Below are 94,275 nucleotides of genomic sequence, written 5' to 3' on the forward strand. Positions count from 1 at the left end.
AGAGTGACTGAATGTCGCCCTCGCTCACCGCGGAGTGACTGAATGTCGCCTTCGCTCACTCAGAGTGACTGAATGTCGCCTTCGCTCACCGTGGAGTGAGTGAATGTCGCCTTCGCTCACCGCGGGGTGATCGAATGTCGCCTTCGCTCACTCAGAGTGACTGAATGTCGCCTTCGCTCACCGTGGAGTGACTGAATGTCGCCTTCGCTCACCGTGGAGTGACTGAATGTCGCCCTCGCTCACCCCGCGGGCCGTCGAAACGCGGACCGAAGGCGCCATTCGCTCATCCCGAGCCGGCACGCCGACGGTACGTTGACCCCATGGCCGAACCCTCCGTCAAGGATGTCAAACGCTGGCGACGTTATCTGGCCGACGAGCGAGCCGAGGCTGCGGTCTACCGCGACCTCGCTGGACGACGCACCGGTGAGGAACGCGAGATACTGCTGGCTCTCGCCGAGGCGGAGGGTCGCCACGAGCAACACTGGCGGACGGTGTTGGGTGATCGCGTCGGGATGCCGTTGCGGGGTTCGGCGCGTACTCGGCTGCTCGGACTGTTGGCGCGACGCTTCGGCTCGGTCTTCGTACTTGCGCTGGCGCAGCGGGCCGAGAGCAGGTCGCCGTACACGCCCGAGTCGGGTGCGACCGATGCGATGATCGCCGACGAGCAGATCCATGCCGAGGTTGTGCGTGGTCTCGCCGCCCGTGGCCGAAACAGACTGTCCGGCAACTTCAGAGCCGCGGTGTTCGGCGCGAACGACGGCCTGGTCAGCAACCTTGCGCTCGTGCTCGGCATCAGCGGCAGCGGCGTGTCCAACCACATCATCCTCGTCACCGGTCTCGCAGGACTACTTTCCGGAGCGCTGTCGATGGGTGCGGGCGAATACGTGTCGGTGCGCTCCCAGCGCGAGTTGCTCGAGGCGTCGTCGCCCGCCGGTTCCGCTCGCGAGGCAGTCCAGCACCTCGACGTCGACACCAACGAACTCGCGCTGGTCTATCGCGCCCGCGGGATGTCCGCCGAGGAGGCCGAGACCAAGGCCGCGGGGGTACTCGCGCACATGACGTCCGACGACGCGATGGGCTCGGAGGTGATAACCCACGAGTCCGTCGGAACAGGGATCGGTGCCGCGTCGGCCAGCTTCTGCTTCTTCGCCTCCGGCGCCGTGATTCCGGTGCTGCCGTATCTCGCGGGCTTGGAAGGTGTTGCGGCGCTGGTCGTTGCGGCCGTGTTGGTCGGTATTGCCCTGATCGGGACCGGCTTGGTGGTCGGGCTTCTCAGCGGCGGACCACCGGTCAAACGTGCACTGCGTCAACTCGCGATCGGATACGGGGCTGCAGCGGCGACCTACCTGCTGGGCTCACTGTTCGGCGGAGGCGCCTGAGAAACAATTCAGGCGCACTTTTCGCTCGGCTCACGTTAATGTGTCTGTCATGTCGATCATCTCTCGTCCGCTTGTCGCTGCCCTCTCGGTGGCCTCCCTCGTGCTGAGTGTCACCGTGCTCGGTGCTTCGGTTGCGTCCGCGGACGAGGTCGACACCACGCCGGGAACGGTGGTCGAGGTCGAGGAGTTGGCAGCCGACCTGTGGCTCCCCGGCACCGCGGAGGCCAAGCGGATCACGTACTGGACAGTCGGATCCGACGGCGCGCCCGCGCTGAGTACCGGCGCCTTCTTCGTTCCCGAAGGCACTGCACCCGAGGGCGGTTGGCCCGTCATCGGCTGGGCGCACGGCACCTCGGGCCTGGCGGACGACTGTGCGCCGTCCCTCGTCGGTCCCGCCGACGCGGATCGCGACCGACAGTATCTCGGGACCTGGCTGGGGCAGGGCTATGCCATCGCGGCGACGGACTACGTCGGTCTCGGTACTCCGGGGCTGATGCCGTACCTCGACGGCAAGGTGTCCGCTCACAGCGTCGTCGACTCGGTGAAGGCCTCGCGGCAGGTCGAGGATTCTCTGTCGAACAAGTGGGTTGTCGTCGGCCAATCTCAAGGCGGCGGAGCGGCGATCACCACGGGCAGATACGCGACGGAATACGGCGGGCCCGAGCTGGACTACCGAGGCGCGGTCGGAACCGGCGTGCCGGCGAACATCGAATTGGCTTTGCTGCCACTCGGACCCGGGATTCTGCCGGTCGCCGCCGGTAAAGGCCTGACGACCTATCTGCTCTACATCTTGGCCGGGCTGCGATATGCGCATCCGGAGATCGATCTGAACTCGTACCTCACCGAGCAGGGAAGACAACTCGTCGACCGCGCGGAAGGGGTCTGCGTGCTCGCGGCGGAGGACGAGTTCGAAGGAACGATCTCGGGTGATCTGTTCGCAAAACCGCTCAATCAGATCCCGAATTTCTACGGGCTGGTCAACGACTACATGGGCGTGCCCACCTCGGGCTACGACCGACCGGTGTTCATCGGCCAAGGGTTGACGGATGTCGATGTCCCTGCGCCCGCGGCGCTTTCGCTGGTTGCTCAGTTGAAAGCCAACGGCCAGGACGTGACTCTGCATACCTATCCGACCGATCACAGCGGCGCTCTACTTCAGTCACAAGCGGATTCGGTTCCGTTCGTGAAGCATTTGTTCGAATAGCGCCTCCTCGGCTGTACATCTCGATGCCGTAGGGGGCTGAAAGGAATCAATCATGCCCCCGAAGAAGGTGGGCTCGAAGCTGCTCAATTGGGCTTCTCATATCGAGGACAACACGTTGGCGCAGGCACGGGAGACCGCGTCGATGCCGTTCGTCCACCCGCACGTCGCCCTGATGCCCGACGCGCACAGCGGAATGGGTAGTGCTGTCGGCACCGTCATCCCGACGCTCGGCGCGGTGATCCCCGCTGCCGTGGGCGTGGATATCGGATGCGGAATGATCGGCGTCCGTACCGGTTTCACACTCGGTGACATCGACGGACGCAACCTCGTCGACCTGCGGATCGCGATCGAGGCGAGCATTCCGCTCTCGCCGGGAAACTACAACACCGGCGTCGACGCATGGGACTTCACGGCTGCCAAGCTGGCCGAGCTCGAAAGCCTTGCCGGGTCGAACGACGTCGACTTGACGCACTCGCCCAAGTGGCGGGAGCAGCTCGGGTCACTGGGCGGCGGCAATCATTTCATCGAGCTCTGTCTCGACGAGACCGATCATGTATGGCTGTTCCTGCACAGCGGGTCTCGTGGTGTCGGAAACAAGATTGCCAAGAAGCACATAGCCGTCGCACAGCGGTTGTGCGCGCAGTGGTGGATCGAGCTGCCGAACAAGGACCTGGCGTACCTGCCGGAGGGCACACCCGAATTCGGGCGGTACATCAAGGATTTGAGCTGGGCGCAGCGGTTCGCCTACCTCAACCGGGCCGAGATGATAGACCGGTTCGGTGCGGTATTCGCCCAGTGGATGGGCGTCTCGGATCACCGCGAGCTCGAAAGGGTGAACTGCCACCACAACTACACGGTCAAGGAGAAGCACGGCAAGAAGGACGTCTGGCTGACGCGTAAGGGCGCTGTCGATGCGCACGAGGGTGTCAAGGCGATGATTCCCGGGTCGATGGGGACGAGGTCTTACGTCGTCGTCGGGAAGGGGAGTGCCGCTGGATTGTGCTCGGCTCCGCACGGTGCGGGACGGAGGTTCTCCCGGACCGAGGCCAGGAGGCGGTACACCCTCGAAGATCTGCGGAACCGTATGGTGGGCATCGAGTTTCGTGACGGAGAAGAGTTCGTCGACGAGATTCCCGACGCATACAAGTCGATCGACACCGTGATGGCCGACGCTGTCGATCTCGTCGACATCGAGCACGAGTTGCGGCAGATCCTCAACGTCAAGGGAACATGAGCCGGTAGTGATGGGGGCGGATCCACTCCCCGGTTGTGCGCGCGTCAGGAGGCGACACGCGCAACCGGGGAGTGCATCGCCGCCTCGATCAGAGCCACTTCTGACGTTTGAACACGATGTACAGGATGCTGGAGCAGATGACCATCGCCACCAGCGCAAGGGGATAACCCAAGTGCCACTTGAGTTCTGGCATGTCGTCGAAATTCATTCCGTAGATCGCGGCGATGAGCGACGGCGCGAACAGGATGGCACCCCACGAGGAGATTCTCTTGACTTGTTCATTCTGATCGAGGCTGACCTGCGTCATCGCGCGCATCTCGTCGTTCTGCTGCTGGGCAACCAGAGTCGCGTTGACCTGAAGCGCGTTCTGCAGGTTCACCCGGAACGCCTCGACTCGCTCGACGATCCGCTCGCAGTGGTCGAGTACGTCGCGGAGATTGCGCTGAAGTTCGATGTCGACGTCGTATTTGTCCTCACCGTGCTTGAGCGATTCGATCATCGCGACCAGGGGCGCCGCGGCCCGCTGAAACTCGGTGACCTCACGGGAGAGCGTGTAGATCCGGCGCGAGACTGCGGGGTCGCGCGAGAAGAGCTGGTCTTCGATTTCGTCGATGTCGTTCTGAAGGCCTTCGACGACGGGTTGGTACTCGTCGACCACCTGGTCGAGGATCGCGTACAGCACAGCCTGAGTGCCCAGTTTCAGCAGCTCCGATGCGTCCTCGAGGCGCCTGCGCACAGTACCGAGCTCAGGCGACTCCGCATGCCGGATGGTGATGACGAAGTCGGGGCCGAGGAAGACGTGCAGTTCACCGAATTCCACTTTCTCCGTCTCGTCGATGTACCGGGCCGGGCGCAGCACGACGAAGAGTTGGTCGGCGTAGCGTTCGAGTTTGGGACGTTGGTGAGCGGCGATCGCATCTTCGACGGCGAGCCGGTGTAGACCGAATTCGGCAGCGACCGAATTGATTTCGTCGATCTCGGGCCGGTAGAGCCCGATCCAGGCCATACCGGCGCGCTCCCGCATGACCTCGTATGTGGTGTCGAGGGTCTCGGGATCAGCGGTACGTTTGCCGTCGACGTAGACAGCGTTGTCGACGATGGGCAACGATTCCAACCTGTTCTCTCGAAGTTCGTAGGCTTCAAGCCTGCCAGATCGGTTCGGAACACGTCAGAATGGGTCCATGGATCAGCGGATCAACTTTCTCACGCTCGCGACCCCGGATGTCGATGCTGCCCGTGCCTTCTACCGCGACGGCTTGGGCTGGACGGCTCTGCTGGACGTCCCGGGTGAGATCTTGTTCTTTCAGATCGGTCCCGGCCTGGTGCTGGGGCTGTTCGACGCCCAGAAGTTCACCGAAGACCTCGGACACGAAGGTGGGCCTGCGACAGTCAGTGGGTTGACGCTGTCGTACAACGTCGACGGGCCCGCCGAGGTCGATGCCGTGGTTCAAGCAGCCGTCGATGCAGGAGGGTCCGTGGTCAAGCCACCGCAGCGTGCGGCGTTCGGCGGCTATCACGGGCATTTCGCGGATCCCAACGGCGTCCTGTGGGAGGTCTGCCACAACCCCGGATTCAGCGTCGACGCCGACGGCACAGTGGTGCTGAAGGCCTTGTAGGTCGTCGTCGGGCAAGATTCGCGGAATGATCGTGGCGGTGGAGGGTCCCAGCGCTGCTGGGAAGACCACGTGGTGTCGCGGGAACGTTCCCGAGTTCGTGCCCGAGTATCAGCCCACTGGTTCGGAACCCGACGGTGCAGACGTCGATGCTCAGGCTGCGTACTGGGTTGCGGTGAACTCGGGCAGATGGGCTGAGACACAGCGGCTGGAGGCTCGGGCCGGTGTCGCGATCTGCGACAGTGATCCGCTGAAGCTGCACTACAGCTGGTGCCTGGCACGTATCGGGGCTACGCCGAGGGTGCGGTACGAACGCGAGCTGTCTGCTGTGTGCACGGCATTCGAGCGCGGCGTGCTTGGGTTCGCGGACGTGATCTTCGTATCGATTCCGACTCCCGAGGTGCTGAGAAGCCAGCGTGACAATGACCCTATGCGACGTCGGCGACATTTCGAGCTTCACGCTGCATTGTCGGGGCCGTTGACCGAGTGGTATTCGGCGGTCGACCGTGTCGATCCGGGACGGGTGAGGTGGGGGTTTCCGCCGGACTGTGGCTCGGGTTCATTCGGGCCGGCTCGAACGAACCGATGCGATGTGGACTTTCTCCGGACCGTCCACGAGGAGTTGCCGGCGTTGGAAGGGGCCTGAGTGGGGGCGTTCGCGAGTGTGGGCACTCGGCGCCCGGGTCGCGGATTTGACGACGGATCTAGCGCGGGGCGTTCGCCTGGGTGATGGCAGCAGCGTTGTCTTGGTCGACGGCGTCCGTTGTGGTGAAGAACTTCTGGAACACCGCCTGCATCTGCATGACGACGTCGATGTGACTCTGCAGCACGTCGACGAGGTTGTTGGCGCCACCGGCGGCCTTCTCGGAGAACACCTTTGCAAGGGCGATGCCGGTATCGAAGCTGCCTAGGCCCTTGACAACCGCGAGATCTTCTGCCGAGCGGTTATGCGCTGTCAATTTCACGATGTATTGTTTGCATGCCTCGTCGCATTGCCGTGCCACCGTCTCATCGAGGAAAAGATCTCCTCGATCGACAGCGTCGGATAACGCAGGCCAACTCCCTGACGGGGGTACAAGCTCCCGCGGTGCCATTTTGGACCCTCTCTATTTGGCTCGAGGTGGAATGTAGTCGCTCAAACTCGACGCATGACGGAGCAGGACCTGGCATGAATCAGATGTAGTGGATTTTCCTTCTTCCGAAATTGTCAGGATCACAACACCTGCCGACGTATCGAATGCTATTCCGCATCTCTTTGCTGGGGGGTACGCGCTGAAATGGAATTGTGTTGCTGCTCGCCCTGCGACATTCATTTCGCTGAAGTCGGCATACTGCGTATCGACTCGAATGTCGGAGACGGAATGAGCCTGCGACGCCAGTGCCCTCACCGAGTGCTGGGAATCCCGACCTTTCCACTCCCACACGCACCGCGTCCAATCCTCGACGACGATGCCTTCACCCCACCCTCCACCTTCGGGTGCCAGGTGTAGGCCCGTTGCCTCGACTGCCTGAGCCGGAATGCTGCAAGGGTCCCAGGGTTCGGCAGGTGCGCCGGCTAGTGGGGTTCCGTCGACTCCTCGCCCGCATCCGGTGATCAGCACGATCGCAGCAAGGATCGCCACTCCTCGGCCCTGCATCGGTCTCCCCTTCGTCGGTGCTCTCGAAGGGTTAGACGCAGCGGATGGGTTTGCGGTTCCCGCGGTGCGGAGGGTTCTGGTAGGCGACCTTGGCCAATGACTGCCAGTGGGTCACAGTGGGATTCGGAGTAGTCGTATTCTCAGGTCGTTGGCAATGGTATCTGGTCCAGAACATCATTCGCATGCTTGAGCAGTACCTGGCAAGGATCTGACTGAGCACTGGCAGAACCAATGACATCGAGCGATATTTTGGCCGTACCGTTGGCAGCGTCCACTGCAACATTGCAATCGAGAGGAGCACGAGTTCTCGTGCGGTAGCTCACCATCCCTCGGTCGGGCGCCGATATGTCGGCAAGGTCGAGATATGCCACGTCATTTTTCGCATCGTCGAGCGTGTAGTCGGTTGAGAAACGTACGCTGAAAAAATACCAGGGTGATGGCTGCGGACCTTGCCACGTGCACAGCCTCCAGTCGTCGACGTCCAATCCCTCGGGCCACCCATCCTTCTTGCTGGTGGGATCCAGGCCCGTCGTTTCGATAACTTGCGTCGGGATGCTGCAGGGGTCCCAGGGTTCGGCTGGTGCGCCGGCTACTGGGGTTCCCCCGACACCGTTGCCGCAGGCGCTGGCGAGTAGGACCGCAGCAAGGGTCGCCACTCCTCGGCGCTGCATGGGTCTCCCTTCGTCGGTGCTCTCGAAGGGTTAGACGCAGCGGATGGGGTTGTGGTTCCCGTCGTACGGAGGGATCGAATGGGTTCGAGTGTGCGGTGTGGCTGCAGCACTGCGTACGTCCCCAACGGGCTGATCGTGCCGCTCTCGCAGTGGTGCAGCCGATTGGTTTCGTGTGGGGGTTATTCGGTATCTGGGCCGCAGCTAGCGCGGCGGATTCTGCTGGGTGATGGCAGCGGCATTGTCTTGGTCGACGGTGTCGGTGGCGGAGAAGAATTTCTGGAAGACCGCCTGCATTTGCATGACGACGTCGATGTGACTCTGCAGGACGTCGACGAGGTTGTTGGCGCCACCGACCGCTTTCTCGGAGAAAGTCTTTGCGAGGGCGATGCCGGAATCGAAGCTGCCGAGGCCTTTGACGTCGGCCAAGTGGACAGCTACGTCCTTGTGTAGATTCAATTCACCGATAAATTCTTCACATACTTGGAAGCATTGGCGGGCTGTTTCCGGATCCAAGTATAGATTTCCTTGCTCTACTGCATCGGCTAGATAGGCCCAATGAGTGTTTGTCGACGACTTTGCAGGCGGCATGGGTCGACTCCTTGTCACAGAGGTGGTGGAAAGTGATCGATTAGATCCGCTACATGATCCTTCAGCACCGTGCAAGGTTCACCCATTGGGCCGGTGCTTCCGATTGCGTCGACAGTAAGCCAAGCGACTCCAAATTTTGTTTCGAACGCGGCGCTGCAATTTTCGTCCTTATCGAGAATGTTGGAGAAAAACAGAATTGCATCTCGGTCGGCAAGTCTCAAATCGGCGAGACCGGAGTTTCCTGGTCGGTCACGAACCTCGTCGAGAGTGTGGACCTGTGAAAACAATACGCCAAAGAAGTACCACGGCTTGAGTTGTGGACCTTTCCAAGTGCAACGAGCCCAGTCGGGGACTGAGATTCCGGCCCCCCATCCATGGTCGGCAACTTTCGGATCCAGCCCCGTTGCCTCGATGGCTTGTGCCGGGATGGTGCAGGGGTCCCATGGTTCGGCTGGTATGCCGGCTACCGGGGTTCCGTCGATTCCTCTGCCACATCCGGTGACCAGCACGATCGCAGCAAGGATCGCCACTCCTCGGCGCTGCATGGGTCTCCCTTCGTCGGTGCTCTCGAAGGGTTAGACGCAGCGGATGGGGGTGTGGTTCCCGTCGGGGGGCGGATGGACAGGGTCGAGTATGCGACCAGAACGCCTTTCGGTATTTCTTGGGCGGACGGGGTGGTGGTTGTTGTTCCTTCAGTAGTGCGGGACATTGGTTCAGGGTGAAGGTCCATTCCGTTGAGGGTCGGGAGCTAGCGCCGCGGATTCTGCGGGGCGATGGCGATGGTGCCTGCGTCTGACTTGTGGGCACGGAGTTTCGTCAGGTATTCGACGCAGACTCGGTCGCATTCTTGGGCCACTCCGGGAGCAAGATAGAGATTCCCGCGTTCGGCTGCCGAAGCCATGGCGTTCCAGAAATGCGACGTTTCGGGTTCCGGCACAGTAACTCCTTGTCATCTACGCTTGCGGCGGGAATTCTTCGATGAGTGTGTATGCATGGCGGTAGACGATGTCGCACGGAGTACCCAGCGGAGGTAGACCTCCAAGCACTTCCACCGCAACAGCGGCGACTCCTTCAATCGTCTGGAAAGCGACGTCGCATCTGCTATCAGCAGGTATTGCTTTGGATCGATACTGTAGCCAATTATGTTGGCCAACAGCGATTGTCGAAATATCTGTGTAGAGAGGGTTGAATCGGATGTCTTCAAGGTCCCGCTGGTTCGAAAAGAGAACTCTGAAAAAGTATGAAGAGTTGGGTGTATTGCCCTGCCATGTACACAGTGCCCATTCGTCAACCGCAATTCCCTCGGTCCACCCCTCCTTCTTGCTGATGGGATCAAGCCCCGTTGCCTCGATTGCTTGAGCCGGAATGCTGCAGGGATCCCAGGGCTCGGCGGGTGACCCAGCGAGAGGGGTTCCCTCGACGTGGTTGCCGCAGGCGCTGGCGAGCAAGACTGCAGCAAGGGTCGCCACTCCTCGGCGCTGCATGGGTCTCCCTTCGTCGGTGCTCTCGAAGGGTTAGACGCAGCGGATGGGGTTGTGGTTCCCGCTGCGCAGAGGGATCGAAGGGTTCGACTGTGCGGCGAGGGCGCAGCACCGCGTACGTCCTGAACGGGTTGACCCTGTTTCTCCTGCAGTTGTGCTGTCGATTGGTTTCGTGTGGGGGTTATTCGGTATCTGGGCCGCAGCTAGCGCGGCGGATTCTGCTGGGTGATGGCAGCGGCATTGTCTTGGTCGACGGTGTCGGTGGCGGAGAAGAATTTCTGGAAGACTGCCTGCATTTGCATGACGACGTCGATGTGACTCTGCAGGACGTCGACGAGGCTGTTGGTGCCTCCGGCGGCTTTTTCAGAGAACTTCTGCGCAAGCTCGATTCCGGACGGGAACGTACCCAATCCTTTCACTTCACGCAGCACTCCTGCGTTGAGTCTGTGTGCTTCGAGCTTCGCTATGAAGTTGGTGCACGCAGCGTCGCATTGTGCTGCTGCTTCGGGACTCAGACTTAGATTTCCTCGATCCACTTCGGTGGCCATGGCAGCCCAAAAGGATGTCGGTTTTGTGGACTCAGGTGTCATGCCTACTCCTGGTTCTAGGGTTGTGGAGGGAAATATTGAGCCAAATCGCCGGTATGGCGAACCACCAGATTGCAAGGGTCATCTATCGCCGTGTGGCTTCCTTTGACCTCCACTGCAGTGGTCACCACTCCACTTGTCGTTTCGAATGCGATATCACACCGTTCACTTGCGGGCAGTGCATTGGACCGGTACTTGAGCCAATTATGTTCGCCAACAACAATTTCGTCGAAGTCTTCATAGGCCGGATTTGTCCGGACGTCGTTCAAACTGTATTTCGTTGAAAAAAGTACTCGGAAGAAGTAGGAGGGATTGTTGGCTGGACCTTGCCACACACACAACAACCAGTCGTCGACTACGACTCCGTCGACCCAACCAGATTGAACTAGGTCGGAATCCAACCCAGTCGCCGCGATCGCCGGTGTGGGGATGCTGCAGGGGTCCCATGGTTCGGCTGGTAGGCCGGCTACTGGGGTTCCGACGATTCCTCTGCCGCATCCGGTGACCAGCACGATCGCAGCAAGGATCGCCACTCCTCGGCGCGGCATGGGTCTCCCTTCGTCGGTGCTCTCGAAGGGTTAGACGCAGGGGATGGGGTTGTGGTTCCCGTCGGGCGGCGGATGGACAGGGTCGAGTTTGCGACCAGAACGCCTTTCGGTATTTGTAGGGCCGGCGGGGGTAGTTGTTCCTGCAGTGGTGCGGGAAATTTAGTTCGGGGTGAAGGTCCGTTCGGTGAGGGTCGGGAGATAGCGCGGTGGATTCTGCGGGGCGATGGCGATGGCGGCTGCGTTGTCTTGGCCGACGGTGTCAGTCGCGGTTGCGGTGAAGAATTCCTGGAACACCGCTTGCATCTGCATGACGACGTCGATGTGACTTTGGAGTGCGTCGACGACGTTGTTGGCGCCACCGACCGCCTTTTCGGAGAAGGTCTTTGCGAGGGCGATGCCGAAATCGAAGCTGCCGAGGACTTCGACGTCGGTGAGGCTTAACGCGACCCCTTGGTGCGCGTAGAGCTTTTCGAGGTACTCAACGCACGCCTCGTCGCACGATCGCGCGGCGTCCACATCCAGATGGAGGTCGCCTGAATCGGCGGCTCGTGCCAGTGAGCCCCAATTCGGCACAGCTGAACTCGATTTTCGGGTGCCATCACACGGTCGTTTCTCTACGCGTTCGGAGGGAGGTAGTCAGCGAGAGCGGTGGCGTGTTCCAGGAGCCGCGAGCAGGAATCGTGGTTGTCGCGGCCAGCACGCTCCTCGTTCAGAGAAAAGCTGACCACACCAGCAGTGGTATCAATCGCCAATCCGCATCGTTCTTCGTCATCGAAACCCGTGTAGAAGTGGCGGTATCCAGTTCTGCTTCCGAAGTCCGCTGGAACGAAATCTCTGTAGTTCGGGTTCCCACGAAGATCGTCCAGTGTGGATGATGTAGATGCGAGCGCTATGACGGAATATCTCTCGTCGCTACTGACTCGTTCCCACACGCACCGCGTCCAGTCCCTGACGACGATGCCTTCACCCCACCCACCACCTTCGGGTGCCAGGTGTAGCCCCGTTGCCTCGATTGCTTGAGTCGGGATGCTGCAGGGATCCCAGGGCTCGGCGGGTGACCCGGCGAGAGGGGTTCCGTCGACTCCCTGGCCGCAGGCGCTGGCGAGCAAGACTGCAGCAAGGATCGCCACTCCTCGGCGCGGCATGGGTCTCCCTTCGTCGGTGCTCTCGAAGGGTTAGACGCAGGGGATGGGGTTGTGGTTCCCGTCGGGCGGCGGATGGACAGGGTCGAGTATGCGACCAGAACGCCTTTGGGTATTTGTAGGGTCGACGGTTTCGGTTGAGGTGAAGAACTTCTGGAAGACTGCCTGCATTTGCATGACGACATCGATGTGACTCTGCAGGACGTTGACGAGGTTGTTGGCGCCCGACCGCTTTCTCGGAGAAAGTCTTTGCGAGGCGATGCCGGAATCGAAGTTGCCGAGGGCTTGGACGTCTGAAAGTTTTGCTGCCTCGATTTTGTGGGCGCGTAGTTTCTCTAAACATGCGGTACATGCCTGGAAGCACGTCGAGGCGCTTTCGGGGTTCAGATACAAACGCTGGAATCTGCTGGCACGGTGAGCGCCTGCCAATACGCATTCACGGTAGTTGCAGGAGGTGCCGTTTGCGCCTCTCATCTCTTGGGTGCTGGGACTTGTTCTGCGAGAATGCTTGTGAGGTCGAGCAAGATGGAGCATGGGTCAGATTTCGCGGGTATTCCGCCCATCGCGTCGACGTCGATCTTGGCTATTCCCGACGCGGTTTCGAGGGCCAGATAGCATGATTGGGCAGGGGTGTCTGTCGAAGTCCTGTAAACGACTGCGCGCCGCTGCTGGACTGTTGTGTCAACCATTTCTCGATACGCGGGGTTCGCTCGTGCGTCGTCCAAGGTGTACTCGGTCGAGAATCGAATGCTGAGGAAGTACCAAGGATCGGCTTTGGGACCGCGCCACATACACATTGGCCAGGCTTCGACTACGACACCTTGGGACCAGCTTCTTTGGCTGGCCGAATCCAATCCGGCAGTTTCGATCGCCTGAGCCGGAATGCTGCAGGGATCCCAGGCCTTGGCGGGTGATCCGGCGACAGGGGTCCCCTCGACGCCGTTGCCGCAGGCGCTGGCGAGCAAGACTGCAGAAAGGATCGCCAACCCTCGGCGCTGCATGGGTCTCCCTTCATCGGTGCTCTCGAAGGGTTAGACGCTGGGGATGGGGTTGTGGTTCCCGTCGAGCATGAGGCAGTTCTGGACGGCGGCCGTCGTGGAATCGCCGTCCGATTGGTGCGCCGACCGGCTAGCGAGTAGGGGTGACCAGCAGAATTGTGGTGTCTTCGTCGACGAACGTTCCGGCATCGTAGTTCGTGCCCAGTACTTCGTCCGTCGGGTCGGGTGTGCTCGCGAAGACGTTGTCGAATCCGGCGTCATTGAGTGTTTCGGTGGCTTCGAGAACTGTCATCCCGGAAACGTCCGGTACCAGCAACGGCGCAGCGTGTGCTACCGCTGATCCTGCCAGCGAGATCGCACCCGCGGCGGCCACTGCAACACTGACTCTCTTCAGAGACTCGCGCATTTCGACTCCTTTCATGGTCGAGTGCGTACGACCCAATGGTTGTCGCGACCAGCTCGCCGAGGTCCCGAATCGGCTCGGAATCGAATACCAGGTCTGTATCAGGTGGGGCTTCTTGACTCATCCGACACCAGTATCAGCGCCATCGGTCACGAACTGGCTGCATTGCACCACGGGTAGTGGTCGGGGGATGGGGACACGGCCGTTGGAGTTTTGCGCGGCCGAATGGCGCACTCCGTCGAAAGTGGTTACGTGAGTGCGTCATCCGGCTGAATCCGAAGAGGAGTCATGGGCACGACCTGGGTCAGCGGCTCGGAACGATGATGAGGATCGCTGCGTTGTCGTTGGCTGTGGTGCCTGCTTGGAAGTTGGTTCCTATCACCCGGTCCGTCGAATCCGGGACATTGACGGTGATGTTGGTGAATCCGGCATCGGTGAACTCTTGAACTGCTTCGGGAACGGTCAATCCTGCAACGTCGGGGACCGTCTCCCGCTCGGTAGCGTTCGCTACCGCGGAACCACCAAGGGAGATTGCCCCCACGGCTGCCACAACCGCAACGGCTTTCTTGAATGACGTGCGCATTTCGTTTCCTTCCTCGGATTTTTTGGCTTACGAGACAATGGTGGTCCCGGTACCTTGGAAGAAGCCTGGAACTGGCTGGGAAGCTGGTACCAGCTGCGTATCGGCATATTTCGGCATCCGAACGGATTGACCGATTCGATACCGTCCTGCGGCTGATGGGTAACGGGCTGATCGCGGGAGGGCGGGGTGCGATCATTACCCCGTGCTCGTGGATGTGTTGGGTTATCTCGGTATCGCCGTGTTCGCGGCCTCGGGAGCGCTGATCGGTGTTCGGAAGCGCTTGGACTTGTTCGGTGTCTGCGTCGTCGGAATCACGACGGGCATCGGCGGCGGCATCATCAGGGACATCCTGTTGGGCATCCATCCGCCGACTTCGTTGGATCAGTGGCCGAATCTGGCGGTCGCCTTCGCGTCGTCGCTCCTGGTCTTCATTGCTCATCCGGTGATGAACCGGGTCTGGCGGGGAGTGCTGCTCTTCGACGCCTTCGGTATGGGCCTGTTCGCGTCGACCGGTGCGTCCATCGCGCTGGATCACGGTGGCAGCTCACTGTCGGCATGCCTGATCGGCGCGACGACTGCCGTGGCCGGCGGAGTCATCCGCGACATTCTGGTCAACGAGGTGCCGCTGTTGCTGCGTCGTGATCTCTACGCAGTTCCCGCGTTGCTGGGTTCGGCATCGGTTGCTGTGGTCGACGGACTCGGATGGTCGGCGAACTTCGGCCTGGTCATAGGGACCGTTGCGGCCACTGGTCTGCGCATTCTGGCGCTGTGGCGACGATGGAATCTGCCGATTGCCAGCCGGTTGCCGGCTGAGGACTAGGACACACCCAGGCCCCTCTCAGACATATCTCAGTCCGTCAGGCCAAACTGTAACGATGCGCATTTTGGTAGTCGACGACGATCGAGCGGTTCGCGACTCGCTTCGGAGATCGCTGACCTTCAATGGTTACCAGGTAGACATCGCCGTCGACGGCTTGGATGCGTTGGAGAAGGTGGCCGCGGCGCGACCGGATGCACTGGTTCTGGACGTCATGATGCCGCGTCTCGACGGCCTCGAAGTCTGCAGGCGACTGCGCAGCACCGGAGATGATCTTCCGATTCTGGTCCTCACCGCTCGTGACTCGGTGTCCGAGCGTGTGGCAGGTCTGGACGCAGGCGCCGACGACTATCTACCGAAGCCGTTCGCGCTCGAAGAGCTTCTCGCGAGATTGCGTGCTCTACTTCGCCGCACCGCCATGGAAGCAGGCGAAGAATCGGAAGCGATGGAATTCGCCGACCTCTCGCTCGACCCGGTGACCCGCGAAGTGACGCGCGGTGATCGGTCCATCAGCCTGACCCGTACCGAGTTCTCGCTGATGGAGATGCTCATGATGAACCCGCGCCGGGTGCTGACGCGGAGCCGCATCCTCGAAGAGGTCTGGGGGTACGACTTCCCGACGTCGGGTAATGCGCTCGAGGTCTATGTCGGCTATCTGCGACGCAAGACCGAAGCCGAAGGTGAGTCGAGACTGATACACACGGTCCGCGGTGTCGGCTACGTTCTGCGTGAAACGCCCCCGTGATGGTTGCTCCTCTCGGGCGTAGGCCCGCGGGCCCGCTCACCGCCGATCCGGCGGCGATGCGCCCACCCATGCCCTTGACCAGGTCGGTTTCGCTTCGCTGGCGGGTGACGTTGCTTGCTGCCTCGGTCGTGGCCATCGCTGTGGCGGTGATGGCGATCGCGGCGTACGCGGTGGTCTCGCGCGCGCTGTACGGCGACGTCGACAATCAGTTGCGTAGTCGTGCGGATGCATTGATCAACAGCAACGTCGTGACGTTCGATCCGCGCTACGTCGCAGGTGCCACGCTCTACAGCACCGACGTGTCGGTGGCGTTGATCTTTCCGGATCTGACGAAGTACGTCCCTCCCGGTTCGAAGGTGCCGATCGGGGACGAGGAGATGGCCGTCGCGCAGGGGACGACCGAGTCGTCTCTGCGTACTGTCGACGGACAACGGGTTCTGAGCCAGCGCACCATGGACGGCAGTGCCATCATCATCGCGCAAAGGCTTTCTCCGACAGGCGAAGTGCTCGATCGACTCGCCTGGGTGTTGCTCATCGTCGGTGGTTGCGGTGTCGTTTTGGCGGCAGGAGCCGGAATGGCGGTGGGCAGAACAGGTCTGCGCCCGATCGCGAGATTGACCGCGGCCGCCGAGCGGGTGGCGCGCACCGATGATCTGACGCCGATCCCTGTCACGGGCGACGACGAATTGGCCCGGCTGACCGAAAGTTTCAACACGATGCTCCGGGCGCTCGCGGAGTCGCGGGGCCGGCAGAGTCGCCTCGTCGCCGACGCCGGACACGAGCTTCGGACCCCGCTGACATCGTTGCGTACCAATATGGAGTTGCTGATCGCGTCGGGACGACCTGGGGCGCCGTCCATTCCGGACGAGGACATGGCCGAGCTGCGGAGCGATGTCGTCGCGCAGATTCAAGAACTGTCCACTCTCGTCGGCGATCTGGTGGATCTGGCGCGTGAGGACGCACCGGAGACGGTGTTCGAGCGTGTCGATCTGGGTGACGCGGTGGAACGCAGCCTCGAGCGTGCGCGCCGACGCCGCAACGAGATCGAGTTCAAAGCGACGCTCCAACCGTGGTTCGTGTACGGCGATCAAGCGGGCCTCTCGCGTGCGGTACTCAATGTTCTCGACAACGCGGCGAAGTGGTCTCCCACGGGCGGCGAAGTTCGAGTGGTCATGCGCAAGATCGGTGACGGGCTATTGGAACTCACCGTCGACGATGCAGGCCCTGGTATTCCGGAGGAAGACCGGCAGTTGGTGTTCGAACGCTTCTATCGGTCCACTGCTTCGCGTTCGATGCCAGGTTCGGGTCTCGGACTGGCGATCGTTCGGCAGGTGGTGGTCAAACACGGCGGCACCATCGGTGTCGAGGTCTCCGATCGGGGTGGAGCGCTGATTCGTATCGTGCTGCCGGGTGAGGCTGCGCCTGATCTGGATCCGACAGTCACGGCAAACTGATAGGCAGGTCTCAGCGCCCTCTCAGTCCGGCCCGGCAAAGTAGACGTCAACAAGGCGGGCGACCTCGTCCGAAATACGGGGTTTCTACTGAAAGAAGCGACAAGCAGATGACCGATGATCGTAAAGAACCAGAGCAGAACGACTCTGTACCCACGCAGCAGAGCCCGACCTCGCAGGATCCTGCTCGGAATCAGGCCGATCAGCACTCGACGCAGCAATTCCCGACGCAGCAGCATGCACCGCAGGGGCCGTACGGACAGCAGGGAAGCGGACAATACGGTCGTCCGGCATACGGGCAGAACCCTTATCAGCCGGGGTACGGCTACAACCAGCAGCATGCGGCCCCCCAACAGCACGCGGCTCCGCAGCATCACGAGCGCCCGCAGCAGGCGCCCGCAGCGCTGAAAAGTCGGCCCGGCCGAACGACTCTGGTAGCAGGGGCCATTGCCCTCGTACTGGTCGGCGGCGGAATCGGCGGTGCTGTCGGTGCATTGGCAACCAACAATGCCAACAACTCTGGGACAGCGACCAATTCGTTGAACTCGACGGTCACCGCGGCGCAGCCTGCCGCGAACATTCCGGACGGGTCCATCCAGGCGGTCGCCAACAAGGTGCTGCCCAGTGTCGTGCAGATTCAGGTGAAGGGAAGCCAGGCCGAAGGTGAAGGCTCGGGTGTCATCCTCTCCTCGGACGGTCTCATCCTCACCAACAATCACGTGGCAACCGGTGCGGGAGCGAACGGCAAACTCACCGTTGCGTTTTCGGACGGCTCGGTCGCCGACGCAACGCTCGTCGGTGCAGACGCAGTCTCCGACATGGCCGTCATCAAGGCCGAAGGAAAGACAGGCCTGACACCGATCGAGCTGGGGTCGTCGTCGAACCTGCAGGTCGGTCAGCAAGTGGTTGCCATCGGCTCGCCGTTGGGTCTCGCGGGCACGGTGACGACCGGAATCGTGTCCTCGCTCAACCGGCCTGTGTCGACGAGCGGAGAATCGGGCAACCAGAACTCGGTGATCGACGCCATCCAGACGGACGCAGCGATCAACCCCGGTAACTCCGGCGGTGCCCTCGTCAACACGGACGGACAGCTCATCGGCATCAATACGGCCATCGCAACGCTGGGTGGCAGCGAGTCATCGGGCACGCAGAGCGGATCCATCGGGCTCGGCTTCGCCATTCCCGTCGATCAGGCCCGTCGCATCGCCGACGAGTTGACCAAGACCGGTAAGGCGACGCAGGCCATGATCGGTGTGCAGGTGCCCTCACAGGACGATGCAAACGGTGCGACAGTCGTGGAAGTGACCGAGGGCGGACCGGCTGCTGCTGCAGGCATCCCCAAGGGTGCTGTCATCACCAAGGTCGACGACCGGGTCATCTCCACCGGCGATGCTCTGATCGCAGCAGTGCGCTCCCACGCACCGGGCGACTCGGTGACCATCACCTACACCGACGGCGGCAGCGAGAAGACGGCCGACGTCAAGCTCGGTACAGCCGAGCCGCAGACTGCTGCGGTGCAGGCGCCGACGGAGTCTCAGTCGCCGTTGCAGATCCCCGGCTTCCCCGGAGGGCGCTGATGTTGTCGGACACGGACCGCCTCGCGACCGTTGCAACGATTTACGCACAGCGTGAGTCCTCGAAGGGGCCTACTACTACGGTGAGCACTATGGAACTCGAGGCACCTCTGGCTGGCCGAGCGTTGGTCGTGATCGTGGACGACCGAACCGCGCACAGCACTGAACAGGATTCGACCGGCCCACTGGTGACGGAACTACTCACCGAAGCGGGTTTCTTGGTGGACGGAGTTGTCGCAGTCACCTCGGACGAAGTGGATGTCCGCAATGCGCTCAACACTGCTGTCATCGGCGGCGTCGACTTGGTGGTGTCGATCGGAGGCACCGGTGTATCCCCGCGTGATGTGACCCCGGATGTCACTGCCGAGGTTCTCGATCGTGAGATACCGGGCATCAGCGAAGCGCTGCGTTCGTCCGGACTCGCCGCGGGATCTCTCGACGCTGGTCTCTCGCGTGGTCTGGTCGGCGTATCGGGCAGCACCCTGGTGGTGAACCTCGCGTCCTCGCGTGCCGCTATTCGTGACGGTATGGCGACGCTGACACCGCTGGCCAGCCAGGTGATCTCCGACCTGTCGGGGCTCGATGCCTGAGCAGGGCGAATAGTGCCCGAGAACAACGAAGACGAAAAGAGCCGGGCCCGGATCGATCGGGCCCGGCTCGCTCGCATATTCGGAGACGTTCTGCCCGAGACCACAGGAGACGAGCGTCCGGGGGGACAAGAATCGGCTTCGGATGACTGGTTCCGTCGAGAGCGTCCACCCCATCACATTTGATGTGATCCACGACACATTTTGATACTCGAATCACAGTCGTGTTAGTCGATCGTTTACCTGGCGTTAGCGCCGCTGCGTGATTCGACCGTGTTGCCCGACTTCGGATCACGCTGATTAGAACAACGTTCAAACATACTGGCGTCTATCGATCCGGGGGTGTAGTTGAAACGTCTCCCCACTTCAGAGCTGTTATCTGCGGCGGTGAGGTTTGTAACAGAAAGGCAACGGCGGTTATAGATGTGATCCGGGTTACTAGTCGGTAGGCTGTTAAAGCCGTTCACATGCAAGTAACACATAACAATTCGATCATGTACGACGCTGAATCGTAGGGATTGTCACGATCCGGCAACTCCTCTAATGTTCCCCTCAGCTTCCGACAGCAAGGGCGTGGGAATACACGCTCCGACTCCTTCTGCCGGAACTACTACGAACGACGATCCCCAGGATCTAGTTCTGCTCGGGGAGCTCGGCAAAGCAGCCGGCGTGACCCGAGGGTGAAAGCCACAAGCTTCCCGTGCGAACGCGCTGGGACTGAACATGATGAGGAAGTAAATGACGGAGATCCAGAAGCCGCGGCGTAGCCGTGGACTGAAGTCCATGGGCGCTGCAGTTGTTGCCGGCGCTTCGGTTGTCGGCCTGGTGCTCGGTACGGGTACCGCGTCCGCAGCAGTCGACAGTTCCAACTCGGTTGTGGATGCCAACGGCAACCTCATCACCGTCACGCTGTCCGACACGTTCCTCAACAGCGTTCCGCCGCTCGACGGCAACCCGCTCACCCGTGAGTGGTTCGCCAACGGCGTTGCAGGCTGGGAAGTTACCGGACCTGACGCTGACGACTTCGAAGGCACCGTAGCCATCGGCTACCAGGTCGGCTACCCGGCTAGCCTCGGCGGCGCACTGACCATCGGATGGGGTACCCCGAGCATCACCGCCAGTGCCGGCGTCGGTGGAACCATCGATCCGTTCGCTGCTCCGACCACCGGACCGGCCAGCCTGCCGATCGATGTTGGCATCGGTGCGGAAGCTCAGCTGATCCCGACCGCTGATCTCTCTGTTGCGATTGCACCCGGCCCCGGCGTTGTGCAGTCCGAAGGCGCTTACGCAGTCATCAACGACTCGGCTGACATCACCTCTTCTTCGGGTGACGCAACCGGCCCGAGCGGAACCATCCAGGTCGCAAACCTGCACGGCACCGCAACCGGCATCCTCGGCAACGTCCGCGTTCGCCCGTACGTCTCGGTCACCAGCTCCACCGGCGACATTGCAGTCACCTACGGTGCACCGTGGACCTTCAACTGATCTCGATCGGTTGATCTGAGCTTCACCTCGGCGCCCAGGCGCTGACAAAACGATCGGGCCCGTCCGGAATTCTCCGGGCGGGCCCGATCTGTGTGTCCCTCGTTCCTTTAGGTTGCGCGAGCTCTCGTCGTGAGATGAATGAGTTCGCGAGAAATGGCTGATACTTGATGCGCTCGACATTGATCTCGGTTGTTGCACTGTCCGCGCTGGTTGCGCTGACCGGGTGCAGCAGTAGTGATTCCAGCAGCGACTCGGCCTCTGGTGCCAACGCGGAGGTCTGTGCGCAGTTTGCGACTGCCTACAACAACTTGGCCGATCTGACGAAGGCCGGGCCGGGAAGTGCCGAAGGAGTCGACAAGTGGGAGGCAGACAAGGATTCGGCGGTCGCTGAATTCTCTGCGTCCGTAGACGAGGCTTCCGATTCCGTGAAGGAAAGCCTCACGACGCTTGTTGCGGCTCTGCCTGCGGATTCGCTCGAACTGGCCGAGCCCGACAGCGAGTCGGGGCAAGCGCTCGTCGACAATGCAACCGCAGTGTCGAACTCGTGCGATGCCGATGGAAACCCTGTGGAACTATCGGAATTCCCACTGCAGAAATTCAACTGAATTACTTTTTGACAACGAAAAAGGCCCGCTTTCGCCGAATTGAATGGCAAAAGCGGGCCTTGTGCTGTGTTTCCGATCTACGGCTTTGCGTGCTGCCCGGGAGCGGTGTCGTCGGAATCTCCGATGGCTTCGCCGCTGCCGCCGGTGTCGTCGGAAGGAGTGGAGAGCTTGCGCCCGACGTCCGTGCCGCCGGCGAGGATGTCGCGGATCTGGACGAGCACGTCGACGTCGCTCAGCTCTTTCTCGGCTTTGCTGACGAAGCGCTTCTTGGCGGTGTTGACCGGAAGTATGAGCACGAAGTAGACCACCGCGGCGATGATGACGAAGTTGATGACTGCGGTGACGACTGCGCCGACATTGATGAAAGTCTCAGGGCTGGAGGTGATCTGGAATCCCCAGCCGTACTCGTTCGAACCGCCGATGGCGCTGACGAGTGGGTTGATGATGTTGGTGGTGAACGCTGTCACGATGGCGGTGAACGCGGCGCCGACGACCACCGCAACAGCGAGGTCGACGACGTTGCCGCGGAGTAGAAAATCTTTGAATCCTTTGAGCATGAAGCCTCCCTGCAGTCGTTCCAACGGGCCGGTGATTGCGTCGTCAACGAGGCTAGTCGAGATGAGTGCTCATGCGTTGGTATGCGCAGAGGTGATCGAAAATGTGTGTACGTGGCAGGTACGCACAACTTCGTCGCCAATTGTTAATGACGGCGGGTCGTTCGTCCCGTATCCTTCCCCGGAGAATAGGCCTCGGTGCCGGTCGAGGCGGATGGATTCATGTTGTATGAGGGGAACCATGAACGAGTCTCGTTTTTCCGCGCTTCGTAGGTTCGGCCGTATCGCTGCGCTCGGAGCAGTGGCGTCCGTGGCCGTCGGACTCATGTCCACGGGTGCAGCCAATGCGGAAGCCTTCGTCCCACTCGCCAACGGCGAGAAAATTGCGGGCCCGTACAAGATCGCCCACTTCGACGAATCTGCGAAGGTCGCGCCGCAGATTGCCTTCAACGGTCTCAACCGCAACGCCTGGGCGACGGGCACTGCACTGGCCGAGGTCCCCGAAGGTGCGACAGGCACGCTGAAGACGGGCTACCTCGTCGGGTGCCAGCTCGACATGGACGACTTGTCGCTCGGGGTCAATTTCGATGCAGGCATCGAGGGCGGCAACATCAACCTCATCGAGCTGTTCCCGGACCTGTTCCAGATCGGCGCCATCGGCGACACCACCAACAGCATCGGCGGCGGCCTCGAATTCAACATCCCACTCCAGGACCGCGAGGTCGCTCAGGTCGAGATCGAGGACAAGGACGTGGTCGGGCCGTTGACCGCGATCCAGTACCAGGACGTCGGGATCTCGGTGTCCAACTGCGGTGGCTACGCCCAGGCGCGCTCGTACACGACGCTGGAGCTGACCGGCAACTACCGCTTCAAGGGCACCCTGTACGGCCAGCCGTTCAGCCTCGGCTGACACGCGCTTCCACGATGACTTCGCCGGACCTCACGAGGGGATACAAGACGTTGAACAAGACGAAGACCGCGGCGGCACGCATGGCGGCACTGGGCGCAGCAGGGGCCGTCGCACTCGGGTTCTGGTCGGCGGGTCCGGCCAGTGCCGACGTGTTCGTTCCGCTTCCCGACAACCAGATCAGCAAGACTCTTATCGATGGAACGGTGGTGACGGTCAAGGGTTTCGGTCAGAGTGCCGTCGTCTCACCGTCATTGGGGGCGACGCCCACCCAGCGCAACGTGTGGGTCACGGGCAATTACACCGTCGAGACCAACAACGCCGACGGCGGCACCATCGAGCCGGGCTTCCTCGTCGGATGCCAGGTCGATTTCGCGGCGGGAATCGACGGAGGCGTCGGTGCGAGCTTCGGGCAGGGCAACCTCATCACTCTCGACACCGATGCGGATGAGCCGTTCCAGGTTCTCACGACCCAACCCAACGAATACGAAATCGGTGCGGGCCTCAACCTCCAGCTTGCACCGGGGCAGCTGAACGACGTCAAACTCGTCGGCGACGAGACCACCGCGACGATCGACGGCGTGGACATCGCCACCCAGGTCGACAACGACTTCGATTTCGTGGGTAACGGCGGGGGTTACACGTACGCGGACGAGACGTTGGGTGTGTCCGGCTGCGCCGGGTTCGCCGAAGCACGTTCCTACGTCAATGTCACGGTCGAGAACGACGCAGTCACATCGACGGTCACACTGTGGGGACAGCCCTTCAGTATCGGGTGACTCACCAGCCCGACAGTCAGTCAGTCAGATGTGACTGTCAGTGAAATGTGACGGTCAGAGCGCTGACCAACGATGCGGCGGCTACGGTCGTCGCGTCGTCGGGTGACATGGCCACCAACACCACACGGTCGCTGTCACGTTGACCTGTGCTCTTCGGGGACACCAGCACGACGACGGATTTCGACGCCAGCACCCGCGCAGCCGGTTCCTCGGATTCACCTACGGTCAGCACGTCGACGGTGTCTCCTTCACGCAGTAGGTCCGTCACGCCTGCGTCCGTGAGGCGCACCGGCACGATCCGGGCGTCGGGCGAGTCGATCGCGGCCTCGGCAAGGCGCGAGGTGAGCAGCCGGACGTCGGTGATGGGTTCCCCGGCGCGGATAGGGCCTGCCACGGTGTGCGCGGTCGCGTCGCCGATGTCGGTGAGAGTGCCCGACGGTACCGACGCGGGATCGAAATCCGCCAGCCGGACATCGGCGTCGGTCAGGGGAGTGCCAGGCGCCAGATCGCGCGCAGCGACGACCACCGACATGCGCTCCGTCGCAGCGGCGTCCTCGGCGAACAGAACGACGGCGATCGCGGCGAGCGCGCCCGCCGCGATGCGTCGTAACAGAATGGCGCGAGCCCGACCAGGTCGGAGCGTGAGACGGTCCAGCAGGGTGGCGTCGAGTCGAGGATGTCGCTGCGGCATGGCGTCACGCTAGCGTCAGGAAGGCTCGTCGTTGCACGCCACAGGCCCCGGCTGTGGATAACGCCGGGGCCTGTGGATGAAGCCGAAATCTAGGAGCTTGCAGCTGCCTTCGCGGTGGAGGGCGTCGACGACGTCGAGCTCGAGGAACTGCTGCTGGCGGCCGGTGTCGACGGGGTCGACTCGGTCTTCGCCGGAGCCTTGTCGCTCTTGGATTCGCCTGCGCTTTCGCTGGCGGTGCTCGATCCGCTGCGGCTGTCGGTTCGGTAGAATCCGCTGCCCTTGAAGACGATGCCGACGGAGTTGAACAACTTCCGTAGCTTGCCGGTGCACTGCGGGCACACCGTGAGCGAGTCCTCGCTGAACGACTGAACGATGTCGAACCGGTTGTCGCACTCGGTGCAGGCGTATGAATATGTGGGCATCGATGTTCCTCCGCGCTGGTCCACTGGTCACCAAGGAAGATGTCGCCACGGGCTCGGGTCCGACCATTGGTGTGCCGAAAAACTGCTGAAACTGTACTGACTAGAGAGAGCATTAGCACTCTACAGTCATGACTGCCAACGCGGCGATTCGGGCAACTATTCCCTGCGTAGAGTCACCAGCCCACGCGCTGGGGTCAGCGCATGGGAAGCGCGACGATCATGCGGTTCCTCGGGCAGTTCCTCGACCAATTCCTCGTCACGGACCACCGCAACCACGGAAGTACCGGGATCGACCAGATCGAGTGTTCTGTCGTAGAAACCGGCGCCCCGGCCCAGGCGAACTCCCCGTAAATCGACCGCGAGAGCGGGGATGAACACAAGATCGCACCCGCTCACCGTCGCCGGTTCCAGTATTTCTCCGGTGGGTTCCGACAATCCGTACGGAGCCGTCCGAAGGCTGTCTCGACCTGTGTACTCTGCCCAGTGCAACGGCCCTGGCGCACGAGCTATCGGGACGAGAACCACAGTCGACTCCCGGCGCAACGCGTCGAGCAGGTCGAGTGAACCGGGCTCGCTTCCGACCGGCACATATGCCGCCACGGCCGACGCTCCGCGCGCCGAATCGGCCGCGGCGTGACAGAGTTTCAGAGATTCTGCTGCGCGCTCGGCGACATCGACGGAGCGACGGGAAGCCACGATGCGGCGACGCCATTCCTGTTTCGACATCGGCGTCACCGGGTCACCGGCAGTCATGCATCCGAGTCCAGTGTCATGGATGCAAGCTTAGGCATTACAGGGGAACCGTCAGGACATGCGGAGCAGGTCCGCAGAGACCATGGATAGGGTGGGCAGTATGACAGAAGCCGCGACAGATTCAGCACGGCACTTTCGGACTGCGATCGTTCCCGCAGCAGGCATGGGAACACGCTTTTTGCCGGCAACGAAGACCGTTCCGAAAGAGCTGCTCCCGGTAGTGGACACGCCGGGAATCGAACTCGTCGCGGGAGAAGCCGCCGACTCCGGTGCGCAACGCCTTGTGATCGTCACCTCACCCGGCAAGGACGGCGTCGTCGCACACTTCGTCGAAGACCTGGTTCTCGAAACCAAGCTCGAGAAGAGCGGCAAGCTCAAGATGCTCGAGAAAGTACGCGTCGCGCCTGCATTGCTCGACGTCCAATCCGTGGTGCAGAACGAGCCGCTCGGGCTCGGTCACGCCGTCGCATGCGCCGAGGAAGTCCTCGACGACGACGAAGACGCAGTCGCGGTTCTTCTGCCCGACGACCTGGTGCTGCCGCGCGGTGTGCTCGACGTCATGGCGCGTGTCCGTGCCAAGCGCGGCGGAACAGTGCTGTGCGCGTTCGAGGTTCCCGAGGAGAACGTCTCGGCGTACGGCGTCTTCTCGGTGGAAACCGTGCCGGACGCAGTCAACCCCAACGTTCTCAAGGTCACCGGCATGGTCGAGAAGCCGAAGCGCGAGGACGCGCCGTCGCTGTTCGCTGCCGCAGGCCGCTATCTGCTCGACCGGGCCATCTTCGACGCATTGCGACGCATCGAGCCCGGCGCAGGCGGCGAACTTCAGCTCACCGACGCGATCGCTCTGCTCATCGCGGAGGGGCATCCGGTTCACGTCGTCGTGCATCGTGGATCCCGACACGACCTCGGAAATCCCGGGGGATACCTTCGTGCTGCGGTTGACTTTGCACTCGAACGTGACGATTACGGTCCGACGTTGCGTGAGTGGCTCACCGAGCGCCTGAGTGACGACTGGGCGCCGCAACTCACCAAGTACGAATAGGCCCGACGTGACCAGATAGAGGAAGGGCCAGATGCGCTCGGTTGAGGATCAGCAGACCCGAGTGACTGCTGCGGCGGTTGCTCCACGGCCTGTTCGGGTCGCGATCTCGGAAGCGCAGGGTCTGCTGTGTGCGGAAGAAGTCGTCACCGAGCGTCCACTGCCCGGTTTCGACCAGGCCGCCATCGACGGCTATGCGGTGCGTAGCGTCGACGTCTCGGCAGCGGGAACCGACCTGCGAAACGAGGACGACGAGCGGATCGATCTGACGCTGCCCGTCGTCGGCGAGGTCAGTGCCGGTTCGAGGCAGCCGATTCGGCTACAGCCACGCCAGGCGGTCCGCGTCGACACCGGTGCGCCGCTGCCGACGCTCGCGGACGCGGTGCTGCCGCTCGACCGGACCGACGGCGGCCGCGCCAGGGTCAAGGTGTTCCGGCCGGTGCGCTCGGGTGATTACGTGCGCAAGATCGGCGACGACGTCCAACCCGGCGACGTTGCGGTACGCGCAGGCACGATCATCGGCGCAGCGCAGGTGGGTCTGCTCGCTGCCGTGGGCCGCGACAAGGTGCTGGTGCATCCGCGACCTCGGCTCTCGGTCATCTCGGTCGGCGGCGAGCTCGTCGACACCGACCGCACTCCAGGCCCGGGCCAGGTGTACGACGTCAACTCCTACGCGCTCGCCGCAGCGGCGCGTGACGCAGGTGCGGACGTCAACCGCGTCGGCATCGTCAGCACCGACCCCAAGCGACTGCGCGAGGTCGTCGAAGGGCAGTTGATCAGGTCCGAGATCGTCGTCATCGCGGGAGCAGTCGGCGGAGGCGCATCCGATGGTGTCCGAGAAGCACTCTCGGATCTCGGGGACCTCGAGGTCGAACGCGTCGCGATGCATCCCGGATCGGTGCAGGGTTTCGGGCAGCTCGGACGCGACGAGGTACCCACCTTTCTGTTGCCCGCCAACCCGGTCAGCGCACTCGTCGTGTTCGAGGTGATGGTGCGGCCGCTCATCCGCATCGCGCTCGGGCGTCGACAGCCGATGCGCCGCACCGTCACCGCGCGAACCGTCGCCCCGATCACGTCGATCGAGGACCGCAAAGGGTATCTGCGTGGCCAACTCATGCGCGACGAAGGCACCGGCGAATACCTCGTCCAGGCGCTCGGAGGGGCTCCCGGTTCCTCCTCGCACCTTCTTGCCACGCTCGCCGAAGCCAACTGCCTCGTCGTCATCGACCCCGACGTGACCGAAATCAGAACCGGTGAGGAAGTGGACGTCTCGTTCCTCGCGCAGAGGGGATAGGACGCTTTTCGTCGAGCCGGGGTGCAGGCGCTAATGTCGACAGATGCCGCGCACGTGGTCGAGCCACCCTGGTTGGCCCGCGAAACTGGGACCGTTGACAGTTGCCGCGGGCAACGTCACGGTCCGCCCTGTCCGACTTCGCGACGCCGGGGCATGGAGTCGTCTGAGGTTGGGGGATCGTGCGCACCTCGAACCGTGGGAACCCACGGGCGACGGATCATGGGACGCGCGTCACCACGTCTCGTCGTGGCCCGCGTTGTGTTCCGGTCTGAAGTCCGAGGCGCGCAAGGGACACATGCTGCCGATGGCCATCGAGGTGGACGGCGAGTTCTGCGGACAGATCACCGTCGGCAACATCATTCGCGGTGCACTGCGGTCGGCCTGGATCGGCTACTGGGTCGCCAAGGACGTCAACGGACGTGGTGTTGCCACAGCGGCTTTGGCGCTCGGCCTCGATCACTGCTTCGGGCCGGTCGGCCTCCATCGTGTCGAGGCGACCGTCCGCCCGGAGAATCTGGCCAGCCAGGCGGTGTTGCGCAACGTCGGATTCCGTGAAGAGGGGTTGCTGCGCAATTACCTCGACGTCGACGGCCGGTGGCGCGATCATCTGCTGGTGGCGATGACGTCCAACGAGGTTCAGGGGACCGTCGCCGATCGTCTGGTGCGCACCGGCCGCGCCGCGTGGGCATAGCGCGCCACTTCTCACCGTCGACAGGCGCGATCCCGTCACCTTCCGCACAGAACTGGGCCGCGATGCGCACGTGCATGTCAGACTCGAGACTGATGTGACTAAAGTGACGTGTGTGTAATTCAGGTCGGCGCGTCTCCGCGGTTCCGCCGCGAAACCCGCATAGCCTGATCACGCCAGAAGATGTCGCAGTCGTCAGGTAGGAAGGAGCGCCGGAATGCCCAACTCGATCATATGGATCGGTCTGGTCGCCATCTGGCTGTTCGTCCTGCTCCCGATGATGATGAGCAAGCGCCCGCGCATCATGCAGACCTCCGATGCGGCACTCGCCACCCGAGTCCTGCACCGCGGCGGCAGCACGAAGCCCACACGGGGTCCGGCCGCAGGACATGCGAGCGACCCAGATTGGCGCCCCGAGTACGACGAGCGAGTATCGGCACCCGCCAGCGTCGTCTTCGGGCGCAATGCACCGAGTATCGACGCGGAGGACCCGATGGACACTCACGCAGAAGCCGAGGACACCGATCTGGACGAGGCGGAAGAACGCGCCTACGTTCCGAACCGACGAGGACGCGGTGGATTCGACCCCGAGGCCGACGCCCTTGCGCGCGCCGCACGGTATTCGTTCCGCCAACGTGCCGTCCTCGGACTGGTTTTCGCGATCATCACCACCGCGGCGCTGGCCGTCATCATCTCCGCGATGCTGTGGTGGCTCTGTGGGCTGTCCGTGGCCGCACTCGCCGGCTACATGTACTACCTGCGTCGCCAGGTGCAGATCGAGCAGGAGATCCGCCGTAGGCGCATGACCCGGATGGGTCGCTCGCGCCTCGGCGTCGAATCACGCAGCGACGACGAACTCAAACTCGTTCCCCAGCGTCTGCGCCGTCCGGGCGCCGTCGTATTGGAAATCGACGACGAGTCGCCCGAGTTCGACCATCTGGACCACTACGACGAGCCGTTCCAGCAGTCCGCTCCCGCCAACGAGGATGTACGACGGGCATCGGGGGCCTGACGTTCGGTGGATCGCGAACCCTTTGATAGGGTTTGCGCAGCGGTCGCAAGACCGTGAAAGAAGGGGCTGTGGCGCAGTTGGTAGCGCGTCTCGTTCGCATCGAGAAGGTCAGGGGTTCGATTCCCCTCAGCTCCACCACGAAGTGACAGGCCCGAGCAGCGGGCTACCGAATCTGCTCGGTGCCTGCAATCGCCGCGTTCGCCAGTCCTCGTCTCAGATCGATTGCGTCGCCGAGTCTCCGGGCCAACTGCGGGTGCGAACGAACCACCGCGTCCATTGCCTCACGTGGGATCGCGAGTAGAACGGTCTCGGTCAGCGCAACAGCACCGGAGATCACCTGCTGGCGGGTCAACGCCGTCAATCCGAAGTACTCCCCGGGTCCCAGTTCGCCGATGAGCGCCTGTGTTCCGCCTTCGGTCTCGACGACGAGCGAGACGTGGCCGCGTGCGATGAACAGAAGCGCATCGGGGGTATCACCTGCGCGTTGCACGATCTCACCGGCTGCGTACTCCACGAGTCGGGCATGGCTCTCGACGAGCGCGATGTCCTCACCGGGTACGTGAAGCGCGGTGGCCACGCGCGTCAGTTCGCGGTGAACGTCTGCGCGCTGACGATCGGTATCCGGTTGCGCATCGTCGAGATGCAGTCCGCTGCGCCGTGACGCGTACCAGAGGCGCTGCAGCAGAGTCGCTTTGGTACGCGACTCGTCGGCGGGCGAGAGCAACGGCACGGACACGCGATACTGGCCTTCACCCAGTGGCACGGCACTCGGTTCCAGATGTGGCACGCGGGTGGGTAGATCGCGTGCGGTGGCGACGAGCATCGCCACGACGCCGTCGGGTGAATCGGACGTCGAGAACGTCAACGTGAGCGCAGCGCTGTACGAGGCGCCCTGCACGCGCGTCAGGTTCTTGAACGAGCCCTGTGCGAGGAGCGCGTTGGGGACGATCTGCAATCCGTTGCCGGTGTCGATATGAACCGCGCGCCAGTTGACTTCGACGATGCGGCCCTTCGCCGACGCCGTATCGAGCCAATCGCCGAGCTGGAAGGGCTGCTCGAACAGCAGGAGCAGACCGGCGATGATCGAGCCGACCGCATTCTGCAGCGCCAGGCCGATGACGATGGAGGTGACACCCAACGCTGCGAACAGTCCTCCGACGTCGGCGCCCCAGACGACGGAGAACAGCACTCCGAGGCTGATGACGATGACGACGAGTCTGCCGAGGTCGACGAAGATCGAGGGCAGGCGGCTACGCCAGGTGTCGGTGCCCGCGTTGGAGAACAACACGGCGTTGGCGCCGGACAGCACGAAGAGAATAACGAGGAAGCCGAGGACCGTCGCGATGATCCGCGACCAACTCGCCTCGACGGACTCGCTCTCGACCTGGCTGATCAGAAGCAGCAGCGCAAGGGCGGGCAGCACGTAGTTGCGCAGCAACAGAACCGGTTTGACGAAGTTGCTTCCGCGTCGCTGCAGTGACGCGTGTATTTCGGTGAGGATCAGCAGCGCGACGGGCAGCGCCACCACGACCAGGACGGCCGGCCAGAACCACGGCTGCGAGACGAGATCAGACATCGATGACTCCTGTGGCCAGTGCCCAGACCTGCTCGGTTCCCGTGGCGGTCTCGACCGTGCCGACTGCTGTGAACGTGTACGTGTTCGCCAGGGTGTCGCGCACTCGTTGGCTCACGAAGACACCTGGAGTTCGATCGACCGCGTGCACACGATGGGCCAGATCGATCGCGTCTCCCCACAAGTCGTAGACCATCGATTTCTGGCCGACGAGTCCACTCGACAGTGGTCCACTGTCGACTCCGGCCCGCAGGGTGAGACGAGCGCCGTTCTGTGCGTTGAAACGACCGACGATCTCGCCCAGTTCGGTCGCGAACCTCACCACACGCTCGACATGGTCGACGCGGGGGACGACCAGTCCGCAGCTGGCGAGGAACCCGTTTCTCAGATTGCGCACGCGTTCGACACCGTGCCGCTCGGCGGCCTCTTCGAAACTGTGAATCAGCGCGTTGAATGCCGCGCTCGACTTCTCCGAGGAGATGCCGGCGGCATAGTCGCCGAAGCCCACCAACTCGGCGAAGATCACCGACACATCCTTGTGCTCGGCGCTGATGTTGGATTCGCCGTCGCGATACCGTTTCGCGACCGGCGCAGGCATCAGGTTGTGCAGAAGTTCCTCGTTCTCCTTCTGCTGTTCCTGCAGCAACTGCTGCTTCGTCGCCAAGCTGTGGCTCATGTCGTTGAATGCCCTTCCGAGCTCACCGAGTTCGTCGTCGGTGGTGACCGGAATGTCGACACCCAGATTTCCCGCGCTGATCTCGCGGACAGCACCGGCCAGCTGCTTGAGCGGCCGAGTGAACACCCGGGCCAGCAGCAACGACAGCAGCGATACGAGCAGCACGATCGCCGCGGTCGACAACGCGAGGTTGCGCGCGAACCGGTCCACCGGTGCCAACGCCTCGTCGGAGTCGATCTTCGCGACCAGCACCCAGTCGATTCCCGGAATGTCGAGAGGGGTGTACGCGACGAGTGTGTCCTCCCCGGTGTAATCGTCGGCGACCTCCACTCCGGTCTCACCGGCCAGTGCCGCGTTGACTGCAACGGTGTCGACCGGTTGAAGCAGAATGCTCCCACCGCGTGCCACTTCCAGCGCTGCCACCGAGGGTGATGTCCCGGAGCTCACGACGGTGTCGATGAAAGCATCGGGATCGGTGGTCAACATTCGCGACACCGAGCGCATCAGGCGATCGGGCCCGGCGAGATAGGTCTCACCGGTTTCACCCAGACCGTCCTCGACCCATCCGTTGTCGGCCGTCATCACCGAGTTGATCGCCTCGATGGGCAGCTGCAAGGCCAGTACGCCTGCAATGACGCCGTCGGTACCGATCGGTGTCATGACCCACGATGTCGGCTTGTCGTACGACGGCGCATAACGCTGAAAGTCGGTCACCAGAGTGTCGTCGATCGAGCTCGCCTGCATCGCCTGCTCGAATCCGCTGGCCAGATTGGACGCGCGGTAGGGCCCGGTACGCACGTTGGTGCCCAGGTCGGCGCCCTTGTAGGCGCTGTAGACGACGGTTCCCGCCGGGTCGAGGATGAGTGAATCCTCGAATCCGAACCTGGTGGTCAAGTCCTCGAAGAACGGCTGGAACTTCGCATTGACCGCGGACCACGCACTGCTGTCGCCTGCCGTATCGACGCTGATGGCCGCCTCGAAGTCGCCGTTCGCGGGCACCGTGTACATGCTCTGCAGGTACCGTTCGGCTGGTCCGCGAGGAACGAACAGCGAAGGATCGACAGGTTTTCCGGTGTTCTCCTCGAGTGCGGGAGCGAACACGTCGGCGTAATAGGCGTCGAGTCCGGCCGTCTGAGCCGGTGTCGAGGTCTGCTCTGCCAATTCCCCGAACGCGGCGCTGAATTGGTTCGTAGCATCGATGGTGGTGGCACTGTGTGTGATCACTGCCGCGGAATTGCTGATCGAATTGAATCGCGCGGTGATTTCGCGCGCTCTCGATTCTCGAAGTTCGGTCAAACGATCGAATGCCGCACTGCGCAGAGAACTGGTTCCCGCGACATATCCGACCGCTCCGACGACGATGACCGATACCACGCTCACGCTCAGCAGCATGACAAGAAGTTTGGACTGAATTCCGAAGGAGTAGAGGCGCTTCCGGGAGCCGAATAACCGCCTGGAAGCATGACTGTAATCGGGTGCAGCGGCCAACTCGGATCACCATTTCTCGGATTGGAGTCGCATGCCGCTACTCGAGTGAATCGGATATTAGCCGATCCGCAAGACATTCGGCGACCTAACGATCGAGAGATCCTCGGGGAAAAACAATCATGAAAATCGAAATATCGACCTAAATTGTTCTCTGGTATGTTTTCGATTCGATCGGGACTTCGGAGTGTGGACTTCGAGGTTGCCAGTAAGGAGTCCACCCATGCCTGCTCTCGAACTCCGACCCAACTGCGAACTGTGCGATATGGACCTACCGCCGTTCTCGGTGGATGCACGCATCTGTTCGTTCGAATGCACTTTCTGCGCCGGTTGCGTCGCTCGGCTGTCGAACGTGTGCCCCAATTGCGGGGGCGGGTTCGCACCTCGCCCGATTCGGCCGTCGACCGAGTGGAGGCCAGGGCTCTCGACGACGCATCGGCCTGCGTCGACCACGCGCGTGCACACGCCCTATTCCCAGGTCGAGCTCGACGACTTCGCCGATCGCGTCAAAGCCATCGCACCGCAGGACCGGTGATCGGTTCCCGCTCTCAGGCGTCCAGGCGCCCGGACAGTTTTGCCGGGCTGCCGACGTAGACGGAATCGGGCTCGCAGTCCTTGGTCACGAGAGAGTTGGCGCCGATCACGGTGCCTGCGCCGATGGTGACGCCGGGCAGAATCACCGACCCCGAACCGATCCAGCATCCGTCGCCGATGGAGACCGACTGCGCGGTGAGGGTGGACGCCCGTTGAGTCGCAGGTCCGGTCTGATGGCTCGAGGTCAGAATGCGCACGTGGTCGGCGATGAAAACACCGTCCCCGATCGAGATGTCGGCGACGGTGTCGAAGTAGCAACTGTGATTGATGAAGCACCGCGCCCCGACATGTAGGTAGCCCAGACCCTGGACGACGAAGTTCCCGCCGATGAGCAACGCGCCGCGGAACGTGACCCCGGCGAACTGCAGCACGGTCGCACGACGCACCCGCGGTACGAGGGACCAGTTCGCTACGCCGACGAGAAATGCCTGTCTTCCGTATGTATGACCCACCGGCGCATCCTATCCGGAGTGCGAACCGATCGAGCTGTCATCGCTGCTGTCGTGCCAACGCCGAGGGCCACCAGATCTTTCGTCCGATGTCGTAGGACAGGGCGGGAACCAGAATGCTGCGTACCACGATGGTGTCGAGCAGAACTCCGAACGCGACGGCGAATCCGATCTCCGCCAGGAACACGAGGGGGAGAACTCCGAGCACCGCGAAGGTTGCGGCGAGTACGACTCCCGCCGAGGTGATCACTCCACCGGTGACGGCGAGACCGCGCAGAATGCCACTGTGCGTTCCGTGTTGAAGCGTCTCCTCGCGCACACGCGTCATCAGGAAGATGTTGTAGTCGATCCCGAGCGCGACCAGGAAGACGAACGCGAAGAGCGGGAAGGACTGATCGGCACCGGCGAACCCGAACACGTGCGTGAACACCAGCCCGCTCACGCCGAGCGTCGCCGCGAAGGACAGCACGACGGTGGCGATAAGTATCAACGGAATGAGCAACGCGCGCAACAGGATCGACAGAACGAAGAAAATCACCACCAGCACGATCGGGATGATCAGGTTCCGGTCGTGTACCGACGCTGCCTGCACGTCCACCGTGGCAGCGGAGTTTCCACCGACGAGCGCATCGGCTCCGTCGATGGCGTGCACCGCATCACGCAGCCGCTCGATCGTGGCAAGAGCGGCAGGCGAATCGGGGGAATCGGCGAGTGTGGCGTTGATCAGAATTCGGCCATCGGCCGGCTGTACTTGCAACGACTGCGGCGCACACCCGGTCTGCGCGGCGATCGCCGCAGGCCCGACCGTCTTGATCAACTCCGCCACTTTCGCGAAATCGACCTGTATGCACACCGATCCGGGTGTCTGTGCGACGCCGTCGGTGGCCGCGGCCACACGGATGACCTCGTCCGCCGAATCCGCGGCCGCGATGATGACGGCGGGCGCGCCGGTACCGGGGTCGAACTTCGATGTGTAGAGCTCCTGCCCGACGACCGCCTCGGGACGGTTGGTGAATGCCTGTGTCGTCGTCAGCCCCGAGGTGTCGAGGGCTGCGATTCCGAGGACGCACAGCAGCAGCAGAACCGTCGCACCGATCCATGCAGGTCGGTGCCTCGATCCGATGGCGTCGGCGATCCGTCCCCAGATGCCATGGGTGGTGAGATCGGCGGCATGGTCGACCTCGGGTCGTTTCGGCCAGAACACCCACCGGCCGCACAGTGACAGTGCAACCGGAAGGAACGTCATCATCACCAGCACCGTGCACGCGATGCCGATTGCGGCAACCGGACCGAGGCTCTTGTTGGAGTTGAGTTCCGAGAACATCAGACACAGCAATCCGACGATCACCGTTCCCGCCGAAGCGCCGATGGCGGGCGCGGACTCCTTCCACGCCTTGATCATCGCGTCGAACCGATTCGGATGAGTGTGCAGTTCTTCCCGGTACCGCGATATCAGCAAGAGCGCGTAGTCGGTGCCCGCGCCGATGACGAGGACGAACAATATGCCCTGGCTCTGACCGGTCAATGTCAATATCTCGTGCTCGGCGAGGTAGTAGATGATCAGCGACGCCAGTCCGACGGCCAGGACCGCAGACAGAATCGGGAAGACCCACAGCACCGGTGATCTGTAGACGATCAACAGAATCAGGATCACCACCAGCAACGCCGCTCCGAGCAGAGCGCCGTCGAGACCGGCGAATGCGTCGATGAACGCCACGAGAAGCCCGCCTGGCCCCGCAGGCAGAACCTCGACGTCGTCGGCAACGGACTCGCTTGCGGTGTCGATGACGGTCTGCTCGGTCAATGCGAGAACTTCGCCGGTGACGTCGACACCGTCCGCTTTCGCGACGAGGGGTACGTACATCGAGGCCGTGCGGCCGTCCACCGAATACTGCGGCGGCCCCATGCCGTCGCCGTCCACTCCGTCGATCGCCGCGATCTTCTGCTCGGCCGACGAGATCGCGGACTTGTCCCCGTCCGTCAGGCCGGAATCCCGGTCGAACAGAACGAAACCTGGTATCGACTGGACGGTCAGGAACGACGCGGACTCGTTCGCGACGATCGTCGATTCGGCCGACCCAGGCAGGTACGACGCATTGTCGTTCTTCTGAACCTCGCCCAGCTTGGCCTGGTAACTGCCGCCGAACCCGCCGAGTAACAGCGTTGCAGCCGCAATGGCGACGATCGTGAAGATCGGCCACCGGAAGGGGGATCGGCGGATGGGCCCCATCTGGTTCTCCTCGAATGCTGTGCATGCGAAAAAAATCGGTGGTCCAGTACACCATGCACTCGGTCGTCGTGGTCGGCGAAGCGAGAAGAGCAGGTGGCACCGGGCAGGTGGGTGTGCACCGGTAGGATCGTGGAGAAATGTGTGTTCAGAGTCGATCGACGGCGCAGTGTGGGGACGCGCCGCCCCGGCTGTGGAGTGCTCGATCGCCGAGTACGCGAGCGCGTGTGGGACGCTCGAACGCAGCCCTGACCAGCTAAACGGAGTGTGAATGTCGTTCGAGATTGTCGACCTCGAGGAAACGTGGGTCGCCGGTCTTCCAGTTCGTAGCCCCAAGCGCGCGCTCGGAAGGTTGAATGACCCTGCCCTGGATCTCGCGTGGTCCTCGGTACTCAATCAGGATTTGGCCGGTCCGCTCGCCGCGATCTATACGGACTTCGCGCCCGGAATCGGTTCGTACAACACACAGATCGTCGGGTATCAGTGCTCCGCGTTGAGCAAAGTCACGCGAGGGCATCTCGTAGCAAGGGTTCCGCGTGCGAAATACGCGAAATTCTCTGCGGTCGGCTACTTTCCGGAAATCATGACGCGGCTGTGGAAGCAGATCGACCATGCCGAAGAGCAAGGCGAGATCACGCGATCGTTCACGGCGGACTACGAGTGTTACCCGCACGCGTACAAGATCGATCTGTACCTGTCCATCGAGCAGTCGGGGTCGAAAGCGTGACACATCGGGTAACTGCTCGGCCCGCAGAACTGTTCGGGGGACTTGTCGCACCTCGGGTCACTCCCGGCGCCGAAGCCAGCAACAGTGAGCTCTTCAGATTCCTGCGTGAGCGCATCCGCGAGCGGTATTCCGACGGGGTCGATGTGAGCACGGTCTTCGTGCCGGACGCACACGGTGTCGTCAACGCGGTGGTTGCGACTCGCTACCTCTCGCCCGCCGACGTTCCCATCGGCGACGTCTTCTTCGAAGTGCCCACCGGTGTGTACGCGGTGTTCGAACCCAGCGGCACACTGAAGGATCCGATCGACGACGTCTGGACACAGGCCGAGGATGCCACCGCGGCGGGGGCTATATTCCGTGCCTACAAAGAAGACATCGAAGTCGTTACAAATTCGGGTGGAGTGGAACTTTATATCTCGATTGTTATCTGAATCCGTGAACGTGTCACGCATTTGTCACTTGTAGATCACAATAGAAGCAGGCATACGGTTAGTATTATCCTGCGCAACGGGCCCATGACAGGTCCGACGAATTCGAGACAACGGGTTCAACCAAGCCATGTGGTGACAGCAAGGCAGCGTCGGTGTCGGTAGAGGCAACTGAGCAGGGGTGAAAAACATGGTTAGGCAATTGAGAGCAGAAGCAACACGTGCGGCAGCGCTTCGCGCCGCGGCGGATCTCTTTCTCGAGGTCGGACATGCTAATGCGACATTGAGTCAGGTGTCCGCGCAGTCCGGCGTCACCAAGGGCGCGTTGTATTTCCATTTCGCGTCGAAGGAAGAGCTTGCCCGCGCGATCGTCGACGAGGGACACGAGCGCGTGTCGACCGCATGTGCAGGACTGGTGGACAGCCGGTCACCCGCTCTCGAATCCGTCATCGGAATCTCGTACTCGGTACTCGAACTCGCCGCCTCCGATCCGCTCGTTCGCGTGATGTACCGACTGCAGATGGAGATCGACGGGTCCGAGACGGCACGAGGAAGTGTCTTCGGTACCTGGGGAACGATCTTCGAGCATCTCTTCGACCGCGCGATCGAGCACGGTGACGTCGCCGACCATCTCGACTCGGGTAATGCTGCGCTGCTGGTCTGCGAAATGCTTGCCGGAGTACTGATGGTGTCCGAGGCTCAGTCGACGTTGGAGACGGCGCCGTCGCGCATGGAGAAGGTCTGGCACACCGTGCTGCCCTCGCTCGTGCCGCCGAACAAGCTCGGATACTTCCGCGAGTTCGCCGCGCGAAGCCTGTCCAGTTTCGTTCCGTCCGACATGACGGTGACGTCGGTTCACGCCTAGATTCATCGCCCGTGGATCGATCCCCGCGGCCAGGACGGTTGCGGGGAGTCGGTGTCGAGCGGACACTGTGTGACATGGAGCACACAGTCACGACGCACAGAATGTCCGACGCCGAACTTCGCAAGGCAATCGGGACCCTTCAGAGCCGTGCCGACGACGCGCGCAAGAGGGGGGCCGATCAGGATGCCCAGCACATCGAACGGACCATCGCCGGGTACCGCGAGGAGATGAGCAAGCGTCTCTAGGCGCTCGATCCGGTAGGTCCGAATCGTTCGGTCTTGATTCGATGAGGTAGGTGCCCCATCGACACCAGGGCGTCGGCCACCGCCTCGACGAAGCCTGTCGGACCGCACACGAAACATCGTGGTGCGAAGTCCGCCGGCCACCCGTGCGCGGCGATGTCCGCGGCCGAGAGCCTTCCGGGGCGGGTAGACAGTCCTTCGGGATTTCGGCGCGTGTACCGGTAACTGACGTCGATCCCGCCCGGCAGCGCCCGCAGTTCCGACGCGAACATCGATTCCGCAGGTGAACGCACCGAATAGATCAACCTGAACGGTGTCTGCCGTTCCTCCGACACCCTGGCTCGAACCATCGCCATCAGCGGCACGACGCCGGATCCTCCGGCCACCAGCAGCACAGGCGCGGGATCCGCGCGATCCCACACGAACCATCCTCCGATCGGACCGCGGAGTTCGATCTGCTCGCCCACCTGCAGAGTGTCCGTCAGATACGGCGAGACCTCCCCGTCGTCGACTGTCTGGACCGTCAGCACGACGGTGGCGCCGTCACTGGGGTGAGCCATGGAGTAGCTGCGTTGGGCGCTGTATCCGTCCTCGGCCGTCAGGCGAACGTCCAGGTGCTGGCCGGGTAGGTGCCCTGGCCATCCGGGGACGTCGAAGACGAGCGTCGACGCGGTCGCAGTTTCTCGGTGCTTGTTCGTCAGAGTTGCGACGAGCCACTTCATCGACTCAGTCTCCCTGATACCTCTGTTCCTGCCAGGGATCGCCGTAGTCGTGGTATCCGTTGCGCTCCCAGAATCCAGGCTCGTCGCGCATCATCAACGTCAGCTTCTGCACCCATTTCGCCGACTTCCAGAAATACAGGTGAGGCACGAGAAGCCTTGCCGGGCCGCCATGTTCGGGGTGCAAAGGCTTTCCGTCGTATTCGAATGCCAACCAGGCCTTGCCGCCGCGCAATTCGTTCAACGGCAGGTTGGTGGTGTAGCCGTCGAAACCGTGTGCCATGACATGCGTCGCCGAGGTCTCGATGCCGCCGAGGAATGTATCGAGAGAGACTCCACGCCAGCGGGTATCGAGCTTGGACCACTTGGTGACGCAATGAATGTCCACCGTCGGTTTCTCGTCGGGGAGCGCGCGCATCTGCTGCCAGTTCCAGCGATGCTTCTCACCCATCTCGGTGGACACGGTGAACTCCCAACGATCGGTGTCGACTCTGGGAGTCGGACCCGCCGACAGCACGGGAAAGTCCGTCGCCAAATATTGGCCGGGTGGGGTTCGGCCGTCGTTCCCGCGGCGCTTGCCGTGGAAACCCTTCGAAACGATCGCCATGGATCCTCCTGTGCAACAGGACTCGAAGTCTCCTCCTGCCAGGCACATTCTTTCAACTCGGACCACGCGTATGGTGCAGGTGAGACTGGAGCATCGGCGACGAGAGATGGGGACGAGTCAGAAGATGGCCATCACGGACCTGCGCGGAAAGAAGACGTTCATCACCGGGGCTGGAAGCGGAATCGGGCGTGCGAGCGCCGTTGCCGCGGCGCGGGCGGGGGCCGAGCTCTATCTCACCGACATCGACGAAACGAGCCTGCAGGCAACCGTCGACGAGCTGGGCGCGAGTGTCGCGCAGTTCGCTGCGTTCGACGTCTCCGACTACGACGCCGTCACCGCGTTCGCGGGCACCGTGCACGACGCGGTCGGCAGCCTCGACATCGTGATGAACGTCGCCGGGATTGCCGCGTGGGGAACCGTCGAGAATCTCGAGCATCGGCACTGGAAGTCGATGATCGACGTCAACCTCATGGGCCCGATCCACGTCATGGAGAACTTCCTGCCGCCGATGGTGAAGGCGGGACGCGGTGGACATCTCGTCAACGTCTCCTCTGCGGCGGGGCTGATTCCTCTTCCATGGCACGCCGCGTACAGCGCAAGCAAGTACGGGCTGCGCGGTGCATCCGAGGTGCTTCGCTACGATCTCAAACGGCACGGAATCGGCGTCAGCCTCGTGGTGCCGGGTGGCGTCAAGACGGGGCTGGTCAACACCGTCGAAATCGCAGGCGTCGATCGCGAGGATCCGCGGGTGCAGAAGCTGCAGCATCGATTCGAGCAGCGCGCCGTCGAACCGGAGAAAGTCGCCGACGCCATCATCACGGGCATCGTGAAGAACCGGTATCTCGTCTACTCGTCCAACGACATTCGCTTCGGCTACTGGTGGGCGCGCAAGTTCGCGCCGCCCTACGAGTTCGTGCTCCAGAAGGCCAACGATCAGTTCGGCAAGCTGCTGCGCACGTAGTCACAGATCCACGTCGAGCCTGCGTGCACCGGGCCCGGACTTGGCCAACTCGTCGTTCGGGTTGGCCAGGGCGCAACTCGTCATCGACAGGCAACCGCAGCCGATGCATCCCGTCAGGTCGTCGCGCAGCCGGACCAGCTGGGCGATACGGTGATCCAGATCGGCGTGCCAGCGGGCGGACAACTTGGCCCAATCCCGTTTCGTCGGGGTGCGGCCCTCGGGTAGTTCGGCCAGTGCCTGCCGAATCTCGGCGAGCGGGATGCCGACCTTCTGCGAAATCCGGATGAACGCAACACGCCGCAGCGTCTCACGCGGGTAGCGGCGTTGATTGCCCGACGTTCGCCTGCTGACGATCAGCCCCTGCTTTTCGTAGAAATGCAGGGCCGACACGGCGACCCCACTGCGCTCCGACAGTTGACCTGGGGTGAGTTCGCGGACGTTCCAGTCGGGCATCGGCATGTGTGAAACGGTAGTGCGTGAGACTACAGCGCACACGGGAGTGCACTTGCGCATTACCGTTGAACGATGACTGCAGAACTCGGTGCCGACTCCGAAGTCGGAACGCTGCGCACGGTGATGCTGCACCGCCCCGGTGACGAACTTCGGCGGCTCACCCCGCGCAACAACGATCAACTGCTGTTCGACGGGGTTCCCTGGGTCGACCGCGCGCAGGAGGAGCACGACGCGTTCGCCGATCTCCTGCGCGGCCGCGGCGTCGAGGTTCTGCTGCTGGCGGATCTGCTCGCCGAGGCCATGACCGTCAGCGGAGCCGCCCGCATGCAGGGGATTTCCGCCGCGGTCAACGAACGCAGATTGGGCCGCGCGCTCGCCCGTGACCTCGCAGTGCACCTGCGTGGGATCGCGCCGTCCGAGCTTGCGCAGATTCTGATGGCAGGGATGACGTTCGACGAACTGCTCGCCGCCGAGTCCGGAGAACCCGAGCTCAACGGCGCGTCGCTGGTGAGGCGTATGCACCACGGCGGCGACTTCGTGATCGATCCGCTACCGAATCTGCTGTTCACGCGCGATTCGTCGTTCTGGATCGGCAACCGTGTTGCCATCACCTCGCTCGCGCTGCCTGCGCGGTTGCGCGAGACCACGCTGACCGACCTGATCTACGCGTTCCATCCGCGATTCCTCGGCGTCCGCCGAGCGTACGAATCCAGGACCGCGCCGGTCGAAGGCGGAGACGTGCTGCTGCTCTCGCCCGGTGTGGTCGCCGTGGGTGTCGGCGAACGGACGACGCCTGCAGGCGCGGAAGCTTTGGCACGCAGTCTGTTCGAAGACGAGCTGGCGCACACGGTGCTGGTGGTACCGATAGCGCAGGAGCGCGCGTCGATGCATCTGGACACCGTCTGCACCATGGTCGACGTCGATGCAGTGGTGATGTATCCGGCGATTCGAGACACGCTGTCGGCGTTCACGATTCGCAAGGAGGACACCGGCGTCACCATCCGCGGCGCCGATCCCTTCCTCGACGCCGCAGCCGACGCCATGGGTATCGGCAAACTCCGCGTCATCGACACCGGCCTCGACCACGTCACCGCCGAACGCGAACAGTGGGACGACGGAAACAACACTCTCGCCCTGGCGCCCGGTGTCGTCGTCGCCTACGAACGCAACGTCGAGACCAATGCACGGCTGGAGGCGTCGGGCATCGAGGTGCTGCGGATCAGCGGATCGGAACTCGGTTCGGGACGCGGAGGGCCGCGGTGTATGTCGTGTCCGGTTGCCCGAGACAGTGTGGCTTCGCCACCCGTGCGCGCGTAGTCGGGTTCCGAGGTGGTGTCACAGAATCTCGCGGACCTTCTCCGCCGGCCGAGCCAGGACCGTTCCCTGGTCCGTGACGACGATCGGGCGTTCGATGAGGATGGGGTGTGCCACCATCGCGGCGATGAGTTCGTCCTCGGAGGCGTCCTGCAGGCCGAGTTCCTTGTAGACGGCCTCGCGCTTCCTGATGGCCTGTGACGCCGTCAACCCGGCGTCGTCGAGCAGCTTCCGAAGACCGTCCTTCGTGGGCGGCGTCTCCAGGTACTTGACGACGGTCGGTTCGATTCCGGCTTCCTGGATCAGCTTCAGCACCGTCCGGGAGGTGTTGCAGCGGGCGTTGTGATAAATCGTCGCGGTCGTCGTCATGTGTGTAGATAGTGCCACTGTTTACGTATCGAGCGTGTCGGGTAGGCGACCGCCATGACTGATCGACGAGTAGTGATTGCCGGAGGACACGGAAAGATCGCCCAGCACCTCATCGAGGTGCTCACCGCGCGAGGAGATCGCGCAGTGGCGCTGATCCGAAATCCGGACCATGTCAACGCAGTCACCGCGCTCGGCGCTCTGCCCGAGGTGATCGATCTGGAGTCCGCGTCGGTAGAGGAGGTCGCACGCGTGTTGCACGACGCCGATGCCGCGGTCTTCGCTGCCGGAGCAGGACCGTCGGGCGGTATCGAGCGCAAGGACACCGTCGACCGTGCCGCCTCGGTACTGCTGGCCGACGCGGCCGAGAAGGCGGGTGTGACGCGGTTCGTCCAGATCAGCTCGTTCGGAGCAGGCGAGCCGGTAGCCGACGACGCCGAGGACACGTGGAAGGCGTACATCGCCGCGAAGACCGCGGCGGAAGAGGATCTGAAGGCGCGCAGCGCGCTGGAGTGGACCATCGTCCGACCGGGCGGGCTCACCGACGACGACGCCACCGGGCACGTGACGCTGTCGGCTCCTCCGCTCGAGCGAGGCACGGTGCCGCGGGCGGACGTCGCCGCCGTCGTTGCGGCACTTCTGGAGACACCCTCGGCGGCAGGCAAGACCGTCATGCTCACCTCGGGCGATACTCGAATCGAGGACGCTGTCCACGGTGTGTGACGCGTGATAGAACGTCCGCATGGATGTGCACATCGACTCCGCGTCGAAGACCCCTCTGTTCGAGCAACTGCGCGCAGGGATACTCGCGCAGGTTCGTAGCGGGAAGTTGATCGCGGAGACGAAGATTCCCACCGTGCGCGGACTGGCCGAGGAGCTGGGAATCGCGCCGCACACCGTCGCGAAGGCATACAAGGAACTCGAGGCGCAGGGCGTCATCGAGGCTCGCGGCAGGCTCGGGACGTTCATCGCGTCGGGCGGCGATCCGACCGAGGACAGTGCCGCGCGAGCAGCTGTGGCCTACGTGGCGGAGGTGCGTGCACTCGGCTTGTCCGACGATCGAGTGCGACAGCTCGTCGAGCGCGCCTTAGGTTGACGCTTCAACCTTGATGTGCAAGGGTGGGCGGGTCCCATTGCCGTGCCCGAAGGATTCTTCATGAACTCGACCATCTTCCGCGACATCGCAGCCCTGGTTGCCCGTATCGGCCTGGGCATCGTCTTCATCGCCCATGGCTGGCAGAAGCTCAACACCAACGGACTCGACGCCACCAAGGCGGGCTTCGAAGGTATGGGCGTCCCGCTTCCCGCCGTGTCCGCATACTTCGCGACCTTCGTCGAACTCATCGGTGGTGTTGCGCTCGTGCTCGGCATCTTCACCCCGATCGTCGGCATCCTGCTGTTCCTCGACATGCTCGGCGCATTCCTGTTCGTGCACTACGACCTCGGGGTCTTCGTGACCGAAGGTGGCTACGAACTGGTCGTCGCACTCGGTGTCGGCGCATTCGCGCTCGCTGCGTTCGGTGCCGGTCGTTTCAGCCTCGACGGTGTGTTCGGCGGCAAGACGAGCTTCGCCAAATCTCGCGCATAGCGCACGTGCAGTAGACGAACCCTGGGGTCTGCAGGTCTTCGCTGCCACATACATCCACGCGTTATCGGACGAACCCGACCTCGATAGTGCTTAGGTGAATCATGGCAACGAATACCGAGCGATCCCAGGGTTCGGCCGGTTCGAACGGCCCGGACACGAACTTTCTTCCCGGCGACCAGCAGCCCCGCACCGATTTTCTGGTCTTCGGTATCACCGCAGCGATCACCGCGGCCATTCTCGTCTGGGGCCTGGTGGCCGCGGACTCTCTCGATTCGACCACATCCACCGTCCTGGACTGGTTGGTGAAGAACATCGGTTGGCTGTTCATCATCGCCGCATCCGGATTCGTGATCTTCTCGATCTATCTGGCCGTCGGCAAGTTCGGCAAGATACCGCTCGGCAAGGACGGTGAGAAACCCGAGTTCAAGACCGTCAGCTGGATCGCCATGATGTTCAGCGCGGGCATGGGCATCGGACTGATGTTCTTCGGTGTTGCAGAACCCTTGTCGCACTTCGTGACTCCACCTCCCGGGTCCGACGGGACCATCGGTTCGGCGATGGCGACGACGATGTTCCACTGGAGCCTGCATCCCTGGTCCATCTACGCCGTCGTCGGCCTGGCAGTTGCATACGGAACGTACCGAAAAGGCCGCAAGCAGTTGATCAGCTCGGCGTTCATCCCGTTGCTCGGTCGTCGGGCAGAAGGCCCGATCGGCAAGGTCATCGACATACTCGCCATCTTCGCGACCATGTTCGGCACCGCCGCCTCGCTCGGGCTCGGGGCATTGCAGATCGGTTCGGGGTTCGAGGTTCTCGGCTGGTTGGGCGAATCGGGGACACTTCTGCTCGTCGCCATCGTCGCATTGCTGACGCTCGCCTTCGTCGCGTCCGCGGTGTCCGGCGTCGCCAAGGGAATTCAGTGGTTGTCCAACATCAACATGGTGCTGGCCCTGATTCTGGCGGTATTCGTCTTCGTGGTCGGCCCGACGGTGTTGATACTCAACCTGATTCCGACGACCGTCGGGGACTATGCCAGCGATCTGGTGCACATGTCGGCCAGGTCGGCCGCCGCGGGGGACAACGGCGAAACCGCGAGCTGGCTGTCGTCGTGGACGATCTTCTACTGGGCGTGGTGGGTGTCGTGGACCCCGTTCGTCGGCATGTTCCTCGCCCGAATCAGCAGGGGCCGCACCGTCCGTGAGTTCATCGTCGGTGTCGTCCTGGTACCGAGCGCCGTCAGTCTCGTCTGGTTCTCCATCTTCGGAGGCGCGGGAATCGCCGAGCAGGAGAACGGAATCGACCTCGCCGGCCGCGACAGTACCGAATCCCAGTTGTTCGGCATGCTCGACAATCTGCCTCTCGCAGGCATATCCAGCGTTCTCGTCATGGTGCTCGTGGCCATCTTCTTCGTCTCGGGCGCCGACGCGGCGTCGATGGTCATGGGCACTCTCAGCCAACGAGGAACCCAGGAACCGAGCCGCTGGGTCGTCATCTTCTGGGGCGTGTCGACCGGCGGAATCGCGGCGCTGATCCTGTGGACCGGCGGCGAGGATGCGCTGAACGGGCTGCAGACGATGACCATCATCGCGGCGGCACCGTTCGTCATCGTGATGATCGGGCTCTGTATTGCGCTCTATCGGGACCTGTCCTCGGATCCGCTGGTCAGGCGGCCGCGAATCAGCGCCACGAAGGCAACCACAACTCCTGCTGCCACAGCTCGGGAGTAATCGGCATGGCCGTCAGTATCGGCCACAACCAGATGAAGTTCGCGATCACCAGGCCCACGTAGAGGCACACCAACAACAGGCCGGTGCCTCTACGTTCGGCCGACGCCCGAGCCGATCCGATGATCTGCCCGAGCACCAGCGCGAAACCCATCACCATGAACGGCGCGAGCGCGACCGCATAGAAGTAGTACATCTGGCGGTCGAGTGTGGTGAACCACGGGAGAAAGCCTGCGGCATAACCGGTCAGAACCACGGCGAAACGCCAGTCGCGACGCGCGAACACCATCCACATGCACCACAACAACATCGGCACCGCGAGCCACCACATCGCCGGGGTGCCGATCAGCATGATCGCCTTGACGCACGACGACGCCGAGCAGCCCTGCACGTTCTCGCCGTCGGCGAAGTAGTAGAGCATGGGGCGCAACCCCATCGGCCACGTCCACGGCTTCGACTCCCAGGGGTGACGGTTCCCCGCCGAGTTGGTCAGGCCCTCGTGGAACGAAAGAACGTTGCCGCTGTAGTACCACAGCGATCGCAGTGCGCCCGGCACGAACGAGAACGGACCGTCGGTGCCGATCTCGTTCCCGACGGCATGACGGTCGACACCGTTCTCGCTGGCGAACCACCCTGCGTACGTGCAGAGGTAGACGATCACGGGGATGACGACGAGTGCGTACAGTGCGGGGCCGATGTCGCGAACCGCGGTGCCGATCCAGGGCCGAGACACACCGTTCGCACGTCGGGCAGCAAGATCGAAGGCGACACAGAGCAGTCCGAAGAACGCGATGAAATACAGGCCCGACCATTTGGTGCCGCACGCGAGGCCGAGCATGATGCCTGCCCCGAACCGCCACCATCGGACACCGAGGCGGGGACCGAATTCGGTTGCATCGATACGTCCTTCGGCACGCACCTTCGCCATACGTGCACGCACGTCGTCCCGGTCGACGACGAGGCAACCCATCGCCGCCGTGACGAAGAAGGCCAAGAAGATGTCGAGCATCCCGATCCGAGAGGACACGAAGGTGACACCGTCGACGATGAGCAGGATGCCCGCGATGGCACCGACGAGCGTCGACCGCGCCAACCGTCGTACGATCCGAATCACGATCAGTACCAGCAGAGTTCCCATGAGGGCAGCGGAGAAGCGCCAACCCCACCCGTTGTACCCGAACAGCGCCTCGCCTACCGCGATCAACTGCTTCCCGACGGGCGGATGCACAACCAGACCGTAGGCTGGATTGTCCTCGATCCCGCCGCCCGTCAGTACCTGCCAACCCTGCGGCGCATAGTGCTTCTCGTCGAACACCGGAGTCCCGGCGTCGGTGGGATACCGCAGCATCGCGAAGCGCGTGATCGCCGCGACGGCGGTGAGTACGAGCGTGACGATCCATCCCCGCCGACGATCGTCGTCCCGGTAGTGGTCGGCCGCAGGAGACGTTGGACCGGGACTGACAACGAACCGCTCGGTCGACAAGGTCACATGCCGATCGTAAGGGGCGGCGATGCGTACACCACCGGTGGTGTGCGAAATACTGGAACCATGCTGATCCTTGCCGCAACCCCCATGGGCGATGTGGGTGATGCGTCCCAGCGACTGCGCGACGCACTGGCCACGGCCGACGTCGTCGCCGCGGAAGACACCCGACGGACCAAGCAGTTGGCGTCCTCGCTCGGGGTGACCATCACCGGGAAGGTGATCAGCTTCTACGATCAGGTCGAAGCCGCACGACTCCCTGGCCTCGTCGACGCCGTCCGCGAGAAGAAGACGGTCCTGCTGGTCACCGATGCAGGCATGCCGTCGGTCAGCGACCCCGGCTACCGACTCGTCGCCGCGTGCGTCGAGGCGGATCTCCCCGTCACGTGCCTACCGGGGCCGTCCGCGGTGACGACCGCTCTTGCCCTGTCCGGACTTCCCGTGGAGCGCTTCTGCTTCGACGGCTTCCCGCCGCGCAAGCAAGGGCAACGCACCACGTTCTACAAGAACCTGATCGCGGAATCGCGCGCATGTGTCTTCTTCGAGGCCCCTCATCGCCTCGCAGCCTCGCTCGCGGACGCCGTGGCAGTCCTGGGTTCCGAACGGCGCGCCGCGGTCTGCAGAGAGCTGACCAAGACGTACGAGGAAGTCAAACGCGGAACGCTCGGCGAACTGGCCCTGTGGGCAGCGGATGGGGTCCGCGGCGAGATCACCGTCGTGCTCGCCGGTGCGCAGCCGGTCGCGTCGGAACCGGAGGACTTGGTCGAGGGCGTCGAGAAGCTCGTCGCGTCGGGAATGCGGTTGAAGGACGCGTGCGCCGAGGTGGCGATCGGCGGGGTCGGCAAGCGGGAGCTGTACGAGGCCGTCCTCACTGCGCGGGCGGGAGTGGAGCCTGCGGAATGACCAGGTCAGAAGCGGGAGTGGAGCCTGCGGAATGACCAGGTTGTAAGCGGGAGTGGAGCCTGCGGAATGACCGGGTGAGACGAGCAGGATCAGCCGACGACCTGCTGACGTAGCCCTTCGGTCGCAGCTTCCAGGACGGTCTTGGTGCCCTTCTTCACGAGGAATCCGGGCACCGGGATCTTGGGATCGACGGTGAGCGAGAACTTCACGTGCGTTCCCTTCTCCGTCGGGGTGAGGGTGTATTCGCCGCGCTGAGATTTCTGCTGTGAACTTTCGACGAGATCCCACGACACCGTCGTCTCGGACCAGGTGTATTCGACGACCTGCTCGTCGTTGATGCCGAGGATCGACACCGCCATTTTCACGCGGCGCGGCTTGCCGTCGTCGAAACGGCTCACTATCTCGATCTTCTTGTGGACGGGCGACCAGGACGGCAGCCCTTCCACGTCCGCGAGAACGTCGAGGACCGCGGCCTGCTCGGCGTGGATGTCGACCTCTTTGGTGCCTGTGACTGCCATGGGGACAACGTAACTCAGGCGGTGCCTGCCACGGCGTCGATTGCTCCGTGTGTCCGCACGAACTCACCGATCTCGCTCAGCGCCCGATGTGCCTCGGGCAGGAAATCCGCGGCCTGGAACACGTGGACCTGGTCCTGCCAGACCTGCAGTTCGCAGTCCACGCCTGCCGCGTCGAGTCGTTCGGCCATCAGTTCGGCGTCCGCCAGGACCATCTCGGTGGATCCGGCCTGGATGAGCACCGGCGGTAGGCCGGACAGGTCGGCGTCGACGGGGGAGACCCGTGGACCGTGCTTTCCTTCGACGACGATCTCGGCGTCGACGCGGTCGGCCAGAACCGTCAGGGCAGGTACGGCGTCGGCCGGGAACACCGCGCACTTCGACGCGTTGGGGTGCTCGAGCTTGCCCGTCGGGTCCATGTCGGTCAGCGGCGACATGACGAAGATCCCTGCAGGGGTGGGCAGGTCAAGGGTCCGCAGTGCCAGCGACACCATGAAGGCCAGGTAGCCCCCGGCCGAATCGCCCGCGATGAAGATCTGATCGGGCCTGTAACCGGAATCGAGCAGGAACCGGTAACCGTCGACTCCGTCCTCGACAGCGTGCGCGATGGGGTTTCTCGGCATCATTCGGTAGTCGACCGACAGGACGGGTGCATCGACGCTGTTGGAGATGCGGGACACCAGACGGCGGTGGGTGTTGAGGCCGCAGCAGATGAACGCGCCGCCGTGCAGGTAGAGCACCACCCTGTCGTCCCGAACGCCGTCGGCGCGGATCCATTCGGCGCCGCAGTCCGCGAGCAGCACTCGGCGCCGGCGGGTACCTTTCACGGGCGGCACCAGCATTCCTGCGTAGTCGACGAGGCCCATCGGCCACGGAAGGTTCGGCATCTTTGCCCACACGGACAGAAACGGCCGAACCGTCAACTGCAGGTAGGCGGCCAGAGCCTTGCTGCTGAGGCTGCTGCTGGACATGTCACGCCTGGTCGACGGCTTCTTCGTCGAACCCGGCTGCTTCAAAGCGGTGAGTACGGTTGTCATCGTCCTCGCCTCCGTTCGCGCAGGTGCTTGGAACTCCTAGTAACGGACAATAACCTGTGGCGTGAACCACTCGAACGTAAGGTTCGAGTTCGATGTCACACCGTGACGAAAACTAGTCGTAAAGGTGATCGCACATGGCGCTCATGCCCGTTACCGAATCCATGTTCTTGATCGCGGAATCACGCGAGCACCCGATGCATGTCGGTGGGCTCCAACTTTTCGTACCGGCTGGTGATCCGCACGAACTCGCGGACGAGATCGAGGCCAAGTTCACGCAGAGCGAAGTTCACGAACTGTTTCGTAAAAGGCCTGGTCGGCCGGTCAATGTCATGGGCAATATCACGTGGTCTCGCGAAGCGGACATCGACTTCGAGTATCACGTACGGAGGGTGATACTGCCGTCTCCCGGGAGGATTCGAGAGCTGTTTCAATTCCTCTCTCTGAACCACAGTACGCCGCTGGACCGGTATCGGCCCATGTGGGAACTTCACATCGTCGAAGGGCTCGCCGACGGCCGGATCGCTCTGTACACCAAGGTGCATCACTCCCTCGTCGACGGTGTATCGGCGTTGAAGCTGATGCTCAACACGCTGACAACCGATCCTGACGACCGAAACGGCGTCGCGACATGGGACCCGTCGTTGTTCCGCGTGAAGGAATCGCGACGCGAGCCGAGTGCGTTCGAACGCATCAAGGGCGGGGCGACGGTCGGGCTCGGGCTTGCCGGTGATCTGTTCGACTTCGTCCCCGCCGCGGCACGGATCGGACTGCGTGCGATGCGCAACGAAGGTGCCCAATTGCCCCTTCGGGCACCACGGACGATGTTCAACGTGCCCATCGGCGGTGCCCGACGGTTCGCCGCCGAAAGTTGGTCGATCGATCGAATGACCACCGTGGCAAAGAGTTTGGACATCACGCTCAACGACATCGTGCTGGCGATGTGCGCCGGGGCGCTGCGCGCGTACCTGATCGACGAGGACGGGCTACCCGAATCTCCCTTGATCGCAATGGTTCCTGTCTCACTACGCAAGCCCGGCGAGGAGTCGTCGGCCGGAAACGCGGTGACCACCATTCTGTGCAACCTCGGTACACACGAGTCCGACCCGCTCGATCGGTTGCAGTGCATCACCGACTCGACGACCAAGGGCAAGGACATGATGCGTGAGCTGAACACGTTGGAGTCCTTGACCTTCGGCGCGGTCACCATGCTGCCGCTGCTGTTCGGTCCGGTCCCCGGCTTCGTGAACAACACTCCGCCGCCGTTCAACGTCGTGATCTCCAACGTGCCGGGCTCGAGGGAGGAACTGTACTGGAACGGAGCCAGGCTCGACGGGATCTATCCGGCGTCCATCGTGTGCGACGGGATGGCCCTCAACATCACCGTCGCCAGCAACGGGGATTCGCTCAACTTCGGCCTCATCGGCTGCCGGCGAAGCGTCCCGCACCTGCAGCGGATGCTCACGCACCTGGAAACGTCGTTGGCGGAGTTGGAGAAGGTCGCGCCGGCTTCCGCTTGAATGGACCCTGCTAGCTATCTGTTCGTATGAATGGCGCATTCAAGCGATGGGGTCCGATCGCTTGAATGCGCCGCCGACGCTATCTATTCGTATGAATGAACCATTCAAGCGGTCTTGGGCTCGTACTTCGGAAACACCGGCGACGGCGCAGGCAGCGACTCGCCCGGCACGATCCGCGAGGCGATGTCGGTGAACTCGTGGGCCGGACCGCCGAGCAGTTCGAGGATCCGGGCCGCCGATCCGGGCATGACGGGCTGGATCAGAATGCCGACGATGCGCAGGACCTCCAGCGTCACGTACAGCACGGTGGCCATACGCGCCGGATCGGTCTTGCGCAGCACCCACGGTTCCTGCTGCGAGAAGTAGCGGTTGGTCTCACCGAGCACCGACCAGATCGCTTCGAGGGCCGAATGCAGTGCCTGGACGTCGAATTCGCGGCGGCAGATCTCCAGCAGTGCGTCCGCGCGCGCAAGCAACGCCTCGTCGTCGGCCGTGAATGCGCCGGGCGTCGGGACCTTTCCGTCGAGGTTCTTGGCGACCATCGTCAGCGAACGCTGCGCGAGGTTGCCGAGCTCGTTCGACAGGTCCGCATTCATCCGCGTCACGATCGCCTCGGCGCTGTAGCTGCCGTCCTGGCCGTACGAGACCTCACGGAGCAGGAAGAATCGAAGCGGATCGAGGCCGAACTCGTCGACGAGCGCGAACGGGTCGACGACATTGCCGACCGACTTGGACATCTTCTCGCCCTTGTTGTTCAGAAATCCGTGCACGAACACCCGCTTGGGCAGCTCGATGCCCGCGGACATGAGGAACGACGGCCAGAAGACGGTGTGGAACCGGGTGATGTCCTTGCCGATGATGTGCAGGTCGGCGGGCCAGTACTTCTGGAACTTCTCGGAGTCGGTGTTCGGGTAACCGACGCCGGTGATGTAGTTGGTCAGGGCGTCGACCCACACGTACATGACGTGCGCCGGATCGTTCGGCACCTGAACGCCCCAGTCGAACGTCGTCCGCGAGATCGACAGGTCCCGCAGGCCGCCCTTGACGAAGTTGACGATCTCGTTGCGGCGAGTATTGGGCGCGATGAAACCGGGATTGGCGTCGTACAGCTCGAGGAGTTTGTCCTGATACGCCGACAGCTTGAAGAAGTACGACGCCTCTTCCGTCCATTCGACCGGGGTGTTCGTCTCGGTGGCGACGCGGGTGCCGTCCTCGGCGAGAGTCGTCTCTCCTTCGGTGTAGAACGCTTCGTCGCGCACCGAATACCACCCGGCGAAGGCGTCGAGATAGATGTCGCCGCGCTCGACCATCTTGTCCCAGATGGCCTGGCTGGCCTCGTGGTGATCGGCATCCGTCGTCCGGATGAACCGGTCGTAGGAGATCCCGAGGGTCTCGTCGAGCTTCTTGAAGACGTCGGAGTTGCGGGTCGCCAGGTCGCGGACGTCGATGCCCTCTTTGGTCGCCGTCTGCTGCATCTTCAGGCCGTGCTCGTCGGTCCCCGTCAGGAACATGACGTCGAAGCCGTCGAGCCGCTTGAATCGGGCGATCACATCCGTCGAGATGTACTCGTACGCGTGTCCGATGTGCGGCACACCGTTCGGGTACGCGATCGCGGTCGTGACATAGAAAGGAGGCCGTGAGGCTTCAGCTGGCGCAGTCATGGTGCGCCTACTCTATCTATTCGTGACCAAAGATCGTCCTGCACCACCGCTGCCCGAGCGTCTCGACACCCTCGTCGACGCGCACACGCACCTCGATGCATGCGGCGCCGTCGATGCCCACAGCGTCGCCGCGATCCTCGATCGTGCCGAGTCGGTGGGCGTCGGACGGGTGGTGACGGTGGCCGACGACCTCGATGCCGCGCGCTTCGCCGTCGACGCCGCCGGGTGGGACCGGAGGGTCTGGGCGGCCGTCGCCATCCATCCGACGCGCGCGAACGTGCTCGACGACGACGTGAAGGCCGAGATCGAGCGCCTGGCGACAAATCCGCGCGTCGTCGCGGTCGGGGAGACGGGGCTGGACTACTACTGGCCCGGCAAGCTCGACGGCTGCGCGACGGTGGAAGAGCAGCACGACGGCTTTCGCTGGCACATCGATCTGGCGAAAAGGCTCGGCAAGCCGCTGATGATCCACAACCGTGAGGCCGACGAGGACCTGCTTTCGGTGTTGAAAGAGGAGGGCGCTCCCGAGACGGTCATCTTCCATTGCTTCTCGTCGGGTCCCGAGATCGCCAGGGCATGCATCGACGCCGGCTACGTGCTCAGCCTGTCCGGGACCGTCAGTTTCAAGAACGCGCACGCTCTGCGTGCGGCGGCCGTCCTGATTCCCGACGCCCAACTGCTGGTGGAGACCGATGCGCCGTTCCTGACGCCGCATCCGTTCCGCGGAGCGCCGAACGAGCCGTACTGCTTGCCGTACACCGCTCGCGCGCTGGCCGAGATCCGTGGTCAGGATCCGGTCGAGCTCGCCGCGCATGTCACCGCGAATGCCGAGCGGGTCTATGCGCTCCGCGCCCGTGTGTGAGCAGTGATTCTCTGACGTAACTCGGCGCTCACGAGCACCCAGAGTTGCGGGATGTGCACCAATTCGTTACCGTACCGTGATCCAGCCGACGGGCGTTTCGCATTGGTAACGCTCCCGAACTCAGGAATTGCTTGTGTCCAGTATTGCTCGTCTCAACTCCACCAGGTCGTTGACGTTGTACCTGGTAGTCGCCGCGCTGCTGGCTACTCTCCTGGTCGGAGGTGCCATCGCCGTTGCCCGTCACAAGACGGTGACGATCGACGTCGACGGCGAAAAGATCAGTCTCAGCACCATGACATCCGACGTCAACGGGGCTCTCGTCGCCGCCGGGTACGCCCCGGGTGACAAGGATCTCGTCGCGCCGTCCGGTGACACGTCGCTGTCCGACGGCGAAACGGTCGTTCTGCGCCGTGCGCGTGAGCTCAACGTGACCGTCGACGGCGAGCAGAAGGAGATCTGGACGACCGCACTGACCGTCGACGAGGCCCTTCAGCAGATGGACCTCACCGAGGACGCACATGTGTCGGCGTCGCGCGGTGAGCGTCTCCCACTCGAAGGCACCACCCTCGATGTCGCACTGCCCAAACAGGTTTCGATCGTCGACGGCGCAGCAGCAGCAACACCGCTGACTCTCGCCGCCCCGACGATCCGCGAATTCCTCGAAGAGGCAGGCACGCCGCTCGAGCAGGCGGACACCGTGTCACCCGGACCGGACGAGAAGGTCACCGAAGGCGCCCAGATCGTCGTGACGCGTGACCGGACCGAGACCAAGTCCGAAACGACCGACGTCTCGCCCCCCGAACAGCGCATCGAAGACCCGACGATGAACATGAGCAAGACCGTCGTCGAAAACCCGGGCTCGCCGGGAATCTCCGACATCACGTGGAACATCAACACCGTCAACGGCCAGGAAGTCGGCCGCGAGAAGGTCTCCGAGGACGTCAAGGTCCCGGCGCAGCCCAAGGTCGTACGCGTCGGCGCGAAGCCCGGCACCGAGGTGCCACCCGTCGAGAACGGTGCGACGTGGGACGCCCTCGCGCAGTGCGAAGCAACCGGCAACTGGGCCATCAACACCGGCAACGGCTTCTTCGGCGGCGTCCAGTTCGACCAGAACACCTGGGAACGCCAAGGCGGACTCAAATACGCACCCCGCGCCGACCTCGCCACACGTGAAGAGCAGATCGCCATCGCCTCGGTCACACAGAAGTCACAGGGCTGGGGCGCATGGCCTGCCTGCACCGCTCGCCTGGGTTACCGCTGACTTGCGTACAGTTTTCACAGTGCCTGATCATGTGAGGGAACCCGCGGCGCTGCTCGGGCCCGCGGAAGTGAGATCTCTCGCCGCCGAGTTGGATGTTCGACCCACCAAACAGCTCGGACAGAACTTCGTGCACGACGCCAACACCGTGCGTCGAATCGTCGCATCGGCGGGAGTCGGTGGCGCCGACACCGTCCTCGAAGTGGGGCCGGGACTCGGCTCGTTGACCCTCGCGCTGCTCGATGTCGCCGACGCGGTCATCGCCGTCGAGATCGACCCGAAGCTCGCCGCACGGCTGCCGCACACCGTGGCCGACAGAGCGGCATCGCTCGCCGACCGGCTGACCGTCGTCGAGTTCGACGCGTTGCGCGTCACGGCATCCGACATACCGGGGGAACCGTCGGCGCTGGTGGCGAACCTTCCGTACAACGTCGCCGTTCCGGTGCTGCTGCATCTGTTCTCGGAACTACCCTCGCTGCGTACCGCTCTGGTCATGGTGCAGGCCGAGGTGGCCGACCGGCTGGCCGCCGACCCGGGCAGCAAGATCTACGGCATCCCCAGCGTCAAGGCGAACTTCTTCGGAACCGTCAAACGCGCAGGATCCGTCGGGCGCTCGGTGTTCTGGCCGGTGCCGAAGGTCGAGTCGGGACTCGTGCGCATCGACCGCTACGCCGAGCCGCCGTGGTCGATGGACGATGCGTACCGCCGACAGGTGTTCGCCGTCGTCGACGCTGCCTTCGCACAGCGCAGGAAGACACTGAGGGCCGCGCTCAGCGGATGGGCAGGCTCTCCCGTCGAAGCCGAGAGGCGATTGCGCGAAGCGGACATCGACCCCTCCGCCCGCGGGGAAACTCTCGACGCAGCCGCGTTCGTCCGGTTGGCGGGTACCCACGCCTGACCGCTTGAATGGTTCATTCATCCGATCAGATGGCGTGAACGGCGCATTCAAGCACTGCTGGCGTCAAGCACTGCTCGCGCGGTATCGCGCGCTCAACCGCTCGTGCCACTCGGCGACCTTGCGGCATTCATCGTGCAGCTCCGGAGGGTCGAGGACGGTGAAGTCGGTGTCGAATGCCGACAACCATCGGGCGATGGACTGTAGGGAGCCGCCCGCGAGCAGGATCGTGCACGTGTCGTCGGTGCCGGATTCCAGTGTTCCCCATTCCTCGTCGACCATCGGCGCGATCGTGTCGATCGGCGCATGGAGTCGTATCCGGGCCTGTACCAGCGTGAACGCACTGCTGATTCCCCTCGCGACGAACGCCGCGGCGCCTCCCTCCGGAAGCTCCCGCGGAGTGAACCGCGGGCCGGTGGGGATCTTCGGCACCAACCGGTCGACGCGAAACGACCGCCAGTCCTGACGCATCAGGTCCCACCCCAGCAGGTACCACCGGGCGCCTGCGCGTACCAGACTGTAGGGCTCGACCTCGCGGCGTGCCTCGGTGCCGTCGTGGGTGCGGTAGTCGAATCGCAGACGCTCGTGGCTGTGGCAGACCCCGGCGACAGTCGCCAGGACCGAGGCGTCGACCGCGGCACGTGCGGGCCGGTCGACGACATCGATGCGCAGCGCGTCGAGCCGATGCTGGATGCGCGACGGCATCACCTGGCGCAATTTGGTCAACGCCCGCAGCGACGCCTCTCCTATTCCCGCCACGGAGCCGCCTGCCGACGACTGCAGCCCGAATGCGACCGCGAGTGCCTCGTCGTCATCGAGCAGCAGTGGAGGCATCTCGGCACCTGCGCCGAGTTGATAGCCGCCACCGACTCCCGCCGTCGCGTTGACGGGGTACCCGATCTCGCGGAGCTTGTCGATATCGCGACGCACCGTCCTGGGTGTGACGTTCAATCGGTCGGCAAGGTCGGCTCCCGCCCAGTCGCGGCGGGTCTGGAGCAGAGACAGCAGCTTGAGCAATCGCGCCGAGGTTTCCCGCATGAACACATGATCGCAGTGATTGCGGACGGTTACTGTCCGCGGGATCTCGGTACTCGCCGATGTGGGTGCCACGGATTTCTCCACTACTGTTGACTCTCGTGCTCTCAGTCGTCCCCAGCCCCGTCGTCGTCCGGGCACCGTCGAAGGTCAATCTGCACCTGTCGGTCGGTGACCTGCGCGAGGACGGCTACCACGAACTGACGACGGTCTTCCAGGCTCTGTCGTTGGCCGACGAGGTCTCGGTGGTGCCTGCGAAGGCGCTGAAGGTCACCGTCCGGGGCGAGAGCGCAGGCTCGGTTCCCACGGACGAGCGCAACCTCGTGTGGAAGGCGGCGGTACTGCTTGCCGACGCGGTGGGCCGTGATCCGCTCGTGGAGATCACGATCGACAAGGGCATACCCGTGGCGGGCGGTATGGCAGGCGGTAGTACCGATGCGGCGGCCACGTTGGTGGCACTCAACTCGCTGTGGGAGCTCGATCTCACACGCGCCGCGCTCACCGACCTGGCTGCGAAACTCGGCAGCGATGTCCCGTTCGTCCTGAACGGCGGCACAGCTGTCGGCACCGGGCGCGGCGAGAAGCTGCTTCCGGTGCTCTCGCGCAACAGTTTTCACTGGGTGCTCGCGTTGGCGAAGGGTGGATTGCAAACGCCTGCGGTGTTCCGTGAACTCGACGAGTTACGCGCGAAGGGTTCGCCGCCGCGCCTGGGCGAACCGGAAGCGCTGATGCATGCGCTCGCATCCGGCGACGCGCACGCGTTGGCCCCGCTGCTCGGCAACGATCTGCAGCCGGCTGCGGTATCGCTGCTCCCGCAGTTGCGGCGTACCCTACGCGCAGGTGTGACAGCGGGTGCGCTGGCGGGCATCGTCTCGGGCTCAGGGCCTACCTGTGCATTTCTGTGTGCCGATTCCGACACCGCGGTGTCGGTCGGTGCCGAGTTGTCCGGTGCAGGCGTCTGCCGCACCGTGCGTGTTGCGAGTGGCCCGGTTCCCGGTGCTCGCGTGGTTACTAGTGAATCGATTGGTTTCTCCTGATGGTCAATCTCGTCAATCTCGAAAACGTCTCGAAGTCCTTCGGCGTCAAGCCCCTTCTCGACGGCGTGTCCCTCGGCGTTCAAGAGGGTGAACGCATCGGCATGGTCGGGCTCAACGGCGGCGGCAAGACGACGACGCTCGAGGTGCTCGCCGGTATCGAGCCACCCGACTCGGGACGTGTCAGCCGCGTCGGTGGTCTGCGGATGGCCGTAGTGACTCAGCGCGGGGTGCTTCCGCCCGGATCGACCGTCGGGCAGGTCGTTCTCGATCCGCTCGGGATGGCCGAGCACGAGTGGGCAGGCGACTCGCGGGTTCGAAACATTCTCACCGGCATCGGGATCGCCGATCTCGGTCCCGCGGGGAGCTCGGGTCTCGACGCGCCCATCGACAACCTGTCCGGTGGTGAGCGCCGCCGAGTGGCGTTGGCAGCGGCACTCGTACAGGATCTCGACCTGCTCGTCCTCGACGAGCCCACCAACCACCTCGACGTCGAGGGTGTGCAATGGCTTGCCGCCCATCTGGTGTCGCGTCGCAGTGCCCTCGTCGTCGTCACCCACGATCGGTGGTTCCTCGACACTGTCGCAAGCCAGACATGGGAGGTCGTCGGGGGCGGGGTCGAGACCTACGAGGGCGGCTACAACGACTGGATCTTCGCCCGCGCCGAGCGTTCGCGTCAGGCGGATGCGTCGGAAGAGCGTCGACGCAACCTCGCACGCAAGGAACTCGCATGGCTGCGCCGCGGCGCGCCTGCCCGGACCTCCAAGCCGAAGTACCGCATCGAGGCCGCCGAAGCACTCATCGCCGACGTTCCGGCTCCTCGCGATTCCGTGGCGCTCGCGTCGTTCGCAACCCGCAGGCTCGGACGGGTCGTCATCGAGCTGGAGGATGCGCGTCTCGAAACTCCCGACGGCCGCGAGCTGGTCAAGGACTTCACCTGGCGTCTTGCGCCAGGTGAGCGCGTCGGCCTCGTCGGTGTCAACGGCTCGGGCAAGACGACGCTGCTGCGCACGCTGGCAGGGGAGCTGGAACCGGCTGCAGGCAAACGCATTCAGGGCCAGACCGTCAAGATCGGTTGGCTGAAGCAGGAATTGGACGATCTGCCCAAGAAGCTTCGTGTGCTCGATGCCGTCAAGGAAATCGCCGAGCGAATCACGTTGGGCGACAAGGAAATTTCGGCAGGACAGCTTGCCGAGCGTCTCGGTTTCACCCCGGCGCGTCAGCGCACGCCCGTCGGCGATCTGTCCGGTGGCGAGCGTCGCAGGCTGCAGTTGACGCGCGTGTTGATGGCCGAGCCGAACGTGCTTCTGCTCGACGAGCCCACCAACGATCTCGACATCGACACACTGCAGCAACTGGAGGATCTGCTCGACAGTTGGGCGGGAACCCTCGTGGTCATCAGCCACGATCGATACCTGATCGAGCGCATCTGTGATTCGACGTGGGCGCTGTTCGGCGACGGCAAGCTCACCAACCTGCCGGGTGGGATCGAGGAGTACCTGCGCAGGCGGGCAGTCCTCGCAGCCGAGTCGACACCGGATTCGCTCACCACCGGCGGCACCGCGAAGAGAGCAGTCAGGGATGCTGCGTCCGAACGCGCAGCCAGAAAAGAGCTGAGCAAACTCGAGAAGACCGTCGTCCGGTTGTCCGATCGCGAGATCGCACTGCACGCAGAACTGGCGCAGGCGGCCACCGATCCGGGTCGGTTGGTCGAATTGGACACCGAGCTCAAGAAGGTCGTCGCGGACAAGGACGTTGCCGAGGAGCGGTGGATGGAACTCGCAGCCGAGTTCGACTGACGGTATGAACGCCTCGACACCGACCCTCGTGCCGATGGACTCCGCACAGATCCGGCGTTGGCTCGACTCCGGCCGTGCGCAGTACGTCGCGGACCGGATCGAGGCAGGGGAGAGCCGAAGTGAAGCGGAGGCCAATGCTCTGGCGTCGTACTCCAGTACTTTTCCCGGCGACATTCCCTCGCCCACGCAGCGGCTTTTCGATGTGGTGCTCGCCTCCGAGGTCGTCGGGTGCCTGTGGCTCGCTCCGCGCGCGGACGCCGAGCCCGATCACTGGTGGGTGTGGGACATCGAGATCGAAGAAAACTTTCGCGGACGCGGACTCGGCCGCGCGACCATGTTGCTCGCGGAGGACGCGGCCCGTGCAGAGGGCGCGAAGACGCTCGGGCTCAACGTGTTCGGCGGAAACGCCGTCGCGCGGCAACTGTACCGGTCACTGGACTACCGGGAGACGGCGGTCCAGATGCGCAAAAATCTGTGACGGTGAAAGCGACCCGTGCCGAGCGTTCGCGCGCTAGTTTTCGTCAGATGGACCCTGTTGTCGAGATTCAGCGGTTGAAGTACCGGTATGCCCGCACGCTGGACACGAAATCCTGGACCGAGTTCGCCGACACCATGCTTCCCGACGCCACTGCCACCTATGGTGCGAACCTGGCGTTCGAGTCGCGCGCCGCGTTGATCGAGTTCATGAAGACGACGCTCGGGCCGAGCGTCATCACCGAGCATCACTGTGGACACCCGGAGATCGAGGTCGACGGAGGCGTGGCGACCGGTGTCTGGTACCTCTCCGACACGGTCATCATCCCCGAACACCAGGTGATCCTGCGTGGGGCGGCGTTCTACCGGGATCGATACGTACGGTGTGAGGATGGGGCCTGGAGAATTGCGCACACGGGATACGAGAGAACGTACGAGTACGTGGTGTCCACCAACGATGTGCCGAGCTTTCACTTGACGGCGAACATGTGGTCCGAACAGTGACGTCCGTGGTGCGCGCGGCGCTGGGCGATGCCTTCGAGGAACTGCATCCGAAGGTGCAGTGGCGTTTCGGTCTCGAATCCGGCGACGGTCGCAGTCAGGTGGGAGTCGGCGTCATGGAGGAGATGACGCATTCACCCCTCGTGCCGCCGCCGGTGCTGTGGCTCGGGAGCAGGCGCGGATTGTTTCCCGGCGGAAAGGGCACCGAGGTGCCGTTCACGATCGTGAACTACGCGTACACCGACGACCTGGGCCGCGAGACGATGTCCTTCGTACGCAGATTTCAGTTCCTCGGGAAGGCGCAGGGCATGAACTCGGTCATGGTCACGCCGTCGACGCCGTCGAAACCCGGTGTCGCGCTGGACTATCTGGGCTTTCACTCCGACATGATCGTGGAGACCACTTGCCGGGTCGAGGACGGTGGGCTGATTCTCGACAGCGGCCCACCCCGTCTCCTGGGCATCCGAATTCCGCAGTTCGCGTCGGCGAGGACGACCGGACGTGAGTGGTGGGACGAGTCCGAGCATCGGCATCGCATCCAGATCGACGTGACCTCGCCGCTGCTCGGCCGGCTCTTCCACTACCGGGGTTGGTTCACCGCCGAGGAAAGATCCTGCACTGCCGCAGAGGTACCCGCATCCGCCAGGCCGTCTCGGCTGGAGCACCGCGAGTAGCAGCGAAGAGAAAACCCCCTGGCGCTGGACCAAGGGGTTTCTCGCATCATTTCCAGCGGATCAGCGGTAACCCTTGGCCGGGTTCAGAAGGTCCAGGACGATGGTCTGTCCGTTGGAACGGACATGGATCTCCGGGTTCTGCAGGCCGCCGGATACCAGGTACTCGCCGAGAAGCTGAAGCAGTTCGTCGGGTCCGACCGAGGTGTCGGGGGTGCGGATGTCTCCGGTGCGGCTACCGAGTTCGTTTTGTGTCAGACGGCCCGCAATGCGTACGGACGCGACACCCATCGCGGTACGACGGTCCGGCGCGGCGCTGCGGCCGTTGCTCGTCGGCACACTGCCGTTGGACGCGTGCGTGCTGGACCGGCCATTGGTGGGGAGACCGTGCTCGGAGATCTGATCGCTAGTAGTCACTTCAACCTCGTTCGAATCCTGGGAGGGCTGCTCGGGCGTGGTGCTGTCAACATCGGTCTTCGCATCTTCGGTGCGTCCACCGGTCTTCGGTACATCTGGCGTGGATACACCTGGCTTGGATACATCTGGCTTCGATCCAGCCGGCTTGGATGCATCTGGCGTGGATGTAACCGGGTTCGATGCATCCGGGTTCGATGCATCAGGGCTCGATACGTCCGGGCTCGATACCTGGGGCTTCACGACATCGACGGGCGCGGTCACCGGTGCGGCGGCTCTGGGCGCCGAGGCCTTCGAAGAGTCGGACCGCGGCGGCACCGCACCCGCAGTCCGCGTGGGAGTGGGTGTACTCAATCGGTGGGCAGGCGCTTGGCCGATTTTGATACCCGCCAGCGGATAGCTGGATCCCTGTGTCATCTTCAACCCCGAGTCGTATGCGTGAACTCCGTGGCACGAGCACAAAACCTACTCGATGCCCGTTCGGACCACCGAAGAATAACACTACGTATGTTTACGGGGTGATTTTGCGATTGATTTCTTTTTCTGCCGACGGCGGTGTGAACGCTCGCTCGCGTTCGATCACTCGCCGGCGGCGACCAGAGGCTCCAACGTCAGATCGGGCATTTCCTTCTCGAGATACTGCAGGCGCCACTTGTCGCTGACGAGGGCGAGAATCGCACCGTCGGTACGCGTGAACACCTCGACGCCGCGTTGGCGACCCAGTTCGACGGCCGACGCGGCATCGGTGCGGCGAGCGACCGAATATCCGAGTGGTTCGAGTCGGGCGTCGACACCGAACTCGCTCTTCATCCGCGCGGTGACCACCTCGAACTGCATCGGCCCGACAGCGGCGAGAACAGGCGACGCGTCGCCGCGAACGTCGTTGCGCAGCACCTGCACCACGCCCTCGGAATCCATCTGTTCGACGGCACGTCTGAACTTCTTGTACTTGTCCGCGCTGTCCACGCGCAGCGCAGCGAAGTGCTCGGGCGCGAACGACGGGATCGGTGGGTACTCGACCTTCTTGTCGCTGAAGAGTGTGTGACCCGGCGCGAGGGCGGTGGCGTTGACGAGACCGACGACATCACCCGGGTAGGCGTTCTCGACGGTGGTGCGTTCGCGTCCGAAGACCGTCAGTGCGTACTTCGTGGTGAACGGCTTCCCGGTCTGCGCATGCGTGACGACCATGCCGCGCTCGAACACCCCGGACACGACGCGCATGAACGCGAGCCGGTCGCGGTGCGCGGTGTCCATGCCGGCCTGGACCTTGAACACCACGGCGCTGAACGGGTCGGTCACCTCACGGGTTCCGCCCTTGGCGTCCTCGCGGGGGCCCGGTGCGGGCGCGAGAGCGACGAGGGTGTCCAGTATCTGGCGGACGCCGAAGTTGAGCATCGCCGAACCGAAGATCACGGGCGACGTCTGGCCGGCGAGAAACAGCTCCTGATCGTGTCCCTGACCGCTCGAGACGAGCAGCTCGCTCTCTTCGAGCGCTGTCTCCCATTCGCTGCCCTCCCGCGCGGCGGCCGCGTCGGCGTCGAGCAGTTCCTCGGGGGCGATCGTGGCACCGCCCGCGGTACGGGTGAAACGGATGTAGTTGCCCTCACGCACGTCGAGCAGACCGCGGAAATCGCCTGCGATGCCGACGGGCCAGTACAGCGGCGTCGGGGTCAGGCCGATGCGCTGTTCGATCTCGTCGAGCAACTCGAGCGGCGACTGTCCCGGACGGTCCCACTTGTTGATCACGGTGATGACGGGGATGCCGAACTGACGGCACACCTGGAACAACTTCAGTGTCTGCGGCTCCAGACCCTTGGCGGCGTCGATGAGCATCACAGCGGCATCGACGGCCGTCAGTACGCGGTAGGTGTCCTCGGAGAAGTCGGCGTGGCCGGGGGTGTCGACGAGGTTGATGACATTGACGTCGTCGACACGCGGATCCACCTGGTAGTTGAACTGCAGCGCCGTCGAACTCACCGAGATGCCGCGCGCCTTCTCCATTTCCATCCAGTCCGACACCGTCGAGCGTCGGCCTGCCTTGCCGTGGATCGCACCCGCCTCGGAGATGACGCGCGCGTGCAGCGCGAGAGCCTCGGTCAGCGTCGACTTACCGGCGTCGGGATGCGAGATGACGGCGAACGTACGGCGGCGAGCGATCTCGCCTGCCAGCTCTTTGTGCACGCTTTTCGGGACCGACTCGGTGGGGGTAGTGCTGATGTCTACCGAATCGGGCGTAGTCAAGCGAACCTCTTTTTGCTGGAGTGGGTTTGTTGCCGCTACCAGGGTACTCGGACCGGAGTTCGGTAACGGTTCCCGTACGCCGATGGATTCAATAGCCTGAGGAGAGTGCCTGATTGCAACTCGCTCGGCGGAGGAGATGACATTGAGCAAATTCACCGAAGAAATGTTCGCCACGGCGGTCACCAGCCGGCGCGGACTCGTCACCGGCGAGCCCGACGAGGCGTTGCGGCAGTCGTGGGGCGAGATTCATCGAGTTGCGCGAAAGATGGCGGGCGCACTGGCCGATGCGGGTATCGAGCACGGTGATGCGATCGGCATTCTTGCTGGTCAGCCCGTGGATATCGCGCCCGCGTGTCAGGCGGCGTGGATGCGCGGTGGCTCGGTCACGATGTTGCACCAGCCGACTCCGCGTACCGATCTGGCGGTGTGGGGCGAGGACACCGAGACGGTCGTGAAGATGATCGAGGCCAAGGTCGTGATCCTCGGGGCACCGTTCGACATCGCCGCTCCGGTTCTGAAGGAGCGGGGCATCACCGTGCTCGAGATCGAGGACATGCGGTCCGGTCGCGACATCGACCCGATACCGACCGACGAGTCCGATATCGCGTTGCAGCAGTTGACGTCCGGTTCGACCGGCTCGCCCAAGGCGGTGCGGATCACGCACGAGAACTTCTACGTCAACGCGTACGCGATGATCGATCGCATCAAGTTCGACGTCGACTCCGACGTCATGGTCAGCTGGCTGCCTCTTTTCCACGATATGGGGATGGTCGGTTTCCTGACCGTGCCGATGCAGGTGGGCGCCGAGGTCGTCAGCATCACCCCGCTCGACTTCCTGAGGTCACCGCTGTTGTGGGCCAAGCTCATCGACAAGTACCGCGGAACCGTCACGGCGGCACCGAATTTCGCGTACTCGCTTCTTGCGCGTCGACTCCGGCAGGCGGAGGACGACCTGGATCTCGACCTCGGCACGCTGCGCTACGCGTGGAACGGCGCCGAGCCGGTCGACCCCGACACCATGATCGCGTTGGCGGAGGCCGGCAGACCGTACGGGCTCGATCCGCATGCACTCGCCCCCGTGTACGGCATGGCGGAAACGACTCTGGCAGTGTCCATTCCAGACCCGGGGCAGGGGCAGGTGCTCGACGTCGTCGACGCCGACCTGCTCGAGGCGATGGGACGGGCGGTCCCGACGACCAAGGGCAACGTCCGCAAGCTCGCGACGCTCGGCAAGATGGTCCCCAATCTCGAGGGACGCGTCGTCGACAATGAGGGGCAGGTGCTCACCCCGAGGGGCGTCGGCATCATCGAGGTCAGAGGCAAGGCCGTCACCCCGGGCTACATCACCGTCGACGGGCCCGTCCCGACACAGGACAGCGAGGGGTGGCTCGACACCGGCGACGTCGGATATTTCACCGAGGAAGGACTCGTCGTCGTCTGCGGGCGCATCAAGGACGTCATCATCATGGGCGGGCGCAACATCTATCCGACCGACATCGAGCGGGCCGCAGGTTCGGTGCAGGGTGTACGGCCCGGTAATGCCGTCGCGATCCGTCTCGACGCGGGCGAGAAGCGGGAGAGCTTCGCAGTCGCGGTGGAGACCAACGACTTCCAGAACCCGGACGAGGTCAAACGCATCGAACACGAGATCGTGCACGCGGTGTACTCGGAGGTCGGGGTGAGGCCGCGGACCGTCGCCGTGCTCGGGCCAGGGTCGATCCCGAAGACGTCGTCGGGCAAATTGCGCCGCGCCAACTCGGCGTCGTTGCTGCGCTGACCGCTCAGTGTGTGCGTAGCTGACCGCCTGGTGTGCGCGTGTCAGTGAAGCTGGTTCTGCGCTGCCTCCAGCCCGGCGCGGAGCAGCAGCTCGGCCGCATCCGCGGCTTCCTCGCAGATCACCCCGAGGTCCTTGCGCTCGGCAGCCGAGAACGGTTTGAGGACGTAGGACGCCGGATCCATTCGGCCGGGAGGCCTGCCGACGCCGACGCGTACCCGCAGGTAGTCCTTGGTGGACAGGTGCTGGGACACCGACCGTAGCCCGTTGTGGCCGCCCTCGCCGCCGCCGAGTTTGAGCCGGATGGTGCCGAATTCGAGGTCCAGCTCGTCGTGGACCACCACGATGTTCGCCGGCTCGACCGAGAAGAACCGCGCCAGTGCTGCGACGGGCTGACCGGACAGGTTCATGAAGGTGCGCGGCTTCGCCACGACGACCGGGCGGTCCGCCAGCCGCGCCTGCACCACATCGGAATTGGACTTCTTGTGCGACGAGAACTTCGCTCCGATGCGAGCTGCCAGAACGTCGGCAACCAGAAAACCTGCGTTGTGGCGGGTCGTTTCGTATTGAGGTCCCGGGTTTCCGAGACCGACGATCAAAGCTGGCTCTTCGTTCACGATGTTCATGCTCCCATCCGGGAAAAGAAAGAACGCGCCGCTCCCTGCAGGAGGGATCGGCGCGTTCTCGGGTAAGCGGGTTCGAATCAGCTCTCGGACTCGTCGGAAGCCGCTTCGGAGCCTTCCTCGACGGGCTCTGCGGGAGCGTCTTCGCCGCCCTCTGCTTCGAGGTCTTCCTCGGACGGAGCCTCGACGACGTTGACGAGCAGCAGCTCGGCGTCGGAGACCAGCGTCACGCCCTCGGGCAGTTCGAGGCCACCCGCGGTGATCTGAGTGCCGATCTCGGCGCCCTCGATCGAGACGGTGATGTTCTCGGGGATCGACAGTGCGTCTGCCTCGATCTCGACGGAGGTGGAGTCGGTGGTGACGAGGCTGCCGGCTGCGGCGTCGCCTTCGACGATGACGTTGACCTCGACGGAGACACGCTCACCCTTCTTCAGGACGAGGAGGTCGGCGTGCTCGATGCTGCGCTTGATCGGGTGAACGACGACCGACTTGGTCAGTGCGACCTGCTCGGCTCCTGCGATGTCGAGCGTCAGGACGGCGTTGGTGCCGTGCTTACGCAGCACTGCGGCGAATGCGCGTGCGTCGAGCGAGAGGTGCTGGGGGTCGCTGCCGTGCCCGTAGAGAACAGCGGGAACCTGGCCGTCGCGGCGTGCGCGGCGAGCTGCGCCCTTGCCGAATTCGGTACGGACGAGTGCCTCTAGGTTGTTTACTTCGTTCGACATGAGAGAAATACGCTCCTGGTTCTTGGTGGGCAAGGCTCGTCGGGGCGGACACGTACGAGCAAGGCCAGGGGCCGAGCCGCGTCGATCACGGTAGTTCCTGATACCAGGTCCTACCCTCGCCGAGACAACCCGGAAGACTTTACACCATCGACGGCGCCGAGCGTCACGCCATCAGGCGTCGCGCGATCTTCCTGGCCACGTCGATCGCGTCGTCGCGGGAACCGGCGGTGCTCATGACCACTGCGCCTTCGTGGATCAGGGACAGCTCGGTGCCCAGTGTCTCCGGGTTCTCGAGACCTCCTTCCGTGGCCAGGCGCACGAACAGCGATCTGGTCCACTCCTTCTCGGCGCGAATCACCGCGAGCGCCGGGTGATCGGTACCGCCGAACTCGGCGAACGCGTTGACGAATCCGCAACCTCGGTGGTTGGCCCGCATCCAGTTCTCCAGCGCGTCGTACACGCCGAGGATGCGCTCTCCTCCCGGTTCGTAGCCTTCGATGTGGGCGAGGACGAACTCGCACCACCGCTCGTACCGGCGTTGCAGGTAGCGCATGACGAGGCCGTCCTTGGATCCGAACCTGTCGTAGAGCGTCTTCTTGGTGGTACCTGCCTCCTCGGCGATGAGGTCGACGCCGACGGCCTTGATTCCACGCTCGTAGAACAGCGCGCTTGCCACGGTGAGTATGCGTTCGCCCGCGGGTGTCAGCGGGCGTTCGGTCACGGTCATGTATGTCTCCGATCACAGGTCCACTGCGAGTATACAGACCGGTGTGGTTACCTCACGGGTATGACAAGAATCGATGTCACCGCGGCCGTCTCGCTCGTGGTTCTGTGGAGTTCGGGATTCATCGGCGCCGAACTCGGCACGGCGTACGCGTCGGCGCACTCGCTTCTGGCGTGGCGCTACCTCGTCGCCGCGGTGATTCTGGTGGCGTGGTGCTGGTACCGCGGCCTACGCCCGACCTGGCAGGCGATCCGGCGCCACACGATCATCGGGTTCTTCGCGCAGTTCCTGTACCTGGGCGCCCTGGTCACCGGAGTGGGGCTCGGGGTCCCCGCGGGGACGGCAGCGCTGGTCGCGGCAGTGCAACCCCTCGTCGTCGCGGCGTTGTCGAGTCGATTCCTCGGCGAGCAGTTCCCGATGGGGCGACGGATCGCACTCGTGGTCGGTTTCGCGGGCGTCTTCCTGGTCGTCGCAGGTGATCTCGGCGGCGGGGCCGCGTCGTGGCCCGTCTATCTGCTGCCGGTGGCGGCCATGCTCGCGTTGTCGTGTGGCACCGTTCTCGAACGCCGGATGGCGACGACCGAGCCGATCGCCCTCGCCATGTGCGTGCAGAGCGTGGTGAGTGCCGTCCTGTTCATGGCGTGGAGTCTGCTGGCAGGCGACGCGGCCCCGCCGGTGAACTCGGGCTTCTGGACGGCGGTGGCGTGGACCGTCGTGTTGTCCACCTTCGGTGCCTACGGCACGTACCTCTTCGTCCTGCGGCGAAGCGGGGCGACGCGAGTGAGCACGCTCCTGTATCTGACGCCCGCGACGACCATGGTGTGGGCGTACCTGGCGTTCGGCGACCGGATCACCTGGCTCGCAGTGGTGGGTCTCGCGGTCACCGCCGTCGCCGTGATCGAGTGGAAGTTCTTGTTGCGCACAGTCTTTCCGGTCACAGCGCGCGGAGTGTCTCGACCATCTCGTCCAGTTGCGCGAACGTGACGAAGTAGTGCGGCGACGCCCGTACGACGGCGTCGAGTCCGCGCTGGGTCATGTCGACGAGCGTGGACCTACGGTGGCTGACGGTCACCGTGACATTCTTCTCGGCCAACGCGTCACGCACGTCGGTGGGCGCGAATCCGTCGACCGTGAACGAAACGATTCCGCTCTTGCGCTCGCCGAGATCGAGGACCGTGACCCCGCGCACACCTCGCAGCGCCGTGCGCAGGTGGTCCGCGCGTTCGGCTACCGCGTCGGCGACGTTGTCGATACCGATGTCGAGGAGATAGTCGACGGCGGTACCCAGCGCCAAGCGGGCGGCGACATCGCACTCCCAGAACTCGAATCGTGTGACATCCGGCGCGAGCCGATATTCGGACTCGCTCATCCACTGCGCACTGTGCAGATCGAGGGCAGGCGGTTCGAGCGAACTCGCCAGTTCCGGCCGCAGGTACAGGAACCCGGTCCCGCGCGGACCGCGTAGCCATTTCCTGCCCGTCGCGCTGAGTGCGTCGACGCCGAGTTCTTCGACGTCGACACGGAGTTGCCCGATCGATTGGCACGCATCGAGCAGCACCAACGCGCCGTGCCGGTGCGCCAGTTCGGCGACCTCACGAGCAGGGTTGACGAGCCCGCCGTTGGTGGGGGCGTGGACCAGCGAGACGACGCGCACCGAGTCGTCGAGCATCTTCTCGAGTGCGTCGAGGTCGATCTGCCCCGTCGGATCGCTCGGAACGAATTCGACGACGGCTCCGACTGCGGCCGCGCGTTGCAGTGCCGCGATCGCATTGCTCGCGTATTCGACCTCGCACAACAGGATTCGGTCACCCTTGGTCAGCGGGATGGAGTAGAAGAAATCGCTCCACGCGCGAGTCGCGCTGTCGCTCAGCGCAATGTCCGACGCGCGTGCGCCGATCAACGTACCGATCGACGTCTTGACCGCCGCCAGATCGGACATCCGCTCGTTTGCTGCGCGGTAACCACCGACCTCCGCTTCCCGACGCAGATGCGCCACAGCGGTGTCGACGACGGGTTGCGGAGGCAACGACGACCCGGCACTGTCGAGGAAGACTGTGGTGTCGGCAGCGGGGGTGTCGCGTCGAATTCGCTCCAGGTCGAACATGGCGGCGCCTTCCTCGAGAGAAATTGTCGGTGCGCTGTGGTGGACTCGTGGTTACTGTCGAAGCTGGGTCTCGAAGCTGGGTCTCGAGGTAAGGGTTTCATACGCTGAGCGGTTCGGTGGTGAACGGCACGGGTGTTTCGGTCGAGGCACCGGCGTTGTGGCTGCGGCAGAGGCCGTCGGCCGGGCACAACTTTAGGAGGGGCGTGTGTCGTCCAATGAGAAGTCTCGCGAGTTGAGTTCGCGCCTTGCGGCCGAGACGTATGTCGCAAGTGTCTGTTTCAAGTTAGGTCCACCCCAGCTCATCGGCGCAGAATTGGAATGGTTGACGCATACCGTCGACGGCGACAGGCCGTCACTCGAACACCTCGCGACCGTGCTGGGGGAGTACGCACCGCGCAGCATTGCACCTGATTCACCCGCATGGGCATTGCCCGGCGGAAGCACCGTCACGGTCGAACCCGGCGGTCAGATAGAACTTTCCAGCGCACCGTACGCTTCGGTACGCGAACTACAGCAGGCTCTGGATTCCGACGCACGCGTCATCGAAGCCGTGATGGCCGCAGGGCACGTCGGGATGACCTCGGCGCCCGCGGACAGTGAACGTGACGCAGAGCGCCTGCTCGTCCTCCCGAGATACTGCGCGATGGAGAACCGTTTCACCGCGATCGGTCCCTTCGGCAAGCTGATGATGTGCAACACCGCGGCCGCCCAGATCAGCGTCGACGCAGGAGTCGACCGCGCCGATGTGACGAGCCGCTGGCAGATGCTCGAGGCGATCGGACCGGCATTCGTCGCGGCATTCGCGTGTTCACCGCAGCTGAAGGGGGCACCCGCAGGGGAGTGGGCGTCGCAGCGCATGCGGACGTGGATCGAGCTCGACAACTCTCGTACGGATGTGCCGAGCACCGGTGACCCCGTATCGGATTACGCCGGATGGGCGCTCGATGTGCCGTTGCTGTGTATTCGCGGGGAGTCCGAGAACTGGGAGGCGCCGCAGGGCATGTCCTTCGCGGACTGGCTCGACGACTCCGGACCGATCGGCCGTCCGCCCACCCTCGACGACCTCGATTATCACCTCACCACGCTGTTTCCCCACGTGCGGGCATGCGGCCACCTCGAGATCCGATACCTCGACGCGCAGCCGGGTGTCGAGTGGGTAATTCCGGCCGCCGCATTCCATGCGTTGTTGTCGAGCCCGTCCGTCACCGACTCGGCATTCGCGCTGGCCGAGGGGACGGCAGGTCGCTGGATCGACGCGGCCAGGTCGGGGCTGGAGGACGACGATCTACGCGGTACCGCCGAGAACCTGCTGCGGCTGGCCGCCGAGAACTCGGGTGACTACGCCGACGTTCTGTTCGAGGCAGCGGAGCGATGTCGTCGCGGCGAGTCACCTGCCGCACTACCCACCACCAGACCTTCGACGGACAAGGAGCCGGTGTGAGCGAGACCGAGCAATTGAGAAGCAGCGTCCAGAAGGTTCTGGCTCGAAGTCGCGCCCGAAGCGAAGCGCTCACCGAATGCGTCGACGAGAAAGACCTGACCGCGCAGCATTCGCCGCTGATGAGCCCACTGATCTGGGATCTCGCGCACATCGGCAACCAGGAAGAGCTCTGGCTGGTACGCGACGTCGGTGGCCGCGAGCCGGTGCGCCGCGACATCGACGAGCTGTACGACGCGTTCAAGCACTCGCGGTCCAGCCGCCCCTCGCTGCCGCTGCTCTCGCCCGACGAAGCGCGGGCATACGTCGCGACGGTCCGCGACAAGGTGTGGGACGTCCTCGACTCGAGCCCGCTCGACGGCCGCAGGCTCGAGCGCAACGGATTCGCTTTCGGGATGGTCGCGCAACACGAACAGCAGCACGACGAGACCATGCTGGCCACGCACCAGTTGCGCGTCGGGCCTGCAGTGCTCACCGCACCTGCGCCGCCGAGCTCGCAGGTGCCCGCGTCGGGTGAGGTGGTGTTCACTGCAGGAGAGTTCTCGATGGGCACCACCCTCGATCCGTGGGCGTTGGACAACGAGCGGCCGGCGCACACGGTGCACGTTCCCGCGTTCGCGATCGATGTCGCTCCGGTGACCAACGCCCAGTACATCGAATTCATCGACGACGGCGGTTACGAGCGAGCGGGCCTGTGGAGCGAGCGTGGGTGGGAGCACCGAACGACCGAGGGCCTGCGGGCGCCACAATTCTGGGACCGCGACGCCGACGGCAGTTGGTGGCGCCGGGCGTTCGGCCGGACGTCTCCGGTGCGGCCGGATCAGCCCGTCGTGCACGTGTGTTTCTTCGAGGCCGAGGCGTACGCGCGGTGGGCAGGCAAGAGGCTGCCTACCGAGGCGGAATGGGAGAAGGCTGCGCGGTACGACCCGGCGTCGGGCACCGTACGCAAGTACCCGTGGGGAGATTCCGAGCCCACCGAGATTCACGCCAATCTAGGCCAGCGTCACCTCGAACCGGCGGATGTCGGTGCATACCCGGGCGGTGCATCGGCGCACGGTGTTCAGCAGCTGATCGGTGACGTCTGGGAGTGGACGTCCTCCGACTTCGAGCCGTATCCGGGATTCGAGCCGTTCCCGTACGCCGAGTATTCGGAGGTCTTTCTGCGCGGTGACTACAAGGTGCTGCGCGGTGGATCGTTCGGCACCGACGAAGTCGCCTGCAGGGGCACCTTCCGCAACTGGGATCACCCGATTCGTCGGCAGATCTTCGCCGGCATCCGGTGTGCCAGGGATGTCGTGGATGTGTAGGCATCTCGGCTACCTCGGGCCCGCCCGAAGCGTCGGCGACGTGCTCACGGGCGGTCCGAACTCGTTGCGCGTCCAGTCGTGGGCGCCGAAGGACATGCGCGGCGGCGGCACCATCAACGCCGACGGCTTCGGGGCGGCATGGTGGACCCCCGACGGTGTTGCGGACTACCGCAACGCGATGCCGATCTGGTCCGATCCGGCCGTCGAGACCGTCCTGGGCGGCATCGAGTCGACAGCGGTGGTGGCGGCCGTGCGATCGGCGACCGTCGGGATGCCCGTCGAACGCAGCGCCTGCGCGCCCTTCACCGACGGAACGTGGGCGTTCAGCCACAACGGCGTCGTCTTCGGCTGGCCCGACGCATTGGCCGACCTGGCCGCCGATGTCCCGCCGACCGCTCTGCTGCGGCTGCAGGCGCCGACCGATTCGGCGGCGCTGTGGGTGATCCTGCAGCACCTGCTTCGCGACTTCGAACCGGAAAAGGCGCTGCGCGAGCTCGTCTCCCGGGTGCGATCGACGTCGCCCAATCCGCGGCTCAACCTGCTGCTCGGCGACGGCACCACGCTCTACGCCACCACCCTGTACCACTCGCTGGCGGTGCTGGACACCGGTGACTCGGTCACCGTGGCGTCCGAGCCTCTCGACGACAACTCGCGGTGGCGCCTCGTCGACGACAAGAAGTTCGTCCGGGTGCGCCCGGGCCGCGTCGACATCACCGACCTCGAATAGAAGGAGAATCATGTCCGATACCGTGTTGGACGTACACATCTCGCCGGAACGGCTGCTCGAGGACCTGCGCGCCGACGTGCGGCAGGGGCTGACGGCGTCGCCGAAGTGGCTCTCGCCCAAATGGTTCTACGACGCCGCGGGCAGTGAGTTGTTCGAGAAGATCACCGAACTCCCGGAGTACTACCCGACCCGCACCGAGCGGGCGCTCATCGAAGCGCACGCGTACGACATCGCCGAGCGCACCGACGCGGCGATTCTCGTCGAACTCGGCTCTGGCTCGTCGGAGAAGACGCGGCTGTTGCTCGCAGCCGGCGTCAAGCACGGATCGCTACACAAGTACGTCCCGCAGGACGTTTCGCCGTCCGCGCTGACCGGTGCGATCGAGCAGATCTCGCAGGAGTTTCCGGCGCTGCAACTGCAGGGCATCGTCAGCGATTTCACCGACACTCTGCAGAACTTGCCTGCCGACGGTCGCCGGACCATCGCGTTTCTCGGTGGCACACTGGGCAACCTGATCCCGGAGGAGCGGGCGGAGTTTCTCTCCGACATCGGCGGCGCCCTCGTCTCGGACGAATTCCTTCTCCTCGGCGTCGGACTCGTCATCGATCCGGATGTGCTCGTTCCGGCGTACGACGACGCGGCCGGCGTGACAGCCTCGTTCAACGCCAATGTGCTCTCGGTGCTCAACACAAGGCTCGGCGCCGATTTCGATCCGGCGAAGTTCGCGCACGTCGCGTTGTGGAACTCAGAGGACGAGTGGATCGAGATGCGTCTGCGAGCCACCGAAGCGCACCACGTCTCGATCGCGGACCTCGGCCTCGACATCGACTTCGAGGCCGGTGAGGAACTGCGCACCGAGATCTCGGCCAAGTTCCGCCGCGAGGGAATCGAAAGGGAACTCGTCGACGCAGGATTCGGCATCGACGAGTTCTGGACCGATCCTCAGGACCGGTTCGCGCTCATCCTGGCCCGCCGCAGCTGACCCCTGCTCCTGCCCCGTCCCACCAGCCGCCCTGTCCCCGCCCCGCCGCCTTACCCCGCCCCGCCGCACCCCGTCCGCAAATGCATGTGCGTTTGCGTGGGGTGGGGGTGTGGGCTGGGGTTTTACTGCCCGGGTCCGCAAATGCATGTGCGTTTGCGTGGGGGTTGGGGTGTGGCCTGGGGTTTTCCGGCCCGGGTCCGCAAATGCATGTGCGTTTGCGTGGGGTGTTGGGTGGGGGCTGGGGTTTTCCCGCCCGGTCCGCAAATGCACGTGCGTTTGCGTGGGGTGGGGGGTGTGGCCTGGGGTTTTCCGGCCCGGTCCGCAAATGCACGTGCGTTTGCGTGGGGTGGTGGGTGTGGCCTGGGGTTTTCCGGCCCGGTCCGCAAATGCACGTGCGTTTGCGTGGGGTGGTGGGTGTGAGCCGGGGTGGGGATGGGAGATCTCGTCAGTTGGTGCGGCGACGAGCCTTTTCCAGAGCGGCGAGAGTGCCCAAAACGGAGGTGCGTTGACGGTCCAGGTCTTTCAGACGCGCACGGGCCGGGAGACCGGCGGAGCCGTCGAGCGCGGTGATCTGCTCGTCGATGCCGGAGAGCTGTTCGAGCAGCTTCTGCACCCGCGACTGCAGCTCGATCATGTCGATGCCGGTGACGCCTGCCTGAGCCTTCTTGGGTGCCGCCTTGGCCGGCGCACCGGAAGCGGACGAGCTGGTGGCCGCGCGAGGTGCGGCGATGGCTGCAGCTGCCCTGGGGCGCAAAGCTTTGCGGACGGCGGCGGGATCGGGGAGCTTCTCGAGGCGGATGCGGTTGAGCACCTCGCGCGCGTCACGAGCGGTGACGCGGAACTCGCGCTCCTCCTCGTCGTCGGAGGCGAGGGTGCCGCCGAGAGGCCGCAGGCCGTACATTCCGATGAAATGCTTGGCCTCGTCGATGATGGCTTCTTTTTCTCGGCAGAGGCCGCAGCGAGGCTCGTTTCGATAATCCTCGATCGAGTCGGTGCCTCCACACCAGACGCACCCACCCGGGGTCCAACGAGCGATTCGGACGGTAGAAGTTGCAGTTGGACTACCCAAGATTTGTGCGTCGATCACGACGAGTCATCTTAGGCTACAACGCAACCCGCTCCGCACACCCCCTCCCTGTCGAAGTGCGCTTTTCGGTCGTGGTAGTGACCAAGCTCATTTCGGGCAGCGAAGGAAGTGGCGGAGCGGGAGGGGAAGAAACCGAACGGACTCTTATGCGGAACCGTTGAACAGGCTTGTCACCGAACCGTTTTCGAAGACCTCACGGATCGTGCGGGCGAGAAGTGGGGCGATGGACAGCTCGGTGAGCGTGTCGAAGCGCTTCTCGTCCGTGATCGGCAGGGTGTTGGTGACGACGACTTCCTTGGCTCCGCAGTTCGCGAGACGCTCGGCTGCGGGGTCGGAGAGCACGCCGTGGGTGGCGGCGATGACGACGTCTCCTGCTCCTGCTTCCTTGAGGACCTTGACGGCGCCTGCGATGGTTCCGCCGGTGTCGATCATGTCGTCGATCAGGATGCAGGTGCGGCCTTCGACGTCACCGACGACGCGGTTGGACTTGACCTGGTTGGGCACCAACGGATCACGTGTCTTGTGGATGAAGGCGAGCGGTGCGCCGTCGAAGCTGTCCGCCCATTTCTCGGCGACGCGGACGCGGCCGGAGTCGGGGGAGACGACGGTGATGTGCTCGAGGCTGTACTTGCCGCGGATGTGCTCGGCGAGCTGGCTGTGTGCGTGCATGTGATCGACGGGGCCGTCGAAGAAGCCCTGAATCTGATCGGTGTGCAGGTCGACGGTGATGATGCGGTCGGCGCCTGCGGTCTTGAGCAGGTCGGCGACCAGCCGAGCGGAGATCGGTTCGCGTCCGCGGTGCTTCTTGTCCTGACGCGCGTACGGGTAGAACGGCAGAATCGCGGTGATGCGCTTGGCGGATCCACGCTTGAGGGCGTCGATCATGATGAGTTGTTCCATGAGCCAGGTGTTCAGCGGGAACGGGTGACTCTGCAACACGAAGGCGTCGGATCCGCGGACCGACTCCTCGAAGCGAACGAAGATCTCGCCGTTCGCAAAATCGCGGGCCGTCTGCGGGGTGATCTCGATCCCCAACTCTTTCGCCACCTGCTTGGCAAGTTCTGGATGTGCGCGACCCGAGAAGAGCATGAGGTTCTTCTGGTTGTCGATCCAATTCGGGGTGGTCACTACTGTTCGCCGTCCTTTGATTCGTGCGCGTTTGTCGACTCGGCGGACAGGGCACGAGCTGCAGCGTCCGCTGCAGCCGTCCCTGGCCGCTTCTTCTCGACCCAGCCCTCGATGTTGCGCTGGGAACCAGCGGAGACGGCGAGCGCCCCCGGAGGTACATCGTTGCGGAGCACTGTTCCTGCTCCCGTGTAAGCGCCGTCGCCCACGTGGACGGGAGCGACGAACATGTTGTCCGATCCCGTTCGTACGTGGGATCCGACGACGGTGCGGCGCTTGGTGATGCCGTCGTAGTTCACGAAGACACTCGAGGCGCCGATGTTGGAATGCTCGCCCACGGTCGCGTCGCCGACGTAGGTCAGGTGCGGGACCTTCGAGTGGTCGCCGATCGTCGAGTTCTTGGTCTCGACGAACGTGCCGATCTTGGCGCTCGTCCCGATCTCGGATCCGGGACGCAGATATGCGAAGGGCCCGATGGTGGCACCGGGCCCGATGGTGGAGAGATCTGCTTGGCTGCGTACGACCGATGCGCGCTCACCGACCACGACGTCGCGCAGAGTCGTGTCCGGTCCGATGACCGCGTCCTCGCCGACGTGCGTGTTGCCGTGGAGCTGCACGCCCGGTTCGAGGCGGACGTCCGCGCCGAGCGTGACGTCGATGTCGATCCACGTCGTCGCTGGATCGACGACGGTGACGCCCGCGCGCATGTGCTTCTCGACGATGTGGCGGTTGAGGATGCCGGTGACCCGCGCGAGCTGAACCCGGTCGTTGACGCCCATCACCAGGTCGGGATCGGCGAGCTGGGTGCCGAACACGGACAGGCCGCTGCTCTTGCTGATCTTCACCACGTCGGTGAGATAGAGCTCGTGCTGCGCGTTCTGGGTGCTCAGGCGTCCGAGCGCCGTCCGCAGTGCGGACGCGTCGAATGCGTACACACCGGAGTTGACCTCGGTGATGTTGATCTGTTCCGGGGTCGCATCGGCGTGTTCGACGATCTCGGCGACCTCGTCGTCGTCGGTTCGGACGATGCGGCCGTATCCGTTGGCATCGGATGGAATGAAGGTGAGTACGGTCGCGGCCGCCCGAGTCGGTGCGCTGAGATGCTCGTCGAGCAGGGCTTTGAGGGTGTGGCCGTCGAGCAGTGGCACGTCGGCGGCGGTGACGAGGATGGTGCCCTCGAAGTCGTCGGGCAGGGATCGAAGGCCGCACTGGACGGCATGGCCCGTGCCGAGTTGTTCCTCTTGTATCGATGTCTCGATCGAACGACCGAGTTCGACGCTCAACTCGTGGACGGACTCGGTGACCCGCTCCCGATCATGCCCGACGACGGTGACCAGGTAGTCGGGGCCGAGGTCGGCTGCGGCGTGCAGTGCATGCGCGAGCATCGTGCGGCCTGCGAGTGCGTGAAGAACCTTCGGAGTCTTGGACCGCATTCGGGTACCTGCACCCGCTGCGAGAACGACCACGGCGGTTTGCACTGGCAACTGAGCTCCTCGGCGAAAATCGCACTCTACTGAAAACGCACTCGATCGATCGACAGATGTCTTCGCTCCGCCGCCAGGACTCGAACCTGAACTATCTGAACCAAAATCAGAGGTGCTGCCATTACACCACGGCGGATCACGGACCAGCGGTTTCTCCGGTGGCTGGAACCCAATCGTTCAGGCTACGCAGTCGCGGCTCTCCCGCCGAGCGCAACGAGTCTCGCATGAGATGTGGTTGTCAGTCGAACCGCTCCCATAAAACGCGACGGAACCCGCACTAGGCTCGTGGCCGATACTCCTCGAGGGTCGAGGGAACGCGTGCGATTGGTGGGAGGCGATATGTCCGAACCCGAGCGCCCGCCGCGCGTACGGATGACGGGAACTCAGCGTCGGGAACAGCTGATCGAGATCGGCCGGTCGCTGTTCGCCGAGCGCGGCTACGAGGCGACGTCGGTCGAGGAGATCGCCGTCCGCGCGCATGTGTCCAAACCCGTCGTCTACGAGCACTTCGGCGGCAAAGAGGGACTCTATGCAGTGATCGTGGATCGCGAGATGTCGACGTTGCTGCGGATGATCACGTCCTCCTTGGAACAGAACAGATCGCGTGTTCGGGTCGAGCGTGTGGCGTTGGCGCTGCTGACCTTTGTGGAGGAGAGGACCGACGGCTTCCGGATTCTGGTCCGTGATTCTCCTGTCGCGGCTGCAGACGGGAAGTACTCGTCTTTGCTCAACGACGCGGTCGGCCAGGTGGGCCACATTCTCGCGGGCGATTTTCTCCGACGGGGATTCGATCCCGGTTTCGCACCGCTCTACGCGCAGGCGCTCGTGGGCATGGTGTCGATGACTGCACAGTGGTGGCTCGACGTGCGCGAACCGTCGAAAGAGGTGGTCGCCGCGCACGTTGTCAACCTGTGTTGGAACGGTCTCACCAATCTGGAGGCTGCACCGCAATTAGGTGAAGAATGAGCGGTCCATTTTCACTCTCGTCGACAAAAGAGCGAGTACAGTCGCTTTCGTGCCAGTGAGAGGCACGTCACACGCACGCTCGTTATATGTTCGGACCGGAAGCAAGTTGATCAAGGGCGGAAAGCTGCTGGGTGGTACCGTTCGTTCGTAATTTGCGCAGTGGCAGCCCAGTATTGCGAAGGCGGATCCAATGGTCAGACAGGCCCGCGCCGAGATCACTCGCGACACCGTTTTGTCGGGGGCAGCAAACGTATTTCTGCGCCTCGGCTATGCGAACGCGAGCCTCAGCGAGATCATCTCTCAGTCACAGGTCACCAAAGGTGCCCTGTATTTCCACTTCGGATCCAAAGAAGAGTTGGCTCGTGCCGTCATCGACGAGGGCAACGCTCGTCTGACGTCGGCGTGCAAGCAGTTCAACGACGGACGCATTCCGGCGCTGGAAGCTGCCATCGGCATCTCGTACATCGTCGTCGACCTGTCGGTCAGCGATCCCATGGTGTCGGCCATGCTGCGTCTGAGTCATCAGATCGGCGACTACCGCGGCACCCAGGGCAATGTGATGGCGGGGTGGAGCGATGCCTTCGATTCACTCGCGGCCAAAGCGATCAAGCAGGGCGACATCGACCCGAGTTCCGATTCCAGGACCATCGGTTCGCTCGTCCTCGAGATCCTGACCGGAGTGCACATGGTTGCTGTCGCCACGGCCAGCACCGCCGAGCTGCCGTCGCGCATGGAACGGCTCTGGTACTACCTGCTGCCGTCTCTCGTGACGCCGGGCAAGCTCGAGTACTTCCGTGAGTTCGCGGCACGACGGGTCATTCGGCACTGAGTCGGCACCGGGGTGGGTCTTTGATGCTGCCCAGCCGATGTTCGGTCGGTGTTCTCCCATAGAATCGAGCGCGGTCGCCGGTTTCCCCGCTCACTCAGCGGGGTAGAGCCGGGTCAACAGTTGTGCCGATCTCGCTCAGGAGCCTCGCCCTTGTCTTCCGAACCCTCGCTTCACCTGTCGGGCCTTGCGCGTGTGGCCCTGACGGACTCTGCGTTCACCTCCGTGAGCGAGGCTGTCGGTGCAGCCGAGCGAACATTGGTCGCTCCCCATTCGGCGCGTCCGTTCGTCGCCGCCGCGATAGCGGAGCGGGCGCAGGTTCTCGTGGTGACCGCAACCGGCCGCGAGGCCGACGAACTGACCGCCGAACTCGGGCAGATCCTCGGCAACGCCGTCGTGCAATTCCCGTCGTGGGAAACACTGCCGCACGAACGCCTCTCGCCCAGTGCGGATACCGTCGGCCGCAGGCTGGAGGTGCTGCGTCGTCTCGCTCGCCCTGACGACAGGGACTACGGACCCGCCATTCAGGTGATCGTCACCACGGTTCGATCGCTGGTTCAGCCGATGGCTCCCGGGCTGGGCGAGATCGAGCCGATCGGATTGAAGGTCGGCGTCGAGACCGATTTCGACGGCTTGATCCACCGGCTCGTCGAGCTCGCGTACACCCGCGTCGACATGGTCGGCAAGCGTGGGGAGTTCGCCGTCCGAGGTGGCATTCTCGACATCTTCTCCCCGACGGCCGATCATCCGGTTCGTGTCGAATTCTGGGGCGACGAGGTCACCGAACTTCGTGCGTTCTCGGTGGCGGATCAGCGTTCGTTGCCCGACGTCGAGATCACCTCGGTCATCGCGCCGCCGTGTCGTGAGCTGATTCTGACGCAGACGGTCCGCGATCGCGCGGCGACGCTGGCCGCGGACAATCAGGCCGATGCTGCGCTCGTGGAGATGCTCGACAAGCTGTCCGCGGGGATCCCCGTCGAGGGCATGGAGGCGTTGCTGCCGCTGCTGCAACCCGGCGAGTTGGAGTTGCTCGCCGACGTCCTGCCTGCCGGGTCCCACGTCTTGCTGTGCGACCCGGAGCGAATCCGCACCCGTGCAACAGATCTGGTGCGCACCGGCCAGGAATTTCTCGAGGCGTCGTGGACGGCCGCATCGGTCGGGGGCGCTGCGCCACTCGACACCTCGACGGTCGACACGTCCGGACTCGGCGGGGTGAGCCTGGACCTCGGAGCTTCGGCGTACCGATCGCTGCGTCAGATTCGCGAGTCCGCACAGGCACTCGGCCGTCCGTGGTGGACCATCAGTCCTTTGGCGTCGGGCAGCGGTGAAGAAGTGGAACTCGCGGTCGAGTCGGTGCCCGAGGTCCGTGGATCCGAGGAGTTGCTGACGGGTGTGTTCGCGATGCTGCGCGCGCACGTGTCCACCGGCGGTCGCGCAGTCATCGCAGTGGCAGGTGCCGGCACGGCCGACCGCATCATCGAACGGCTCGGCGAGGCCGAAGTGCCTGCGGCGCACATCGATTCGGGTGCCGAGCCGCTGCCGGACATCGTCAGTGTCCTGTGCGCCTCGTTGCACGAGGGACTGATCCTGCCCGACGCGAAACTCGTGGTCGTCACCGAAAGCGACCTCACCGGCAACCGCGTCGCCGCTGCCGAGGGCCGAAAGATGCCCGCCAAGAGGCGAAATCAGGTCGATCCGCTCGCGCTCGTCGCAGGCGACAGCGTCGTGCACGATCAGCACGGCATCGGCCGCTTCGTCGAGATGATCGAGCGGACCGTCGGCGGTGCACGCCGTGAATATCTCGTCATCGAGTACGCGCCCAGCAAGCGCGGGCATCCGGGTGATCGGTTGTTTGTTCCGATGGACTCGCTCGATCAGCTCTCGCGGTATGTCGGCGGTGAGCTACCCTCGCTCAGCAAGCTCGGTGGTTCGGACTGGGCCAACACCAAACGTAAAGCGCGCAAGGCGGTTCGGGAGATCGCGGGCGAGCTCGTGCAGCTGTACGCGGCACGTCAAGCTGCCCCCGGTCACGCATTCGGGCCGGATACCCCGTGGCAGCGCGAAATGGAAGACGCGTTCGGATTCACCGAGACGATGGATCAGATGACGGCCATCACCGAGGTCAAGGCCGATATGGAGAAGCCGGTTCCGATGGACCGCGTCATCCTCGGTGACGTCGGATACGGCAAGACCGAGATCGCGGTTCGTGCGGCGTTCAAAGCAGTCCAGGACGGTAAGCAGGTCGCCGTGTTGGTCCCGACGACGCTGCTGGCCCAGCAACATCTGCAGACGTTCACCGCTCGCATGGCGGCGTTCCCGGTCACGGTCAAGGGCCTGTCCCGCTTCACCCACGGCGCCGACTCGAAGCAGGTCATGGCGGGTCTCGCCGACGGCACCGTCGACATCGTCATCGGCACCCACCGGCTGTTGCAGACCGGAGTCACCTGGAAGGACCTCGGGCTCGTCATCGTCGATGAGGAACAGCGGTTCGGTGTCGAGCACAAGGAACACATCAAGTCGTTGCGTACGCACGTCGACGTGCTGACGATGTCCGCGACGCCGATCCCTCGTACGCTCGAGATGAGCCTCGCGGGCATCCGTGAGTTGTCCACCATCCTCACCCCGCCCGAGGAGCGTCATCCCGTCCTGACGTATGTCGGAGCGTACAACGACAAGCAGGTCGCGGCTGCGATCAGGCGCGAGTTGCTGCGCGACGGCCAGGTGTTCTTCGTGCACAACCGGGTGAGCTCGATCGACAAGGCAGCCAAGCGAATTCGCGATCTTGTTCCCGAGGCCAGGGTCGCGACTGCGCACGGCCAGATGAACGAGGAGACGCTGGAGAAGACGGTGCAGGGGTTCTGGGAGCGCGAGACCGACGTGCTGGTGTGTACCACCATCATCGAGACGGGTCTCGACATCTCCAACGCCAACACGCTCATCGTCGAACGTAGCGATTCGCTCGGCCTGTCGCAGCTGCACCAGCTGCGCGGTCGTGTCGGACGTAGCCGTGAACGTGGCTACGCGTACTTCCTCTACCCGGCCGAGAAGCCGTTGACCGAAACGGCTTACGACCGACTCGCGACGATCTCGCAGAACTCGGACCTCGGCGCGGGTATGGCCGTGGCGATGAAGGACCTCGAAATCCGCGGCGCGGGAAACGTTCTCGGCGCCGAGCAGTCCGGTCACGTCGCGGGAGTCGGATTCGACCTCTACGTCCGCCTCGTCGGCGAGGCAGTCGAGGCGTATCGCGCTGTCATGGACGGTAAGCCGATCACCACGGACGAGGCGCCCAAGGAGGTGCGCATCGATCTACCGGTGGACGCACACATTCCGCCCGATTACGTCACCAGCGACCGCCTACGGCTCGAGGCGTATCGCAAGCTCGCTGCCGCAACCGATTCCGAATCCATCACTGCCGTCATCGACGAGATGGTGGACCGCTACGGTCCGCTGCCCGAGGAGGTGGGACGTCTGGTGTCGGTGGCGAAGCTGCGGCTCATCGCGAAGGAGTACGCGCTGACCGATGTCAACGTCTCCGGTACTCAGGTGAAGTTGGCGCCGATGGATCTGCCCGATTCGAAGCAGATTCGGCTCAAGCGTCTGTACCCCAACGCCCAGTACCGGGCGACGACGGGTGTTGTGCAGCTGCCACTCCCGCGCGTCGAAGGCGGCGGAGTCGGCGCGGCCCGGGTTCGGGATGTCGAATTGGTTCAGTTCATCGCCGATCTCATTCTGTCGCTGGACGGTAAGCCGTCACGATCGGTGTTGTTGGAGCAGACTGTGGGGGTGTGATGACGGTAGTACTGCTCGATCCGGTCCGGCCGACGATGGTTCCGGCGGAGGCGGTCGAATTCCTGAGCGGGGTAGTGGAATTCACCGAGGAGGTGCCCGTTCGGATCCGGTGGTTGTTCTCCGGGACGGCGCGCGCCTCGGGGTCAGCAGCAGTGCTGGTCAGTACCGACCCGAGCAACCCCGAGGTACTCGACCGCATCCGGCGCGGCGAACGCGTCGTCGAGTCGCCGAAGTTGCCGGGTGACGACCTCATCGCCGCTGTCGTGCTCATGGACCGACTGCGCACGATCGGCGGTTGGGAGGCCCAGCAAACTCACGCGTCGTTGAGCGGTTACCTGCTGGAAGAGACCTACGAGCTCCTCGACGCCATCCACAGCGGCAACCTCGTCGACCTGAAGGAAGAGCTCGGTGACATTCTGCTGCAGGTGCTGTTCCACTCGCGGATAGCCCAGGACGCCGACGAAGGGAGGTTCGACGTCGACGACGTCGCAGCCGGTCTCGTCGCGAAGCTGACCCACCGCACACCGCATCTGACCGACGGCTCCACCGGCCCCATCGACGTCGCCGCGCAGGAGAAAGCGTGGGAGGAGAAGAAGGCGGCCGAGAAGGCTCGCGGGTCGTGCCTGGACGGTATCGCCATGGCGCAGCCCGCCCTCGCGTTGGCGCAGAAGGTCGTCGCGCGCGCAAGCAAGGCAGGACTACCGGACGAGCTCATCCCGGACCAGCTGCGCACCGTGCACATCGGCGCCGACCACAGCCACGGCGGCGAGAGCGCCGAGGACCTGTTGCGGCGCGACGTGTTGGATTTCGCCCGACGTATCCGAGGTGCCGAGGAATTGGCCAAGGTGCACGGCGCGCAGCCCGGCAAACTCACTCCGATGCAGTGGATCGAGAACTGGGCTCGGCGGTAGTTCGCTCACCTTTGTCGGACCGAATGTCACCTTCGCTCACTCTTGGGTGATCGGATGTCGCCTTCGCTCACTCTGAGTGACCGGATGTCGCCTTCGCTCACTCTGAGTGACCGGATGTCGCCTTCGCTCACCTGGTCGGACCGAATGTCGCCTTCGCTCCAATCCACCCCGAGCCTCACACCGCTTGAATGAACCATTCGATCGGTGGACGGGCTACTTCCGCCAGAACAGGTGATGCGTGACGCCGCTGGTGCTCGGGATGGTTTCGTGTTCGAAGCGATCGTTCAACTCGTCGGGGGAGTCCCAGAGTGTGAGTCCGCTTCCAATCTCGAGAGGCGAGACGGCGATGTGCATGGTGTCGACGAGGTCCGCGTCGAGGAACTCGCGGACGGTGGTGACGCCGCCACCGAGTCGGACGTCGCGGCCACCGGCAGCCTTTTTCGCCTGCTCGAGCACGGCAGCCGGGTCGTCGTCGATGAAGTGAAAGGTCGTGTCGCCGAGCGTGATCGATGGGCGCTCATGGTGGGTGAGGACGAAGACAGGCGTGTGGAAGGGAGGTTCGTCGCCCCACCAGCCCTCCCACTCGAGGTTTTCCCAGGGTCCGCGCTGGAATCCGAACTTGTTTCGTCCCATGATCTCGGCGCCGATGTTGTTGGCGAAGTCGCGGGTGAAGTAGTCGTCCAGGCCCCTGCTGCCGCCGGGATCGGTACGGTTGGGCCAGCTCGCGGTAGCTCCGCACCACGCGAACATATTCGAATGATCGAAGCCGAACGGGCTTTCGAAGCTCTGGTTCACCCCTGCCGCGATGCCGTCGCTCGAGACGTTGAAGTTCTGTACCCGAAGTAGCTGTCCCACGTGTGCTCCCTGCGTCGATTCTGCTGTTCGAGATGTGGACCAGGCCGACCGCCGAAACTCATCGCAGACCCCGCGGACTGCCGCTTGAACGAACCACCGAAGCTATCTGATCGTATGAATGGACCATTCAAGCGATCAGTGGTCAGAGGGCCGGCGGACAGCAAGTCAGCCGAACAACGTTGAACCCCAGTAGTCCGATTCGCCCAATCCGGGTGGGCAGGCGAAGACGGCCGACCCGACGTGCTGGATGTATTCGTTCAGCGCATCCTTGCGCGCCAGGGCCAATTGCATCGGCACGAACTGGGTCAGCGGATCCCGGCAGTACGCGATGAAGAAGAGGCCTGCGTCGAGGTGGCCGAAACCGTCGGATCCGTCGGTGAAGTTGTATCCGCGACGCAGGATCTGGATGCCGCCGAGTTCTTCTTTCGACGCCAGGCGAACGTGTGCATCGGCGTCGATGAGTAGTCCTTTGGGGCCCTTGGAGTCCAGGTCGAGTGGGTCGAATTCGTCCTTCAGTCCGAGGGGTGCGCCGGATCCTTTGCTGCGCCCGATGACTCGTTCCTGCTCGTTCAGTACCGTGCGGTCCCAGGATTCGATGAGCATGCGGATTCGGCGGGCGACGAGGTACGAGCCGCCGCGCATCCATTCCTGGTCGCTGTCGCCGACCCAGACGAAATCGTCGAGAAGACCCGGCTCCTCTGCTTTGAGGTTGGCGGTTCCGTCCTTGAATCCGAACAGGTTTCGCGGAGTCGCCTGCGAAGTGGACGTCGAGGAGGTTCGTCCGAATCCGAGTTGCGACCATTTGACCGAGACGGTCCCGAAGCCGACGCGCGCCAGGTTTCGGATTGCATGCACGGCCACCTGGGGGTCGTCGGCGCACGCCTGGATGCAGAGATCTCCGCCGGAACGACGCTCGTCGAGATTGTCGGCAGGGAAATGCTGCAGGTCCGCCAGGGACGACGGCCGTAGATCGGCAAGGTCGAATCGCGTGAACAATCCCGGGCCGAATCCGATGGTCAACGTCAGCGACGACGCCGAAAGGCCGAGCGCCTCACCGGTATCCGTTGGAGGCTTGTACTCGCCTGCTCCGGTGGCACCGTCGTCGAACGTTTCCTCGCCCTTGACCAGACGCTCGGCCATCTCGGTCCACTTCTTCAGCAGCGCGACGAAGGTGTCGCGTGAATCGGTGGTGATGTCGAACGCGACGAAGTGCATGCGGTCCTGGGCGGGCGTGACGATGCCCGCCTGGTGATCACCGCGGAACGCGACGACGTCCGACGGCGTCTCGGACGACGAAGAGCCCGCGGCGTAACCGCCGACCGCACCTGCGCCGACGAGCGCAACTCCCGCCCCGGCGGCGCCGAAGAGACGCCGCCGAGAGATGCCGGAAGCTGCTGGGGATTGTTCGGAACTACTGTCCTGCGACGACACCTTGTACCTGGCTCACTTCTGCTGACAACGCATCGATCTTGTTCGACAGTTCTTGACGCTGAGGTTCGGTGACGGTGTCGTAGAAGACGAAACCGTCGCCACTACGGTACTTGGCCAGTTCGGCGTCGAGCTCGGCGAACCGGGTATCGATCGTGGTGCCCAGTTCGGCGTTGTTCTGATCGATGATCGGACGCACGGCGGCGACGGCTGCCTGCGAGCCGTCGACGTTGGCCTGGAAGTCGTAGAGGTCGGTGTGGGAGAAGAAGTCCTCTTCGCCGCTGATCTTGGTCTTGGCGACCTCGTCGAGCAGCCCCTGCGCTCCACCGGCCACCTGGATCGGATCGACGGCGAAGTCGTCGGCCTTGATCTTCTCGGACAGCTCGGTGATGTCGGCCTGGAGTTGATCGGCCATCGCGTTGGTGTCGGGCTGCAGGCCCTGCGTCCAGAGGTCCTTCTCGATGCGGTGGAAGCCGGTCCACGTGGCGCCGGGTTCCACGTCGGGCTCACGCAGGTCGATGCGCGGATCCAGGTCGTCGGGGAAGCTCTCGGCGACGGGCTCGATGCGCTCGTAGTAGCTGCGCGTGATCGGGAACTGCGCCTTGGCGGCTTCGATGTTTCCGGATTTGACCGCGTCGACGAATGTCGCGGTTGTCTCCTGCAGCGCGTCGACCTGGCTGACGACGTAGCGCTTGTATCCGTCTGCGGCTTCGGCGAGCAGGCCGTCCTCGTCGGCCTCACGGACGGCGTCACCGGTGACGACGAAGTCCGCGCGGACGCCGTCGCCGACCATCCCTGCCTTGCATGCGGTCTGGTAGGTGCCGGGGTCGGGGAGGGCGACGATGAGCTGACGCGTCAGGCCGGGCCCGATGTTCTCGACCTCGCCCATCACTCGGTCGCCTTCGCCGTACACGTAGAACTCGGTGACCTTGGAGCCGTTGTTGGTGATCTGGAAGGTCGAGTTTCCGGTGGAGCCTTCGGTGGCGTCGACGTCACATGTGGTGTCGTTCGCGGTGACTGCGATGTCCGACGCGCTCGTCTCGGACGACGACTTTTCGGTACAGCCGGCAAGAGCCAGGGGGATAACCGCGATTGCGGCCAGAGCGTAGGGGGTGCGACGCATCGAGGTGGTGCCTTTCAGGAGTTGGTGAGAGCAGGCTCGGGAACACGGACCGGCCGGAGAAACAGGAACAGAACGATGACGATGTACGCCGTCCACCCGACGACCTGGAAGACGGTCGGCTCTGGCCGGAAGTTGAAGATGCCCGCGAGCACGGTGCCGTACCAGCTGGAGGCGTCGTAATGCGCGGTGATGTCGAACGCGACGGCGCTGCCACCCGGGAGCAGTCCGCCGATCTGCAGCGCGCGGATGCCGTACGCGAGGATTCCGGCGGCGACGACGATCAGGAAGACACCGGTGTACTGGAAGAAGGTGGCGAAGTTGATGCGGATCGCGCCGAAGTACAGGAACACGGTCACGATCGCGGCGGCAACGATGCCGAGCAGCAGGCCGAGCAGTGGCCACAGGCTGCCGTTGGTGTTCTCGGCGTAACCGACCATCAACAGGGCCGTCTCGACGCCTTCGCGACCCACGGCGAAGAAGGACAGCGTCAGCACCGCAATGGGGCCGACGGTCAATGCGCGTTCCAGTCCGCTGCGGAGTTCGCCGGACATGTCCTTGGCGGCGGTGCGCATCCACAGGACCATCGCCGTGACGATCGCGACCGCGACGAGCGAGGCGATGCCGGCGATGATCTCGGCCGTCAGGCCGGTGACCGTCGAGGTGCCGTAGTGGATGACGAAGAAGATGATCGCGACCATGGCCACGGCGATGCCGACCCCGAGCCAGACCCACTTGAGAGCGTCACGGCGATCGGCTTTGACGAGGAACGCCACCAGGATCATGACGACGATTCCGGTTTCGAGACCCTCGCGGAGGCCGATGAGCCCACTCCCGAACATCTGGGTGGCGATCGACGGAGCCGATCCGGCGGCGGCGAGTACGGACAACTTCTGATGCTCCTGAACAAAGAAACAAGGGTAGGCGACCCTCATGTGGATGAGAGCAACATACACCCTTCGGCGAGTCGCACACTGCCTTTGAGCTGCTCTTTTTCGACGCTTTAGGTTTCTATTACTTTTGATGTGCAGGATGGCGGGGTGAAGACCCGACTGTGCTGGATGCTCACCGCGCTTGCGGTGGGATCGATCGTGGCCGCGTGCGGCACGTCCGAACCGCCGCGTGAGATTCCCGAAGGTATTCCGCCCGGCGCAGGCACGCCCGTCCCCGCGATCGATTTCAACGCACCGGGTAGAACCGCCGATCTCCTGCTCGAATGGGCCGAACCGCAGTCCGACGCGGTCAACATCTCGGCTCCGGCACTCGCGGCATACGGGCATGCGGCGGCCATCATGGCGGACACGTCGCCCGACTGCGGGATCGCATGGACGACGCTCGCGGGAATCGGTTTCATCGAGAGTCGACACGGCACATATCAGGGCTCCACGGTCGCTGCCGACGGAACGGTGTCGCCGCAGATCCGCGGAATCCCGCTCGACGGAGGCCCAGGCGTCGCCGAGATCCCCGACACCGACGGCGGACTGCTCGACGGCGACGCGGTGCACGACCGCGCGATGGGACCGATGCAGTTCATCCCCGAAACATGGCGAAAATGGGGCGTCGACGCCAACGGGGACGCGACCCCCAATCCTGACAATCTCGACGACGCAGCACTCACCGCCGCTCGCTATCTCTGCGCACGCGGAGGCGACCTGCGCACCGCCGAGGGTTGGGAGCGAGCGCTGATGGCCTACAACCAGTCGGGCGCGTACCTGCGGGACGTCCGCGATGCCGCCGCCGCCTACTCCGTCGGCACCAGGGCGTAGGGCGAGGTGGTCATATGCGGGGACGTCAGGCGAGCGGCTAGTCTGACACCCGGCACAGTCCGCAGCTCGGTCGTGGCGCCGCGAAACCGTGGCGCTGTCGGTCCCCGTTACTAGGAGAAGCATTCGTGGCCATCATTGAGCAGGTCGGAGCTCGCGAGATCCTCGACTCCCGTGGCAACCCCACGGTCGAGGTCGAGGTCGCGTTGGACGACGGAACCCTGACCCGCGCGGCAGTTCCCTCCGGTGCATCCACCGGCGAGCACGAAGCCGTCGAGCTTCGTGACGGCGGCGAGCGCTACGGCGGCAAGGGTGTCGAGAACGCGGTCAACGCAGTTCTCGACGAGATCGCACCGGCCGTCATCGGCCTCGACGCCATCGAACAGCGCGCGGTGGATCAGGCTCTGCTCGACCTCGACGGCACCCCGGACAAGTCTCGCCTCGGCGCGAACTCGCTCCTCGGTGTGTCCCTCGCCGTGGCGAAGGCTGCTGCGGAGTCGGCCGGCCTGGAGCTGTTCCGCTACCTCGGCGGACCGAACGCCCACATCCTGCCCGTCCCGATGATGAACATCATCAACGGCGGCGCGCACGCGGACAGCGGCGTCGACGTCCAGGAGTTCATGATCGCTCCGATCGGCGCGCCGACGTTCAAGGAGTCGCTGCGCTGGGGCGCCGAGGTCTACCACTCCCTCAAATCCGTCCTCAAGGCCAAGGGCCTCTCGACCGGTCTCGGTGACGAGGGCGGCTTCGCCCCCGACCTGGCCGGCACCAAGGCTGCTCTCGACCTCATCCTCGAGGCGATCGCGAAGACGGGCCTGACGCCGGGGCAGGACATCGCGCTTGCTCTCGACGTCGCCGCCACCGAGTTCTACACCGCGGGCACCGGCTACGCGTTCGAGCGTGAGACCAAGTCCGCCGAGGAGTTGTCGGCGTTCTACGGCGAGCTCGTCGACGCCTACCCGCTCGTGTCCATCGAGGATCCGCTCGACGAGAACGACTGGGACGGCTGGGTCTCGCTGACCGAAGCGATCGGCGACAAGGTGCAGCTCGTCGGCGACGACCTCTTCGTCACCAACCCCGAGCGCCTCGAAGACGGCATCGTCAAGGGTGCGGCCAACGCGCTGCTGGTCAAGGTCAATCAGATCGGCACGCTCACCGAGACCCTCGACGCCGTCGATCTCGCGCACCGCAACGGCTACAAGACGATGATGAGCCACCGGTCCGGCGAGACCGAGGACACCACCATCGCTGACCTGGCAGTTGCCGTCGGCAGTGGCCAGATCAAGACGGGTGCTCCGGCTCGCAGCGAGCGCGTCGCGAAGTACAACCAGTTGCTCCGAATCGAAGAAGCTCTCGGCGACGCGGCGCGTTACGCGGGCGAGCTGGCTTTCCCCCGGTTCAATTACGAGGGATAGCTTTTCTCGAGGCGACAAGGTGGAGTTGGTGTGATGGCGGCGAGGCGAGGAAGACCGGGGACCAGTCCAGGTGGACGTGATCCCCGGCCTCGCGGCCGCTCGTCGACCGGCCGCAACCGGCAGACCGGAGCTGTGTCAGGAGACGAACACAGCTCCGGCGCTCCGGCACCGGAACCCTCCGAGCAGGCGCGCGACGCCGTGGTCGGTGGTAAGGCAGCTCCGCGACGGGTCGGCGCACGTGCGTCGACGGGTGGCGAAAGAACTTTCCTCGGCTTGTCGACGGGTCGTGCTGTCATCCTGGCCGTCGTCGTGTGCGCGTTGGCGTTGACGCTTGCGATGCCGCTGCGGACGTACTTCTCGCAGCGGGCCGAATTGGCGCAGGTTCTCGCAGACAGGCAAGGGCTCGAAGACAGCGTCAAGAATTTGGAGCTGCAGAAATCTCAGCTCAACGAGCCTGCGCGTATTGCGGCTGCGGCGCGTACGCGTCTGTTCTGGGTGATGCCGGGGGAGACTCCGTACACGGTCCAGCTTCCCGGTGACGTCGCGAAATCGGACGCGGAAGAACAAACGAAGAAGCAATCCGAAGGTCCCTGGTATCGGGATCTCTGGGAATCGGCAGTGCAACCGCAGGCCAGCGAAGAACCGGAGACACCAGCGCTTCCGGCGGTCGTTCCTGCGCCTGCACCAGCAATAGAAGGAGGGCCGGTCGGGTGAGCTCGGCAGTCTCGCAAGAAGATCTCGATGCTGTTGCGGCTCAGCTCGGACGTGAACCTCGTGGCGTACTGGAAATCGCCTACAGGTCACCGGACGGTAGGCCCGGCGTGGTGAAGACCGCACCGAAGTTGCCCGACGGCACGCCCTTTCCCACGCTCTACTACCTGACCGATCCGCGGCTCACCGCCGAGGCGAGCCGTCAGGAGTCCGCCGGTGTGATGCGGGAGATGACCGATCGGCTTGGCGTCGACTCCGATCTGGCCGCTGCATACCTGAAGGCGCACCGGTCCTATCTGGCTGAGCGCAACGAAATCGAATCTCTCGGAACGGATTTCACCGGTGGCGGGATGCCCGACCGTGTGAAGTGCCTGCACGTTCTCATTGCGCATTCGCTCGCCAAGGGGCCGGGCGTGAATCCGCTCGGAGACGAGTCGGTCGCTCTCGCTGCCGAGACCTCCTTGCGAGGCAAAGCAATTCCGGCCGATTGGCCGACCATCGCCGAATTGCGTGGGGAGAGCGCATGACTCGGGTCGCAGCCATCGACTGCGGTACCAACTCGATCAGATTGCTCGTCGCAGACGTCGTTGACGGAGTGCTCACCGACGTCGCCCGCGAGATGCGTGTCGTGAGGCTGGGGCAAGGCGTCGACGCGACGGGTTCCTTTGCGCCAGAGGCCATCGAACGCACACGTGTTGCATTGGAAGAATATGCGGGGATCATTCGCTCGACGGGTGTGACGGCGCAGCGCATGGTCGCGACCTCAGCCACGCGGGACGCGTCGAACCGCGAGGACTTCTTCGCGATGACCCGCGAGTTGTTGGATCCCATCGTGTCGGGTTCGGTGGCCGAGGTCATCACCGGCGACGAAGAAGCGCGGCTGTCCTTCGCGGGCGCTGTCGGCGAATTGAGCTCGGCCGAAGGACCTTTCGTGGTCGTCGACCTGGGTGGTGGGTCGACGGAGTTGGTGTTGGGTGACGCCGACGGCGTCGAGGCAGCATATTCCGCGGACATCGGCTGCGTACGGTTGACGGAACGTTGCCTGCCGTCCGACCCGCCGACCGAGGACGAAATCGCGGCCGCCCGCGCCTTTGCCGCCGAGCGACTGCAAGCGGCATTCGACGCCGTTCCCGTCGAGAAAGCAACGACGTGGGTCGGAGTCGCCGGCACGATGACGACACTCGCAGCCCTTGCGCTCGGTCTCGAACAGTACGATCCCGACGCAATCCACCTCTCCCGCATCTCTTTTGCCCAGTTGCGTGAGGTGTGTCACAGTTTGCTGCACTCGACGCACGCCGAACGAGCAGCGCTCGGTCCCATGCACCCCGGGCGCGTCGACGTCATCGGCGGGGGATCACTCGTGACCATCGCGTTGGCCGACGAATTCGCCAGGCGCGCAGGGATCGACCAACTCGTCGTCAGTGAGCACGACATCCTCGACGGCATCGCGATGTCGGTTAAAATCTGATCGCACCATCAGCCCCTATAGCCCAATTGGCAGAGGCAGCGGACTTAAAATCCGCACAGTGTCGGTTCGAGTCCGACTGGGGGCACTGTTAAGCCGCAGGTCAGAGGTGGTGTCGGACGACGGTGGACGTTCGAACACCCACTTCGGTGTCACA

At 63.8% G+C, this 94,275-nt stretch carries 100 protein-coding genes and 3 tRNA genes; 57 read left to right on the plus strand and 46 right to left on the minus strand.

Annotated elements, in window-relative coordinates; all coding sequences use genetic code 11:
- Positions 1 to 320 precede the first annotated feature (320 nt).
- Genes RY1_RS25935 through RY1_RS25945 form a run of 3 tightly spaced genes read left to right on the plus strand, consistent with a single transcriptional unit; the run spans position 321 to position 3,817 of the window.
- The gene (locus RY1_RS25935) at positions 321 to 1,379 is read left to right on the plus strand and encodes a VIT1/CCC1 transporter family protein (protein WP_072806929.1); all 1,059 of its coding nucleotides are present in this window, start codon (positions 321 to 323) and stop codon (positions 1,377 to 1,379) included.
- A gap of 49 nt (positions 1,380 to 1,428) precedes the next feature.
- Positions 1,429 to 2,583: a lipase family protein gene (locus tag RY1_RS25940; RefSeq protein ID WP_072806930.1), complete on the plus strand. Its 1,155-nt coding sequence runs from the start codon at positions 1,429 to 1,431 to the stop codon at positions 2,581 to 2,583.
- Positions 2,584 to 2,635: 52 nt separating this feature from the next.
- Positions 2,636 to 3,817, plus strand: coding sequence for an RtcB family protein (locus RY1_RS25945; RefSeq protein WP_072806931.1), 1,182 nt, complete (start codon positions 2,636 to 2,638; stop codon positions 3,815 to 3,817).
- An 88-nt stretch (positions 3,818 to 3,905) separates the two neighbouring features.
- Here RY1_RS25945 and RY1_RS25950 read toward each other — a convergent pair whose 3' ends face one another.
- Positions 3,906 to 4,922 carry a magnesium and cobalt transport protein CorA gene (locus RY1_RS25950; protein WP_072807003.1) on the minus strand — a complete coding sequence of 339 codons (1,017 nt, stop codon included), beginning with the start codon at positions 4,920 to 4,922 and terminating at the stop codon, positions 3,906 to 3,908.
- Positions 4,923 to 4,998: 76 nt separating this feature from the next.
- Here RY1_RS25950 and RY1_RS25955 point away from each other — a divergent pair, with 76 nt between their 5' ends.
- Complete coding sequence (locus RY1_RS25955) at positions 4,999 to 5,433, plus strand: VOC family protein (RefSeq protein ID WP_072806932.1); 435 nt, start codon at positions 4,999 to 5,001, stop codon at positions 5,431 to 5,433.
- A gap of 25 nt (positions 5,434 to 5,458) precedes the next feature.
- Entirely contained in the window at positions 5,459 to 6,076 is a 618-nt protein-coding gene (locus RY1_RS25960) for a hypothetical protein (RefSeq protein WP_072806933.1), read from the plus strand.
- Positions 6,077 to 6,134: 58 nt separating this feature from the next.
- Here RY1_RS25960 and RY1_RS25965 read toward each other — a convergent pair whose 3' ends face one another.
- The 14 genes from RY1_RS25965 to RY1_RS26025 all read right to left on the minus strand — a co-directional run bounded on the left by RY1_RS25965 (position 6,135) and on the right by RY1_RS26025 (position 14,068).
- Complete coding sequence (locus RY1_RS25965) at positions 6,135 to 6,395, minus strand: hypothetical protein (protein ID WP_245819958.1); 261 nt, start codon at positions 6,393 to 6,395, stop codon at positions 6,135 to 6,137.
- A gap of 141 nt (positions 6,396 to 6,536) precedes the next feature.
- Positions 6,537 to 7,067, minus strand: a complete 531-nt coding sequence (locus RY1_RS31085; RefSeq protein ID WP_072806935.1) for a DUF3558 family protein — start codon at positions 7,065 to 7,067, stop codon at positions 6,537 to 6,539.
- 140 nt (positions 7,068 to 7,207) lie between these two features.
- A complete protein-coding gene (locus RY1_RS25975) occupies positions 7,208 to 7,738 on the minus strand; it encodes a DUF3558 domain-containing protein (protein ID WP_072806936.1) in 531 nt (176 codons plus the stop codon).
- Between the two features lie 201 nt (positions 7,739 to 7,939).
- Positions 7,940 to 8,326, minus strand: a complete 387-nt coding sequence (locus RY1_RS25980; RefSeq protein ID WP_072806937.1) for a hypothetical protein — start codon at positions 8,324 to 8,326, stop codon at positions 7,940 to 7,942.
- A 14-nt stretch (positions 8,327 to 8,340) separates the two neighbouring features.
- Entirely contained in the window at positions 8,341 to 8,871 is a 531-nt protein-coding gene (locus RY1_RS25985; RefSeq protein ID WP_084727877.1) for a DUF3558 family protein, read from the minus strand.
- A gap of 203 nt (positions 8,872 to 9,074) precedes the next feature.
- Positions 9,075 to 9,263, minus strand: a complete 189-nt coding sequence (locus RY1_RS29865) for a hypothetical protein (protein ID WP_139279990.1) — start codon at positions 9,261 to 9,263, stop codon at positions 9,075 to 9,077.
- 16 nt (positions 9,264 to 9,279) lie between these two features.
- Complete coding sequence (locus RY1_RS31090; RefSeq protein ID WP_072806938.1) at positions 9,280 to 9,810, minus strand: DUF3558 domain-containing protein; 531 nt, start codon at positions 9,808 to 9,810, stop codon at positions 9,280 to 9,282.
- Positions 9,811 to 10,010: 200 nt separating this feature from the next.
- Positions 10,011 to 10,397, minus strand: coding sequence for a hypothetical protein (locus RY1_RS25995; protein WP_072806939.1), 387 nt, complete (start codon positions 10,395 to 10,397; stop codon positions 10,011 to 10,013).
- Positions 10,398 to 10,411: 14 nt separating this feature from the next.
- Positions 10,412 to 10,942 (minus strand): DUF3558 domain-containing protein, encoded by a 531-nt coding sequence (locus RY1_RS26000; protein ID WP_072806940.1) that lies wholly within the window; start codon positions 10,940 to 10,942, stop codon positions 10,412 to 10,414.
- A gap of 159 nt (positions 10,943 to 11,101) precedes the next feature.
- The gene (locus RY1_RS26005) at positions 11,102 to 11,515 is read right to left on the minus strand and encodes a hypothetical protein (protein WP_245819959.1); all 414 of its coding nucleotides are present in this window, start codon (positions 11,513 to 11,515) and stop codon (positions 11,102 to 11,104) included.
- A 41-nt stretch (positions 11,516 to 11,556) separates the two neighbouring features.
- Positions 11,557 to 12,087, minus strand: coding sequence for a DUF3558 family protein (locus tag RY1_RS31095; protein ID WP_072806941.1), 531 nt, complete (start codon positions 12,085 to 12,087; stop codon positions 11,557 to 11,559).
- A 467-nt stretch (positions 12,088 to 12,554) separates the two neighbouring features.
- Positions 12,555 to 13,085, minus strand: a complete 531-nt coding sequence (locus RY1_RS31100; protein WP_072806942.1) for a DUF3558 domain-containing protein — start codon at positions 13,083 to 13,085, stop codon at positions 12,555 to 12,557.
- Positions 13,086 to 13,212: 127 nt separating this feature from the next.
- Complete coding sequence (locus RY1_RS26020) at positions 13,213 to 13,488, minus strand: PASTA domain-containing protein (protein ID WP_169914838.1); 276 nt, start codon at positions 13,486 to 13,488, stop codon at positions 13,213 to 13,215.
- Positions 13,489 to 13,789: 301 nt separating this feature from the next.
- Positions 13,790 to 14,068 (minus strand): PASTA domain-containing protein, encoded by a 279-nt coding sequence (locus RY1_RS26025; RefSeq protein WP_072806944.1) that lies wholly within the window; start codon positions 14,066 to 14,068, stop codon positions 13,790 to 13,792.
- Positions 14,069 to 14,270: 202 nt separating this feature from the next.
- Here RY1_RS26025 and RY1_RS26030 point away from each other — a divergent pair, with 202 nt between their 5' ends.
- From RY1_RS26030 to RY1_RS26060, 7 genes are all read left to right on the plus strand, one after another.
- Positions 14,271 to 14,888, plus strand: coding sequence for a trimeric intracellular cation channel family protein (locus RY1_RS26030; protein ID WP_072806945.1), 618 nt, complete (start codon positions 14,271 to 14,273; stop codon positions 14,886 to 14,888).
- Between the two features lie 55 nt (positions 14,889 to 14,943).
- A complete protein-coding gene (locus tag RY1_RS26035) occupies positions 14,944 to 15,630 on the plus strand; it encodes a response regulator transcription factor (RefSeq protein ID WP_072806946.1) in 687 nt (228 codons plus the stop codon).
- Positions 15,630 to 17,084 carry a HAMP domain-containing sensor histidine kinase gene (locus RY1_RS26040; RefSeq protein ID WP_072806947.1) on the plus strand — a complete coding sequence of 485 codons (1,455 nt, stop codon included), beginning with the start codon at positions 15,630 to 15,632 and terminating at the stop codon, positions 17,082 to 17,084. The genes RY1_RS26035 and RY1_RS26040 overlap by 1 nt, the downstream gene beginning before the upstream one ends.
- A gap of 107 nt (positions 17,085 to 17,191) precedes the next feature.
- Positions 17,192 to 18,658: a trypsin-like peptidase domain-containing protein gene (locus tag RY1_RS26045; protein ID WP_072806948.1), complete on the plus strand. Its 1,467-nt coding sequence runs from the start codon at positions 17,192 to 17,194 to the stop codon at positions 18,656 to 18,658.
- A gap of 89 nt (positions 18,659 to 18,747) precedes the next feature.
- On the plus strand, positions 18,748 to 19,245 hold the full coding sequence (locus RY1_RS26050; RefSeq protein ID WP_245819961.1) for a MogA/MoaB family molybdenum cofactor biosynthesis protein: 498 nt from the start codon (positions 18,748 to 18,750) through the stop codon (positions 19,243 to 19,245).
- Between the two features lie 735 nt (positions 19,246 to 19,980).
- The gene (locus RY1_RS26055; RefSeq protein ID WP_084727879.1) at positions 19,981 to 20,727 is read left to right on the plus strand and encodes an MspA family porin; all 747 of its coding nucleotides are present in this window, start codon (positions 19,981 to 19,983) and stop codon (positions 20,725 to 20,727) included.
- Positions 20,728 to 20,894: 167 nt separating this feature from the next.
- Positions 20,895 to 21,332, plus strand: coding sequence for a hypothetical protein (locus tag RY1_RS26060; protein WP_072806949.1), 438 nt, complete (start codon positions 20,895 to 20,897; stop codon positions 21,330 to 21,332).
- A gap of 77 nt (positions 21,333 to 21,409) precedes the next feature.
- Here the strand turns inward: RY1_RS26060 and mscL are convergent, their stop codons facing one another.
- A complete protein-coding gene (gene mscL, locus RY1_RS26065; protein WP_072807008.1) occupies positions 21,410 to 21,889 on the minus strand; it encodes a large conductance mechanosensitive channel protein MscL in 480 nt (159 codons plus the stop codon).
- A 238-nt stretch (positions 21,890 to 22,127) separates the two neighbouring features.
- Between mscL and RY1_RS26070 the strand changes: the two genes are divergently transcribed.
- On the plus strand, positions 22,128 to 22,796 hold the full coding sequence (locus RY1_RS26070) for an MspA family porin (protein WP_072806950.1): 669 nt from the start codon (positions 22,128 to 22,130) through the stop codon (positions 22,794 to 22,796).
- Positions 22,797 to 22,810: 14 nt separating this feature from the next.
- Positions 22,811 to 23,572 (plus strand): MspA family porin, encoded by a 762-nt coding sequence (locus tag RY1_RS26075; RefSeq protein WP_084727881.1) that lies wholly within the window; start codon positions 22,811 to 22,813, stop codon positions 23,570 to 23,572.
- A gap of 37 nt (positions 23,573 to 23,609) precedes the next feature.
- On the opposite strand, the gene RY1_RS26080 is transcribed toward RY1_RS26075, so the two are convergent.
- The 3 genes from RY1_RS26080 to RY1_RS26090 all read right to left on the minus strand — a co-directional run bounded on the left by RY1_RS26080 (position 23,610) and on the right by RY1_RS26090 (position 25,438).
- A complete protein-coding gene (locus RY1_RS26080; RefSeq protein ID WP_072806951.1) occupies positions 23,610 to 24,263 on the minus strand; it encodes an SAF domain-containing protein in 654 nt (217 codons plus the stop codon).
- Positions 24,264 to 24,352: 89 nt separating this feature from the next.
- Positions 24,353 to 24,685 (minus strand): FmdB family zinc ribbon protein, encoded by a 333-nt coding sequence (locus tag RY1_RS26085; RefSeq protein WP_072807010.1) that lies wholly within the window; start codon positions 24,683 to 24,685, stop codon positions 24,353 to 24,355.
- Positions 24,686 to 24,841: 156 nt separating this feature from the next.
- The gene (locus RY1_RS26090; protein ID WP_245819962.1) at positions 24,842 to 25,438 is read right to left on the minus strand and encodes a 5-formyltetrahydrofolate cyclo-ligase; all 597 of its coding nucleotides are present in this window, start codon (positions 25,436 to 25,438) and stop codon (positions 24,842 to 24,844) included.
- A 100-nt stretch (positions 25,439 to 25,538) separates the two neighbouring features.
- Here RY1_RS26090 and RY1_RS26095 point away from each other — a divergent pair, with 100 nt between their 5' ends.
- The 5 genes from RY1_RS26095 (at position 25,539) to RY1_RS26115 (ending at position 29,609) form a co-directional block, all read left to right on the plus strand.
- A complete protein-coding gene (locus RY1_RS26095; protein WP_072806952.1) occupies positions 25,539 to 26,480 on the plus strand; it encodes a UTP--glucose-1-phosphate uridylyltransferase in 942 nt (313 codons plus the stop codon).
- Positions 26,481 to 26,511: 31 nt separating this feature from the next.
- Complete coding sequence (glp, locus tag RY1_RS26100; protein WP_072806953.1) at positions 26,512 to 27,771, plus strand: molybdotransferase-like divisome protein Glp; 1,260 nt, start codon at positions 26,512 to 26,514, stop codon at positions 27,769 to 27,771.
- A gap of 43 nt (positions 27,772 to 27,814) precedes the next feature.
- Entirely contained in the window at positions 27,815 to 28,462 is a 648-nt protein-coding gene (locus RY1_RS26105) for a GNAT family N-acetyltransferase (RefSeq protein ID WP_072806954.1), read from the plus strand.
- A 214-nt stretch (positions 28,463 to 28,676) separates the two neighbouring features.
- Entirely contained in the window at positions 28,677 to 29,471 is a 795-nt protein-coding gene (gene sepX, locus RY1_RS26110) for a divisome protein SepX/GlpR (protein ID WP_072806955.1), read from the plus strand.
- Positions 29,472 to 29,533: 62 nt separating this feature from the next.
- Positions 29,534 to 29,609 (plus strand) — tRNA-Ala (locus RY1_RS26115).
- Between the two features lie 25 nt (positions 29,610 to 29,634).
- Here RY1_RS26115 and RY1_RS26120 read toward each other — a convergent pair.
- Together RY1_RS26120 and RY1_RS26125 are read right to left on the minus strand one after the other, a co-directional pair.
- Positions 29,635 to 31,047: a mechanosensitive ion channel family protein gene (locus RY1_RS26120; protein WP_072806956.1), complete on the minus strand. Its 1,413-nt coding sequence runs from the start codon at positions 31,045 to 31,047 to the stop codon at positions 29,635 to 29,637.
- Positions 31,040 to 33,100 (minus strand): adenylate/guanylate cyclase domain-containing protein, encoded by a 2,061-nt coding sequence (locus tag RY1_RS26125; RefSeq protein WP_169914840.1) that lies wholly within the window; start codon positions 33,098 to 33,100, stop codon positions 31,040 to 31,042. Before RY1_RS26125 ends, RY1_RS26120 begins: the two co-directional genes overlap by 8 nt.
- A gap of 328 nt (positions 33,101 to 33,428) precedes the next feature.
- Between RY1_RS26125 and RY1_RS26130 the strand changes: the two genes are divergently transcribed.
- Positions 33,429 to 33,740: a DUF1272 domain-containing protein gene (locus RY1_RS26130; protein ID WP_072806958.1), complete on the plus strand. Its 312-nt coding sequence runs from the start codon at positions 33,429 to 33,431 to the stop codon at positions 33,738 to 33,740.
- Between the two features lie 13 nt (positions 33,741 to 33,753).
- On the opposite strand, the gene RY1_RS26135 is transcribed toward RY1_RS26130, so the two are convergent.
- Both RY1_RS26135 and RY1_RS26140 read right to left on the minus strand, forming a co-directional pair.
- A complete protein-coding gene (locus tag RY1_RS26135; RefSeq protein WP_072806959.1) occupies positions 33,754 to 34,251 on the minus strand; it encodes a DapH/DapD/GlmU-related protein in 498 nt (165 codons plus the stop codon).
- 37 nt (positions 34,252 to 34,288) lie between these two features.
- The gene (locus RY1_RS26140) at positions 34,289 to 36,478 is read right to left on the minus strand and encodes an MMPL family transporter (RefSeq protein WP_072806960.1); all 2,190 of its coding nucleotides are present in this window, start codon (positions 36,476 to 36,478) and stop codon (positions 34,289 to 34,291) included.
- Positions 36,479 to 36,746: 268 nt separating this feature from the next.
- Between RY1_RS26140 and RY1_RS26145 the strand changes: the two genes are divergently transcribed.
- The 4 genes from RY1_RS26145 (at position 36,747) to RY1_RS30240 (ending at position 38,740) form a co-directional block, all read left to right on the plus strand.
- Positions 36,747 to 37,202, plus strand: coding sequence for an effector binding domain-containing protein (locus RY1_RS26145; protein ID WP_072806961.1), 456 nt, complete (start codon positions 36,747 to 36,749; stop codon positions 37,200 to 37,202).
- Positions 37,199 to 37,633 (plus strand): effector binding domain-containing protein, encoded by a 435-nt coding sequence (locus tag RY1_RS26150; protein ID WP_072806962.1) that lies wholly within the window; start codon positions 37,199 to 37,201, stop codon positions 37,631 to 37,633. The genes RY1_RS26145 and RY1_RS26150 overlap by 4 nt, the downstream gene beginning before the upstream one ends.
- 199 nt (positions 37,634 to 37,832) lie before the next feature.
- A complete protein-coding gene (locus RY1_RS26155; RefSeq protein ID WP_245819964.1) occupies positions 37,833 to 38,495 on the plus strand; it encodes a ScbR family autoregulator-binding transcription factor in 663 nt (220 codons plus the stop codon).
- 74 nt (positions 38,496 to 38,569) lie between these two features.
- Positions 38,570 to 38,740: a hypothetical protein gene (locus RY1_RS30240; RefSeq protein ID WP_169914842.1), complete on the plus strand. Its 171-nt coding sequence runs from the start codon at positions 38,570 to 38,572 to the stop codon at positions 38,738 to 38,740.
- Here RY1_RS30240 and RY1_RS26165 read toward each other — a convergent pair.
- Positions 38,737 to 39,459, minus strand: a complete 723-nt coding sequence (locus tag RY1_RS26165; protein WP_072806965.1) for a ferredoxin reductase — start codon at positions 39,457 to 39,459, stop codon at positions 38,737 to 38,739. The genes RY1_RS30240 and RY1_RS26165 overlap by 4 nt on opposite strands.
- Before the next feature lie 4 nt (positions 39,460 to 39,463).
- Complete coding sequence (locus RY1_RS26170) at positions 39,464 to 40,063, minus strand: sulfite oxidase-like oxidoreductase (RefSeq protein ID WP_072806966.1); 600 nt, start codon at positions 40,061 to 40,063, stop codon at positions 39,464 to 39,466.
- A gap of 124 nt (positions 40,064 to 40,187) precedes the next feature.
- Here RY1_RS26170 and RY1_RS26175 point away from each other — a divergent pair, with 124 nt between their 5' ends.
- Positions 40,188 to 41,024, plus strand: a complete 837-nt coding sequence (locus RY1_RS26175; protein ID WP_072806967.1) for an SDR family oxidoreductase — start codon at positions 40,188 to 40,190, stop codon at positions 41,022 to 41,024.
- Here the strand turns inward: RY1_RS26175 and soxR are convergent, their stop codons facing one another.
- Positions 41,025 to 41,483, minus strand: coding sequence for a redox-sensitive transcriptional activator SoxR (gene soxR / locus RY1_RS26180; RefSeq protein ID WP_072806968.1), 459 nt, complete (start codon positions 41,481 to 41,483; stop codon positions 41,025 to 41,027). It lies immediately after the preceding gene.
- 66 nt (positions 41,484 to 41,549) lie between these two features.
- Here soxR and arcA point away from each other — a divergent pair, with 66 nt between their 5' ends.
- Positions 41,550 to 42,794 carry an arginine deiminase gene (gene arcA / locus RY1_RS26185; protein ID WP_072806969.1) on the plus strand — a complete coding sequence of 415 codons (1,245 nt, stop codon included), beginning with the start codon at positions 41,550 to 41,552 and terminating at the stop codon, positions 42,792 to 42,794.
- Between the two features lie 18 nt (positions 42,795 to 42,812).
- On the opposite strand, the gene arsC is transcribed toward arcA, so the two are convergent.
- Positions 42,813 to 43,160: an arsenate reductase (glutaredoxin) gene (arsC, locus tag RY1_RS26190; protein WP_072806970.1), complete on the minus strand. Its 348-nt coding sequence runs from the start codon at positions 43,158 to 43,160 to the stop codon at positions 42,813 to 42,815.
- A gap of 54 nt (positions 43,161 to 43,214) precedes the next feature.
- Between arsC and RY1_RS26195 the strand changes: the two genes are divergently transcribed.
- The 4 genes from RY1_RS26195 (at position 43,215) to RY1_RS26210 (ending at position 46,472) form a co-directional block, all read left to right on the plus strand.
- The gene (locus RY1_RS26195) at positions 43,215 to 43,880 is read left to right on the plus strand and encodes an NAD(P)H-binding protein (RefSeq protein ID WP_072806971.1); all 666 of its coding nucleotides are present in this window, start codon (positions 43,215 to 43,217) and stop codon (positions 43,878 to 43,880) included.
- 19 nt (positions 43,881 to 43,899) lie between these two features.
- Entirely contained in the window at positions 43,900 to 44,253 is a 354-nt protein-coding gene (locus RY1_RS26200) for a GntR family transcriptional regulator (RefSeq protein ID WP_072806972.1), read from the plus strand.
- Between the two features lie 60 nt (positions 44,254 to 44,313).
- Positions 44,314 to 44,745 (plus strand): DoxX family protein, encoded by a 432-nt coding sequence (locus tag RY1_RS26205; protein ID WP_072807012.1) that lies wholly within the window; start codon positions 44,314 to 44,316, stop codon positions 44,743 to 44,745.
- A gap of 101 nt (positions 44,746 to 44,846) precedes the next feature.
- Positions 44,847 to 46,472, plus strand: a complete 1,626-nt coding sequence (locus RY1_RS26210) for a BCCT family transporter (RefSeq protein ID WP_245819965.1) — start codon at positions 44,847 to 44,849, stop codon at positions 46,470 to 46,472.
- Here RY1_RS26210 and RY1_RS26215 read toward each other — a convergent pair.
- The gene (locus RY1_RS26215) at positions 46,423 to 47,958 is read right to left on the minus strand and encodes a dolichyl-phosphate-mannose--protein mannosyltransferase (RefSeq protein WP_072806973.1); all 1,536 of its coding nucleotides are present in this window, start codon (positions 47,956 to 47,958) and stop codon (positions 46,423 to 46,425) included. The genes RY1_RS26210 and RY1_RS26215 overlap by 50 nt on opposite strands.
- A gap of 60 nt (positions 47,959 to 48,018) precedes the next feature.
- On the opposite strand from RY1_RS26215, the gene rsmI reads away from it, so the two are divergent.
- The gene (gene rsmI / locus RY1_RS26220) at positions 48,019 to 48,855 is read left to right on the plus strand and encodes a 16S rRNA (cytidine(1402)-2'-O)-methyltransferase (RefSeq protein ID WP_072807014.1); all 837 of its coding nucleotides are present in this window, start codon (positions 48,019 to 48,021) and stop codon (positions 48,853 to 48,855) included.
- An 89-nt stretch (positions 48,856 to 48,944) separates the two neighbouring features.
- On the opposite strand, the gene RY1_RS26225 is transcribed toward rsmI, so the two are convergent.
- Positions 48,945 to 49,373, minus strand: coding sequence for an SRPBCC family protein (locus tag RY1_RS26225; protein WP_072806974.1), 429 nt, complete (start codon positions 49,371 to 49,373; stop codon positions 48,945 to 48,947).
- Positions 49,374 to 49,387: 14 nt separating this feature from the next.
- Positions 49,388 to 50,407, minus strand: coding sequence for an alpha/beta hydrolase (locus RY1_RS26230; protein WP_072806975.1), 1,020 nt, complete (start codon positions 50,405 to 50,407; stop codon positions 49,388 to 49,390).
- A 134-nt stretch (positions 50,408 to 50,541) separates the two neighbouring features.
- Between RY1_RS26230 and RY1_RS26235 the strand changes: the two genes are divergently transcribed.
- Positions 50,542 to 51,924 carry a WS/DGAT/MGAT family O-acyltransferase gene (locus RY1_RS26235; protein WP_072806976.1) on the plus strand — a complete coding sequence of 461 codons (1,383 nt, stop codon included), beginning with the start codon at positions 50,542 to 50,544 and terminating at the stop codon, positions 51,922 to 51,924.
- 104 nt (positions 51,925 to 52,028) lie between these two features.
- Here the strand turns inward: RY1_RS26235 and metG are convergent, their stop codons facing one another.
- Positions 52,029 to 53,585: a methionine--tRNA ligase gene (metG, locus tag RY1_RS26240; protein ID WP_072806977.1), complete on the minus strand. Its 1,557-nt coding sequence runs from the start codon at positions 53,583 to 53,585 to the stop codon at positions 52,029 to 52,031.
- 22 nt (positions 53,586 to 53,607) lie between these two features.
- Between metG and RY1_RS26245 the strand changes: the two genes are divergently transcribed.
- The 3 genes from RY1_RS26245 (at position 53,608) to rsmA (ending at position 56,603) form a co-directional block, all read left to right on the plus strand.
- Entirely contained in the window at positions 53,608 to 54,447 is an 840-nt protein-coding gene (locus RY1_RS26245; RefSeq protein WP_072807015.1) for a TatD family hydrolase, read from the plus strand.
- A 133-nt stretch (positions 54,448 to 54,580) separates the two neighbouring features.
- A complete protein-coding gene (locus tag RY1_RS26250; RefSeq protein WP_072806978.1) occupies positions 54,581 to 55,708 on the plus strand; it encodes a resuscitation-promoting factor in 1,128 nt (375 codons plus the stop codon).
- Positions 55,709 to 55,727: 19 nt separating this feature from the next.
- Positions 55,728 to 56,603 carry a 16S rRNA (adenine(1518)-N(6)/adenine(1519)-N(6))-dimethyltransferase RsmA gene (gene rsmA, locus RY1_RS26255; RefSeq protein ID WP_072806979.1) on the plus strand — a complete coding sequence of 292 codons (876 nt, stop codon included), beginning with the start codon at positions 55,728 to 55,730 and terminating at the stop codon, positions 56,601 to 56,603.
- A 63-nt stretch (positions 56,604 to 56,666) separates the two neighbouring features.
- On the opposite strand, the gene RY1_RS26260 is transcribed toward rsmA, so the two are convergent.
- On the minus strand, positions 56,667 to 57,638 hold the full coding sequence (locus RY1_RS26260) for a helix-turn-helix transcriptional regulator (RefSeq protein WP_072807016.1): 972 nt from the start codon (positions 57,636 to 57,638) through the stop codon (positions 56,667 to 56,669).
- 98 nt (positions 57,639 to 57,736) lie between these two features.
- Between RY1_RS26260 and RY1_RS26265 the strand changes: the two genes are divergently transcribed.
- The 5 genes from RY1_RS26265 to RY1_RS26285 are packed head-to-tail and all read left to right on the plus strand — an operon-like array spanning position 57,737 to position 62,117.
- Positions 57,737 to 58,672 (plus strand): 4-(cytidine 5'-diphospho)-2-C-methyl-D-erythritol kinase, encoded by a 936-nt coding sequence (locus tag RY1_RS26265; RefSeq protein WP_072807017.1) that lies wholly within the window; start codon positions 57,737 to 57,739, stop codon positions 58,670 to 58,672.
- On the plus strand, positions 58,672 to 60,468 hold the full coding sequence (locus tag RY1_RS26270; RefSeq protein WP_072806980.1) for an ABC-F family ATP-binding cassette domain-containing protein: 1,797 nt from the start codon (positions 58,672 to 58,674) through the stop codon (positions 60,466 to 60,468). Before RY1_RS26265 ends, RY1_RS26270 begins: the two co-directional genes overlap by 1 nt.
- Before the next feature lie 4 nt (positions 60,469 to 60,472).
- Positions 60,473 to 60,946, plus strand: a complete 474-nt coding sequence (locus tag RY1_RS26275) for a GNAT family N-acetyltransferase (protein WP_072806981.1) — start codon at positions 60,473 to 60,475, stop codon at positions 60,944 to 60,946.
- A 47-nt stretch (positions 60,947 to 60,993) separates the two neighbouring features.
- The gene (locus RY1_RS26280) at positions 60,994 to 61,446 is read left to right on the plus strand and encodes a nuclear transport factor 2 family protein (protein ID WP_072806982.1); all 453 of its coding nucleotides are present in this window, start codon (positions 60,994 to 60,996) and stop codon (positions 61,444 to 61,446) included.
- A complete protein-coding gene (locus RY1_RS26285) occupies positions 61,443 to 62,117 on the plus strand; it encodes a DUF4166 domain-containing protein (RefSeq protein WP_072806983.1) in 675 nt (224 codons plus the stop codon). Before RY1_RS26280 ends, RY1_RS26285 begins: the two co-directional genes overlap by 4 nt.
- 60 nt (positions 62,118 to 62,177) lie before the next feature.
- Here RY1_RS26285 and RY1_RS26290 read toward each other — a convergent pair whose 3' ends face one another.
- Positions 62,178 to 62,531, minus strand: a complete 354-nt coding sequence (locus RY1_RS26290) for a hypothetical protein (protein ID WP_245819966.1) — start codon at positions 62,529 to 62,531, stop codon at positions 62,178 to 62,180.
- Between the two features lie 160 nt (positions 62,532 to 62,691).
- Here RY1_RS26290 and RY1_RS30245 point away from each other — a divergent pair, with 160 nt between their 5' ends.
- Positions 62,692 to 62,928, plus strand: coding sequence for a hypothetical protein (locus tag RY1_RS30245; RefSeq protein WP_169914836.1), 237 nt, complete (start codon positions 62,692 to 62,694; stop codon positions 62,926 to 62,928).
- Positions 62,929 to 63,107: 179 nt separating this feature from the next.
- Here RY1_RS30245 and RY1_RS26295 read toward each other — a convergent pair whose 3' ends face one another.
- Positions 63,108 to 64,769 carry a peptide chain release factor 3 gene (locus RY1_RS26295; RefSeq protein ID WP_072806984.1) on the minus strand — a complete coding sequence of 554 codons (1,662 nt, stop codon included), beginning with the start codon at positions 64,767 to 64,769 and terminating at the stop codon, positions 63,108 to 63,110.
- Between the two features lie 142 nt (positions 64,770 to 64,911).
- Between RY1_RS26295 and RY1_RS26300 the strand changes: the two genes are divergently transcribed.
- Complete coding sequence (locus tag RY1_RS26300; protein ID WP_072807018.1) at positions 64,912 to 66,546, plus strand: fatty acyl-AMP ligase; 1,635 nt, start codon at positions 64,912 to 64,914, stop codon at positions 66,544 to 66,546.
- A gap of 41 nt (positions 66,547 to 66,587) precedes the next feature.
- Here the strand turns inward: RY1_RS26300 and pth are convergent, their stop codons facing one another.
- The 3 genes from pth to RY1_RS26315 all read right to left on the minus strand — a co-directional run bounded on the left by pth (position 66,588) and on the right by RY1_RS26315 (position 68,615).
- The gene (gene pth / locus RY1_RS26305; RefSeq protein WP_072807019.1) at positions 66,588 to 67,160 is read right to left on the minus strand and encodes an aminoacyl-tRNA hydrolase; all 573 of its coding nucleotides are present in this window, start codon (positions 67,158 to 67,160) and stop codon (positions 66,588 to 66,590) included.
- 86 nt (positions 67,161 to 67,246) lie between these two features.
- On the minus strand, positions 67,247 to 67,888 hold the full coding sequence (locus RY1_RS26310; RefSeq protein WP_072807020.1) for a 50S ribosomal protein L25/general stress protein Ctc: 642 nt from the start codon (positions 67,886 to 67,888) through the stop codon (positions 67,247 to 67,249).
- Between the two features lie 163 nt (positions 67,889 to 68,051).
- A complete protein-coding gene (locus tag RY1_RS26315; protein ID WP_072806985.1) occupies positions 68,052 to 68,615 on the minus strand; it encodes a TetR/AcrR family transcriptional regulator in 564 nt (187 codons plus the stop codon).
- Positions 68,616 to 68,675: 60 nt separating this feature from the next.
- On the opposite strand from RY1_RS26315, the gene RY1_RS26320 reads away from it, so the two are divergent.
- Positions 68,676 to 69,596: a DMT family transporter gene (locus tag RY1_RS26320; RefSeq protein WP_072806986.1), complete on the plus strand. Its 921-nt coding sequence runs from the start codon at positions 68,676 to 68,678 to the stop codon at positions 69,594 to 69,596.
- On the opposite strand, the gene RY1_RS26325 is transcribed toward RY1_RS26320, so the two are convergent.
- Positions 69,547 to 70,716: an aminotransferase class V-fold PLP-dependent enzyme gene (locus tag RY1_RS26325; protein ID WP_072806987.1), complete on the minus strand. Its 1,170-nt coding sequence runs from the start codon at positions 70,714 to 70,716 to the stop codon at positions 69,547 to 69,549. The genes RY1_RS26320 and RY1_RS26325 overlap by 50 nt on opposite strands.
- Positions 70,717 to 70,921: 205 nt before the next feature.
- Here RY1_RS26325 and egtA point away from each other — a divergent pair, with 205 nt between their 5' ends.
- Genes egtA through egtD form a run of 4 tightly spaced genes read left to right on the plus strand, consistent with a single transcriptional unit; the run spans position 70,922 to position 75,170 of the window.
- Positions 70,922 to 72,157, plus strand: a complete 1,236-nt coding sequence (egtA, locus tag RY1_RS26330) for an ergothioneine biosynthesis glutamate--cysteine ligase EgtA (RefSeq protein WP_072806988.1) — start codon at positions 70,922 to 70,924, stop codon at positions 72,155 to 72,157.
- Positions 72,088 to 73,461 (plus strand): ergothioneine biosynthesis protein EgtB, encoded by a 1,374-nt coding sequence (egtB, locus tag RY1_RS26335; protein WP_072806989.1) that lies wholly within the window; start codon positions 72,088 to 72,090, stop codon positions 73,459 to 73,461. Before egtA ends, egtB begins: the two co-directional genes overlap by 70 nt.
- Positions 73,454 to 74,188, plus strand: a complete 735-nt coding sequence (gene egtC, locus RY1_RS26340) for an ergothioneine biosynthesis protein EgtC (protein WP_072807021.1) — start codon at positions 73,454 to 73,456, stop codon at positions 74,186 to 74,188. The genes egtB and egtC overlap by 8 nt, the downstream gene beginning before the upstream one ends.
- A gap of 10 nt (positions 74,189 to 74,198) precedes the next feature.
- Positions 74,199 to 75,170, plus strand: a complete 972-nt coding sequence (gene egtD / locus RY1_RS26345; protein ID WP_072806990.1) for an L-histidine N(alpha)-methyltransferase — start codon at positions 74,199 to 74,201, stop codon at positions 75,168 to 75,170.
- Between the two features lie 445 nt (positions 75,171 to 75,615).
- Here the strand turns inward: egtD and RY1_RS26350 are convergent, their stop codons facing one another.
- The 4 genes from RY1_RS26350 to RY1_RS26365 form a co-directional block, all read right to left on the minus strand.
- Positions 75,616 to 76,239 (minus strand): hypothetical protein, encoded by a 624-nt coding sequence (locus RY1_RS26350; protein ID WP_174565479.1) that lies wholly within the window; start codon positions 76,237 to 76,239, stop codon positions 75,616 to 75,618.
- Between the two features lie 162 nt (positions 76,240 to 76,401).
- Positions 76,402 to 77,385, minus strand: a complete 984-nt coding sequence (locus RY1_RS26355) for a ribose-phosphate diphosphokinase (RefSeq protein ID WP_072806991.1) — start codon at positions 77,383 to 77,385, stop codon at positions 76,402 to 76,404.
- Positions 77,385 to 78,866, minus strand: a complete 1,482-nt coding sequence (gene glmU / locus RY1_RS26360) for a bifunctional UDP-N-acetylglucosamine diphosphorylase/glucosamine-1-phosphate N-acetyltransferase GlmU (RefSeq protein WP_072806992.1) — start codon at positions 78,864 to 78,866, stop codon at positions 77,385 to 77,387. Before glmU ends, RY1_RS26355 begins: the two co-directional genes overlap by 1 nt.
- Before the next feature lie 65 nt (positions 78,867 to 78,931).
- Positions 78,932 to 79,002: transfer RNA gene (locus RY1_RS26365), tRNA-Gln, on the minus strand.
- A gap of 203 nt (positions 79,003 to 79,205) precedes the next feature.
- On the opposite strand from RY1_RS26365, the gene RY1_RS26370 reads away from it, so the two are divergent.
- From RY1_RS26370 to RY1_RS26385, 4 genes are all read left to right on the plus strand, one after another.
- Positions 79,206 to 79,832, plus strand: a complete 627-nt coding sequence (locus RY1_RS26370; protein WP_072806993.1) for a TetR/AcrR family transcriptional regulator — start codon at positions 79,206 to 79,208, stop codon at positions 79,830 to 79,832.
- A gap of 190 nt (positions 79,833 to 80,022) precedes the next feature.
- A complete protein-coding gene (locus RY1_RS26375) occupies positions 80,023 to 80,661 on the plus strand; it encodes a ScbR family autoregulator-binding transcription factor (RefSeq protein ID WP_072806994.1) in 639 nt (212 codons plus the stop codon).
- Between the two features lie 150 nt (positions 80,662 to 80,811).
- Positions 80,812 to 84,450, plus strand: a complete 3,639-nt coding sequence (mfd, locus tag RY1_RS26380) for a transcription-repair coupling factor (protein WP_072806995.1) — start codon at positions 80,812 to 80,814, stop codon at positions 84,448 to 84,450.
- Positions 84,450 to 85,361 (plus strand): nucleoside triphosphate pyrophosphohydrolase, encoded by a 912-nt coding sequence (locus RY1_RS26385; RefSeq protein ID WP_072806996.1) that lies wholly within the window; start codon positions 84,450 to 84,452, stop codon positions 85,359 to 85,361. The genes mfd and RY1_RS26385 overlap by 1 nt, the downstream gene beginning before the upstream one ends.
- A 213-nt stretch (positions 85,362 to 85,574) precedes the next feature.
- Here the strand turns inward: RY1_RS26385 and RY1_RS26390 are convergent, their stop codons facing one another.
- From RY1_RS26390 to efeU, 4 genes are all read right to left on the minus strand, one after another.
- Entirely contained in the window at positions 85,575 to 86,216 is a 642-nt protein-coding gene (locus RY1_RS26390; protein WP_072806997.1) for a dihydrofolate reductase family protein, read from the minus strand.
- 165 nt (positions 86,217 to 86,381) lie between these two features.
- Positions 86,382 to 87,647, minus strand: coding sequence for an iron uptake transporter deferrochelatase/peroxidase subunit (gene efeB / locus RY1_RS26395; RefSeq protein ID WP_072806998.1), 1,266 nt, complete (start codon positions 87,645 to 87,647; stop codon positions 86,382 to 86,384).
- A complete protein-coding gene (gene efeO / locus RY1_RS26400) occupies positions 87,628 to 88,767 on the minus strand; it encodes an iron uptake system protein EfeO (protein ID WP_072806999.1) in 1,140 nt (379 codons plus the stop codon). The genes efeB and efeO overlap by 20 nt, the downstream gene beginning before the upstream one ends.
- Before the next feature lie 14 nt (positions 88,768 to 88,781).
- A complete protein-coding gene (gene efeU / locus RY1_RS26405; protein ID WP_072807023.1) occupies positions 88,782 to 89,654 on the minus strand; it encodes an iron uptake transporter permease EfeU in 873 nt (290 codons plus the stop codon).
- Between the two features lie 171 nt (positions 89,655 to 89,825).
- Between efeU and RY1_RS26410 the strand changes: the two genes are divergently transcribed.
- The 6 genes from RY1_RS26410 to RY1_RS26435 all read left to right on the plus strand — a co-directional run bounded on the left by RY1_RS26410 (position 89,826) and on the right by RY1_RS26435 (position 94,206).
- Positions 89,826 to 90,530 carry a lytic transglycosylase domain-containing protein gene (locus RY1_RS26410; protein ID WP_084727898.1) on the plus strand — a complete coding sequence of 235 codons (705 nt, stop codon included), beginning with the start codon at positions 89,826 to 89,828 and terminating at the stop codon, positions 90,528 to 90,530.
- A 125-nt stretch (positions 90,531 to 90,655) separates the two neighbouring features.
- On the plus strand, positions 90,656 to 91,942 hold the full coding sequence (eno, locus tag RY1_RS26415; protein ID WP_072807000.1) for a phosphopyruvate hydratase: 1,287 nt from the start codon (positions 90,656 to 90,658) through the stop codon (positions 91,940 to 91,942).
- 132 nt (positions 91,943 to 92,074) lie between these two features.
- Positions 92,075 to 92,656 carry an FtsB family cell division protein gene (locus tag RY1_RS26420; RefSeq protein WP_245819967.1) on the plus strand — a complete coding sequence of 194 codons (582 nt, stop codon included), beginning with the start codon at positions 92,075 to 92,077 and terminating at the stop codon, positions 92,654 to 92,656.
- The gene (locus RY1_RS26425; protein WP_072807001.1) at positions 92,653 to 93,180 is read left to right on the plus strand and encodes a DUF501 domain-containing protein; all 528 of its coding nucleotides are present in this window, start codon (positions 92,653 to 92,655) and stop codon (positions 93,178 to 93,180) included. Before RY1_RS26420 ends, RY1_RS26425 begins: the two co-directional genes overlap by 4 nt.
- Positions 93,177 to 94,121, plus strand: a complete 945-nt coding sequence (locus RY1_RS26430; protein WP_072807002.1) for a Ppx/GppA phosphatase family protein — start codon at positions 93,177 to 93,179, stop codon at positions 94,119 to 94,121. The genes RY1_RS26425 and RY1_RS26430 overlap by 4 nt, the downstream gene beginning before the upstream one ends.
- An 11-nt stretch (positions 94,122 to 94,132) precedes the next feature.
- Positions 94,133 to 94,206: transfer RNA gene (locus RY1_RS26435), tRNA-Leu, on the plus strand.
- The last annotated feature ends 69 nt before the right edge of the window (positions 94,207 to 94,275 follow it).

The organism is Rhodococcus yunnanensis NBRC 103083 (genome assembly GCF_001895005.1).
Lineage (GTDB): Bacteria > Actinomycetota > Actinomycetes > Mycobacteriales > Mycobacteriaceae > Rhodococcoides > Rhodococcoides yunnanense.

Excerpts from the sequence above, each read along its gene's own strand:
- RY1_RS26130 (WP_072806958.1), top strand. The coding sequence starts at position 33,429 with ATGCCTGCTCTCGAACTCCGACCCAACTGCGAACTGTGCGATATGGAC.
- mscL (WP_072807008.1), bottom strand. The coding sequence starts at position 21,889 with ATGCTCAAAGGATTCAAAGATTTTCTACTCCGCGGCAACGTCGTCGAC.
- RY1_RS26095 (WP_072806952.1), top strand. The coding sequence starts at position 25,539 with ATGACAGAAGCCGCGACAGATTCAGCACGGCACTTTCGGACTGCGATC.
- RY1_RS26315 (WP_072806985.1), bottom strand. The coding sequence starts at position 68,615 with ATGACCGTGACCGAACGCCCGCTGACACCCGCGGGCGAACGCATACTC.
- RY1_RS26020 (WP_169914838.1), bottom strand. The coding sequence starts at position 13,488 with ATGCGCGAGTCTCTGAAGAGAGTCAGTGTTGCAGTGGCCGCCGCGGGT.
- RY1_RS31100 (WP_072806942.1), bottom strand. The coding sequence starts at position 13,085 with ATGCAGCGCCGAGGGTTGGCGATCCTTTCTGCAGTCTTGCTCGCCAGC.
- RY1_RS26275 (WP_072806981.1), top strand. The coding sequence starts at position 60,473 with ATGAACGCCTCGACACCGACCCTCGTGCCGATGGACTCCGCACAGATC.
- RY1_RS26080 (WP_072806951.1), bottom strand. The coding sequence starts at position 24,263 with ATGCCGCAGCGACATCCTCGACTCGACGCCACCCTGCTGGACCGTCTC.
- RY1_RS26375 (WP_072806994.1), top strand. The coding sequence starts at position 80,023 with ATGGTCAGACAGGCCCGCGCCGAGATCACTCGCGACACCGTTTTGTCG.
- RY1_RS25995 (WP_072806939.1), bottom strand. The coding sequence starts at position 10,397 with ATGACACCTGAGTCCACAAAACCGACATCCTTTTGGGCTGCCATGGCC.
- RY1_RS26025 (WP_072806944.1), bottom strand. The coding sequence starts at position 14,068 with ATGCGCACGTCATTCAAGAAAGCCGTTGCGGTTGTGGCAGCCGTGGGG.
- glp (WP_072806953.1), top strand. The coding sequence starts at position 26,512 with ATGCGCTCGGTTGAGGATCAGCAGACCCGAGTGACTGCTGCGGCGGTT.
- efeO (WP_072806999.1), bottom strand. The coding sequence starts at position 88,767 with ATGCGTCGCACCCCCTACGCTCTGGCCGCAATCGCGGTTATCCCCCTG.
- RY1_RS25960 (WP_072806933.1), top strand. The coding sequence starts at position 5,459 with ATGATCGTGGCGGTGGAGGGTCCCAGCGCTGCTGGGAAGACCACGTGG.
- RY1_RS26165 (WP_072806965.1), bottom strand. The coding sequence starts at position 39,459 with ATGAAGTGGCTCGTCGCAACTCTGACGAACAAGCACCGAGAAACTGCG.
- RY1_RS26370 (WP_072806993.1), top strand. The coding sequence starts at position 79,206 with ATGTCCGAACCCGAGCGCCCGCCGCGCGTACGGATGACGGGAACTCAG.
- egtB (WP_072806989.1), top strand. The coding sequence starts at position 72,088 with ATGTCGTCGCGGCGAGTCACCTGCCGCACTACCCACCACCAGACCTTC.
- sepX (WP_072806955.1), top strand. The coding sequence starts at position 28,677 with ATGCCCAACTCGATCATATGGATCGGTCTGGTCGCCATCTGGCTGTTC.
- RY1_RS26145 (WP_072806961.1), top strand. The coding sequence starts at position 36,747 with ATGTCGTTCGAGATTGTCGACCTCGAGGAAACGTGGGTCGCCGGTCTT.
- RY1_RS26170 (WP_072806966.1), bottom strand. The coding sequence starts at position 40,063 with ATGGCGATCGTTTCGAAGGGTTTCCACGGCAAGCGCCGCGGGAACGAC.
- RY1_RS26205 (WP_072807012.1), top strand. The coding sequence starts at position 44,314 with ATGAACTCGACCATCTTCCGCGACATCGCAGCCCTGGTTGCCCGTATC.
- RY1_RS26120 (WP_072806956.1), bottom strand. The coding sequence starts at position 31,047 with ATGTCTGATCTCGTCTCGCAGCCGTGGTTCTGGCCGGCCGTCCTGGTC.
- RY1_RS26235 (WP_072806976.1), top strand. The coding sequence starts at position 50,542 with ATGGCGCTCATGCCCGTTACCGAATCCATGTTCTTGATCGCGGAATCA.
- RY1_RS26000 (WP_072806940.1), bottom strand. The coding sequence starts at position 10,942 with ATGCCGCGCCGAGGAGTGGCGATCCTTGCTGCGATCGTGCTGGTCACC.
- RY1_RS26070 (WP_072806950.1), top strand. The coding sequence starts at position 22,128 with ATGAACGAGTCTCGTTTTTCCGCGCTTCGTAGGTTCGGCCGTATCGCT.
- RY1_RS26105 (WP_072806954.1), top strand. The coding sequence starts at position 27,815 with ATGCCGCGCACGTGGTCGAGCCACCCTGGTTGGCCCGCGAAACTGGGA.
- arsC (WP_072806970.1), bottom strand. The coding sequence starts at position 43,160 with ATGACGACGACCGCGACGATTTATCACAACGCCCGCTGCAACACCTCC.
- egtD (WP_072806990.1), top strand. The coding sequence starts at position 74,199 with ATGTCCGATACCGTGTTGGACGTACACATCTCGCCGGAACGGCTGCTC.
- RY1_RS26060 (WP_072806949.1), top strand. The coding sequence starts at position 20,895 with ATGCGCTCGACATTGATCTCGGTTGTTGCACTGTCCGCGCTGGTTGCG.
- RY1_RS26310 (WP_072807020.1), bottom strand. The coding sequence starts at position 67,888 with ATGTCGAACGAAGTAAACAACCTAGAGGCACTCGTCCGTACCGAATTC.
- egtC (WP_072807021.1), top strand. The coding sequence starts at position 73,454 with ATGTGTAGGCATCTCGGCTACCTCGGGCCCGCCCGAAGCGTCGGCGAC.
- RY1_RS26225 (WP_072806974.1), bottom strand. The coding sequence starts at position 49,373 with ATGGCAGTCACAGGCACCAAAGAGGTCGACATCCACGCCGAGCAGGCC.
- RY1_RS26410 (WP_084727898.1), top strand. The coding sequence starts at position 89,826 with ATGCTCACCGCGCTTGCGGTGGGATCGATCGTGGCCGCGTGCGGCACG.
- RY1_RS31085 (WP_072806935.1), bottom strand. The coding sequence starts at position 7,067 with ATGCAGGGCCGAGGAGTGGCGATCCTTGCTGCGATCGTGCTGATCACC.
- RY1_RS26090 (WP_245819962.1), bottom strand. The coding sequence starts at position 25,438 with ATGACTGCCGGTGACCCGGTGACGCCGATGTCGAAACAGGAATGGCGT.
- rsmI (WP_072807014.1), top strand. The coding sequence starts at position 48,019 with ATGCTGATCCTTGCCGCAACCCCCATGGGCGATGTGGGTGATGCGTCC.
- RY1_RS31095 (WP_072806941.1), bottom strand. The coding sequence starts at position 12,087 with ATGCCGCGCCGAGGAGTGGCGATCCTTGCTGCAGTCTTGCTCGCCAGC.
- metG (WP_072806977.1), bottom strand. The coding sequence starts at position 53,585 with ATGACTGCGCCAGCTGAAGCCTCACGGCCTCCTTTCTATGTCACGACC.
- RY1_RS26175 (WP_072806967.1), top strand. The coding sequence starts at position 40,188 with ATGGCCATCACGGACCTGCGCGGAAAGAAGACGTTCATCACCGGGGCT.
- RY1_RS25935 (WP_072806929.1), top strand. The coding sequence starts at position 321 with ATGGCCGAACCCTCCGTCAAGGATGTCAAACGCTGGCGACGTTATCTG.
- RY1_RS26320 (WP_072806986.1), top strand. The coding sequence starts at position 68,676 with ATGACAAGAATCGATGTCACCGCGGCCGTCTCGCTCGTGGTTCTGTGG.
- RY1_RS25985 (WP_084727877.1), bottom strand. The coding sequence starts at position 8,871 with ATGCAGCGCCGAGGAGTGGCGATCCTTGCTGCGATCGTGCTGGTCACC.
- RY1_RS26195 (WP_072806971.1), top strand. The coding sequence starts at position 43,215 with ATGACTGATCGACGAGTAGTGATTGCCGGAGGACACGGAAAGATCGCC.
- RY1_RS26045 (WP_072806948.1), top strand. The coding sequence starts at position 17,192 with ATGACCGATGATCGTAAAGAACCAGAGCAGAACGACTCTGTACCCACG.
- RY1_RS26055 (WP_084727879.1), top strand. The coding sequence starts at position 19,981 with ATGACGGAGATCCAGAAGCCGCGGCGTAGCCGTGGACTGAAGTCCATG.
- RY1_RS26430 (WP_072807002.1), top strand. The coding sequence starts at position 93,177 with ATGACTCGGGTCGCAGCCATCGACTGCGGTACCAACTCGATCAGATTG.
- RY1_RS26270 (WP_072806980.1), top strand. The coding sequence starts at position 58,672 with ATGGTCAATCTCGTCAATCTCGAAAACGTCTCGAAGTCCTTCGGCGTC.
- soxR (WP_072806968.1), bottom strand. The coding sequence starts at position 41,483 with ATGCCGATGCCCGACTGGAACGTCCGCGAACTCACCCCAGGTCAACTG.
- RY1_RS26140 (WP_072806960.1), bottom strand. The coding sequence starts at position 36,478 with ATGGGGCCCATCCGCCGATCCCCCTTCCGGTGGCCGATCTTCACGATC.
- RY1_RS25940 (WP_072806930.1), top strand. The coding sequence starts at position 1,429 with ATGTCGATCATCTCTCGTCCGCTTGTCGCTGCCCTCTCGGTGGCCTCC.
- RY1_RS26085 (WP_072807010.1), bottom strand. The coding sequence starts at position 24,685 with ATGCCCACATATTCATACGCCTGCACCGAGTGCGACAACCGGTTCGAC.
- RY1_RS26075 (WP_084727881.1), top strand. The coding sequence starts at position 22,811 with ATGACTTCGCCGGACCTCACGAGGGGATACAAGACGTTGAACAAGACG.
- RY1_RS25955 (WP_072806932.1), top strand. The coding sequence starts at position 4,999 with ATGGATCAGCGGATCAACTTTCTCACGCTCGCGACCCCGGATGTCGAT.
- RY1_RS26050 (WP_245819961.1), top strand. The coding sequence starts at position 18,748 with ATGGAACTCGAGGCACCTCTGGCTGGCCGAGCGTTGGTCGTGATCGTG.
- RY1_RS25975 (WP_072806936.1), bottom strand. The coding sequence starts at position 7,738 with ATGCAGCGCCGAGGAGTGGCGACCCTTGCTGCGGTCCTACTCGCCAGC.
- RY1_RS26035 (WP_072806946.1), top strand. The coding sequence starts at position 14,944 with ATGCGCATTTTGGTAGTCGACGACGATCGAGCGGTTCGCGACTCGCTT.
- RY1_RS26230 (WP_072806975.1), bottom strand. The coding sequence starts at position 50,407 with ATGACAACCGTACTCACCGCTTTGAAGCAGCCGGGTTCGACGAAGAAG.
- RY1_RS26200 (WP_072806972.1), top strand. The coding sequence starts at position 43,900 with ATGGATGTGCACATCGACTCCGCGTCGAAGACCCCTCTGTTCGAGCAA.
- arcA (WP_072806969.1), top strand. The coding sequence starts at position 41,550 with ATGACTGCAGAACTCGGTGCCGACTCCGAAGTCGGAACGCTGCGCACG.
- RY1_RS25980 (WP_072806937.1), bottom strand. The coding sequence starts at position 8,326 with ATGCCGCCTGCAAAGTCGTCGACAAACACTCATTGGGCCTATCTAGCC.
- RY1_RS26040 (WP_072806947.1), top strand. The coding sequence starts at position 15,630 with ATGGTTGCTCCTCTCGGGCGTAGGCCCGCGGGCCCGCTCACCGCCGAT.
- RY1_RS30240 (WP_169914842.1), top strand. The coding sequence starts at position 38,570 with ATGGAGCACACAGTCACGACGCACAGAATGTCCGACGCCGAACTTCGC.
- RY1_RS26385 (WP_072806996.1), top strand. The coding sequence starts at position 84,450 with ATGACGGTAGTACTGCTCGATCCGGTCCGGCCGACGATGGTTCCGGCG.
- RY1_RS26280 (WP_072806982.1), top strand. The coding sequence starts at position 60,994 with ATGGACCCTGTTGTCGAGATTCAGCGGTTGAAGTACCGGTATGCCCGC.
- RY1_RS26325 (WP_072806987.1), bottom strand. The coding sequence starts at position 70,716 with ATGTTCGACCTGGAGCGAATTCGACGCGACACCCCCGCTGCCGACACC.
- RY1_RS26210 (WP_245819965.1), top strand. The coding sequence starts at position 44,847 with ATGGCAACGAATACCGAGCGATCCCAGGGTTCGGCCGGTTCGAACGGC.
- RY1_RS25945 (WP_072806931.1), top strand. The coding sequence starts at position 2,636 with ATGCCCCCGAAGAAGGTGGGCTCGAAGCTGCTCAATTGGGCTTCTCAT.
- RY1_RS26260 (WP_072807016.1), bottom strand. The coding sequence starts at position 57,638 with ATGCGGGAAACCTCGGCGCGATTGCTCAAGCTGCTGTCTCTGCTCCAG.
- RY1_RS31090 (WP_072806938.1), bottom strand. The coding sequence starts at position 9,810 with ATGCAGCGCCGAGGAGTGGCGACCCTTGCTGCAGTCTTGCTCGCCAGC.